The sequence below is a fragment of the Nonomuraea sp. NPDC051298 genome, assembly GCF_055586305.1.
Map to the genome: position 1 here is coordinate 1 of NZ_JBVJIM010000013.1, position 112,518 is coordinate 112,518.

Consider the following 112,518-nt stretch of genomic DNA (forward strand, 5'->3'; position numbering starts at 1 on the left):
AGGGTCGTCAGGGCCGGATAGGTGTGACCACCGGTGCCGCCGCCGGTGATCAACAGTCGCAGGGTTCGTGACATGCGATCAGCGTAGGGCCGCACAGCGGAAGCCCGTGTGCCCGGTGGCGGAGTCGGGCGTGTTCGAGGTGCGCGCCGCCACGCGGTAGCGGTTGCAGTAGGAGTCGTGGCACATGTACGAGCCGCCCCTGATCACCTTCGCCGTGCCCTGCGCCGGGCCCGTGGGGTTGTCGGCGTACGGCTCCCACCGCGTGCCCCACCAGTCGGCGGTCCACTCCCACACGTTGCCGGCGACGTTGTAGAGGCCGTAGTCGTTGGGCTGGAACGACTTGACCGGCATCGTCCCCTTGCTCGGCGCGGTCGGGAAGTGGCCCTCCCAGATGTTGCACCTCCGGCGGCCCTTGGGGGCCAGCTCGTCGCCCCACGGGTAGCGCTTGCGCTCCAGGCCGCCCCTGGCCGCCATCTCCCACTCCGCCTCCGTGGGCAGCCGCTTGCCCGCCCAGGCGGCGTACGTGGTGGCGTCGTTCCAGGAGACGTGGACGACGGGGTGGTTCTGCCGGTCGCCGATCGTGGAGCCGGGGCCCTCGGGCGAACGCCACGTGGCCCCCTCGACGCCCGCCCACCAGGACGCCCCCGGCACGCCGGCGTCCATCACCCCGCCGGTGGCGAACTGGTGGAACACGAACGACCAGCCGATCCGCTCGGCCTCGGTCACGTAGCCGGTCTCCTTGACGAACGTGGCGAACTGCGCGTTCGTCACGCACGCCGGGTCGATCATGAACGGGTCGAGCCGCACCTCACGCACGGGTCCCTCGCCGTCCTCCTGGTGCCCGTCGGGGTCGTCACCGCCCATGAGGAACGTCCCGCCGGGGATGCGCACCATCCCGCGCGGCACCACCGCCCGCCTCCCAGGAACGGCCCCAGTGATCGATGCAGTGATCGGTGCAGTGATCGGTGCGGCGGTCGGCCCGGCGGTCGGCTCGGCGGCGGCATCTCTGCTCGGGCCACAGCAAGCGCTCAAAGATCCCCCCAACGTGTCATGACACCAAGGAAGGGTAGTGCCTGGAACATGTCCACGATCACGCGGTCGTCCCGGGCCACGGCCGCACACCGGGGTGGTCCGCCCCGGCTTCCCTGCCAGGCCCCTCCTGTGTGAACGCTCAGTCGTTTCTTCTGTCACGTTGGAGGATTCCATGCCTGCCTCGCCCCACCACGTGCGGCTCGGTTTCGCCGTGATACCCGCTGACCGGTAGCGTTTCCCCATGCGACTCGGCGTGCTGGACATCGGTTCGAACACTGTCCATTTACTGGTCGTCGACGCCCATCGCGGCGCCCGGCCCATGCCTGCCTACTCCCACAAGGTCGACCTGCGCCTCACCGAGCACCTCGACAAGGACAAGAAGCTCGGCAAGCAGGGCGTCGAGCGGCTCGGCAGCTTCGTCGAGGAGGCCGTCCGCCTCGCCGAGGACAAGGGGGTGGAGGAGCTGCTCGCCTTCGCCACCTCGGCCGTCCGCGAGGCGGCCAACGGCGAGCAGGTGCTCAGGGAGATCGACGCGCGCTGCGGCGTGCACATCGCGGTTCTGTCCGGGCGTGACGAGGCCAGGCTGACGTTCCTGGCCGTGCGGCGGTGGTTCGGCTGGTCGTCGGGGCGGCTGCTGGCCTTCGACATCGGCGGCGGCTCGCTGGAGATCGCCGCGGGGTTCGACGAGGAGCCCGACGCGGCCGTGTCGCTGCCGCTGGGCGCGGGGCGGCTGACGCGCGACTGGTTCACCGGCGACCCGCCCTCGCCCGACGAGGTGCGCAGGCTGCGCAGGCACGTACGCGCCGAGATCGCCCGCACGGTCGGCGACGTCGCCAGATACGGCCAGGTCAACCGGGCGGTGGCCACCTCCAAGACCTTCAAGCAGTTGGCCAGGATCGCCGGGGCGGCGCCGTCCAGCGAGGGCCCCTACGTCGCGCGGTCGCTGTCGCGCCAGGACATGGCCGACTGGGCGGTCAAGCTCACCACGATGGACGCCGCCGAGCGGGCCGAGCTGTCCGGCGTGTCCGAGGGGCGCGCGGCGCAGCTCGCGGCCGGGGCGCTGGTCGCCGACGCGGCCATGGACCTGTTCGAGGTGAGCAGGCTCGACGTGTGCCCGTGGGCGCTGCGCGAGGGCGTGATCCTGCGCAGGCTCGACATGCTGCCGGGACGGCTCGACCAGCTCAACGGCGGGTCTTAGTGAGCAGGTCACGGTAAGCAGGTCACAGTAAGCTCGATCTATCCCCATTTATTGGCATAAATTGCTGGTGGGCGGGCATTCTCCGCCGAATGATGACACTGCTCGGCGCCATCGGGACCCTGATGGTCGTCCTCGTCCTCGTGGTCCTGGCCGTGTTGCTGGTCGCGGTCGTCGCGCTGCTCGCGCTGCTGGGGCTGGCCGCCTCTCTGACGCACTGGCGGACCCTGTGGAGACGACTGGCCGGGCAGTCCCGCTCGAAGACCCAGCGACCGGCGTCTCAGCAGGCGTCTCAAGGGCCGTCTCAGGGGCCGACTCAGGGGCCGCCTTCTGGGGAGCGGCCGGAGGAGGGGCGGCAGGGGCTGGAGCTGAAGCTGAGCGGGGAGGCGGTGCCCGAGCGGCGGCGGGCGGAGCTGAGCGGAAGCGTGCCCCGGGTACGCCGCCACTTCGTGCTCGGCGGCGCCCGTCCCGGGGAACGCGTCCGGAGCGGCGACCCCCACCGAGCCAGCCCGCGCCGGCGGCCGGTGGAGAGTCACACGGGAACCTGACGCCTCAGGCGGCCATCCTCGGGTGGCCTCCTCAGGTGGCCATGAGGTACTGCCCGGCGGCCCCCGGCGTGTACCGGAGGTGCTTTTCCAGACAGACCACCGCCCCGTGTTCGCGCCTGTTGCTGAAGCGGATGTCGTCGGCCAGCGCCCGCATGATCTGTATCCCGCGCCCGTGATCGGCCTCCGGCTCGGGGTCGAGCACCTTGCGCGCGTCGAAGCCGTTCCCGGCGTCGACGACCTTGATGACGCACAGGTGATCGTGGACGGACGCGCTGACCGTGTAGTTGTCGCTGGGCTCGGCGTGCTTGATCACGTTGGCGCACGCCTCGGTGAGCATCAGCTCTATGTCGTCGCGGACCTGGGGGTCGACGCCGAGCGACCGCAGCGTGCCGTCCAGCATCTGCCTGATCAGCGGGACGCTCGCCGCGTCCCTGGGCAGTCGGAGCGCCATCGTAGCCTCCACTGCGCCTCCTCTCTGCTCTGTCTCCTCCCTCTCCGGATGGGTGCGTGGATCCTGCCCCGAATTCGCGGTCCCAATCGCCGGTGACGGCGGGTTCTCGCCGGAAATCGCGCCCCGCTACGGCTCCAGCAGGCGCCGGGCCACCTCCAGGGTCGCCCGATGGATCTCCTCGTCGGTGAGTTCGCCCTCCTTGACCAGCCATTTACCGGTGTGCAGGGCGAACAGGGCCAGGGCGTGGCTGACGCGCTCGGCGGGGGTGGCGTCGGCCGGGCTCATCTCGGCCGTCAGCTCCATCATCCGCTCGCGCATCTTGGTCAGCGTCGGGTGGCCGCGCAGCGCGGTCTGGTTGCGCTCCAGGAATCCGGCGATCCCGAGCTGCCGGGTGGCGCGGAGGCCCGCGGCGTAGCGTTCGATCAGCTCGCGCCGCGTCTCCGGGGTCCTGGGGCGGCTCCTGAGCCAGTCGAGCAGCTCCTCCAGCTCGGCCAGGCGCGTCTCGACCAGGCCGGCCACGATGTCGTCCTTGGTCTTGAAGTGGTAGTAGAGTGCCGCCTTCGTCACCCCTAGCTCCTCGGCGATCTCCCGCAGGGAGGTCGCCTCGTAGCCCTGCTCGGTGAAGAGCCTGAGTGCGATCTCCTGGATCCGGGTTCGCGTGTCTTCCCGCACTTCGCACCTTTTCGACTTGACGGCAGGTAAGTACGCCTCACGCTCATTCTACGTTCGCCGCCCGGCGGCCAGACGCATCGCCGACCGGATCAGCACCAGCCGGTATATGGGCTGACCAGGAGAAAATGGGAGGCGTCAAGGGGGATGTTTGTGGACAATCCTCCCCATGCACACCATCAGCCGGCCTCGCGTGGAAGACGCCGCTTCCATCCACGAACTCGTCGCCGCGTACGACACCTCCGTCATCGGGGGCCCGGACTCGACGTTCGACGACATCGCCGACGACCTGGTCGAGCCGGGCTTCGATCTCGGCAGGGACGGCTGGCTGGCCCACGGCCCCGACGGACGGCTCGACGGCTGGGCCTGGGTCTTCCGCAACGGCCCCAGCGACCTGATCGACGTGGAGGTGATCGTCCGCCCCGGAGTGACCGGTGGCCTGGCGGACGAGCTGTGGCGGGCCGCGCTCGGCCGCGCCGCCGAGATCCGCGCCGAGCACGGCTACGACGCCGTCACCCTGCACATCGGCGTCTACCGCGCCGACCAGGACAAACAGGCCGGGGTGAAGGAGCTGGGGTTCGAGCCGGGCACCAGCTTCCACCGCATGCGCATCGACCACGACGGCCCCGTCGAGCCGCCGCCCGCGCCGCCCGGCGTCGTCCTGTACACGGGGGAGAGCGAGGAGGTGCGGCGCGCGGCCCACCAGGTGCACCAGGAGGGCTTCGCCGAGCACTTCGGCTTCGTCCGTGTCACCTACGACCAGTGGTACGAGCGCCGGCAGGCGATGTCCGTGACCGACTGGAGCCAGCTCACGCTCGCCCGGCTCGACGGCCGCCCGGCCGCGGTGCTGATCGGCAGCAACCAGTTCGTGCCCGACGAGGAGTGCGGCTACGTGGCCACGCTCGCGGTGCTGCCCGAGTTCCGGGGGCGGGGGGTCGGCCGGTTCCTGCTGCGGCACGCGTTCGCCGCGGACGCCGCCCGCGGGCGCAGGGGCACGATCCTGCACGTCGACTCCAACAACACCACCCCGGCCCTCGGCCTGTACGAGTCGGCGGGCATGCGCCCGGTCATGGCCATCGACGTCTGGCGCCGCCGCCTCTGAGCCACCCGCACGTGTGTCTGGCGCCGCCTCTGAGCCGCCCGTACGTGCGTTTGGCACCGCCGCCTCTGAGCCGCCCGCACGCGCCCGCCCTACACCCGGTGCCGGGCCAGGTGCTCCAGCACCGACTGGTTCGCCTCCCATCCGTCCGGGAACTTCACCGGCACCCCGAGCTGCACCGGCTCGGCCGACGGGTGCGCGTCCAGCAGCTCGGCGATGCCCGCCCTGGCCACCACCACGCAGGCGTGCCGGTGCCGCGAGGCCAGCACGCACAGCCGTCCCGAATCCAGGTGGAAGGCGGTGGCGTCGCGGCGGCCGGACAGGGGGTGCAGCACGATCGTGACGTCGTACTCGCGGCCCTGGAGCCGGTTCGCGGTGTCCACGGTGATCTCGGGTGGCAGGCCCGCGGCCCGGATGGCGGCCACCTGGTCGCGGTGCGCGGCCCCGACCGCGATGCGGTCGGCCGTCACCGGCCGTTCGCCCTGCTCCGACCCGGCCACCGCGCCGCGCTGCAACAGCCGTTCCGCCAGCAGCGCCACCGCCTGCACGGCCTCCCCGTCGGTACGCACCGTGTGCCGGTTCGGCAGCTCCAGCAGCGCCCACCCCGACCGGGCCGCCTCCTCCAACGCCCGGTCGTGCACGGTGCCCATGCCGCCCGTCGACAGCTCGAGCCACCGGTCGCCGTGCCCGGTGCCAGAACGGAACCCGGTGAACGGGTAGAACGCCCGCGACACCACCGGCGCCGCCGAGGCCGGCAGCCGCCACGACACCGGCAGCCGGTGCACGGGCAGGTCGGGATTGTGCCGCAGCAGCACCGACACCGCGCTCTGCAACGGGTCCCACGACAGCCCCGACCAGCGGTCGCCGTCCACGATCGAGAACGGGTCGAGCTGCCCTGGATCACCCACGAACAGCGCCCGCTCGAACAGCCCCGCGATGCGCAGCAGCTTGTCCGAGCGCATCTGGTACGCCTCGTCCACGATCGCCCACGGCCACACCCGGTCGCCGATCCACGCCCACTTGTCCGCCGTGGCGATGACGATGTCCGGGTCGCCCAGGTCCTGGATCCGGGTGCCGACCCGCGCGCCGGGCAGCTCCAGCATGCGCAGCGGCGGGACGTACCCGCTCGCCGACAGGCGGCCCACGGTCAGGTGCGGGTGCTTGTCGCAGATCCTGGCCACCAGGTCGTCGACCTGCTCGTTGGTCTGGGCCACGATCATCAGCGGCTCGCCGGTGGCGGCGAGGTGGGCGGCGGCGCGTACGACGAGGGTGGACTTCCCGGCTCCCGGCGGCGAGTCGACCACCACGCCCCGGTGCCGGGGCAGGTCGGCGAGCACCCTCCTGATGACCTGCTCCGGACTGGCGTCCTGCTCCGGACTGGCGGTCACGACCACTCCTCCTGGGCGTCCTCGTCGTCGGGCACGTAGTCGTGCGGCGGGCCGCCGTGCGTCCACGGCGTGGCCTCGGCCTCGGGCAGCGCGGGCGAGCCCTGGAAGTCGTCGGTCAGCGACGTGTAGCAGACCCGCTCGCCGACCTCCGGCACGGCGCCGGGCGCGGCGACCTTGCCCCGGCCCATGCCCTTGGTGATCTTGACGGTGACCAGGCCCTCGCCCGCCTCCACCAGCTCGGCGCCCTGGCCGCGGCGCTGCGGCGTGCCAAGTGCCGTGCCGGGCGGCAGGCGTACGGGGTCGTCGGACTTGATCACCACCAGCGGGCGCAGCTTGCGCGAGCGGCCCTCGCCCTCGGTGTGGTCGGGCACCGTCTCGGCCACCTCGCCCGCGAACGCCTCGCCGGTCAGGCGGTACTCGGCCATCACCAGCGGGTCGTCATAGGCGCGCTGCACGTCGTAGGCGGCCTGCGCGCGTTCCATGCGGGCCAGCTTGGCGGCGGCGGTCACCGCGCCGTCGCGGCGCGGCTGCGGCGGGGCGCCCTCGGCGATGTGCACCGCCATCCCGCTGAACGAGCCGCGGTCCTGCTCCCAGCGCTGCGTCACGCTCGGGCCCGCCGGCAGCGCGGCCAGCAGGTCGACCGCCTGCCACATGAGCCGCCAGGTCGGCTCCACCTGCGTACGCAGCGCCTCCGTGATGCGCTCGGCCGACCCGCCCTCGATCGCGGGGGCGAGCACCTCGGCGTCGAAGCCGGGATCGGTCGCGGGCCCGGCGGGCGGCCAGATCAGCGGGTCCTCGGCCTCGTCGCCGGGCCCGGTGGTGATCCAGCCGAGCAGCGCGGCCAGGTTCGCGTCCTCCAGCGAGCTCTGCCCGCTCGCCCAGTGACGGCCCAGCTCCTCCGTCGCCGCCAGCACGAGCGACGAGCCCGGGTACGCCGCCCGCTCCCCGAAGTACGTCAGCCACCGCCCCAGCAGCGGCACCGCCTCCGGAACCGGGTAGGGCCCGTCGGCCCGCCGGAACCGGGTCGAGCGGCCCAGCAGCCGGGTGAAGGCCACGCCCGTCAGGTTCGGCACCACGATCTGCGGCGCGTCGAGTGCCCGCTCGTACGGGTCGGCGTTCCTGCGCTCCACCGTCTCGGTGTCGTTGAGGAACGACTCGACGTACGGCAGCAGCACCCCGGCCAGCTCGGCGGCCCAGGCGAAGCGCAGGTCGCGGTTGCGCGGCTGGGTCACCACGAGCAGCCGGGGCCGGTCGCGGTCGGTGCCGAGCATCGCGGCCAGCGGCGCGGCGGACTCGCCCGACAGCTTCAGCGGGATGAACACCATGGGCCTGTCGGACAGGTGGCAGTGCCTGACGGTCGCGACGGGCTGCGCGATCCCCTCGTCGAGGGCGCGCAACCGGGCGAGCGAGGTCAGCAGGCTCATGTCGGGCGTCTCCGCGGCGGGCAGGCGGTGGGCGGCGGGGTCACGTGAGGCACTCCCCGCGCAGGCGTTCGGCGTTGCGGAGCAGCCGGGCGATCTCCTCCTGGCCCTCGGCCGGGTCGCGGGTGCCGTCGGCCAGGCCCAGCGCCTCCGCCACCGAGGCGACGCCGCCCAGCTCGTCGCGTACCTGTCGGCCGAGCAGGTCGGAGGCGCCCTCCTGGCGGGCCTCGTCGCGGCAGAAGAAGCACAGGTCGCACGTGGACAGGCAGTCGGGCGCGTAGCGGGCGGTCGTCCTGTGCAGCGCGTCGGCCAACTCGGCCACCGGCCTGGTGGGCCGGCCGTCGTCGTCGGGGCGCAGGTCGAAGCTCAGGTCGTCGGGCAGCCCTTCGAGCAGCCGGTCGAGCGTGGTCATCCGGGTGAGCTGACGGCGCAGGACGGCGAGCTGCCTGCGTACGTCCACCAGCGTGGCGACCGGCCGGTTGGCGAAGTTCTCCGGGCAGACCAGCACCACGTCATGGGAGACCTTCGCCGGGTCGTGGCCCAGCTCCTCCAGCAGCGTGCGCAGGGCCAGCACGTACACCGCCGCCTGCCGGGCGGCCGCCGCCACCGCCGACGGGTCGGCCTGGCCGTCGATCACCGCGAACGACTTGATCTCCACGATGTGGAAGCGCCCGCCGAGCTGGAAGGCCACCACGTCGGGCTCCAGGTAGGCGGTGTGCCCGGCGATCTCCAGGCTGAGCAGCGGGTGGTCGTACAGGGTGCCCGCGTCGCGGCCCTCGGCGGCCGCCCGGTCGATCAGCGCCCGGGTGTGCGCGTGGCGCAGATGGGCGCCGACGTTCTCCACGTCGTGGTAGGACACCTCGGCGATGGGCAGGCCGAGCAGCTCGCGCAGCATGCGCAGCAGCTCCGCGCACCCGTCGGCCTTGACCAGCGCCTCGAACACGTTGCCGCGCGTGATCGCGAACGGCGACTGCCCGAACGGCGCGGGGAAGCCCAGATGCCGGGCGGCGGCGTCCTTGTCGATGCCGGCGCCGTCCATGAGGGCGCGGCGGGTGCAGCCCGGGTTCGCGGCCAGGGCCGCGATGGCGCGGGCGTCGTGCGGCTGCTGCGGGGTGGTGCCCCGCAACGCCTCCAGCCGGTGCACGTGATCGCCCTCGCGCTTCAAGCCGCTCACTTCGCGTTCTCCTTCTTGATCGTGCTCAGCGTAGCGGCGCCGAACAGCCGGGAGACCTCACCGAGCTGGGCGGCGGCGCGTTCTGCCAGCTCGGCGCGATCCCGCGTGTCGTGATCGGCGTGTACGCGCAGCTCGGCGCGGGCCGCTTCGGCCACCCGCGCGGGGTCCGGTGGGCCGAGCGAGCCGTCCGTGGCGCCCGGGATGTTCCTGGCCATCCTGACCAGTAAGCGGGTCGCCCGCCCGTCGTCCGCCTCATCCTCCTGCGGCTCCTCCCTGAAGTGCTCCCCGCAGTGCTCGGCCACCGCGACGGCGCAGGTCAGGAAGTCGACCCGAGGGCTGAGCGGGCCCACCACCCGCCGCTCCAGCGGCCAGGTGCTGAGCGTGAGCAGGCCGCGGGCGGGGGACAGGCGGTCGGTCAGGGCGGCGCACAGATAGTACGGCCGCCCGAACGGCGAGGACCGGAACGAGCGCTCCTCGTCCCTGCGCAGGCTGGTGAGCTGGCCGCTGCGGACGGTGCCGCCGAAGAACGCGTCGCTGACGGCCACGACCAGCCGGGGCTGGGCGGTCGCCCCGAGCAGCCGCAGCCCTTGGTGCACCTGCTCGCGCAGGGTGACCAGGCGCGGCTGGTCCGCCGCCGGTCCGGGCTGCCGCTCGCCCGGCACGGGCTGCCGCTCACCGCTCACGAGGGCGTCCCAGGCGCGTTCGGCGCTGCGCAGCTCGGCGCGCAGGACGCGGGCGGCGGCGCCGTCCCTGACCCGCATCGCCTTGCGTACCCCGGCCCGCAGCTCGTCGATCCGCCGCTCGAGATCGTCCAGCCGGTCACTCATGGCGCGAGCGTACCAACAGTCCCAGTATTTTCCAGTAAATGCGTGGAGATCGACGCCATTATGAGATCTACATCGTAAAGGCGGGTGGTCAGGACGGGGTGGCGGCCAGCCAGGTGCGGTCCTCCGTGAGGAAGCGGTCGAGCCGGAGGCCCTCGGTGGCCAGCTCGGCGGCGAGTTCGCCGTCGGTGAGCCGCCTGGAGGAGAACGACTGCGTCCAGACCCGGTCCTCTCCGTGCGTGTAGCGCATGGTCGCCTCGAAGAGGCCGGGTGACACCTCCTCCACGGCCGCCATCGTGATCGTGAGGTCGCCGTCCCGGCGTCCCATGCCCACGTGCCACCGGTCGTGCGCCTCGGCGGGCATCCACTGGATCAGTACGGTGCCGCCGGGCCGTACGTGCCGGGCGCAGGCGGCCACCAGCTCGCGCCGCGTCTGGTCGTGGGCGGTGTTGACGAGCTGGGAGGCCAGCATCACCGTGTCGAAGCGTTCGCCGAGGCGCAGCTCCTGGACGCGGGCGTGCACCGTGCGGGCGCCGCGGATGTGGGCGAGCATCTCGGGCGACTCGTCCACGGCCACGACCTGGAAGCCGCGGTCGACGAGCGGATGCGTCACCCGCCCGACGCCCGCGCCCAGCTCCAGGACCGAGCCGCCGGGCGGAGTGACCTGGGCGACGATCTCGGGGTCCGCGCCGGGGCCGAGCAGGGTGTAGAAGTCGACGGGGGATCCGTCAGGGGTGATGGGGCCGGGGCCTGTGCCTGGTTCGCTCATGCTTCGAAACTATCCTCGCGATCACGCCCGCGCAGGAGGGCGTGCGCGGAAGGGCCGCTCGGGAGGGCGTGCGCAGGAGGGCTCGCGCAGGAAGGGACGCGCGGGAGGGGCGCTCAGGAGGGTCTGCGCGGGTCAGGCCGGTTGCATCCGGCGGTTCGTCCGCTGATCGGGGTGGGACGCGTGGCCGGAGGCGGTGGGGGTCATCTGGACGTGCAGGCGCAGCAGCGAGCCCGAGTCCGTCCGTTCGAGCTCGACGCCGTCGCACAGGTGCTGGATCAGCCACAGGCCGTAACCCCGCGCCCCGGTCGGGTCGACCACGGCCGCGGCCAGGTGGTCGTGGGTCAGCCCGCCGGCGACGTCGAGGACCTCCACCACGACCCGGCCGCCGGTGTTGCGCGCGGTGACGGTGCCCGCCCCGCCGCCGTGGTCGAGCACGTTGGTGACGGCCTCGTTCACCGCCAGCACCAGCTCCTCCAGCCGGTGGCAGGGCAGCCCGCTGTGGCGGCCGTGCAGGCGCACCAGGTCTCGGATGAGGCCGAGTTCGGCCGTGATGGCACAACGCAGTTCGAAGTCGAAAACCATGATCGTCTCGCCCGTCGAGGGCTCGGGAGGTGTCCGCGGGCCCTCTTGCAGCTTTCCCCGCGGGAGATCGTCAAACGCCTCCCGCCAGATCCGGTCTCCTCTCGGGCACGGGTGGCACCGGGGGCACCGGGGGCGGGGCGGGGATCGCCAGGATGTCGCGGTAGTGGGCGAGCAGTTCCTCGCACAGCACCGGCCAGGCGCGTCCTTCGACCGACGCCCTGGCGTGCCGGGACATGCGGGCGCGCAGAGCGGCGTCCCCGGCGAGCCGGGCCACGGCGGCGCGCAGTGACGACGTGTCGTCCGGCGCGTAGAGGAGCCCGTTCACCTCCGGCCGCACCAGGTCGAGCGGCCCGCCCGCGGCCGGGGCGACCACGGGGACGCCCGAGGCGAGCGCCTCCTGCACGGCCTGGCAGAACGTCTCGTCGCTGCCCGTGTGCACGAACACGTCGAACGACGCCACCGCCCGCGCCAGGTCCGCCCCGGTACGCAGGCCGAGGAACTCCGCCTCCGGCAGCAACCGGCGCAGCCCCTTCTCCGACGGCCCCGCCCCGACGACGGCCAGCCGGACCCCGGGCAGCCCCGCGACCGCCGTCAGCCGGTGCACCTGCTTCTCGGCCGCCAGCCGCCCCGCGTACCCCACGATCACCTCCCCGCCGGGGGCGAGCCGGTGGCGCAGCCGTTCGCATCGGCGGCTCGGGTGGAACAGCTCCAGGTCGACCCCGCGCCCCCACAACGCCAGCCGGGGGACGCCACGGGCGGACAGCTCCCGCAGCGTCGCCCTGGACGGCGCCAGGGTCCGGGCGGCCCGGCGGTGGAGGCGGCGCAGCCACGACCAGATGATCCGGCCGGCCACGCTCATCCCGTACCGGCGGGCGAACCCCGCCAGGTCGGTCTGGAACACCGCGACCACCGGGACGCCCAGCCGGTGAGCCGCCGTCGCCCCCGCCGCGCCCAGGACGGCGGGGGAGGCCAGATGCACGATGTCGGGCTTGAACGCGGCCAGCACACCCCTGATCCGCCCGCCGAGCAGCCCGACGGAGACGGAGCGGTAGAACGGCAGGGCGAGACCGGGGATCTGATGGACGGGGAAACCGGCGTAGGCGGGCGGCGCGCCGGCGGGCGCGAGCACGATCGCCTCGTGCCCGCCGGCGGCCAGGTGGTCAAGGATGTGGCAGACCGAGTTGGTGACCCCGTTCACCTGCGGCAGGAACGACTCGGCCACGATGGCGACCCTCATGTCCTGGTTCATCCCTGCCGTGGTCGACTCGTGGCTCACCAGCAGGCACCGGGCAGGCGAATTCCACGTCAACGAGTTTCGCGTCGACGAGTTCCCTCTTGACGGGCGCGGCACGCGATGTCGTGGCCGCTTCCACGACCGGGTCCACGATTGGGTCGGGTCCGCGGCGGTACTCGTCGGCGACGAGGCGGGCGAAGGTGGGCAGGAAGTCCAGGCAGCGCCGGGCCAGCCAGGCCGTGCCCGCCGTGGCCAGCCAGAACGCGCTCGCCCACGCCGACGGCTCCGGCTCTGCCGGCTCGGGGTCCGGCAGGCGTACGGCCAGGCCGCGGGCGGCCAGCTCGGCGGCGAACAGGCGGGCGAGGTGGCGGTGGCCGCGTTCGCCGGGGTGCAGCCGGTCCACGCCCCACATGCGGCGGTCGTACAGGGCGGGCTGACGGGCGAGGTCGAGGTGGACGGTGCCGTGGCGGGCGGCGGGTCCGGCCACGGCGTCGTTGATCGCGTGGGCGCGGCGGGCCAGCGGGCGGTGCAGCGCCCCGGGCAGGCGCAGCATCAGGCCGGGGTCGGGCAGCGTGCACGTGAGGACGACGGCGGACGTCTCGCTCAGCCTGGCCAGCAGGTGCGCGTAGTCGGCGGCGAAGACGTCCTGGTCGAAGTCGCCGCGCAGGGTGTCGTTCACGCCGACGAGGACGGTGACCACCGCCGGGCGTAACTCCAGGGCGCGGGGGAGCTGGTCGCGTACGACGTCGGCCACGCGGGCGCCGCAGACCGCGTAGTTGCCCAGCTCCACCCGCCCCGAGGGGGCCAGGGACTCGGCCAGCAGCCCGGCCCAGCCCCGGCCGCGCACGGGATCGCCCATCCCCACGGTCACCGAGTCACCCAGCGCCGCCACCCGGATCACCCCCGTCATCGGGGCCTCGCGGGGGTGCGGGTGAGGCCGTGCGCGGCGAGGAAGCCGTCGACCGCCGATTCCCAGCCGTACCGTTCCGCCTGGGCGCGGGCCGCCGCCCGGCGCGGGGGATCCGAGGGGGCCAGGAGCCGGCGCACCGCGTCCGCGTACGCGGCGGGGTCGTCCGCCACCGCGACCCCGGCGTTCCCGACCACCTCGGGCAGGGCGCTGTCGCGGCTCACCACGACCGGGGTGCCGCTGGCCAGGGCCTCCAGCGCGGCCAGCCCGAACGTCTCCACCGGCCCCGGCGCGATGGCCACGTCGGCGGTCGCCAGCAGCGCGGCCAGCCGGTCCCGGTCCGGGAGGTGGCCGAGGAACACCACCGGCAGTCCCTCCGCCCGCCGTTCCATCGAGCGTCTCAGCGGACCGTCACCGGCGACGACCAGGACGGCGGGCACCCCCGCCCGGTGCAGCTCGGCCAGCGCCAGCACGGAGCGGTCGGGTCGTTTCTCCGGGTACAGCCGGCCGCAGTGCACCAGCAGCGCCTCGTCGCCGCGGGTGAGCCGCGAGCGGAGCCCGGCGTCGTACCGGCCGGGGCCGAACGCGGTGAGGTCCACGCCGAGCGGCACCCGGACCACGTTCGCCGCCCCGAGCCGGCGGAACTCGGCCTCGGCCCAGCCGGTCGTGCAGACCACGGTGTCGAAGTGGGCGGCGGTGGCCCGGTTGAGCGCGTCCGCGAGCCGGGCGGGCGCGTGGTAGAGGCGGAGCAGCCCGGACAGGCTCTCGTGCGAGACCATGACCGAGGGCACGCCCGCGGCGCGCGCCCAGGCACCGGTCCAGCGCAGGGTGCTGCGGTCCGACACCTCCAGCCGGTCGGGACGCAGCTCCTCCAGCAGCCGCCGCAGCGGGCGGCGGGCGGCGATGACCCGGTAGCCGCCGAGCCCGGGTACGAGCGGGCCCGGCACGGTGATGAGGCGCCCGGCCGGCGTCTCCTCCTCGCGGGCCCGCTCGCCGGGCACGACCAGTACGGGTTCGTGGCCCGACGCCGCGTAACCGGCGCCGAGCTGGTCGAGGGCGACCCGCAGGCCGCCGGACGAAGGGGTGACGAAGTTCGCCAGCCGTACGATGCGCATGTCAGGTTGGTTGCCGCGTGGGTGACCTCGTTCGCTAATGACGAATGAAGCGCCTGGTAATCCTGCGCGACATCCTGTGCGGCGTTTTTGTGCGGCGGGCAGGCGCCGGAGGCACGGGCGACGCCGGGCGCGCGTCACGGGGCCCGGCCGCGCCTCGGCGAAGATCTGCGGCCCCTTGACGTCCGCAAGAGCCTACAAAGGCCCTGACCTGCGTAAATTGGGGACATGCAGGCATCCGGCGGCGACTCCCGATACCTGCCGATCGGGGAGCACGGGCTGATCGGCGATCTGCGGACCGTCGCGCTCGTGGGCACCGACGGCACGATCGACTGGTACTGCTGCCCGCGCTTCGACGCCCCCAGCGTCTTCGCCTCCATCCTGGACGCCGACCGGGGCGGCTCCTTCGAGCTGCGCGCCGACACCAATGCCACGACCAAGCAGTTCTACTTCCCCGACACCAACGTGCTGATCACCCGCTTCTTCTCCGACGACGGGGTGGGCGAGATCCAGGACTTCATGCCGATCGCCGGCGACCCGCGCGAGGTCGACCGGCACCGGGTCATCCGCAGGGTCACCTGCGTACGCGGCGCGCTCCCGTTCCACGCCCGCGTGGCCCCGCGCTTCGACTACGCCAGGCAGCCCCACACCGTGCGCCGCGTCGACTCCAGCCTCGCCTTCGAGTCGCCGTCACTGACGCTCGCCCTGACGGCCACCGTGCCCCTGGAGACGGACGGCCGCGACGCCTGGGGCGACTTCGAGCTGAAGGAGGGCCAGTACGAGGTGTTCGCCCTCGACCGGGTCGGCGACGGGGTCGCGCCGCGCGGCTGCCCGATGGAGGAGGCGGAGCAGGAGTTCGCCGACACGGTGCGGTACTGGCGCCGGTGGCTGTCGGCCTCCCGCTACCGGGGCCGCTGGCGGGAGGTCGTGCACCGCTCGGCGCTCACGCTGAAGCTGCTCACGTACGCCCCGACCGGCGGCATCGTCGCCGCCCCCACCACGAGCCTGCCGGAGCGGCTCAAGGGCGTGCGCAACTGGGACTACCGCTACGTCTGGGTGCGTGACGCGGCGTTCTGCGTCTACGCCCTGCTCCGGCTGGGCTTCACGGAGGAGGCCGAGGCGTTCATGGGCTTCCTGGAGGAGCACGTACGACTCGGCCACAACGGCCACACCGCGCCCCTGCAGATCATGTACGGCATCGACGGCCGCGCCGACCTGCCCGAGCACGAGCTGACCCACCTGGAGGGCCACCGCGGCTCGGCCCCGGTGCGCATCGGCAACGCCGCCGCGGACCAGCTCCAGCTCGACATCTACGGCGCGCTCATCGACTCCGTCTACCTCTACAACAAGTGGGGCGACCCGATCTCCAGCGACCGCTGGAACGAGGTCTGCACGCTGGTCGACTGGGTGTGCGAGAACTGGGACCAGCCCGACGAGGGCATCTGGGAGACCCGCGGCGGGCGCAAGAACTTCGTCTACTCGCGGCTGATGTGCTGGGTGGCCATCGAGCGGGCCATGCGCATGGCCCGCCAGCGCGGGCTGCCCGCGGACATCCCCCGCTGGCGGGGCACCCGCGACAGGATCTACTGCGACATCATGCGGCACGGCTGGTCGGAGCGTGTGGGGGCGTTCGTGCAGCACTTCGACGAGGACGTGCTGGACGCCTCGGTCCTGATGATGCCGCTGGCCAAGTTCGTCTCGCCGACGGACCCGAAGTGGCTGTCCACCCTCGACGCGCTCGGCGAGGGGCTGGTGTCGGACTCGCTGGTGTACCGCTACGACCCCGAGGCCAGTCCCGACGGGCTGGAGGGGCCGGAGGGCACGTTCTCGATCTGCTCCTTCTGGTACGTCGAGGCCCTGGCCCGCGCCGGGCGTGTGGACGAGGCCAGGCTGGCGTTCGAGAAGATGCTGACCTACGCCAACCACCTGGGCCTGTACGCCGAGGAGATCGGCCACAACGGCGAGCAGCTCGGCAACTTCCCGCAGGCCATCACCCACCTGGCCCTCATCAGCGCGGCCTTCAACCTCGACCAGGCGCTCGGGTGACGGCGGGTCTTCCTCGGAAAACCGGCAAGGTGGCATATGTCCTGGCAAGGGTTGGTCAAGGGAGAATCATCCCAGGTCAGCGTGGCTATCCTGACCTGATGGAGCCGTTGGGAGCACGGGCATGACCACGGCCGTACCGGGCGGCGCGGGGGCGACGATCCCGGCGGTCATCGTGATCAACGCCGAGGGGGTCGTGATCGGCTGGACCCCGGTCGCGGAGGAACTGCTCGGGTACCGCGCCGCCGACGTGCTCGGACGCCCCAGCGCGATGCTCCTCCTGCCCGGCCAGGAACGGCTCTGGGCCGGGCGGCTCGGCGACCGGGAGCACTGGACCGGCCCGGCCGAACTGCTGCACCGCGACGGGCGGCGGCTGCTGGTCCGAGCCGAGGGGACCCGCCTGGAGACGGCGTGGGCGGGCGATGCCTGGCTGCTGGCGGCCTTCCCCGCCGCCACCGACCTGGCCGGAGGCACCGGCTCCCTGCTGGAGACGCTCATCGACCGCCTGCCCGTCGCCATGGCCATCTGGGACCGCGACCTGCGCTGCGTCTGGCACAACGCCGAGGCCGGGCGCACCAGGGACGTCTACCCCCACTACCGGGTCGGCAGCCTGCTGACCGAGTCCCTCGCCGGGGTCGACACCCGAGGGCCGGTGGAGACCGTGCGCGAGGTGCTCGCGGGCGACGAGCCCGTGATCGACCGCGAGACCCGCTGGGCCGCGGCCGACCGGAGCGGGGAGCGTACGCTGTCGGTCTCGCTCTTCCGGCTGGACGGCGTGGACGGCAACCCGCTCGGCGTGTGCTCGCTGGCCCTCGACATCAGCCACAGCAGGGCCCGCGACCGCCTGACCCTGCTCCGCGAGGCCAGCACCCGGATCGGCAGCACGCTCGACGTCGGGAAGACCGCGCAGGAGCTGGCCGACCTGGCCGTCCCGGTGCTGGCCGACTACGTCACGGTCGATCTCGCCGAGGCGGTCCTGCCCGGCGCCGAGCCGCTGCAGCGGCTGCCCGCCACGCCGGAGAGCATCCCGGTGTTCCGCCGCGCGGGCGTGGCCTCGGTGCACGAGGGGATCCCCGAGTCGCTCTGGCCCATCGGGGACGCGGTGTTCGTGCCGCCGTCCTCGCCGTTCACCGCGGTGCTGGCCTCGGGGGAGTCGCACTTCGAGCCGGTGCTCGACACCTCGGCCGGCACCTGGCTCGACCTGGACCCCGACCGGGCCCGCATCATCCACGGCACCGGCATGCACACGCTGATCATCGTCCCGATCAGGGCCCGCGGCGAGCTGCTGGGCGTCACGGTGTTCGTCCGCAACGAGAACCCGACGCCGTTCAACAGGGACGACCTGGTGCTCGCCGAGGAGCTGGTCGCCCGCGCCGCGCTGAGCCTGGACAACGCCCGCCGGTACACCCGCGAACGCACCGCCGCCCTCGCGCTCCAGCGCAGCCTGCTGCCGCACCGGCCGAACGGCGGCGGCGCCGTCGAGGTGGCCTCCCGCTATCTGCCCTCCGACAGGCACGAAGGCGTCGGCGGCGACTGGTTCGACGCGATCTCGCTGCGCGACGGCCGGGTGGCGCTGGTGGTCGGCGACGTGATCGGGCACGGCATCGGCGCCGCGGCCACGATGGGCCGCCTGCGTACGGCCGTGCGCACGCTGGCGTACGTCGGCCTGCCCCCGCACGAGCTGCTCGCCGGGCTCGACGACCTGGTGGTCCGCCTGGGCGAGGAGGACGACGTGGGCGGCCTGCAGTTCGACGCCACGGGCGCCACCTGCGTGTACGCGGTCTACGACCCGGTCACCCGGCGCTGCACCATGGCCGGGGCCGGGCACCCGCCGCCCGCGCTCGTGCACCCCGACGGCGAGGTCACCTTCGCCGGCCTGCCCAGCGGCACCCCGATCGGGGTGGGGCTGGGCTCCTTCCAGTCCCTCGACGTCGAGCTGCCCCCCGGCACCGTGATCGCCCTCTACACCGACGGCCTGATCGAGACCCGCGAGGCCGACCTGGACGCCGGCATGAATCGGCTCGGCGCGGCGCTGGCCCGCGCGCCGCGGCCGCTGGAGCGCCTGTGCTCCTCCGTGATCGGCGACATCGTCGGCGACGCCGCGGCCGAGGACGACATCGCCCTCCTGGTGGCCCGCACCCGGTGAGGCCGCGCCAGGAGTGCGCGGCCACCCGCGCACTCCGGCGCGGCCCGCTCGGGCATTCGACCGGGGAGGGCGTGGGCTGGGATACTCCGCGAATGCGGATGGATGATCTCAAACCCGATAAAACCCTCCTGGACCTGCAGCACGCCGCCTACGCCGTGGAAGCGGCCCTCATCCGCGACGACCGCATTCCACCCCTGCACGAGTCGCTCGACGAGCTACTCGCCGCCCCTCTGGCGTGGCGGGGCGCGTTCGACGACGACGGCACGCTGGTCGGCGCGGTGGCGTGGACGGAGACCGAGGACCTGGTCGACATCGACCGCCTCGTCGTCGACCCTCGCGCGCACCGGCGGGGCATCGGGCGGACACTGGTCGGCGAGCTGCTCGGCAGAGCCGGTGAGAGGACGACCGTCGTCTCGACCGGTCGCGGCAACGTGCCCGCGCGGACCCTGTACGAGCGGCTCGGCTTCACCAGGATCGAGGACGTCGAGGTGATCGCCGGCCTGTGGATCACGAGGTACGAACGCCACGGGTGATACGGCCGCCTCGTGGCCGAAAGCTGGGAGGACCGGCCCGCCGCGAACCCGCCCCGAAGCGGCGGCATACCCGCGAGGTATCGCGTCGGTCCTCAGCGGACCTGGCGGCGGGAGAGCGGGGCAGGTGATGATCGGGCTTCGTGGCGTGCGCCGCCGCGGAGCCCTTCCGCGCGCGGCGTCAGGGGAGGGAAGGTGTGCGCACGGTGGTGGAGCTGCGCGAGATCGAGGTCTTCCTCGTCCTGGTCGAAGAACTGCACTTCGGCCGGACGGCGGAGCGGCTGCGGCTGTCGCCGTCCCGGGTCAGCCAGACCGTGCGCGTGCTGGAGCGGCGGGTCGACGGGCGCCTGTTCGAGCGCACCAGCCGCAAGGTGGTCCTCACCCCGCTCGGGCAGCGGCTGAGCGACGGGTTGCGCACGCCGTTCGAGGAGATCCACCGGGTGATGCGCTCGCTCGGCAAAGCGGCCGGCGAGGTGAGGCTGAGCGTCGCCAACCGCGTCTGCGCGGGCCCGTCGTTCATCGAGATCCTGAAGACCTTCGAGACCCTCCACCCGGGCTGCCGGACGGTGGTCCGCGAGGAGACCACACTCGACGGCCTCGCCCGGCTGAGAAGGCGCGAGGCCGACGTCATGATCGCCTGGCAGCCCATGGGGCAGGCCGACATGACCGTCGGGCCGGTTGTCAGCCGCCAGTCGCGCGTCCTGCTGGTCCGTCGCGATCATCACCTCGTCCGGCAGGGCTACGCCACCGTGGAGGACCTGGCGGAATGCGACCTGCCCGACGGGGGCGGTGTCCCCACGGCCACCCTGGACGCCTTCATGCCGCCCACGACGCCCAGCGGCCGCCCGATCAGGCGGAGGTATGCGCAGACCACGCTGACGGAGGCGGTGTGGCGCATCGCGATGGGCCTCATGGCGCATCCCACCGTGGAGACCTCGCCCCAGTTCTACGGCCATCCCGACATCGTCGCGCTGCCGTTGCACGGCCTGCCGCCGCTGGAGAGCGCCCTGATCTGGGCCACCGGCCGGGACACACCGCTGATCCACGCCTTCGCCCAGGCCGTCACGGAGGTGCGCCGGCGATCCGCCGCCGCGATCGACGGGGAGACGTGAACCGACGTCTCGTGACGCCCGCGCGGGCGCGGCCGGATCTCCGCTGATCGACCCGTCCGGGGCTGGACCGGGGGACGCCGGGCGCATCGCCGGCGCACTCACTCCCGTGGCCCCAGCAGGAGATCGGGAGTGATCGGCAACTGGCGTACGCGGCGGCCGGTCGCGTGGTGGACGGCGTTGGCGATCGCCGCCACGGTGCCGGTTCCGGTCACTTCGCCCATGCCTCTGGCGCCCAGGGCGCTCGCCTCAGGGGCAGGCTTGTCAACGAAGATCACGTCGAGGTCGGGGACGTCGGCCTCGACCGGGATCAGGTAGCCGGCGAGGTTGGCGGTGACGACGCGGCCCAGCCGCCGGTCGACGAGGGTGTGCTCGGTGAGCGCCATGCCGATGCCCCAGATCATCCCGCCGATGGCCTGGCTCCGGGCCGTCTTGGGGTTCAGCACCCGGCCCACGTCCACCGCGCCGACCAGGCGGGTGACGCGCACCTCGCCGGTGACCGTGCTGACGTGCACCTCGGCGAAGACCGCGCCGTACGAGCCGCCCGCCTGGTCGGCGAGGTCGGCGTTCCCCCGCGCCTCGACCGGCGAGCCGTGCCGGGCCAGCACGTCGCGGTAGGTCTCCCCGCGCCGCGGCCTGGCCTTGAGGAAGAGCCGGTCGTCCGCGGTCTCGACCGAGCCGGGGGCGGCGCCGTGCAGCGGGGAGCGCGGGTCGGCGATCGCGATCCCGATCACCTTCTCCCTGGCCGCCCGGCCGGCCTCCCGCACGGCGGTGCCGACGGTCACGGCGGTGGCGGAACCGCTGGAGGACGCGGCGGGCGGCAGGCGGGTGTCGCCGAGACGGGGCCGTACGGACGACGGGCGCATGCCGAGCGCGTCGGCGGCGATCTGCGTCATGATCGTGTAAGTGCCGGTGCCGATGTCCTGCGTCCCTGAGCGGACGGACGCCCGCCCGTCCGTGCCGATCTCCACCGCGGCCTGCGCGATCATCCCGTGCCAGTTGTGGAAGGAACCCGCCATTCCCGTGCCCACCAGCATCTCGCCCGCGCGCGTCGAGCCCGGCTCCGGCCTGCGGCGCCGCCAGCCGAACCGCTCGGCGCCCAGTTCGTAGCACTCGCGCAGGTACCGGGTCTGTCGCGCGCCGGTCGCCGGGTCGCGGTCGGTGTAGTTGGCCAGCCTGAGCGCGATGGGATCGATGCCCAGCTCCAGGCTCAGCTCGTCCAGCGCCATCTCCAGCACCTCGTTGGTCGGGCCGGAGGGCGGCCGGGTGGCGATGGTGGTGCCGAGGTTCACCTCGACCAGTTCCGTGCTCACCCGCAGGTTCGGGCACGCGTAGACGGCCTGAGGGGAGGCGATCACCGTGAAGTTGACCAGGTCGTGGGAGGCGGTGTGCGAGATGACGTGGTGGGTGAGCCCGGTGAGCCTGCCGTCCTTCGCCGCGCCGAGCTGGACGCGCTGCACCGATTCCGGTCGATGGCCGCAGGAGGTGTACATCTGCGCCCGGGTGAGCACGAGCTTCACCGGGCGGCCGACCGCCCTGGCCACGGCCGCGGTCAGATAGGTGTGCGGCCACACGAAGCCCTTGCAGCCGAAACCGCCGCCCAGGAAGGGGACGACGACCCTGACCCGTTCCCTGGGCATCCCCAGCATCCGCGCCACGACCTCCTGGGTGAACGACATCGACTGGGTCGACTCATAGAGAGTGAGGTCGTCGCCCTCCCAGACCGCCAGCGTCGCCGAGCGCTCGATCGGGTTGTGATGGTTGATCGACGTCGAGTACTCCGCCGCGATGCGGACCTCGGCCCGGTCGAGCCCGTCCCCGGGGTCCCCCCGCTCCAACTGGACCACTCCCGGCACGGTCGCCGGGGGAGCGTAGGCCCGGTCGAGGTTCGCCCGCAGGCCGATGACCGGCGACTCGGCGTCGTAGTCGACCTCGACCAGGGCCGCGGCGTGACGCGCCTGCTCGGGGGTGCCCGCCACCACCATGGCGAGGTGCTGGCCGCCGTACCGGATCGTGTCGTCCTGCATGGGGACCAGCGACTGGCCATGAGGGAAGGTGTAGCCGTCCGGCCGGTAGGCGAAGCGCGGGAGGTTCTCGTGGGTGTAGACGCCGAGCACGCCGGGCGCCGACCGGGCCGCACGCGTGTCGATGGCCCTGATCCTTCCGCTCGCGATCGTGCTCTGCACGAGCACGGCGTGCGTCAGCCCGGCCACCGGCTGGTCGGCGGCGTACCGCGCCGTGCCGGTCACCTTGTCGCGGCCGTCCACCCGGTTGAGCGGCCTGCCCACGGTCTGCGTCATCGTTTCCCCCCGATCCTCGCGAGCACGTCGGCGAGCGTGCGCCGGACCAGCTCGACCTTGAAGCCGTTGTGCTCGCGGGGAACCGCCCCGCGGACCGCCGCCTCCGCCGCGGCTTCCAGCACGTCCTGGTCCAGCCGCCGGCCGCGCACGGCCGCCTCCGCCTGCACGGCCCGCCAGGGCCGGGGCGCGACCCCGCCCAGCGCGATGCGGGCCTCGCGGACGGCGTCGCCGTCCATGTCGAGCGACACGGCCACCGAGACCAGCGCGAACTCGAACGAGGCCCGGTCACGTACCTTGCGGTAGCCGGATCGTGACCGCGTCAGGCCGGACGGGATCTCCACGCCGACGATCAGCCCGCCGCGCGGCAGCGCGGTCTCGACGTGCGGGGTGGAGCCGGGCAGGCGATAGAAGTCGCCGATCGGGATCCGCCGTTCGCCCTGGGCTTCCCGGACCAGGATCGTGGCGTCGAGCACCGTCAGCGCCACCGCCATGTCGGAGGGATGCACCTTGATGCAGTGCTCGCTGCCGCCGAGGATGGCGTGCCACCGGTTCTCGCCCTCGATCGCCGGGCAGCCGCTGTCCGGGACGCGCGTATTGCAGGGCAGGGCGGCGTCCCTGAAGTACCAGCAGCGGGTCCGCTGCATCAGGTTGCCGCCGACGCTGGCCATGTTGCGCACCTGCGCCGAGGCGCTGGCCGACAGCGCCTCGGACAGCACGGGCAGCCTTGTGCGGATCCGCGCGTCCCCGGCGACCGCCGCCATCGAGGTCAGCGCCCCGATCCTGACGGCGTCGCGGCCCCAGGCGATGCCGTCCGCCGGGACCGCGTTGACGTCCACCACGAGGTCGGGAGCGAGCAGGCCGTCCCGGATCAGATTGAGCGTCTCGGTCCCGCCCGCTATGTACACGGCCGTGGGGTCGGCCGAGGCCAGCGTGACCGCGTCGGCCGCGCTCGTGGCGCGGGCATACCCGAACGCCTTCACCCGCGTCCCTCCGCCACGTCGCCGATCGCGTCGACGATGTTGGGGTAGGCGCCGCACCGGCACAGGTTGCCGCTCATGCGTTCGCGTATCTCGGCCCTGGATCGTGGACGCCCCTCGGCCAGCATCCCGACCGCGGACATGATCTGTCCCGGGGTGCAGAAACCGCACTGGAAGGCGTCCCGCTGGATGAACGCCACCTGCATCGGGTGCAGCCGTTCACCACCTGCGAGCCCCTCGATCGTGGTGATCGCCGCGCCCGTCTGCATGATCGCCAGGGTCAGGCAGGACTTCGCGCGCCGCCCGTCGATCAGGACCGTGCACGCCCCGCACTCACCGTGGTCGCACCCCTTCTTCGTGCCGGTCAGCCGCAACCGGTCCCGCAGGGCGTCCAGCAGCGTGACCCTCGGCTCCACGGCCGTCTCGCGGATCGTGCCGTTGACCAGCAGCGACACCTCCACCTCGGCTGGCCCGACCACCTCCGGCACGGCAGGCGTGGCCGCCGCCGCGGGCCGCTGCCCGGACGCCGGGACCACGGTCGCCCCGGCCGCCAGCACCGTGCCCGCCACGATCACCTGCCGCCGGCTGACCTGTCCGTCCGCGTCTGCGTCCATGCCTGTCTCCCGTTTCGTCGGCGATCCCGGGGACGCGGTGCCGCGTCGCCCCGGTTCGTACTGTCCTCAACGGCGACGGCCGGGAACAACGGCGATCAGCTCAACGCAGCGGTCAGCATCGCTAACGGATGGGGCCCGGCCTGCCGGCCGTCACCGGAGCCGGGGGTCCCCCGCTCGCCTCGCCTCGGTGAGCCACAGGCCGACAGTGGCGTAGGAACGCCATGGCCGCCACCGCTCGGGGTCGCCGCCGCCGAGCCGGTGCAACGCCCGGCGGGCGGTGAGGTCGGGGATGTGGACATCGGGGTCGCCGAAGCCCCGTATGAGGACGTAACCGATCGTCCACCGGCCGATCCCCGGAATCTCGCCCAGCCTCCTGCGGGCCTCTTCCCGGTCGGCGTCCCGACCCAGCGTGAAGGTCGTCGGCGGGAACGTGTGGGTGATGGACCCCACCGGCGTGGTCAGGGGCTTGCCGCGGTCGCGGACCAGTGCGGCCAGGCGGGCGCGGGCCGTACGGGAGCGCCGTCCGAGCATCATGCGGACCACGAGCTCGTCCGGATCCGGATGACCGGGTATCGCGGTGGCCGCCCAGGGCGGCAGCGTTTCGGCGATGGCGAGGCGGTCGGCGTCGAGGTCGAGCATGCGGCGGCAGCGTTGCACGGCCGCGGACAGGTCGCGCAGGTCGTCCAGGTGCAGCTCGCAGGCGATGTGCCCGGCGCCGTCGCGCAGCGCGGCCACGCCGGTGCCGTGCGGCAGCGTGAGGGACCGCCGGTAGGTGGTGCCGTCGTAGTCTTCGATGCCGGGCAGCGCGCGGGTGCCCAGGTAGGCCAGAACCGCGGGCACGTCAAGGACCGGCCGGTAGGCCAGGCGCAGCACGATCGCGCCCGGCCCGCCGGCCGGGCGGCCGCGCAGCCGGGTCGGGGTGGCGCCGCACAACTGCCGGACGGTGTCGTTGAACTGGCGAATGCTCGCGAACCCGGCCGCGAAGGCGATGTCGGCGACCGGCAGGTCGGTGTTCTCCAGCAGCAGGCGCGCCGTCCGCACGCGGTGCGCCCTGGCCAGCGCCTGTGGCCCGGCCCCCACCTCGGCCACCAACTGGCGGTGCACCTGGCGCACGCTGTAGCCCAGGCGGGCGGCCAGCCCGGCGACGCCCTCGCGGTCCACCACCCCGTCGGCGATGAGCCGCACCGCGCGGCCGACGAGATCGGCGCGGGCGTTCCAGGCGGGCGAGCCCGGCGCGAGATCGGGACGGCACCGTCTGCACGCGCGGTACCCGTCGACCTGCGCGGCGGCCGCGCTCGGGTACAGGCGCATGTTCTGCGGTTTGGGCATGACGGCCGGGCAACTGGGGCGGCAGTAGATGCCGGTGGTGGTGACGGCGACGTAGAACCACCCGTCGAAGCGGGGATCCCGGCTTTCCATCGCCGCACGGGCGGTCTCCGCGGAAATCATCGCCTTCAGGATGCCATGCCGCGGCGAGGCGATCTGGCGGGCATCGGACGGCGACGGTCGGCGGCCGATCCCCGCCAGACACCCCGTACCCGCGGCGGCCAAAGTTCATCGGCATGCGTGTTCTCCGTTCCAACACCGACTTCCGCCTGCTCTGGCTGGGTTCGTTACTGTCGCTCGTGGGCGACGGGATGACCTTTGTCGCCCTGACGTGGCTGGTGCTCGACCAGCCCGGCGGCACCGGGCGGCTCGGGCTGCTGGCCGTCTGCTACACCCTGCCGGTGTTCGTCGGCGGGCTGCTGACCGGGCCGCTGCTGGACAGGTTCGACAAGCGACATGTCCTGGCCGCCGACAGCCTCGTGCGTGGTGCCGCGATGGCGTCGATCCCGCTGGCCGCCGCGTTCGGGGAGATCCCGCACGTCCTGCCCTTTGTCGTGGCGGCGCTGTACGGGCTGTTCAAGATGGTGCCGCTGGCGGGGTTCCCCGCGGCCATCCCCGATCTGGTCGCGGAGAAGGATCGGGACGCCGCCAACGCGCTGGAGTCCATCAGCTTCAGCGTCGCCGGGATGGCCGGGCCGGCGCTCGGCGGGCTGCTCATCGGCTGGTTCGGCAGCGAGGCGGTGCTCGCCTTCGACGCGGTCACGTTCGTGGTCTTCGCCGCCGCCGCGCTGGCCGTGCGACGTCCCCTGCGCGCCGCTGAGCGGCCACCAGCGCGCTCCGGGCAACTGTCGCCGCTGCTGCGCGACCGCGTCCTGATCACCACCACGCTCGCGTTCATGGCCTTCAACATCGCGACCGGGATGTTGCTGGTCACCGGCCCGTGGCTGGCCAAGACGCAACTGGACGGCGGTGCTCAGGCCCTGGGCCTGCTGCTGGCGGCCCTGTCGATCGGCGAGCTGATCGGCTCCGTCCTGGCCGGTGCGCGACCGGGCGCATCGGGCGGGGCCGCGGGCAGGGTCAGGGCCATCGCCGTCGTCCAGCTCCTGGCCGCCGCGGCGTTCCTGGCCGTCCAGGCCCTGCCGTACGCCGGGTTCCTGCTGGTGGGGCTGTTCAGCGCGCCCATGACCGTGTGGGCGCAGTCGCTGCGCATGCGGCGTATCCCGGCGCACCTGCGCGGCCGGGGCTTCGCGATCCTGCGCACCCTGATGCAGGCCACGCCACCCGCCGGCGCCGCCCTCGTCACACCGTTGCTGGAGGCAGGCCGGCTGTTCACAGCCGTCACGGTGATGGCCGCGCTGGCGGGCGTCCCCGCACTGGCCCTTCTGGTGGGCCGACCCGCCGCCGACCGCTGACCCGGACGAAGCCATCGCGGTGCCGTGCTCAGCGAGCCAAGCCGCGCACCCGTGCGCAGGGCTTCAGACCTCCCGCAGCCGACTTCGGAAACCGGCTTCGGGTCGAACAGGTTTCGGTTCTGCCTTGAACGGCGGCCGTTTCGAGAGCATTTTAGTACAGAGTCTGATCATCTCTGTCCGATCATCCCCCTTACGCCGGCGCCCGGTGGCCGTCGGGACACCCGCCGCCCCACCCCATGGCGACGGCGGCCGCACCGCGTATGAAGGAGACCACATTGAGAACGGGAGCATGGCTGATCGGGGCCCGCGGATCGGTCGCCGTCACCAGCGTGATCGGCGCGCTGGCCGTACGGGCGGGGCTGGCCGAGCCGACCGGGTGCGTGCTGGAGTCGCCCGGCCTGCGCGACCGCGTCCTGCCCGGCATCGGCGACCTCGTCTTCGGCGGCCACGACGTCACCTCGGTCCCGCTGGACAAGAAGGCCGCGGAACTGGCCGCGGCGGGAGTCGTGCCCGCGGCGCTCGCCGGCGCCGTGCAGAACGATTTGCCCGCCGTCGAGCGGCGCGTACGGCCGCTGCCCGCCGAAGCGACCCAGGCCGCCACGGCCCAGGCGATCGCCGCCGACCTCGACCTCTTCCGCGACCGGAACGACCTGGACCGCGTCGTGGTCGTCAACGTCTCCACCACCGAGCCGGCCCCGCCGCCGCACCCGGCCCACGCCTCGCTCGGCGCGCTGCGGGCCGCGCTGGAGGGCCGGGAGCCGGTGCTGCCGCCCAGCTCGCTGGCCGCCTACGCGGCCTTCCAGGCCGGCTGCCCGTACGTGGACTTCACCCCCTCGACGGGCGCCCGCCTGCCCGCGCTCGACGAGCTGGCCCGCGAGCGCGGGCTGCCGTACGGAGGGCACGACGGCAAGACGGGGGAGACGCTGGTCAAGTCGGTGCTCGCGCCGATGTTCGCCCAGCGCAACCTCAAGGTGCGCACCTGGTCGGGCATCAACCTGCTGGGCGGCGGCGACGGCGCCAACCTGGCCAGGCCCGGCGCGAACGCGGCCAAGGCGGCCAGCAAGCAGCGCGTGCTGGCCGAGACGCTCGGCTACGCGCCGCAGGGCGAGACCCGCATCGACTACCTGGAGGACCTCGGCGACTTCAAGACCGCCTGGGACCTCGTCACGTTCGAGGGCTTCCTCGGGACCGCGATGCGCATGGAGTTCACCTGGCACGGCTGCGACTCGGCGCTGGCCGCGCCCCTGATCCTCGACCTGGCCCGGCTGACCGCCGCCGCCCACCGCGCGGGCCGCTCGGGGCCGGTGCCCGAGCTGGCGTTCTTCTTCAAGGATCCTCTCGGACCCGTCCCGCACGGGCTGGCCGAGCAGTGGCGGGCCCTGCACGACCTCGTCGCCGCCATCGGCACGGGGGACGCGCCGTGACGCCCGCGCCGATCAGGTTCGGCTACGGCACCAACGGCTTCGCCAACCACCGCCTCGCCGACGCCCTCCAGGTCATCGCCGACCTCGGCTACCAGGGCGTCGCGCTCACCCTCGACCACCACCACCTCGACCCGTACGCCGACGGCCTGGCCCGGCGGGTGGCCGGGCTCGCCGACCGGCTGCGCTCCCTCGGGCTGGCCGTCGTCGTCGAGACCGGCGCCCGCTACCTGCTCGACCCCCGCCGCAAGCACGCCCCCACGCTGCTCGACGACGACCGCGCCGAGCGGGTCGCCTTCCTGCGCCTGGCCGTCGCGATCGGCGCGGACCTGGGGGCGGAGGCGGTGTCGTTCTGGTCAGGGGTGCGCCCGGCCCACGTGCCGCAGGAGCGGGCCTGGCGGCGGCTGGTGGCGGGCTGCGCGCAGGTGCTGGAGGGCGCCGACGGGCCGCCGCTGGGCTTCGAGCCCGAGCCGGGGATGCTGGTGGACACGATCGCCGGGTGGCACGCGCTGCGCGGGGAGCTGGGGGCGCCGGACCGGTTCGGGCTCACGCTCGACGTCGGGCACTGCCGCTGCAACGAGCCGGATCCGGTGCCCGCGTGCGTGGCGGCGGTGGCGCCGTACCTGGTCAACGTGCAGATCGACGACATGCGGCGGGGCACGCACGAGCACCTGGAGTTCGGCGAGGGCGAGATCGACTTCCCGCCCGTGCTGCGCGCCCTCGCCGAGGGCGGCTACCGCGGGCTGGTCGCCGTCGAGCTGCCGCGCCACTCGCACGCGGCCCCAGACGTCGCCGCCCGGTCCCTGGCCTTCCTCCGCCGGGCCGAGCGGGAGGCCCTGCCGGAGCCAGTGTCCCAGGGCTCCGGCGCGCGGGAAGGGGGTGGCTCGTGACGGCCGGGCGGTTACGCGTCGCGCTGGAGAGCACCCCGCACTGGGCGTGGCTGGAGGGGGCGCTGGCCGAACCCGGCCGGATCGCGCGCTCCTTCGCCGCCGCGGGGCGGCGCACCAGCAGGGCCCCACTGCCGGGAGCGCCCGGCTGGACGACCGACGAGGCGGCGCGGGCGCTGCTGCTGGCCGCGCTCCCGCCCGGCCGCCGCGCCGACGCGGCCGGTGAGCTGTACCGCCACGGCGACGCCGACGAGAAGCGCGCCGTGCTCAAGGCGCTGCCGCTGCTCGGCGTGGCCGCCGAGGCGGTCCCGCTGCTGCTGGACGCCATCAGGACGAACGACGCGCGCCTGCTGGCCGCCGCGCTCGGCCCGCCCGCCGCGCACCTCGATCAGCCCGCGTGGCGGCAGGCGGTGCTCAAGTGCGTGTTCACGGGCGTGCCGCTGGCCGCGGTGGACCGGCTGGACGAGCGGGCCGACGGCGAACTGGCCGCCATGCTGGCCGCCTTCGCCGCCGAACGCGCCGCCGCCGGACGCCCCACGCCCTCCGACGCCGCCGCCCTGCTACGCCGTCTCACCAGCGAGGAGACCTGATGCGCATCTTCGACCCCCACATCCACATGACCTCGCGCACCACCGACGACTACACCCGCATGGCCGCCGCCGGCGTGCTGGCCGTGGTCGAGCCCGCCTTCTGGCTGGGCCAGCCGCGCACCGGCCCCGGCTCGTTCACCGACTACTTCGACTCGCTGCTCGGCTGGGAGCCGTACCGGGCCGCGCAGTTCGGCGTCGTGCACCACGCCACCGTCGCGCTCAACCCCAAGGAGGCCGGCGACCCGCGCTGCCGCCCCGTCCTCGACCTGCTGCCCCGCTACCTGGACAAGGACCGCGTGGTCGCGGTCGGCGAGATCGGCTACGACTCGATGACCCCCGACGAGGACGACGCCTTCGAACGCCAGCTCGCCCTCGCCGTCGAGCACGAGCTGCCCGCCCTCGTGCACACCCCGCACCGCGACAAGGCCGCGGGCACCCGGCGCAGCCTGGAGGTCGTCGCCGCCTCCGGCCTCGCCCCTGAACGCGTGACCATCGACCACCTCAACGAGGTCACGGTCGGCCAGGTGAAGGACTCCGGCTGCTGGACGGGCTTCTCCATCTACCCCGAGACCAAGATGTCGCCGCCGCGCATGGTCGAGATCCTGCGCAGGTACGGGCTGGAACGCGTGCTCGTCAACTCCGCCGCCGACTGGGGGGTCTCCGACCCGCTGCTCACCCTGGCCACCGCCGAGGCCATGCTCGCGGCCGGGTTCACCGCCGACGACGTGGACCGGGTGTTCTGGCGCAACCCCGTGGAGTTCTACGCCCAGTCCGGCCGGCTCGACCTGACCGCCGTCGCCGGGGCGGCCGAGCCCACGTTCGCGGGCAGCTCGATCAGGCGCGGCGGCTCCTGATGCGGCTGACCCACCCGTCGGGGACGACCCTGCACCTCGGCTACTGCACCAACGTGCACCCGGCCGAGGACCTCGACGGGATCATCGCCCAGCTCGACGCGTACGCCGTCCCGATCCGCGACCGGCTCGGCACCGGCGTGCTGGGGCTCGGCCTCTGGCTGGCCGCCCCCGTCGCCGCCGCGCTGGCCGCCGACCCGGCGCCGCTCGGCCGGCTCCGCCGGGAGCTCGACGCCCGGGGGCTGGAGGTGGTGACGCTCAACGGGTTCCCGTACAGCTCGTTCCAGGACCCGGTGGTCAAGCACGCCGTCTACCGTCCCGACTGGACCACGCCGGAGCGGCTGGCGTACACGCTCGACCTGGCCCGCGTCCTGGCCGGACTGCTGCCGGGCGACGCCGCCCGCGGCTCCGTGTCCACGCTGCCGCTCGCCTGGCGCGAGCCCTGGGACACCGCCATGGCCGACCTGGCCGCCCGCCGGCTCGACCGGCTGGCCGCCGGGCTGGCCGAGATCGAGTCCGCCACCGGGCGCATCGTACGCGTCGGGTTCGAGCCGGAGCCCGGCTGCGTCGTGGAGACCACCGAGCAGGCCGTCGCCCACCTCTCCCGCGTCGACACCGACCGGCTCGGCGTCTGCCTCGACCTGGCCCATCTGGCCTGCGCTTGGGAGCGGCCGGCCGGCGCGCTGAAGGCGCTGGGCGCGGCCGGGCTGCCCGTCGTCAAGGTCCAGCTCTCGGCCGCGCTGGAGACCGCCAGGCCGCCCGCGCTGCGCGAGTACGCCGAGCCGCGCTTCCTGCACCAGACGCGTACCGAGGGCGGGCAGGCCGCCGACGACCTCGGCGAGGCGCTCGAACGCGACCTGCCCGCCCCGTGGCGCGTCCACTACCATGTGCCGCTGCACGCCACCCCCGCGCCGCCGCTGGCCACGACCGTCCCGGTGCTGCGCGAGGCGCTCAAGGAGCTGGTGGGCGGGCCGGAGCCGCTGTGCGACCACTACGACGTCGAGACCTACACCTGGGGCGTGCTGCCCGCCGCCCTGCGCCCGCGGACCCCCGGACAACTCGCCGAGGGCATCGCCGGCGAGCTGGACTTCGCCCGCACCGAGCTGCGCGACCTGGGAGTGACGGCATGACCAGACTGCTCGTCCTGGACGTGGTGGGACTGACCCCGAGACTGCTGGCCCACATGCCCCGGCTGCGCGCGGTGGCCGACGGCGGCTTCCAGGCCGGGCTCGGCACCGTGCTGCCCGCGGTCACCTGCACGGTGCAGTCCACGTTCCTCACCGGCCTGCCGCCCTCCGGGCACGGCGTGGTGGGCAACGGCTGGTACTTCCGCGACCTGGGCGAGGTCTTCCTCTGGCGCCAGCACAACGCCCTCGTCGAGGGGGAGAAGCTCTGGCACGCCGCCCGCCGCGAGCGTCCCGGCTACACCGTCGCCAACGTGTGCTGGTGGTACGCCATGGGCGCCGACGTCGACTGGACCGTCACGCCCCGCCCCGTCTACCGCGCCGACGGCCGCAAGGACCCCGACTGCTACACCGACCCGCCCGAGCTGCACGGTGAGCTGACCGCCGCGCTCGGCACGTTCCCGCTGTTCAGCTACTGGGGGCCGGGCGCCGGCATCGCGTCCTCACGGTGGATCGCCGAGGCCGCGCGGCACGTCATGACCCGCCACGACCCCGACCTCACGCTCGCCTACCTCCCGCACCTCGACTACGACCTGCAGCGGCACGGCCCCGCCGACCCGCGCTCCGCGGCGGCCGCCGCCGAGCTGGACACCGTGCTCGCGCCCCTCCTGGACGCCGCCCGCGACCGCACCGTGGTCGTCCTGTCCGAGTACGGCATCACCGACGTCTCCCGCCCGATCGACGTCAACCGCGCCCTGCGCGCCGACGGCCTGCTGCGCGTGCACACCCAGGACGGCATGGAGTACCTCGACCCGTGGACCTCCCGCGCCTTCGCCGTCGCCGACCACCAGATCGCCCACGTCTACGTCCGCGACCCCGCCGACGTGCCCGCCGTGGCCAAGCTCTGCGCGTCCGTGCCGGGCGTGGCCACCGTGCTCGACCGGGACGGCAAGGCCGCGCACGGGCTGGACCATCCCCGCTCGGGCGACCTCGTCCTGCTCGCCGAGCCCGACGCCTGGTTCACCTACTACTACTGGCTCGACGACGACCGGGCCCCCGACTTCGCCCGCCTCGTCGAGATCCACCGCAAGCCCGGCTACGACCCCGCCGAGCTGTTCTTCGACCCGGCCGCCCCGGGCGCCGCCAAACGCCGCGCGGCCACGGCGCTGCTGCGCAAGAAGCTCGGCCTGCGCTACCTCATGAGCGTCGTCGGGCTCGACGCCGGGGCCCGCGCCGTACGCGGCTCCCACGGGCTGCTGCCGCGCGACGACGCCGACGCGCCCGTCCTGCTGTGCTCCGACCCGGCCGAGGCCCGCGACCGCTACGAGGCCGTCGAGGTCAAGGATCTCCTGCTGCGGCTGGCCCGCCGGTGAGGCGGCTCCCGACGTGGGCGTCCCCGATCACGTGGGAGACGTGCCAGCGGGTGAACCGGTCGAGCCGGTCGATGACGAAACCGGCCCGCCGGATGGCGGCCACCACGTCGCGGGCGGGGTGGCAGCCGCCGCTCACGCGCGCCCACACCGGGGTCACCACCGTCTCGGCCAGCGCCACGGCCGGGTGCGCGGAGCGCTGGTGCTCGTGGAAGCGCAGTTCGCCGCCCGGACGCAGGGCGCGGCGCACCTGCCGGAGCGCCGTCTCCAGGCAGGGCGCGCAGCAGAGCGCGAGCGAGCAGATCACCGCGTCGCACGAGCCGTCGGCCACGGGCAGGCGGCAGGCGTCACCGTCGAGGATCCGCACGGGCACGGGCACCTGGCCGGCCACGCGGCGGGCCGCCGCGCGCAGGAAGGGGTCGGCCTCCACCAGGACGATCTCCGCGCAGGCGGTGGGATAGCAGGTGAGCTTCACACCGTCGCCCGCGCCCACCTCCAGCACGCGTCCCGAGAGGCCGTCCATCAGCCGCCGCCGCTGCTCGGTCATCCGGCCGCCGCAGCGCACCGGCCGCGGGTGGTGGAACTGCTCCATGCCCCAGCCGACGTCGTACTCGGCCTCGGCCTCGGGGGGAAGGCTGGGATGGGGGACATGTACGACCATGACTCAAGCTTGCGCCAGATTCCCGCCCGACGGGTGACATCCCTACGCGATTCCTACGGCCCGCCGCGTAATCGCCACGCGTCCTTGACGAGTCGCGCCCCTTTTTCACCATCTGTCACTGGCGAGGCGGCCAGAGCTGATGCCGTTTCCGCAGGCAGGCAGCGCGGCCCGCCTCGGCCGGATAACCTTTCCGAGGCCCGCAGGAGGACCCGGCAGAGGGGGAGACGACACGTCGATGCTCGACCCGCACCATCGCCGCCTTCTGGGCGCCGCGACCGGCCTGGCCGCCCTCGTTCCCGTCTACTACCTCACCGAGGCCGCCGCCAGGGCCCTGCGCACCGGTGTCACCGCCTTCGACCCCGCGCCGTCCGGGCTCGGCTACCTGCTGGCGGTCGCCGCCATCGTCACCGTCCTGGCCGCCTGGCCCGCGGCCGCGCTCGCGTGCGGCGTCCCGCTCGCGGCGGCGGGCGCGCTGTTCGCGCTCGACCTCGACGCCGCCATCGGCGCGGCGGGCACGCTGCCGTTCGCCCGGTCCGGCGGGCTGCCCTGGGCGTCGCCGGACGGCGTGCCCTGGGCCGAGCCGGGCGAACCGCCGGGCACCCTGGCCGGGATGAGCGGCCTGTACGCGCTCATCGGCGCCTTCCTCGTGCTCTCGGCGCTGCTCCCGGCCCGCCGGCGATCTATCCTGGACCGGTGAGCGGGCGGGATCCGGATCGGCGCAGGGCACTGCTCGACGCGGCCGACCGGGTCATCATGAAGGAGGGCCCCGAGGTGTCGATGGCGGCCATCGCCGCCGAGGCGGGCATCACCAAGCCCGTCCTCTACCGCCACTTCGGCGACAAGCACGGCCTCTACCAGGCCCTGGCCGACCGGCACGTACGCACGGTCATCGCCCAGCTCCGCCCCCGCCTGGCCGGCCCCGGAGCCCCCAGCACCGCCGCGGCCGGTGCGGCCGACCTGCGCGGCAGGGCCGGGGCGGCCATCGGCGTCTACCTCGACCTCGTCTCGGCCAACCTCAACCTCTACCGCTTCCTGTTCCACCGGGCCGGCGCCGAGGACAGCCGGGTCCGCTCCCACATGACCGCGCTGGTCCGCAGCCTGGGGGAGGAGCTGGGCGCCGTGCTGACCGCCGAGCGGACGGTGCCCGACCCGACGCGCGCCCAGGTGCTCGGCCACGCGTTCGTCGGCATGGTGCAGACCACCGGCGACTGGTGGCTCGACCATCCCGAGGTCGACCGCGTCCAGGTGGTGGAGGGCCTGGTGGACGTGATCGTCGCCGCGCTCACCCTCCGGAGCGGCCCGGCGCCCGCCGCCCCCGGTCACGGCTGAGCGCCCCGCACGACGGTCACCGGCCGGGGTCACGGGTAGCCCTGCCGCTCGCCCAGCAGCCGCAGCAGGTCCCACTCGTTCTCGCACGCGCGCCGCCCGATCGCCGCCAGCTCCACCGACGCCGCCCCGCCGCGCAGGTGCCGCATGGTCTGCATGACGCAGATGACCCCCCACTTCAGCACGCCGAACGTCTCCCACCACCGCAGCGCCTCACGATCGACGGCCTGCCCCCCGGCCTCCTCGTAGGCGTGCAGCAGCTCGTCGTACGCGCCGAACCCGCCCACCGGCGGCCGCTCGCCGAACCGCCACGCCTTCACGCACAACCACCCCAGGTCCTCCAGCGGGTCACCGGAGTGGGCCAGCTCCCAGTCGAGCACCGCCCTGATCCCCTCGGGCCCGACGATGAGGTTGCCGTTGCGGAAGTCGCCGTGCACGACCGTGTGCCGGCGTCCCGGCGGGCGCGTGGCGGCCAGCCGGCGCAGCGTCAGCTCGAACACCGGGTGCGGCTCGCCGAGCGCGTCCAGCTCCTCCCGCCAGCGCGCCAACGGGTCCGGCGGCTCCGCCCGCGGCCCCTCCCACCGCAGCGCCGACAGCGGCATGCGGTGGATGGCGGCCAGCGCCTGGCCGCACTGCCGGGCCAGCCGGGGCCGGGCCGCCGCGTAGGCGTCGTCGCGCAAGATCCTGCGCGGGATCGTCTCGCCGGGGACGCGGGTCATGAGGATGTACGACTCCCCGCACGCGACGATCCGGGGCACCGGCACCCCCGCGCCTGCCGCCGCCCGCATCAGCCTCGCCTCGGCGGCCAGCCCGAGGCCCGCCTCCAGGGGCGCGCCGGGGGAGTCGAGCCGCAGGATCAGCTCGTGCCTGCCCCCGTCGCCGGTGCGCACGTCGAGGGCCCAGGTCTCGCGTGAGGCACCGCCGGGCAGCCGGGCGCTGGACGTGATCTCCGTCCCCGTCCCGAACGTGTCGAGGACGATCGCGTACGGATCCGTCATCGCAGGCCGGACTCCCGGTCGTCGCCGGCCGCGCACAAGCCCGGGACGCGCCGCCCGATGGCGAGCCCCTGCCCGCGGACCGGCCGGACGCCGTCGGCAACCGCGAAGCTCATGAACAGATCCCATCCCGAAACCCCGGCGCCGGTCAACGGCCTCAGGGCAGCCAGCTCACCTTGCCGTGCAGGAAGGCGTACCCGACGAAGGCGACGACGTCGATGAGCGTGTGCGCCACGACCAGCGGCATGGTCCGTCCCCACCGCTGGTACATGCGGCCGAACAGCAGCCCCATCACCACGTTCCCGACGAACCCGCCGAACCCCTGATACAGGTGGTACGACCCGCGCAGCAGCGACGACACCACCACCGCCTTCCACGGCCCCATCCCGGCCTGCCCGAGGCGGTGCAGCAGGTAGCCCGCGACCACCACCTCCTCCAGCACCCCGTTCTGGGCCGCCGCCAGCAGCAGCACCGGCACCTGCCACCACACGTCGGGCAACTGCCCGGGGACGACGGTCAGGTTCACCCCGGACGCCCACACCGCGAGGTAGAAGGCCAGCCCGGAGCCGCCGATCACGGCCGCCAGCACCGCCCCGCGCAGCAGGTCGCCACCCGGCCGCCGGAAGTCGGCGCCGATCGTCCGCATCGACTCCCCGGACCGCACCATCAGGTACGCCACCAGCCCCACCGGCGCCACCGCGATCGCGATCTGCGCGAGCTGCAGCGCCAGGTCCAGCCAGGGACGGCCGGGCGCCAGCGACCCGACGAGCACGGCCTGCTGGCCCTGCAGCTCGCGCGGGGCCGTGAGCGCCCCGATCAGCCGCAGGAACGCCATCAGGGCGCTGGCGCCGAGCGAGACCGACAGCACGACGAAGATCTCGGCCCTGATGAGTTTCGGCCCGAGCACCGGGGACGGCGCGAGGGGGGACTCTGTGTGCATGGCCGCAGACTAGTCCTTACATGATCGGACGCGAATAAATCCCAACAAACCGCCTGCCCGTGCTAAGGAGATCCTGTGACGCGCACCGACCCCCACGACGTCCCCACCGCGGCCCAGCTCGTCTCCGCCGTACGCGGCTTCCTCGAGACCGACGTGCTCCCGGCCGTCGAGGGCCGGGTCCGCCACCACACCCGCGTCGCCGTCAACGTGCTGGCCATGGTCGAGCGGGAGATGGAGCTGGGCCCCGCCCAGGCGGAGGAGCACGCCGCCCGCCTGGCCGCCCTGGGCGTGGCGGACGACGCCGAGCTGGCCGCCGCCGTCCGCGAGGGCCGGATCGCGGACGACGCGCCGTCCCTGCTCGAAGCCCTCGAACAGGCCGTACGCGCCAAGCTGGAGGTGGCCAACCCCGCCTACCTCACCGACTGAACCCTCACCGGCTGGGCCCTCGTTCGGCGGGGCCGGGCCGCGCTCCCGAAGGGTCAGTGGGAGCCGGTCGGGTCGCCGTCCTTTGCGATCGGGTCGCCGTCCTTGACGGTCGGGTCGCGCTCCTCGGCGGCCGGGTCGCGGTCCTCGGCCTTCGGCTCGCCCTCGTCGGCGAAGTAGTCGTCGCGCGCGGTCGCGTCCTGCCCGTCGGCCACCTTGGCGGCCCGGAAGACCAGCGTCCCCACGGCCGCGACCGCCAGGTTGACGATGAGCGCCAGGAACCCGGCGTAGATCGTCATCTTGGTGTCGAAGCCCAGGTTCGACAGCGCGAACGCCGAGCCGCCGAAGTGCTGCTTGCCGGTCGCCGGGTTCGGGATGAGGTACAGCATCCACATGCCCGCCGCCAGGCCGAGAGCCCAGCCCGCGATCAGGCCGCCCTTGTGGAACCACCGCGTGTAAAGGCCCAGCGCCACCGACGGCAGCGTCTGCAGGATGATCACACCGCCGATGAGCTGCAGGTCGATCGAGAACTGCGGGTCGAGCAGCAGGATGCACAGCACCGCGCCCACCTTGACCACCAGCGACACCAGCTTGGAGACGTTGGCCTCCTGGGCGTCGGTGGCGTTCTTGTTGAGGTACTCGCGGTAGATGTTGCGGGTGAACAGGTTCGCCGCCGCGATCGACATGATCGCCGCCGGGACGAGCGCGCCGATGCCGATCGCCGCGTACGCCACGCCCGTGAACCAGTCGGGGAACATCTGGTCGAACAGCACCGGCACGATCGTGTTCGTGTCGGTCTTGCCCCCGGCCGTGACCGGTTTGGTGCCCGCCGCTATGGCCATGAAGCCGAGCAGCGCGATCAGGCCCAGCACCAGGCTGTAGGCGGGCAGCGCCGACATGTTGCGCTTGATGACGTTGCGGTTCTTGGAGGCCAGCACGCCGGTGAGGCTGTGCGGGTACAGGAACAGGGCCAGCGCCGAGCCGAACGCCAGCGTCACGTACTGGAGCTGGTTGCCCGCGTTCAGGATGTAGCCGTCGCCCGGGTTGGGGGTGGCGTCGAACTTGGCCTTGGCCGCGTCGAAGATCGAGTCCCAGCCGCCCAGCCTGGCCGGGATGTAGATGACCGCGGCGAGGATGACGATGTAGATGAGCGCGTCCTTCACGAACGCGATCAGCGCGGGGGCCCGCAGGCCGGACTGGTAGGTGTAGGCGGCCAGGATCGCGAACGCGATGATGATCGGCAGGTGCCCGGTGATGCCCATCGCCTTCAGCACGGCCTCGATGCCGACGAGCTGCAGCGCGATGTACGGCATCGTGGCCACCAGCCCGGTGATCGCGATGGCCAGCGCCAGCGTCGGCGACCCGAACCGGGCCCGTACGAAGTCGGCGGGGGTGACGAACCCGTGCACGTGCGAGACCGACCACATCCGCGCCAGCACCAGGAACACCAGCGGATAGACCACCACCGTGTACGGCAGCGCGTAGAAGCCGAGCGCCCCGGAGCTGAACACCAGGGCGGGCACCGCCACGAAGGTGTAGGCGGTGTACAGGTCGCCGCCGATCAGGAACCAGGTGATCCAGGAGCCGAAGCTGCGCCCGCCCAGGCCCCACTCGTTGAGGCTGGCCAGGTCGCCGGGCCGCCGCCAGCGCGCGGCCACGAACCCCATGCCGCTGACGAGCAGGAACAGCGCGATGCACACGACCAGCTCGGTCGTGTGCCCGCTCACCTGGTCATCCTGTAGACGATGGTCGTGGACACCACGCCCACCGCGATGAACGCGATCTGCAGCCAGTAGAAGAGCGGGAAGCCGAACAGGCGCGGCTCGTCGGCGTTGAACAGGAACGTCAGCAACGGCAGCACGATCGGCAGGACCAGCAGCCAGTTCCACGGGCTGCGGTCGGTGCGTGGCTGCCCGGGTTCCCCGGTAGTCATCGACCCTCCGATGAGTGGATCAGAAGCCGGTTGTCACCGGCCCTGACTTCTTGTCAAGGGAGGAGATTAGCTTTACGGGGGTATTAAGCAGAATGTCGTGGATGTTACGGTTTGGCCTAAATGTCGAGATATCGTCTCGGCATGTGAGACGCCGTGATCGGGCGCACCGATCGCACCCTAACGACGCCCACGGCGTTGGCGGATCCTCGATCGGTGAGTGGTCGCTTACCCGCGCCGAACGGTCGGCTCCACGGGCCGCCGGCTCAGTCGTACAGGCGGGCCATGCGGGCGGCGGCCTGCGCGGTCATCGCCCGCAGCTCCGGCGGCCCCAGCACCTCCGCCTCCGGCCCGAACCGCAGCACTTGCGAGAACGCCACCGACTCCACCGCCAGCCGCACGGTGCCGTCGGGCTGGAGCGAGTCGAGCGCGTCCGCCAGCGCCGCGGGCTCGGCGATGTGCCGCAGCATGCGCACGCCCAGCTCGGTGAGCCGCAGCGTGATCACCTCCCGCAGCAGCGACCGCTGGAACTCGGCCGACTGCTCGGCCCAGAAGGCCGCCAGGTCGAAGCCCGGCTCCCGGTCGAACGTGTCCTCCAGCACGGTGATCTCGCCGAAGCGGGGCACCCGGAAGATCAGCGTCCGGGTCTTCAGCCGGGCCACCAGATACCAGGCGCCCGCCTTGAGCACCAGCCCGTACGGCTCCAGGACGCGCGGCTTGTCCTTGTACACGGCCGCGACCCGCCGGTCGGTCCACACGGCCCTGGCCAGCGGGGCGAGCGCGGCGGGCGGCGGGGCGCCGCCGACGAACCAGCCAGGCGCGTCCAGATGGAAGCGCTGGGCCGCGGTCTCCGGTGCGTCGCGCAGGGCGGGGGAGAGCCCGGCGGCCGCCTTCAGCCGGGCCGTGGCCGCCACCTCCTGCAGCCCCATCTCGCGCAGCGCCCCCGGCACCCCCGACAGGAACAGCGCCTCCGCCTCGGCCCGGTCGAGCCCGTTGAGCCGGGTGCGGAAGCCGTCCAGCAGCCGGTAACCGCCGCCCCGCCCCCGGTCGGCGTAGACCGGCACGCCCGCCGCCGACAGCGCCAGCATGTCGCGGTGGACCGTGCGTTCGGAGACCTCCAGCTCCTCGGCCAGCTCGGCCGCCGTCATCCCGCCCCGGCCCTGCAGCAGCAGGACCAGCGACATCAGCCTCGACGCGCGCACGGCGGCGGCACCACGGCCGAAGGCCGGTCGGGGGAGTGGGCGGAGCCGCCCGCGCCGACGGGGTCGCCGGTGCCGGGATCGGCGTCGAGGGACCGCGGCCGCACGTGTCTCATGTACCAAGCAGTAACAGATGCCGAGGGATGCTCGGTACCCCGAGGGCGTCCGCCGCGGCCCGGCCGAGCCCGGCCGCGAGTCAGGAACGGCCGCGAGGCGGGAACGGCCGCGGGGCGGGAACGGCCGCGGGGCGGGAAACGGGCCCGCCCCCCAGCCACAGGGGACGGGCCCGCTCACTCACCGGGTCCGCTCAGCCGCGGGCCCGCGAACCTACGGGGTCGCCCGGTCGGGGCGCTCGGTGATGCGCAGCGCGTTGACGATCGTCGCGCCCTCCCGGGTCGCGAACCGCACGTTGAGCTGCCCGTCGGTCACCTTCACCGTGTACTGCCTGGACACCGCCGTGTACGTGCCCGCCTCCAGGGCCAGGTCGAGCGCCGGGATCGCCAGTTGCCCCTCGACCAGCACGTCGAAGACGCGCTTGCCCATCTGCGTGTTCTTGATGTCGGCGAAGTCCAGCTCCACCGTGTACGTCCCGGCGGGGACGCCGTCGAACCGGTACTCCAGCATCGACTCCCTGGCCGTGCGGAACAGCGTCTGGTCGGCGGTGCCCGCGATGGTCCTGGACGTGCTCTGCGTACGGTTCTGGGTGGCCACGTAGCCGTGGCCGCCCTGGACGTACTTCCTGTCGGCCGTCCAGGTGTCACCGGCGGCGTCCACGGCGTTCCTGGTCGCGCCTGCGTCGATGGCCACCTGGTGCTTGGGCACCACGACCGTCACCGTGACCTCGATGGTCGGCTGCCGCCCGCTGGCGGACTTGACCAGCAGCTTGCCCGTACGGAACGTGCCCGGCGCCACCCCGGCGCTCGACACCGCCACGTTCAGCGTCGCCTTCTGCCCCTTGGCCAGCTCGCCCGTCGTCGGCGTCACCGTGAACCACGACTCGCCGCTCACCGTGTACGGCGTCGCCGTGCCCAGGTTCGTCAGCTCCACCGTCCGCGTGCGGTTGGCGTCGGCGGGCAGCACCACGGTCAGCTCCGCGACCGACGCGCTCACCCGGCCCGTGACCAGCGCCGTGTCGATCCGCGTCACCGAGGCCGCGGCCACCGTGACCGGCTGGGTGAAGGTGCCGTAGTGCTCCTTGGCCACCTCGACGTCGTAGTCCCCGGCCAGCACCTGGCCGTAGAAGGCGCCGTCGGCGCCGGTGGTGAGCGTGGCCACGTCGCCGACCTTCACCGTGGCCCCGGCGACCGGGTCGCCGTCGTTGGCGTCGGTGACCTTGCCGGTGACCAGGCCGTGCCGGCTGGCCCGGAACGCCAGGCCCTGCCCGGTGGACAGCACCGGCTCGTTGAAGGAGTACATCAGCGCGTCGTTCCCGGCGGCGTTCTCGATGCCGATCGTGGCCTCGGAGCCCCGGTCGCGCGCGCTCTCGATGTCCTTGTACCGGAAGGCGATCGAGCCGTCCTCACCCAGCAGCGCCGCGAACGACACCCGCTGGGCCGTCTCGCTGTAGAAGCTGACGTTGCGCCACTCCACCACGAACGTCCGGTGCGGCGCGGTGCCCGTCACCGCCGTGTACACTCCTGCCTGCGCGTCCACCACGAGGTCGTCCCAGTACGGGTAGAGCGCGTTGTTGGGCGTGCCCGTCGTCGGCAGCCGCCCGTTGCTGCCCGTCGTGACCCGGTCGTTGGCGAACGTGACGAACCCGTTCGTGCCGATCCACGCCCGGCCGTAACCGGTGCCGTAGTACGGGACCGGGAACGGCAAAGTCACCTGCACGGCCTCGTCGTCGCCGGTCAGCGCCAGCTTCTCGGCGCCGGACGGGAACTGCTGCGCGCCGACGGAGCAGGTGTAGCCGAAGTTGTCGCCGCGCAGCGGCAGCTCGATGTCCTCGACCACGTCACCGGCCACCGTGACGGCCGCCCTCGCGCCGCTGGAGCAGCGGGAGGCGGGGGTCACCACCAGCTCGTACGACCCCTGCGGCAGCGTCAGCCGGTAGCGGCCCGACGCGTCGGTCACCGCGCTCACCGGCGTGCCGGAGGCGGCCACGGTCGCGCCGGGCTCCGGCGTGCCCGCCGTGGTGACCGTGCCGGAGACCGTCCCGCCTGGCAGCACGGTCAACGACACGTCGGCCGTCGCGCCCTGGTCGGCGGCGATCGTCACGTCGGCGGCGGACGCCTCGTAGCCGAAGCGCTCCGCGGTGAGCCGGTAGTCGCCCGGCAGCAGGCGCGGGATGGCGTACCTGCCGTCCGCGCCGGTGACCACGCTACGGGTCAGCGGCCCGGTGACCGTGACCGTCACCCCCGCCAGCGGCTCGCCGCCCGAGGTGACCACGCCGGACAGGTCGCCCAGGCCCTCCTCGGGGGCGGCCAGCACGGCGGCGTGGGCGTCGAGCCGGCCCTCGCCCCACACGTTGTTGTCGGCCGCGGTGCCGCCGCAACTGGTGTCGGAGACGTCCACGGCGGTGGTGTCCAGCAGCGGCCTGGTGGCGGCCACGTCGCCCTGCAGGCGCGGCGCGGCCGACCAGATCAGCGCCACCGTGGCCGCCACGTGCGGCGAGGCCATCGACGTGCCGGTGTAGCTGTCGTAGTCGTTGCCCGGGGTCGAGGAGCGCACGTTGACGCCGGGGGCGGCGATGTTCGGCTTGATCTCGCCGTTCTCGCCCTCGCCCTTGCTGGAGCGGGAGTACAGGGCGTTGTTGACGTCGAAGGCGCCCGCGCTGTACGAGGTCACGTACTGGCCGGGCGAGCCGCTGGTGCGGCAGGCCGGGCCCTCGTTGCCGTTGGAGAAGGCCGGGAAGATCCCCGCCGCGACCCACGCGTCGACGACCTCCTTGTAGAACGGGTCGAACCCGTTGCCGCCCCAGGAGTTGTTGACGATGTCCGGCGCCAGGTCGGGGCGCGGGTTCTGGCCGTTCAGGTCGGTGGGCCTGACCACCCACTCCCCGGCCGCCAGCAGGGAGGCGTCGGTGCAGGTGTTGACCTCGCAGCCCTTGGCCGCGATCCACTTCACGCCGGGCGCCACGCCGATGCCGTTCGCGCCGGCCATCGTGCCCATGGTGTGCGTGCCGTGGCCGTTGTTGTCGCACGGCGCGGGGCTCGAGCAGACGCCCGCCGGGTCGAACCAGTTGTAGTCATGGGTGTAGGAGCCGTCGGGGTTCCTGCCCCGGTAGCTCGCGGCCAGGTCGGGGTGGTCGAACTGGACGCCGGTGTCGATGTTGGCGACCACGATGCCCTCACCGCGGTTGCCCAGCTCGTCCCAGACGCGCGGCGCGTTGATCCGGTCGATGTTCCACTCGACGGCGTTGATCCTGGCCTGCGCCGTGCCCTGGTCCGGCTTGGGGAGCGAGACGGTGCGGATCGGGTCGATGCGGTCGACCTCCGGCAGCTTGGCGATCTCGCCGGCGAGCTTCTCGTCGGCGGTCACCTTGACCGCGTTGACGATCCAGTAGGGGGTGTAGTCGGCGTTGCGAGAGTCGAGCAGCTTGCGCAGGCCCTCCTGAGAGGTCTTGGCCTGCTCTTCCTTGGCCTCGAAGACCATTTCGGCCTTCGTCTCCTTCGCGACGGCCCGGCGGGCGCCGCTCAGGTCGGCGCTGCCCTTCATCCGGACCCAGAAGGTGGCCTTGTCGTCCTGCGCGAGCCGCGCCTGGACGGTCGCGTCGATCTTGCCGGGGTCGGGCGCCGCCTGCGCCGCGGCCTGCGGGGCTAACAGACAGGCGGCGACGATCCCGGCCAGGATCGCGCGTAAGCGAGGGGTGTGGGGCACTGGCTCTCCTTCACGACAGCGTGAGAGGTGATCTTTACGTCTCTGCCGAGAAGGGTGAAGAGATCTTGTCGGGAAAGCAATAGGTGTCGTGAAACGTTACTCAGCCAGTCGAATCGAGATATGGTCGGCTGAAATGTCGCCGGACGCCGTGGTCAGGTCTTTTTTCACTTCGCCGGGCGCGGCCCGGTAGCCGACCTGCCTCATGACGGCCGCCAGGTAGGCGGCGATCCGTCCGGGGTCCTCGTCGTCGGGATAGCTGCTGACGTGGTGCACGACCGCCGCCGTCAGCATCTCCTGCAGCACGTCGAGGTCCACGTCACGGGGGAGCCGCCCGAGGTCGCGGGCCTGGCGCAACATCGCGCGCACCATCGCCGCCCGCCGCCCGCCGTTGACCATCCGGTAGGTGGACACCAGCTCGGGGTAGTCGTCGCGGCTGCCGAACAGGCGGCGCAGCAGGCGCCGGTGGCGGGGGACCGCCAGGTACGCCGCCCAGTCGCCGAACATGTGCTCCACGTCGCGCCACCCGGTGAACTCGGGGTCGTGGTCGTGGTTGGCCCACTCCAGCGTCCGCACCAGCAGGGCCGTCTTGTCGGCGAACCTGCGGTAGACCGTCGCCCGCGTCACCCCCGCCCGCCTGGCCACCTGCTCGATGCTGGCCTGCCGCGCGCCCTGCTCGATCAGCACGTCGAGCGCGGCGGCCATGATGGCCAGGTCGGCCTCCTGGCTGCGCGGGCGGCCCGCCGGGCGGGTGGTCATGGCGCGTCCCAGGTGACGGGCAGCCGGTGCACGCCGTAGATGAGCATGTCGGTACGGAGCGGCACCTCCTCCGGCGCCACCGCCAGGCGCAGTGACGGGAACCGGGCGAACAGCGCGGGGAGGGCCGCCCGCATCTCCACCCGGGCGAGCTGCTGGCCCAGGCACTGGTGCACCCCGTGGCCGAAGGCGACGTGCCCGCCGCCCGCCCGGCCCAGGTCGAGCTGGTCGGGGTCGGGGAAGCGGCCGGGGTCGCGGTTGGCCGCCTGGAGGGAGAGCGTGACCGTCTGCCCGGCCCTGACGGGCTCGCCGCCCAGCTCGACGTCCTCCAGCGCGGTGCGTACGAGGAAGGGCACGATGCTCAGATACCGCAGCAGCTCCTCCACCACCTGCTCGGCCCGCTCCGGCTCGGCGCGCAGCACGGCCGCCTCCGCCGGGTGCCGCAGCAGCGCGAACGAGCCCAGCGAGATCATGTTGGCGGTGGTGTCGAGGCCGGCGCCGAGCAGCATGAACCCGATGTTGGTCAGCTCCTCGTCGGTCAGGTCGCCGCCGGTCAGCCCGCTCAGCAGGTCGTCGCCCGGCCGCGCCCGCTTGGCCCCCACCAGCTCGCCCATGTGGGCTCGCATCGCCAGGTAGGCCGGGATCTTCTCCTCCTGCGGGAGGTCCGCGCGCATGAGCGTGGCGCTCTGGGCCATGAACGACGCGCGGTCCTCCTCCGGCACGCCGAGCAGCTCGCAGATCACCACGGCCGGGATCGGCGCCGCGAACGCCGCCACGAGGTCGGCCGGCGGGCCCTGCCGCTCCATGGCGTCCAGGTATCGCGTGGTGACCTCCTCGATCCGCTCGGTGAGCTGCCGCATCCTGCGCACGGTGAACTCCCCGGTGAGCAGGTGGCGGTAGCGGGTGTGCTCCGGCGGGTCGGTGGAGACGAACATTCCGGGCGGCGCGGGCTGACCGGGCTCGCCGCCCGGGCCGGTGGGCAGGTGCCGCAGCTCCGACCGCGCGCTGAAGCGGCGGTCGGCCAGCACCTCGCGTACGAGGGCGTGGGAGGTGACCAGCCAGCCCACGTGCCCGTCGGCGTAGGTGAGGGGGGTGACGGGGCTGCGCCCGCGCAGCTCGGCCAGCTCGGCGGGCGGGTCGAACGGGCCGGGCCGCCCGGTGGGCAGTGTGATCGCCTCGGTCTCCGTCATGGGGGTCTCCTTTCGACCGGCGAATACACAAATACAGTACAGCTCTGTATTGCAATCCGCGCACCGGCCCCCCGGAACCGGGGTCACCGCGCGGGGGTGGCGGGTCGCGTTGCGCGATCATGGTCCGGCGGTTAACCTGGGCGGTATGCGAAGTCACGCTCAGCTCCAGTGGTGGCGCCGCTCCTAGGCGGCGCGTGTTTCGCATTCCTCAACGGACGGCCGCCCCGGATGGCGGCCTTTCTCGTGTCCGCCCCCGGGGCTCGATCATTTGACGTGGTGAAGGGGCAGGAAGTGGAGACGAGCGGATATACCACCGCCGGGGGCATCGGCGTCGAGCGCGAGACACGCGAGGTGGACGAAGCCGCCCTCGAAGAGATCGTGACGGCCCTCGCGGAGCGGCGCGGCGGCGCCTTCTCCTCCGGCATGGACTACCCGGGCCGTTACAGCCGATGGGCCTTCGGCTACGTCGATCCGTGCGTGGAGCTGGTCGCCAAGGGCCGCACCATCGCGGCGTCCGCACTCAACGAGCGCGGCCGGGTCGTGCTGCCCGCCATCGCCTCCTGCCTGCTGGCCGCGGGCAAACCGGTCACCGAGCCCACGGCCGACCGCGTCGAGGTGCACGTGCCCGAGCCCGGCCAGGATGCCGACGACCTGCTGCCCGAGGAGATGCGCAGCCGCCGGCCCACTGTCTTCACCGCCATCCGCGAGGTCATCGCCGCGTTCCGGGGCGACGACCCGCACCTGGGGCTCTACGGGGCCTTCGGCTACGACCTGGCCTTCCAGTTCGAGCCCATCCGGCAGGAGCTGGCGCGCCCCGACGACCAGCGCGACCTGGTGCTGCACCTGCCCGACCGGATCGTGGTGATCGACCGGCAGCGTGAGTCCTGCGTCGAGCACCGCTACGAGTTCGTCGTTGACGGCGCGAGCACCCGCGGCCTCGAGCGCACCGGCGACAGCGCCGCCCCCGTCACGCCCGCCGAACTGCCGCGAAACCCGGCGAAGGGCGAATACGCCAAGGTCGTGGCCGCCGCCAAGGAGAAGTTCAAGCGCGGCGACCTGTTCGAGGTCGTGCCCGGCCAGGTCTTCCACGCGGCCTGCGCCGACCCGCCTGCCTTCTACCGCGGCCTGCGCAAGAGCAACCCCGCCCCGTACGAGTTCATCATCAGCCTCGGCCAGGGCGAGCACCTGGTCGGCGCCTCGCCCGAGATGTACGTACGGGTCAACGGCGACCGCGTCGAGACCTGCCCCATCTCCGGCACCATCGCCCGCGGCAGCAACCCGGTCGAGGACGCCGAGGCCATCCGCACCCTCCTGTCCAGTGTCAAGGAGGAGTCGGAGCTGACCATGTGCACCGACGTCGACCGCAACGACAAGTCGCGCATCTGCGTCCCCGGCACCGTCAAGGTCATCGGCCGCCGCCAGATCGAGCTGTACTCCCGCCTGATCCACACGGTCGACCACATCGAGGGCAGGCTGCGTCCCGAGTTCGACGCCCTTGACGCCTTCCTCACCCACATGTGGGCCGTCACGGTCACCGGCGCGCCCAAGACGTGGGCCATGCAGTTCATCGAGGACCACGAGGCCACCACCCGCCGCTGGTACGGCGGCGCCATCGGCTTCATCGGCTTCGACGGCTCCATGAACACCGGCCTGACCCTGCGTACCGCGCAGATCAGGGACGGCGTGGCGACCGTCAGGGCCGGGGCGACGCTGCTGTTCGACTCCGACCCCGAGTCCGAGGAGCGCGAGACCGAGCTGAAGGCCAGCGCCCTGCTCGGCGCCCTGGCCGCGGTCGGCCAGCCCGACACCGTGCCCGTCGCCGAGCCCAGGCCGCAGCCGGGCCAGGGCATGAAGGTGCTGCTCGTCGACCACGAAGACTCCTTCGTCAACACGCTGGCCGACTACTTCCGCCAGGAGGGCGCCGACGTCGTGACGCTGCGCCACGGCTTCCCCGCGCACCTGCTCGACGAGATCGCGCCCGACCTGGTGGTGCTCTCGCCCGGCCCTGGCTGGCCGACCGACTTCGGCATGTCGGCCCTGCTGGAGCAGATCTACGCCCGCGACCTGCCGGTGTTCGGCGTCTGCCTGGGGCTGCAGGCCATGGTGGAGCAGGCCGGTGGCACGCTGGAGCTGCTCGACTACCCCGAGCACGGCAAGCGCGGCCGGGTCGCCCGGCTCGGCGGCGGCGCGCTGCTGGAGGGCCTGCCGGAGGAGTTCACCGCGGCCCGCTACCACTCGCTGCACGCCAAGCGGGCCGGGGTCGTCGGCTTCACCCCGACCGCGCTGACGCCCGACGGCAACGTCATGGCCATCGAGGACACCGAGCGGCGGCGCTTCGCCGTGCAGTTCCACCCGGAGTCGATCCTGACCCAGGAGGGCGGCGCGGGCGCGAAGGTCATCGCGAACGTCCTGCGCCTGGCACGCAGATAGGACCGCGCCTGGCACGCGGATGGGAAAAACCCGGGCGGGAGCATGCGGGGCTCCCCTAGAGTCTCCGCATGCTCCCCGTAGACCTACCCGACACGGTGCGTGACGCGCTGCTGGCCCCGCTCGTCGACCACCACTGTCACGGGGTGCGCCGCGACGACCTGGGCAGAGCCCAGTTCGAGCTGCTCATCGGCGAGGGCGCGAGCCCGGCGCCGCCGGGCACCACCCACTTCGACACGCCGTTCGGCGCGGCGGTGCGCCGCTGGTGCGCGCCGCTGCTCGACCTGGAGCCGCACGCGCCGCCCGCCGTCTACCTGGCCCGCCGGGCCGAGCTGGGGGCGGGCGAGGTCAACCGGCGGCTGCTGGCCGGTGCGGGCGTGGTGGCGTTCCTGGTCGACGGCGCGCAGGAGGACGTGCCGGGCGACCACACAGGGGAGTTCCCCGAGGCGGCGGAGCTGCTGGGCGCCGCCGAGATGGGCCGCCACGGCGGCGCCGCCGCCGACGAGCTGGTACGGATCGAGCGGATCGAGCGCGACGTGGCCGAGACCGCGCAGCTCGCCGTCGACTACCTCGACGACCTCGGCGAGGAGCTGGCCGTCAGGGCCGCCAGGGCGGTCGGGCTCAAGACGGTCATCGGCTCCCGGTACGGGCTCGACCTCGACCCCGTCAGGCCGTCCAGGGGCGCGGTGATCGCCGCGGCCAACCGGCGGCTGGCCGACCCCAAGGAGCGGCTGACGGACCCGGTCCTGCTGCACTACCTGCTGTGGAGCGCGGTCGACGTGGCCAGGGAGCGGGGGCTGCCCATGCAGTTCCACACCGGGTTCGGCGGGCCGCCGGGGCGCGGGGCGGCCGAGCCGTTCCGTGCCGACCCGGCCAGGCTGACCGCGTTCGCGGGGGCGTTGCAGCCGCTCGGCGTGCCGATGATCCTGCTGCACTGCTACCCGTTCCACCGCCAGGCGGCGTACCTGGCCGGGGTCTTCCCGCACGTGTACGTGGACGTCGGGCTCGCGCTGCCGCACACCGCCGCCGCCTCGGCCCGGGTGGTCGACGAGCTGCTGGAGCTGGCGCCGTTCCACAAGCAGTTGTTCAGCTCCGGCTGCCGCGGTCTGGCCGAGACCGGCTACCTGGGCGCGCTCTACCACCGGCGCGCGCTGGCCGCCGCGCTCGGGTCGCGGGTGGCGGCGGGGGAGTGGAGCGCCTCCGACGCCGCCAGAGTCGCCCACATGATCGGCTCCGGCAACGCCCGGCGCGTCTACCGCCTGTGACCTGGTGCCCGGACGCGCCGTTGGATCGTCGGAGGCAGGGGTGCCGGAGTCGCGCGCGACGGCGCGACCTGGTTTGCTTGGGCCGTCACACTCCCAACCGTCACATTGCCGAACCGAGCGGGGGCTCCCCATGCGCACTGTCGAACCCGAGGTCTTCATCGTCGCCCGTCCGGCGCTCGACTACGACGAGCTGGCCCGCTACCTGGGCGAGGTCGGCGGCGAGAGCTGGCTGGAGCGGCTCGACCGCGGCGACCTCGACGCGCAGAACCTCGCCGAGTTCGCCGGCCGGCTCTGCTACCGCTCGTTCGAGCCCGGCCTCAACCCCAACGTGGTGCGGATCCGGGAGAACCAGGACGAATACCTGCGCAACATCCTGGCCAGCGCCCACGGGTCGGTGCTCGAACACGTCAGCTTCAGCTTCGTCCTGCACAACGTCAGCCGCGTGCTGACACACGAGCTCGTACGCCACCGGCCGGGCGTGGCCATCTCCCAGGAGTCGCTGCGTTTCGTCCGCCTCGACGAGCTGCCGTTCTGGTTCCCGGAGTGGGCCCGCGAGGACGACGAGCTGATGAAGCGGGCCACGGCCGTGCTGGAGCAGCTCGAGCAGTTCCAGCTCTGGATGGCCGGGCACTTCGGGCTCGACGAGGAGGGCGTGAAGTTCTCGGAGAAGAAGCACCGCACGTCGTTCATGCGCAGGTTCGCGCCTGAGGGCGTGGCGACGGGGCTGGTCTGGACCGCGAACGTGCGCACGCTGCGGCACACGATCGAGGCCCGCACGGCGGCCGGGGCGGAGGAGGAGATCCGGATGCTGTTCCAGCGCATCGGCGAGCTGATGCGTGCGGAGGCCCCCGCCCTCTTCGGCGACTACGTGGTCGAGGACGGGGCCTGGGTCCCGGGCTGGCGCAAGGTCTGAGCCCTCCCGGGGCGCTGAGGATCGCTGGGCGAGCGCGGGATCGCTGGGCGGGCGCGGGGAGCCGAGGAGCGCTAGGCGAGCGCGGGGAGCACGTAGACCTCGGCGCCCGGCGGGAGGGCGCAGTCGAGGCCGCCCACCCCCCGGGCGTTCTCCCCGCACACGATCATGCTGATGTGTCGGCGGATGCGCCCGTAGTCGTCGCGCAGCCGCTCCTCCAGCATCGGATGCGTGCGCCGCAGCATGTCGAGGGCCGAGCCGAGCGTGGGCGGGGAGTCGCGGTCGGCCCCGACCGCGAACACCTTGACCTCCGTACGCCCGCTCACCCACCTGCGCAGTGAGCTGGGCAGCACGAACACGACCATCGTCACCGGTCTGGCCATCGGCTAGAGCACCGCCGCACGCACGGTGAGCACGTCGGGCAGGTGGCGGCCGACCAGCGACCACGTCTCGCCGTCGTCGCGCGAGCCGTAGACCTCGCCGTCGCGCGTGCCGAAGAACACCCCCGCCTCCGACGCGGTCATCGCATCGCGCAGTACGGCCGCGTGGACCGGCCCCTCGGGCAGCCCCGCCGAGGACGGCCGCCACGACCCGCCGGCGTCGTCGCTGCGGTAGACCTGGTAGCGGTGGCCGACCGGCGTGCGGTCGATGTCGGCGGTCAGCGGCAGCACGTAGACCGTGTCGGGCCGCGAAGGGTGCACCGCGATCGGGAACCCGAAGTCGGACGGCAGCGCCGCGCCGATGTCGCGCCAGCTCCCGCCGAAGTCGTCGCTGCGGTAGACGCCGAAGTGGTGCTGGAGGTAGAGCCGCTCGGGCCGGGACGGGTGCATGGAGACCTTGTGCACGCACTGCCCGAACTCGGGATATTGCTGCCCCTCCGGCAGGAACGGGGCCCGGATGTTCTTGTTGGCGGCCTCCCACGACATGCCGCCGTCGGTCGTGCGGTAGAAGCCCGCGGCCGAGACCGCGACGGCCAGCACGTCGGGGTCGGCCGGGTGGTTGACGATCGTGTGCAGGCACAGGCCGCCGCCGCCCGGCTCCCAGCGCTCACGGTGCGGATGCTCCCACAGCCCCTCGACGAGCCGGTAGGTGGCGCCCCGGTCTTCCGAGCGGAAGAGCGCGGCCGGCTCGACCCCGGCCCACACCACGTCGGGCTCGGACGGCGAGAGGGCGAGCTGCCACACCCGGCTGAGGGTCGCCCCGGTCTTCTCGGGGAAGGCGATCGGCGGACGCTCCGCCTCCTGCCAGGACTTGCCGAGGTCATCGGAATACATGACAGACGGGCCGAAGTGGCCGTATTCGATGCCGGCCAGCAGCCGGGGCGTGGTGCCTCGCGTGTCGATCGCCACCGAGTGCACCGCGACCGTGGAGAACCGGACCGGCTCGACCTCGAAGCCGCCCCCGCCCGTCGAGCGGGCGAGGAACAGGCCCTTGCGGGTGCCGATCGCGAGCACTGCGTCACTCATAGCATCGCTCCCATGTTCGCTTGCGGCCATCGTGCCACGTGGTGGCGACAGTTTCCGAGGACTGGGAGATTCCCGCGCGGGCGGCGCTTACCTGCCAGGTAATCGAGGCACTTCCCTCCGGTGGATACGGTGGGTGGCATGGGAGCGGTTGCCGTACATGAGGAGTCTTTCGGTGAGTTGCTGCGGTCGTGGCGGCAGCGGCGGCGGGTGAGCCAGCTCGACCTCGCCATCGAGGCCGACGTCTCCGCCCGCCACATCAGCTTCATGGAGACCGGGCGCGCCCGGCCGAGCCGGGAGATGGTGATGAAGCTGGCCGAGGAGCTGGGGGTGCCACTGCGGCACCGCAACAGGCTGCTGGTGGCGGCCGGGTTCGCGCCGGTCTACCCCGAACGAGAGGTGCGCGCCCCCGAGCTGCGGGTCGTCCGCGAGGCGCTGGACAAGATCCTGGCCGGGCACGAGCCGTACCCGGCGCTGGTGGTGGACGCCGCCTGGAACCTGGTGGCGGCCAACTCGGCGGCCGGCATGTTCATGGAAGGGGTGCCGGCCGAGCTGCTGGCGGAGCCGGTCAACGTGATGCGCCTGTCGCTGCACCCGCAGGCCATGGGCGGGCGGCTGCTCAACCTCGCCGAGGTGCGGGCCTACCTGCTGTCCCAGCTCCGGCGGCAGGCCGAGGCGTCCGGCGACGGGCGGCTGGCCGAGCTGCACGACGAGCTGGCGTCCTACGCCTACCCGGGGGTGGACCTGAACGTGGCGCACGTGCCGGGGCCCGCCGACATCCTGGTGCCGCTGCGGATCGCGGACGGTGACCGGGTGCTGTCGATGTTCACGACGATCGCGACCTTCGGCACCCCGCTCGACGTGACGGTCTCCGAGCTCGCCATCGAGACCTTCTGGCCGGGCGACGAGGCCACCGCCGCCGCGTTCCGCGGGGGCCTCCGGCAGCAGCCCTGACGAAACGATCCCCAAGGTGGCCGGATCGCTCGGGGGCGAGGGCGGTGGCCGCCGGTCAGCGGGCCGTGGGCAGGAAGGGCGACGGAGGGTCGCCGCTCGCGATGGCCGCGTCGATGGCGACCGTGGGCGGCTCTCCGCCCGTGATCGGCAGGCCGCCCGTCACCGTGTGCGTCCGTACGCTGAGCGCCCCGCCCGAGGGCGCCGCGGCGACCGCGAACACCGGGAAGGCGTTGCCGCCCGGCACCACCGAGGTGGACAGGTAGTCGCCCGCCGTGCGCCCCTGGGCTCCGGCGGCCAGCCAGTCGACCGCCATCGGCCCGTGCAGCTCCACCGGCGCCGACCAGCTCGCCCCGCCGTTGGCGGAAGAGGTGTAGGCGACCGTGAGCCGGCAGGTCGCGGGCGTGCAGGCGGCCTCGGGCAACCGGTAGTACGCCACCGCGAGCCGCGCCCTGCCGCCCGCGCTCGCACGGTCGACGCCCAGGCCGGGGATGAAGTGGTCGCCGCCGTCCTTGGTGACCCGCAGCACGTCGCCCCAGGCCGCGCCGGTCGCGGAACGGCTCAGCACGATGTCGTTGCCCGCGCAGCCGATCTGGAAGCGGCAGTCGTGCCAGGCGACGTACACGGTGCCGTCCGCGTCCGTCTCGGCCGACGGCAGCGGCGCGGCCCGCAGCCCGCCCGCCACCGGGTGCCGCTGCACGTACGAGACCAGCACGCTCTCGTCCCAGCTCGCTCCCCCGTCGCGGGAGCGGAACGAGCGGATCTCCCCGTCGTTGCTCAGGTACGGCACCACTACGGCCCCGCCCGGCCGCACCACCGGCTGCCCGCCGAGACCGGTGGCGGAGGTCTCGGTGACGGCCCAGGTCAGGCCGCCGTCGGAGGAACGGGCGACCTTGATCGTGTTGCCCGCGCCGTGGTCGTCGAAGACGACGTAGCACCGGCCGTGGTACGGACTGGCGGCGGAGTTGTCGCACACGGCCCAGCTCTTGTCCAGGTCGCCCCCGGAGGCGGCGGTGACCGGGGCGCCCCAGGTGAGCCCGCCGTCCGTGGAGCGGCTGACCAGCACCGCCGCCCCCGACACCGCGCCGCCCGCGTCGTCGAGCGCCAGCGAGGAGACCAGCCACACGCCGTGCCGGGCGTCGAAGGCCACGGACGGGTCGCTGACCCGCGCGTACGGCCCTCCGCCGAACACCGTGAGCCCCGGCAGCACGCCCTTCGCCCACGTGCCCCCGTCGTCGCCGGAGGTCGCGAACGCGACGCCGGAGGCCCCCGCGTCGTGGAAGCGGCCCGTCTGCTGCGCGGTCACGATGGTCGAGCCCCAGTGGAACGTGTCGGGCCCGGTCTGGGTGCCGTGCTGGCTGGTGGCGTTGGCGTAGGCGTCGGAGCCGATCTCGGTCAGCCGGACGCCCTCCGCCGAGGCGGAGGGACCGGAGGCGAGCAGCAGTGTCGCGGCCATGACGGTGACGAGTCCGCCGATTCCTCGGCGCCGGGCGGGGGATGGCACAGTCCACCTCCACTTGGCCCGCCTCCGCTTGGCGGGTCAATATCCAGATGGCACCGTCCGGCGCGCGCTGTCAACCTCCCCGCCCCGGACGACGCCTGTCTCCCACCCCCTTTCCCCTCCCCGCCCGCGGGTCAGTGCTCGCCGGGGACGGTGTCCCGGTGGATGCGGGTGAGCGGCACGCCGTCGGCCTGGAGGCGGCGTACCGTCTCGTTGACCATGGCGTGCGGGCCGCACACGTACACGTCGTGCTCGTCCCAGCGGTGGAAGCGCTGCACGACCTCGGGCAGGTGGCCGCGCATGCCGTCGTAGGCGGGCTGGTCGGACACCACCGGCAGCACCCGCAGCCAGGGGAACGACGACTCCATCCTGATCAGGTCGGGCAGGTCGTACAGCTCGGCGGCGGTGCGGGCGCCGTGGAGCAGGTGGATGCCGGGACGCCGCCCGGAGGCGATGACGGACTCGACGATCGCCTTCAGCGGCGCCAGGCCCGTGCCGCCCGCCACGCAGAGCACGTCGCGCTCGCTCTGTTCGTCCGGCGTCATCGTGCCCATCGGCGGGCCCAGCATGAGGGTGTCGCCGATGCGGGTGTCCCTGATCAGGGTGGTCGAGACCCAGCCGCCGGGGACCGACCGCACGTGCAGCCTGATCGTGTTGTCGGGGCGCGGCGCGTTGGCGACCGAGTACGTCCGCCACACGCGCGGCCAGCGGGCCGTCTGCACGGTGACGTACTGGCCCGGCAGGTACGGCAGCGGCTGCGCGGGCCGCAGCGTGACCACCGCGATGTCCGGGTGGCGCAGCTCGTGGTCGACCACCTCGGCCGGCCACCAGGCGGGGGAGGTCCCCGCGTCCGACTCGGCCGACTCGATCATGAGATCGGCGGCGGCCGTGTACGCCGCCACCCAGGCCGCCTCGATCTCGTGGGTCCACACGTCCGCGGCGAAGCACCGGACGGTGGCCAGCAGGGCGTTGCCGACGGCCGTGTAGTGCTCGGAGAGCACGCCGTACTTGCGGTGGTCGCGGCCGAGCTGACCGAGGAAGGCCGCGAGGCTGTCCGGGCTGTCCAGGCTCCACACGATCCTGGTCAGCGCGCTGAACAGGCGGTCTCGCTGGACGTCCATGGCCGGCGGGAACATGCCCCGTAAGTGCGGGTTCTCGGCGAACAGCCGGCCGTAGAAGTAGGCCGTGGCCTTGTCGGCCTGTGGCTCGACGACAGAGAAACTCTCTTTCACCAGGCGCGGATTCAACGACATATATCCAATCCCCACTTTTCGACCGGAGACAATTTCCGGTCCTCGTCGTTCACCTCCCTGACGCTCCGGGTCGCGAGCGCCGGACCCCTCCCCGGCATGCCCTGCGCTCGAAATCGAGTCTTACACCGCCGATGACGCGTCACAACCGTTTCCCCCAATACGGTGCGAAGCCCAACTATCAGTAGTGGTTTCGTGATTCTCCGCACGCTATGTGCACGGCATTTCGGGCGCCGAATGCGAATATCACTAATATTCGTATTCTTCGGGGAGCGCGAGGCTCTTGGAAGACCTCGGCGCGGGCGATCCGCTGAGCTTACCCAAAGGTACGTACTTACGAAGAGTAAGCTGCTGCCGTAACGTGGGCCGCATGACCACATTGACCGTCGACATCTGGTCCGACCTCGTCTGCCCCTGGTGCTACGTCGGCAAGCGCCGGTTCGACCAGGCGCTGGCCGCCTTCCCCGGGCGCGACCGCGTACGGGTGCGGTGGCGCAGCTTCGAGCTCGACCCCGACGGCAGTCGCGAGCCCTCGCTCACCCTGCCGGAACGCAGCCACCGCGATCTCGGGGGCGACCGGGCCGAGACCGACCGCCGCATGGCCATGCTCACCCAACTGGCCGCCGAGGAGGGCCTCGTCTACCGCCTCGACCGGGCCAGGGCCGTCAACAGCTTCGACGCCCATCGCCTGATGCGGTACGCCGACAGGGAGGGCAGGAGAGAGCGGGTGCGCGAGCGCCTGATGAGCGCCTACGTCGCCGAGGGGGCGATCATGTCCGACCTCGCCACCCTCGTCCGGCTGGCGGAGGAGGGCGGCCTGGACCCCGCCGCCACCCGGGCCGTGCTCGACGGCGACGCCTTCGCCGACGAGGTCAGGGCCGACGAGCGGCGGGCGAGGGAGCTGGGCGTGTCGGGGGTGCCGACGTTCGTCTTCGGGGAGCGGTACGCCGTCTCGGGGGCCCAGCCGGTCGAGGTCTTCGCCGAGATGCTCGGCCAGGCACTGGCCCTCACCGAGGCGGGCGGTGGCCGGTGAGGACGGCCGGGTGAAAGCGGTTTCCGTGGCCTGCGCGGGGGCGTACGATCCGGCCATGGCAGTCCTGCATCCCAGGCGGGTCGCTTGGGAAGGCGCGCGAACGTTCGCCTTCGCCGCCACCACGGACGCCTACTGGTGGCTCAGCGACACGGTGGGGCACTACCTGGGGCTCATGTATCAGCTCCAGCTCTGCGAGACGCGGCTGCGGCTCCAGGCGGACGCCGACGCGGTGTACGCGGAGGCGGGGGCCTGGCGCGCCCGCCTCGACGCCCTCCTCGACGCCCAGCCGGGAAAGGCGTCCATCCTCACCCAGGTGATCACCGAGACCACCGCCCGCCTCCCCTGAACTCCGCCGGGCGCGGTGAGCGGGACCGGGGCCGCGCTCGGCCGGCTCCGCAAGATCCGGATGAGGTGGGCGGAATCGGGCGAGTCACCTGCCGGGGGAGGCAAAGGATGGGCGGGGATCTTTGGGATGGGTGACAAACCGGAAAGACTGTGCGCCATGATGGGGCATGCGACCGTCACCCGCAGAACCTGCCGACGGCCGCACGACTCCACCATGCCCCCTGGAGGTCGCATGTCCCGACCGCTGATCGGTATCACCTCCTACTTCGAAGCAGCCCGCTGGGGCGAATGGGTGCGCGAGGCCGTGCTGTCCCCGCCGTCCTACGCCAAGGCGGTGGGGCGGGCGGGGGGCGCGCCGGTCCTGGTTCCGCCGCTCGGTCCGCAGGCGGCCGACGACTACGTACGCGGGCTGAAGGGCCTCGTCCTGGCCGGCGGCGTGCCGGTCGGCGCCGACGCCTACAACGGCGAGCCCGACTCGCGCGCCCAGGAGCCGCAGGCCCACCGCGACCGTTCCGAGCTGGCCCTGGCGCGGGCGGCCGTCCGCGCCGACCTGCCCATCCTGGCCATCGCCCGCGGCATGCACGTGCTCAACGTCGCCCAGGGCGGCACGCTCATCCCGTGGCTGCCCGAGGTGCTCGACAGCGACCGCCACGCCGAGCCCGGGGGTGCCCACACGATCCAGGTCAGCGTCTCCAGCAAGCTCGGCAAGGCCCTCGGCGACCGGGTCGAGGTCAACGCCCCCCACCACCAGTCCGTACGCCGCCTCGGCACCGGCCTGCTGGCCGTGGCCTGGGCCGAGGACCAGATCGTGGAGGGCGTCGAACTGCAGGGACTCCGCTTCGGCGTGGGCGTCCAGTGGCACCCGGAAAGAGGGACCGACACCCGGCTCTTCGATGCGTTCATCGAGGCGGCCCGCTAGGCTGCGATCATGCCGCTGCACCCCCAGGCACGCGAGTACGTCGCCAGGAATCCGTCGGATCTCAACACCGACCTGGCGCTCCTCGATCCGGCCCGGATCGGGGAGATGCGTGCGCACGACACCCTGGCCGGCCACCGCGGGCCGCAGACGAAGCTGCCCTTCGTCCGCGACGAGCAGGCGGAGGGCGTGCCGATCCGCATCTACCGGGCCGACCCCGGCGACGGCCTGCTGCCCGTCCTGGTCTACTTCCACGGCGGCGGCTGGGTCTTCGGCAGCGTCAAGCGCAACGACCCGGTCGGCCGCGACCTGGCCATCCGCACCGGCGCCGTGGTGGTCTCGGTCGACTACCGGCTGGCCCCCGAGCACCCGTTCCCGGCCGCCGTCGACGACGCGTGGACGGTGGTGCGCGACATCTTCGCCCGCCCCGCCTTCTATCAGAGCAACGGCAGCGTGGCCGTGATCGGCGACAGCGCGGGCGGCAACCTGGCCGCAGTGGCTGCCTGGCAGGCCCGCGACGCCGGGCTGAGCCTGGCGCACCAGGTGCTCGTCAACCCGGTGCTCGACGTGGCCATGGACACGCCCAGCTACGTCCTGCACGCCAAGGGCTACGGGCTCGACGCCGACGAGATGGCCTGGTTCGCCCGCCAGTACGCCGACGGCGTCGACCCGGCCGACCCCCTGCTGTCCCCGCTGCGCCTGCCCGACGTCTCCGGCCTGGCCCCGGCCACCGTCGTGACCGCCGAGTACGACGTGCTCCGCGACGAGGGCGAGCGCTACGCCGCCCGGCTGGCCGAGGCGGGCGTCCCGGCGGAGCTGCGCAGGTTCGAGGGCGCGGTGCACAGCTTCTTCGTCCTGCCCGGCCTGTTCGACCAGGCCGTCGAGGCCCGCGAATACGTCGCGGACCGGCTCCGGGAGTCCTGGTGAACGACGTCTACCAGCGCTACGCCAAGCTGCGCCTCGACCACCCGGCCGAGGGCGTGCTGCGCGTCACGATCAGCGAGCCGGGGCGGCTCAACGCCGTCGACGCCACCGCCCACCGCGAGCTGGGCGAGATCTGGCGCGACGCCGACCGCGACGACGCCGTGCGCGCGATCGTGGTCAGGGGTGAGGGCCGGGCGTTCTCGGCGGGCGGCGACCTGTCCATGATCGAGGAGATGACGCGCGACCACGCCACCCGGCTGCGCGTGTTCGCCGAGGCCCGCGACCTCGTCTACAACGTGCTCAACTGCTCCAAGCCGGTCGTCTCCGCCGTCGAGGGGCCGGCCGTGGGCGCCGGGCTGGCCGTGGCGCTGCTGGCCGACATCTCCGTGGCGGGCCGCACGGCGCGCATCATCGACGGCCACACCCGGCTCGGGGTCGCGGCCGGCGACCACGCCGCGATCGTCTGGCCGCTGCTGTGCGGCCTGGCCAAGGCCAAATACCACCTTCTGCTGTGCGAGCCCGTCTCGGGCGAGCAGGCCGAGCGGATGGGCCTGGTGAGTCTCTGCGTCGACGACGACGAGGTGCAGGACAAGGCGATGGAGATCGCCGTCCGGCTCGCCGCGGGCGCCCAGGAGGCGATCAGGCTCACCAAATACTCGCTCAACAACTGGCTGCGCCTGGCGGGCCCGTCGTTCGACGCCTCGCTCGCGATGGAGTTCCTCGGCTTCACCGGCCCCGACGTGTCGGAGGGCGTACGCGCGCTGCGGGACAAGCGGCCCCCGTCGTTCGGCTGACCGGCTGGTGTGCTCGTCCGGCCCTCGGGTAGGCGGGCCTCATGAAGGACAACGACAGGGTGGACCTGTTGCGCCGGCACCAGGAGATCAGGGCCCTGCTCGCCGAGGCCGAGAACGCCGCCTCGGACCACCGGGCAGGGGCATTCCCGTGGCTGGTGCGGTTGTCGGCGTCCACGAGGCAGCAGAGGAGGAGGTCAGCCATCCGCACGCCCGCCGCGAGCTCGATCATGGAGGCGACGTGATCGACCGGCGGCAGGCCGCGACAAGGCCGCGGCGAGAAGTGCCACAGAGCAAGAGATGTGCCACAGGGCAACGGCCGCAGCGAAAGCCGCGGGAGGTCCGGGCGCTCGTGCCCCGAGGAGGTTGAGCAGCAGCCTCCCGGCCACAAGGGCGCGGCCCGCTCGATCCGGGCGCCGGTCGGGCGGCCCGGACACCCCGCTCATCTGCGGCCTGCCCGCCACCCGGACACCGCACGGGCAACCACCTGAACACCGGTCACCCGCGCCCCACGCGCACCCGGCGGGCGGCTCAGCGGGTGGCTCAGCGGGGCCTGCGGGCGTGGAAGACGAAGGCCGGAGGGGTGTTGCGCCAGACCGTACGCCCAGGCACGACCTCCTCGAACCGCTCGGCCAGCAGCGCGCGGAACCGCCGCGCCGAGCTGAGCGGGATGGCGTGAATGTAGGAGAACGTCGTGAACGCCGCCCCCGGGCTCATCGCCCCCGTCACCGCCCCCAGCAGCTCGTGCTGCAACACCTCGGGGAACGCCGCCCACGGCAACCCGCTCACCACCACCTCCGCCGGCCCCAGCCCGCGCTCGGCCAGCAGGTCGCTCAGCCGCGAGGCGTCGTCGTTCGCCACGTCCACCGCGGGATAGCGTTCGGCCAGCAGCCCCGCCATCGCCTCGTTCAGCTCCACGGCCAGATGGTGCCCGCGCCCGCCCAGCCGCTGCTGGATCTCCGCCGTGAACGGGCCGGTACCGGGCCCGAGCTCCACCACGATCGGCTCGCCCCGCTCCGGGATCGGGGCGCAGACCGCCGAGGCCAGCCGCCGCGAGCTGGGCGCGACCGCGCCGATGGAGGCGGGGGAGCGCAGGAACTGGCCGAGGAAAACCGCGGTGTCGTTGGGCATGCCCCGAAACCTAGGGCCGCGACCGGCCCGCGTTGCTCCCCCGTCCGGGCGGACCTGCGGCCACTTGGAGGAGGCGGGGTCCTCCGCGCGGAGGATCGGGGCATCGCACGTGGCGGATACGGTGTGTCCATGCGTTGGCGTGGTCTGCCGCTGGATGTCCTGCTCGCGGCTTCGGGAGTGGGTCTCGACCTGCTGACCACCGCGCACGCGGGCGACACGGAGCACCTGCCCGCGATGCTGAGCATTCCGATGGCCCTGCTGGTCGGCCTGCCCATGGGGCTGGTGCGCCGCTGGCCGGTCCCCGTCACCCTCTACCTGGCGGCGTTCCTGGCCGCCACCGACCTGCTCGGGTCGTTCACCTCCAACACCGCTCAGATCCTCCTCTGCGTGTCGCTGGGCGTGGTCGGCTACCGCGCCGGCTTCCGCGCCGCCGCCCTGGCCGTGGTCGCCGGCATCGCCGCGACCGCGCTCAACATCGCCGACCCGGGTGTCCCGCTCTCGGGCAACCTGTGGGTCTACTCCGTGCTGCTGCCCGTCTTCCCCGCCGTGATCGGCGCGTACCTGCGCAGCTCGGCAGAGCGGCTCGACGAGCGCGACGTCACCCCCGACGCGCTGCTCGCCGCGGGCGGCGTGGCGATCACCGTGCTCAGCACCTGGACCACCTGGCACTCGGGCACCCTGCCGGTCTGGGTGGTCGGCCTGCTGGCCGTGGTGGGCGGGCTGTCGCTGGGCGTCGCCAGGCGGCTGCCCGGCCTGGTCTTCCTGCTTCAGGGCGTGCTGCTCGTCTCGGCCGACACCTATCTGAACGAAGCGGTCAACACGTGCGTGATCCTCACCCTGATCGCGGTCGGGGTGTTCGCCATGCGGGTGGTGTCCTGGGCCTGGACGATCGCCGCGTACATGACGGGCTGCCTGCTGACCGCGATCGCCGTCGTCGGCGACGACACCGACATCACCGCCTTCCGCGTCGGCGTGCTCATGACGCTGGTCGCCACCCCCATCGCGATCGGCCGCTACCTGGGCATGCGCCGCCACGCCGCGGCCTCCGAGCGGCTGCGCGCCGAGGAGGCGGCCCGCGCCGCGGTCGCGCAGGTGCGCGCCGACCAGCTCGCCGAGCGGGAGCGCATCGCCAGCGACGTGCACGACATCGTCGCCCACCACGTCGGCGCCATGGTGCTGCGGGCCGGGGCCGCCCGCTACACCGCCCCCGACGGCCCGGTCGCCGACGCGCTCGACGACATCCGCCAGACCGGCCACCAGGTGCTGCAGGACCTGCGCGACCTGCTCGACCTGCTGCGCGACCCCGACCGCCAGCCCGACCTGCTGGCCAACCCCGCCGACGTGGTACGCGAGTCGGCCGAGCGCATGTCGGCCGCCGGGCTGGTCGTGGACCTCGTCCTCGACCCGGTGACCGACCAGGCCCCGCTCATCGCGCGTGCCTCCGCGGCGCGCATCGTCCAGGAAGGACTCACCAACGTGCTCAAGCACGCAGGCCCCGGCACCCGGGTCCGCGTCTCCGTGACCCCCTCGGACGAGGGGCTGGCCGTGGAGGTCCGCAACGGCCGTCCGCCCACCGCCATCGAACGCCTGCCCCCCTCCGGGCGCGGCCTGGCCGGCATGCGCGAGCGGGTGCGTGCGCTGGGCGGCACCCTCAGCGCCGGCCCCGACGGGGAGGGCGGCTGGCTGCTGGCCGCCCACCTGCCCACGCGCCTGTCGCAGGGCGCCCCCCAGGGCAACGGCCAGGGGACCGGGCAGGGGACCGGGCAGGGCGACAAGCAGAGAGACAGGCAGGGCGGCAGACGGGGCAGCGGCAGGGGCGGCAACAGGGGGAACAGCAGGGGGAACGCGGCATGATCCGCGTGGTGGTGGCCGACGACCAGGCGCTCGTACGCGCGGGCGTACGGATGTTGCTGCAGGCCACGGGCGACATGGAGGTCGTGGGCGAGGCCGAGGACGGCGCCGAGGCGGTGCGCCTGGCGGAGCGCCACCTGCCCGACGTGATCCTCATGGACCTGCGCATGCCGAGGGTCGACGGCCTGGAGGCGATCAGGCGGGTGCTCGCGTCCCGTCCGGGGGCCAGGATCGTGGTGCTGACCACGTTCGCCGAGGACGGCAACGTCTACGCCGCCCTGCGCGCGGGCGCGGTCGGCTTCCTGGTCAAGGACGACGACCCGGAGCGCATGGTCGACGCCGTGCGCCGGGCGGCGGCGGGGGAGCAGCTCCTCGCGCCCTCGGTGCTGCGCCGTGTCGTGGAGCGGTTCCTGGCCGCGGAGGAGCAGGCCGCCCCGGCGGCGCCGCCTGGGCTGACCGAGCGCGAGCTGGAGGTGCTGGCCCTGGTCGGCACCGGCCTGTCCAACGCGGAGATCGCCGAGGAACTGCACGTCGGCGTCACCACGGTCAAGACCCACATCGCCGCCGCGATGGACAAGCTGGGCCTGCGCAACCGCATCCAGGCCGCCGTCGTCGCCCACCGCACCGGCCTGGTGGACGCCTCCTTCCGCCCCGTACGGCAGCCGCGCGGCGGCCCCGCGGCCTGAGCCGTGTCCTGGCCCCGGCAGCCGCCCGCCACCGCTAAGGTCGGAGACGTGTATGTGAAGATCTGCGGGTTGAGCGAGCCCGAGCACGTGGCCACGGCCGTCGAGGCGGGCGCCGACGCCATCGGGTTCGTCCTGACCCGCAGCCCTCGCCGGGTGACGCCCGAACGCGCGGCGGAGCTGGCCGCGCTCGTCCCCGGGCACGTGCTCACCGTCGGCGTGTTCCGTGGCGAGGACCCCGAGACGGTCAGGGAGGCGGTGCTGGCCTCGGGCGTACGCGCGGCCCAACTGCACGGCAAGCACCCGCACCGCGACTTCACCGCGCTGAAGGACCTCGGGGTGCGCCTGGTCAGGGCCGTCGACGCGCAGGCCGACCTGCGCTGCGGCGCCTACGACGAAGACCTGCTCATCGTCGACGCGCCCCACGCGGGCTCCGGGCAGCCGTGGGACTGGGCGGCCGTGCGCGGCCGGCCCTCCGGGCACTGGCTGCTGGCGGGCGGCCTCGACCCCGCCAACGTGGGCGAGGCGATCGCGGCCGCCGGGCCGTGGGGGGTCGACGTCTCCAGCGGCGTGGAGACCGCGCCGGGCGTGAAGGACTCCGCCCTGATCGAGGCGTTCCTGCGGGCGGTCGGCAAGATCGGCGGATGACCGCGCCAAGGGCCATGAGCACGACGGTGCGACAGGGGAGCCGGAGCGCGGTGGAGCGACCGGGGATCAGGAGCGCGCCCGCGGCTTCCTGACGGCCCTCGACCGCTGAGCGGGCGGGCGGGCTCGAAGGGGCCGGAGCCGCCCCGCGAAGGCCGGTCAGAGGCGGCCCGCTACGGCGGAGTTCCACGCAGTAGGGTCTGCAGCGTGAGTGAAACTTCCGCCGAGGACCGAATCTGGACGGTCCCCAACCTGCTGAGCTTCCTGCGCCTCCTGGGCGTTCCCGTGTTCCTCTGGCTGGTGCTCGGGCCCAAGGCGGACGGGTGGGCCATCGGGCTCCTCGCGGTGGCGGGTTTCACCGACTGGCTCGACGGGAAGATCGCGCGCGCGTTCAACCAGACCAGCAGGCTCGGGCGGATCATCGACCCGGCCGCCGACAAGCTCTACGTGTTCGCCACCCTCCTGGGCCTCCTGCTGCGTGACGTGATCCCGTGGTGGCTGGTCGTCGTCATCCTCGGGCGGGAACTCTTCGTCGCGAGTTTCGCCCCCGTACTTCGCAAACATGGCTATAAGGCACTTCAAGTGCATTTCCTGGGCAAGGCCGCCATGTTCAATCTCATGTACGCCTTCCCCCTCCTCTTCCTTGCCTCCCACGCCGGATGGTATGCCGAAACAGCGCAAATTGTCGGGTGGGCATTCGCGCTCTGGGGAACGGGACTGTACTGGTGGTCGGGCCTGCTGTACGTGGTGCAGGTGCGCCAACTGGTGAAGGCGGCCAAGAAGGAGTGATCGGGTGAAGGCGGTCGTCATGGCGGGCGGGGAGGGCACTCGGCTGCGTCCGATGACCGCCAACCAGCCCAAACCCCTGCTCCCGGTGGCCAACCGCCCGATCATGGAGCACGTCCTGCGCCTGCTCAGGCGGCACGGCATCACCGAGACCGTGGTGACCCTGCAGTTCCTGGCCGCCCTGGTGCGCAACTACTTCGGCGACGGCGACGAGCTGGGCATGAGCCTCCAGTACGCCACCGAGGACCTCCCCCTGGGCACCGCGGGCAGCGTCAAGAACGCCGCCGACCGCCTCCGCGACGCCCGATTTCTCGTGATCTCCGGCGATGCGCTAACGGATATCGATTTATCCGACATGATCCGCTTTCACCGCGAAAATCAGGCTTTAGTGACCATCGGGCTCAAGCGAGTCCCCAACCCCCTCGAATTCGGGATCATCATCGTGGACGAGGAGGGCCGCGTCCAGCGCTTCCTCGAGAAACCCACCTGGGGCCAGGTCTTCTCCGACACCGTCAACACCGGCGTCTACGTCATGGAGCCGGAGGTCCTCGACGCCGTGGCCCGTGGCGAGCCGGTCGACTGGTCCTCCGACGTCTTCCCCGACCTCCTCCAGCGCGGCGCCCCCATCTACGGCTACGTCGCCGACGGCTACTGGGAGGACGTCGGCACCCACGACAGCTACCTCAAGGTCCAGGCCGACGCCCTGTCCGGCCGGGTCGAGCTGGACCTCGGCGGCTTCGAGCTGTCGCCCCGCGTCTGGGTCGCCGGCTCCGCCACCGTCGACCCCGACGCCGTGCTCAGGGGCCCGCTGCTCATCGGCGACTACGCCAAGGTCGAGGCGGGCGCCGAACTGCGCGAGTTCACCGTGCTCGGCAACAACGCCGTCGTCCGCGAGGGCGCCGTCCTGCACCGCGCGGTCGTGCACGACAACGTCTACCTCGGCCCCGGCGCCCACCTGCGCGGCTGCGTCATCGGCAAGAGCACCGACGTGATGGCCGGCGCCCGGATCGAGGAGAACGCGATCATCGGCGACGAGTGCGTCATCGAGGCCGAGGCGTACGTCTCCAGCGGCGTCAAGGTCTACCCCTTCAAGACCATCGAGGCCGGCGCGGTCGTCAACACCAGCGTCATCTGGGAGTCGCGCGGCCGGCGCGGCCTGTTCGGCCCCAGGGGCGTCAGCGGCCTGGTCAACGTCGAGATCACCGCCGAGCTGTGCGTCCGCCTGGCCGGCGCGTACGCCACCACCCTGCGCAAGGGCGAGTACGTCGTCACCTCCCGCGACTGCTCGCTCGCCGCCAGGGCGCTCAAGCGGGCCGTCATCGGCGCGCTCACCGCGAGCGCCATCAACGTGCTCGACCTGGAGGCCGCGCCGCTGCCCGTCGCCCGCTTCCACACGGCCAGGGTGTCGGCCGCGGGCGGCCTTGCGCTGCGCACGACCCCCGGAGACCCGCAGAGCGTGGACATCGTCGTCATGGACGACCGGGGCGCCGACCTGCCCCCGGCCGCCCAGCGCAAGCTGGAGCGGGTCTTCTCCCGCCAGGAGTTCCGCCGCGCGTTCCCCGGCGAGATCGCTGAGCTGGCCTATCCCTCCAGGGCCGTGGAGGACTACACCCACGAGCTGCTGCGCACCGTCGGCGTGAACGGCGTCGGCGACATGAAGGTCGTCGTCGACTGCGCCGGGGGCACCTCCTCGCTGGTGCTGCCCTCCCTGCTCGGCCGCGTCGGCGTCGAGGTGCTCACCGTCAACGCCCGCCTCGACGACGTCTCGCCCACCGAGACGCTGGCCGAGCGCCGCCGTGGCCTGCAACGCCTGTCGGAGCTGGTCAGCTCCTCGCGGGCGGCGTTCGGTGTGCGCTTCGACCCGGTCGGCGAGCGCATCGCCCTGGTGAACGAGCGGGGCCGGCTCATCGACGACGAACGCGCCCTGCTGGTCGTGCTCGACCTGGTCGCCGCCGAGCGCAGGGGCGGCCGGGTGGCCCTGCCGGTCACCACGACCAGGGTCGCCGAGCAGGTCTGCCGCTTCCACGGCGTACAGGTGCAGTGGACCCCCACCGCGCTCGACGCCCTCACCTCGGCCGCCGCCGGACCCGACATGATCTTCGCGGGCGACGGGCGCGGCGGGTTCGTGGTGCCGGAGTTCAGCCACGCCATCGACGGCCTGGCGGCGTTCCTGCGCCTGCTGGGCCTGGTCGCCCGCACCCGGCTGTCGCTGAGCCAGATCGACGCCAGGATCCCCGAGGTGCGTCAGCTCCGGCGTACCGTGCCCACGCCGTGGGCGGCCAAGGGCGCGGTCATGCGCTCGGTCATCGAGGCGGCCGAGTCCGAGCCGGGCGGGCGCCGCGTCGACACCACCGACGGCGTGCGGGTGACCCGCGACGACGGGAGCTGGGTGCTGGTGCTGCCCGCCGCCGCCGAGCCCGTCACCGGTCTGTGGGCCGAGGCCGCGGACCTGGACGCCGCCCAGTCCCTGCTCGAACGGTGGGCCCGCATCGTGGAACGGGCCGCGAAACGAGCCGTTCCTGGGCCGCGGACCGGCCCTGTCACATAGCGTGATCGGAAAGGGTTTGCCGATGATGTGCCCAGAGAGTGCCGCAAGATCGTAATGTAGAAACGCGCGGCGGCATGGACCACGGGGCGGGGGCGACGGTAACTTTGTCTGCGTCCGAACCACAGTGCAGCGCCCCGCCTTGACCTTTGCCGCTGATCAGCGTAAGTTGCGGCATTCGCAAACTTGAAAAAGCGAAGCGAGGCGCGCCCCTGAGCACCGTCGCCGCGTCTTCGCGGTAGGAGGCCGAGCCGATCGATGCCGAGCGTCTACTGCACGCAGTGCGGGCACGCCAACCCCGAGGATGCCCGTTTCTGTTCCCGTTGTGGGTCACCGCTGACCAGGCCCGAGGTCTCCGGGGACACCACGTCGACGATCTCCGTCGCGGGAATCGAGGCGTACGAGGCTGAGACAGGCGACATGCTCCTGGCCGAGCGGGCGCTCGTCGAGCAACTGCCGCCGGGCACGGCATTGCTCACCGTGACCAGGGGGCCCAACCAGGGCAGTCGCTTCCGGCTCGACAAAGAGCTGACGACGACCGGGCGGCATCCCGAGAGCGACATCTTCCTCGACGACATCACGGTCTCCCGCCGGCACGTCGAGTTCTACCGCCACCGCGGCGGCCAGTTCTCGGTGCGCGACGTGGGCAGCCTCAACGGCACCTACGTCAACCGGGAGCGGATCGAGGAGGTTCCCCTGCACTCCGGAGACGAGGTGCAGATCGGCAAGTTCCGCCTCCTCTTCCTGATGCGCGGCCACGCCGGCGTATGACTTCCCAGGCGGCACGCTCGTACATGAGCATCGGGGAGGTGCTCGCGCTCCTGCAGGGCGAGTTCCCCGATGTGACGATCTCCAAGATCAGGTTCTTGGAGGGCGAAGGGCTGATCGAGCCCGAGCGCAGCCCCTCCGGTTACCGCAAGTTCACGCACCTGCACGTGGAGCAGCTCCGGTTCATCCTCACCGAGCAGCGTGACCACTACCTGCCGCTGCGGGTGATCAAGGACAAGATGGCGGAGAGCTTCGGCCTGCCGCGCGCCGTGCAGCAGGCCCAGGAGGTCAGGCTCAGCCGGGCCGAGCTGATCGAGGCCGCCGGGATCGACGACGAGACGCTCGGCGAGCTCGAAGACTACGGCCTGCTGGCCCCCGTGGCCAGACGTTACGACGAGGAGGCGCTCAAGGTGGCCCGCACCGTGGGCGCCCTGGCCCGCTTCGGCCTGCACGCCCGCCATCTGCGTGCGGTCAAGGCCGCCGCCGAGCGTGAGGCGGGGCTGGTCGAGCAGGCCGTCGCGCCCATTCTCAAGCGGCGCGCCCCCGGGGCCATCGGCGAGGCCGACGAGGTCGCCAGAGAGCTGTCCACGCTCCTGCTCGACCTGCACGCATCCCTTGTGCGGACGGGCGTCCGATCGGTCCTGGGGCGCTGAGACCGTAGCGGGCTGGGAGGCGAGGGCGCATTCCAGGCCCGCTGGGTGTTACGTTGAAGTGCAGTAGCCAGTCAACAGAAGCGATGATCGAAGAGCTGTGCCGGGTGACCGGTCAGGAATACGGAGCAGCCCGTGTTGCAGATGGAGGTCGTGGGCGTTCGAGTAGAAATGCCCACAAATCAGCCGATCGTCTTGCTCAAGGAGGCACACGGGGAGCGGTTCCTTCCTATATGGATTGGCATGACGGAGGCCACGGCCATCGCCCTGGCCCAGGCTGAGGAGCCGCCGCCGAGACCGCTCACGCACGACCTCTTCCGAGACGTGCTGAGCGCGCTGGGTGTCGGCTTGCGCGCGGTCAACATCGTCGCCCTGCGCGACGGCATCTTCTTCGCCGACCTGGTGTTCTCCAACGGGGTCGAGGTGAGCGCGCGGCCATCCGACTCGATCGCGCTCGCCCTGCGCACCGGGGCGCGTATCTTCGCCAGCGAAGAGGTCGTCCAGGAGGCCGGGGTGATCATCCCCGACGACCAGGAGGACGAGGTGGAGAAGTTCAGGGAGTTCCTTGACACGATCACTCCCGAAGACTTCGGCAGGGCGGGGTAGGTATTTCAGTGCATTTACGCTTCACGACGCGCCGAGCCGGATCGTTGACTGAGCATGGTCACGGTCCTACGGTGCAAGTGAAACCCGTGGTCGCCCTTTACGAACCCCCAGATCAGGCCGCGGGATGAGAGAAAGCCGGAGGTCCGCGTGGCGGTCAGCAGCGGCGAGGGAAAGACGGCCGGCCAGGAAGATCCGGTGCGGCGCGAGAGCGCGCGGCAGCGTGCCGGGGAGCAGGGCCTGCTCTTCGACGAACAGCCGGCGGCACTGCCGGACGACATCGGTTACCGTGGGCCGACGGCCTGTGCGGCGGCCGGCATCACCTACAGGCAGCTCGACTACTGGGCGCGCACGGGCCTGGTGGAGCCCACGATAAGAGCCGCCCACGGCTCCGGCTCCCAGCGGCTCTACAGCTTCCGCGACATCCTGGTGCTCAAGGTCGTCAAGCGGCTGCTCGACACCGGGGTGTCCCTGCAGCAGATCCGTACGGCCGTCCAGCACCTGCGTGACCGCGGGGTCGCCGACCTCGCGCAGATCACGCTCATGAGCGACGGCGTCAGCGTCTACGAGTGCACCTCGGCCGACGAGGTGATCGACCTGCTCCAGGGCGGCCAGGGCGTGTTCGGCATCGCGCTCGGGCGGGTCTGGCGGGAGGTCGAGGGCTCCCTCGCGGAGCTGCCGGGGGAACGCGCGGCGGTCGAGGACACCGTCCCGGCCGACCATCCCGCTGACGAACTCGCCCGCCGCCGCCGCGCCCGGCGCATCGGCTAGCCGCCTCCGACCCTCTTCGACGGCCCCTCCCGCGCCTGGACGGGGCCTCGCGCCCGGGGCGCCGCCGCCCCCATGGACGCCTCCCGCATCGGCGCCGAGCGCCTCACCGGCCTCCATGCCACGTCACATCGCACAGTCCAGCCACACGTGGCACAACCCAGCCACACACGGCAGAACCTGGCCACACACGGCAGAACCTGGCCACACATGGCCCAGCCCGGCCACCGCGCAACTCCCGCCACCCCGGCCGCACCTCCCACTTTGGCCACACCGCCACTCTGGCCGCACCCGCCACACCGCGCTCCCGTGACCTACGGCTCCTGAGTGCCCGCCGAGGCGGGCACCGTCCGTCGCTCCGGAGCGCCTGGCGGGCCTCGTGCCCGCGACCTCCGCCTCACGGCGAAGACTTTGCGACGTGCGGAAGGGGGCGTGCGGTGCGGTGAGCGGCATTCGCGGCTTACCGTAGTAATCTAGGACAGCAAGGCTGACGACCCCGTGCGGGAGAGTCCCCGGGCCCCCAGGGCGCCGGGGCGCCGAAGGAGCAACCCTCCCCGGAATCTCTCAGGCATCTGTACCGCTCGGGCGAGGCAACTCTGGAAAGCAGGCGCGCCCGCCAGGCGTGCCTCACCGACGGTGCAAGCCCTACCGCGGGGTGAAGCTCTCAGGTCGCGGCACCGTGCACATCGCGGGCCCGCGCTGACAGAGGGGGAGACCCGGCACGCCCGCGCCCTGGCGCCGGTCTCCATAAGCCTCGGGAGGCACACCCCATGACCGATCTGTCAGCTCCGCCGTTCTCGTCCAGGCACATCGGGCCGTCGGAGTCCGAGCAGCAGCGCATGCTCGAGGCCGTCGGCTTCGAATCCGTCGCGGACCTGGTGGCGGTGGCCGTGCCCGAGGCCATCAGGGCCAAGGACCGGCTCCGGCTGCCCGCCGCGATCGGCGAGGCCGAGGCCATCACCGAACTGGGCGCGCTGGCCGGGCGCAACCGGGTGCTCACCTCCATGATCGGCCTGGGCTACCACGACACCGTGACGCCCGCCGTCATCCGGCGCAACCTGCTGGAGAACCCGGGCTGGTACACCGCCTACACCCCGTACCAGCCGGAGATCTCGCAGGGCCGCCTCGAGGCGCTGCTGAACTTCCAGACCGTCGTCTCCGACCTGACCGGCCTGCCCGTGGCGGGCGCGTCCCTGCTGGACGAGGGCACGGCCGCGGCCGAGGCCATGACGCTGGCCCGCCGGGCCGGCCGGTCGAAGAGCGACGTGTTCGTGGTGGACGCCGACGCGCTGCCCCAGACCAAGGCCGTGCTCGCCACCAGGGCCGAGCCGCTCGGCATCCGGCTCGTGGAGCACACGCTCGACGGGGACCTGCCCGAGTGCTTCGGCCTGCTCGTGCAGTATCCGGGCGCGTCCGGGCGGCTGCGCGACTTCCGCGCCGTGGCCGCCGCCGCCCATGAGGCCGGGGCGCTCGTCGTGGCCGCCGCCGACCTGCTGTCCCTGACGCTGGTGGCCGCCCCCGGCGAGCTGGGCGCCGACATCGCGATCGGGTCCTCGCAGCGGTTCGGGGTGCCCTTCGGGTATGGCGGGCCGCACGCGGCGTACATGTCCGTACGGGAGGGGCTGCAGCGCCAGCTCCCCGGCCGCCTGGTGGGCGTGTCGGTGGACGCCGACGGCGACCCCGCCTACCGCCTGGCCCTGCAGACCCGCGAGCAGCACATCCGCCGCGAGAAGGCCACCAGCAACATCTGCACCGCGCAGGTCCTGCTGGCCGTCATCGCGAGCATGTACGCCGTCTACCACGGCCCCGACGGCCTGCGCCGCATCGCCCACCGCGTGCACCGCCACGCCACCGCCCTGGCCGAGGGGCTGCGCGGCGCGGGCGTGGAGGTCGTGCACGGCGAGTTCTTCGACACCGTGCTGGCCCGCGTGCCCGGCCGGGCCGCCGAGGTGGTCGCCGCCGCCGTCGAGCGGGGCGTCAACCTGTGGCAGGTGGACGCCGACCACGTCTCCGTCGCCTGCGACGAGAAGACCGGCGCCGCCGAGGTGGCCAAGGTATGGGCCGCCTTCGGGGTGATCGTCGGCGGCGACGTCGACGCCGGGAACGCCCCCGACGCGCTGCCCGCCACGCTGCGGCGCGAGAGCGCGTACCTGACCCACCCGGTCTTCCGCAGCCACCGCTCCGAGACCGCGATGCTGCGCTACCTGCGCAGACTGCAGGACAAGGACATCGCGCTCGACCGTTCGATGATCCCGCTCGGCTCCTGCACGATGAAGCTGAACGCGACCACCGAGATGGAGCCGATCACCTGGCCCGAGTTCGCCGCCATCCACCCGTACGCGCCGGCCGACCAGGCCGAGGGCTACCGCGACCTGATCGGCACGCTGGAGAGCTGGCTGGCCGAGGTGACCGGCTACGACGCCGTCTCCATCCAGCCGAACGCGGGCTCGCAGGGCGAGTTCGCCGGGCTGCTGGCCATCCGCGCCTACCACCGCGCCAACGGCGACGAGGGGCGCGACGTGTGCCTCATCCCGTCCTCCGCCCACGGCACGAACGCCGCCAGCGCCGTCATGGCCGGCATGCGCGTCGTGGTCGTGGCCTGCGACGACGACGGCAACGTGGACCTGGCCGACCTCGACGCCAAGATCGACAAGCACCGTGCCGCGCTGGCCGCGATCATGGTGACGTACCCGTCCACGCACGGCGTGTACGAGGAGAGCATCACCGAGGTGTGCGCCAAGGTGCACGAGGCCGGCGGCCAGGTGTACGTGGACGGCGCCAACCTCAACGCGCTGGTCGGCCTGGCCAGGCCGGGCGACTTCGGGGCCGACGTGTCCCACCTCAACCTGCACAAGACCTTCTGCATCCCGCACGGCGGCGGCGGCCCCGGCGTCGGGCCCGTCGCGGTCCGCGGCCACCTGGCCGCCTACCTGCCCGGCCACCCCCTGCACGACGACGCGCCGGTCGGCCCCGTCTCCGCGGCCCCGTACGGGTCGGCGGGCATCCTGCCGATCTCGTGGGCGTACGTCAGGATGATGGGCGCGGAGGGGCTCAAGGCCGCCACCGAGCAGGCCATCCTCTCGGCGAACTACCTGGCCAGGCGGCTGTCCCCGCACTACCCGGTGCTCTACACCGGCCGCGGCGGCCTGGTCGCGCACGAGTGCATCGTCGACCTGCGCCAGATCACCAAGGAGACCGGCGTCACCGTGGACGACGTGGCCAAGCGGCTCATCGACTACGGCTTCCACGCGCCGACCATGTCCTTCCCCGTGGCAGGGACGCTCATGATCGAGCCGACCGAGAGCGAGGACCTCACCGAGCTGGACCGGTTCGTGGACGCGATGGTCGCCATCCGCGGCGAGATCGCCAAGGTGGCCTCCGGCGCCTACGACAAGGTCGACAACCCGCTGCGCAACGCGCCCCACACGGCCGAGTCGGTCAGCGCCGACGAGTGGCCGCACCCGTACACGCGCGGCGAGGCGGCCTACCCGCTGCCGTCCCTGCGCGACGGGAAGTACTGGGTGCCGGTGCGCCGCATCGACCAGGCCCACGGTGACCGCAACCTGGTGTGCTCCTGCCCGCCGCTGGAGGCGTACGAGGACTGAGGGGACCTGCCGGGGAGACGACCCAGTCCTTCGGCGTCAAGTGAGCAGACATGATCGCCAGAAGTCGTTAGGCTCGGTGCGACCGCCGCCCCTAGGAGCTCCCTTGACGTCCTCAGAGCTGGAGACCCCGCCTCTCGACACCGCCCGCCTCCTGGCCGAACGCGGTGACCTCGACGCCGCCGCCGCCATCCTGGGCCGGCTCGCCGCCGACCCCGACGAGCCCGACCGGGCGCAGGCCGCCGTCGGCCTGGCCGTGGTGCTGGAGCAGCGCGGCGACGTCGAGGCCGCCAGGGCCGCCGCGCGGGCGGCCCTGGCCACCGGCCACCCGGAATACGCCGCCCAGGCCGCCTGCCACCTGGCCCAGGGCTTCGAGCGGGAGGGGCGCGCCGAGCAGGCCAGGGCCGCCTGGCAGGCCGTGCTGGGGGTCGGCACGGCCGCGTACGTGCCGCTGGCCCATCTCGCGCTGGCCCGGCTGGCCATGGAGACGGACGACCCGGCGGCCGGCCACCTCGACGAGGCCGAGAAGGAGCTGCGCTCGGCCGTCCGCGCCGGGCTGGAGGCGGGCGACGACCAGATCGGCGCGCACGCCGCCCAGCAACTGGCCGAGCTGCTGCTGGAGCACGGAGAGCCGGGAGCGGCCGCCGAGGTGCTGCTGGACGCCCTGGAGTTCGCCCCCGGGGACGAGGTGCCCGGTCTGCGCGTCCGGCTCGGCATCGCGCACCTGGAGCTCGCCTGCGCGGAGTTCGCCGAGAGCGTGGAGGCCGGGGCGGATCCGCGGACCGGGGCGCTGGCCATCGAGCTGCTCGCCCGTACGCTGCCGCTGCGGGGGAGGGACGAGGACGCCGGCCGGGTCTGGACGTACGGGCTGGAGCACGAGGACGAGACGCTGGCCGCCGAGGTGCGGCTGCGCTACCACCGCGAGGTCTGACCGGCCCGCAGGCCCTGTCGCGGGGCTCCTAAGGGCTCCTAGGGGCGGCGCATCGTGGCCATGGCGGCCGCGATGTTGACGACCACGATGGCCAGCCACGTCACCAGCAGCCCGGCGGGCCCCGCGCCGTCGGCCGCGATGGCCGTCAGCGGCACGCCGATGGCGAGCGAGCCGAGCACGATCGGGACCATCGGATGGCCGCTCTGCCGCCGCCGTTTGGGAGCGGGGAGGGCGCCGTGCTGGTCCAGCTCGGCCCGGACCCGATGGGTGATCGTGGCGTCGAGGCGCTCGACGAACGAGTCGATGAGCGCGGCTTCGTAGTCAGGACCCAGGTCGCGGCGCGCGTCGAAGGTGGCCTGCAGGTCGTCCCGGAGGCGATTGTCTGGCATGGATCTCATCATCCCCGGTGCGCGCCGCGCCGTCATCCGCCCTGAGAGCCAGGCCCGGGTCCTCCCCAGGTACGGTGCTGCCATGCAGGTGATGACCCCGAGAGGGCCGGCGCTGGTCGAGATCGACGACGTCGCCGACCCGCGGCTGCTGCTGGTCCTGACGCACGGCTCGGCCGGGGGAGTCGACGCTCCCGACCTGCTGGCCGTGCGCGCGGCCGCGCTCGCGGTGGGGGTCGCGGTGGTGAGGGTGACGCAGGCGTTCCGGGTGGCGGGGGCGCGGGCGCCCGGCTCGGCGGCCAGGCAGGACGAGGCGTGGGAGATCGTCCTCGACGAGGTGCGCGCGCTGCGGCCGGGGCCGGCCCTCGTGCAGGGCGGGCGGAGCAACGGGGCCCGGGTGGCCTGCCGTACGGCCAAGGTCGTCGGCGCGGCGGCGGTGGTGGCGCTGGCCTTCCCGCTGCACCCGCCGGGGAAGCCGGAGCGTTCCAGGGCCGACGAGCTGCGCGGGGCCGGGGTCGACGTGCTGGTGGTGAACGGGGATCGCGATCCGTTCGGCGTGCCCGACGCGGCGGACGCGGCGCGGCTGGTGGTGCTGCCGGGGGAGGGGCACGATCTCAAGCGTGACCCCGCCCGGGTGGGCGAGGTCGTCGCGGAGTGGATCGTCCGCTACGCGTAGGCCCGGCGTGCGGCGGCCGGTGCCCAGCGGGTGGCCCGGCGAATGGTCCGGTGAGTGGCCCAGCGGGCGGCCCAGTGAGTGGCCCAGTGAGTGGCCCGGTGGGTGGTGCTGCGGGTGGCGCCCGTGGAGGGCGCTGAGGAGACGCCGGGGCCTGTGGGCGGCGCTGAGGAGGCGCCGCGGCGGCGCTCAGGTCGACGCCGGTGGGCCGGGAGGCCGGGGCCGGAGGCCCGCAGGGCGTCCCGGTAGGGTGTGCCGGCGATCAGGCCGCGCCGACCACGGGCCGGTGCGGGGCGATGACGGTGCCGCTGGGAAGGAGCTCACCGGTGTCATCGAACAGGACGACGCCGTTGCAGAGCAGGCTCCACCCTTGTTCGGGGTGGCAGGCGAGGGTGCGCGCCGCTTCGCGGTCGGGCGCCTCGGCAGCCGGACAGGCCGGGTCGTGCGGGCACATCGGCGTGCCTCCGATATCTCGTGGGATGCTCCCGTTGTGGAGGGGCGGGAGCGTGGCTCGGGTTGTTCTACTGGCAAGTATGCGACGTGTGTCACGCTTTCCGACATAAGTTCGTGAGAACTGTTACAGGAGGGTCCCCGGACGTGTGACCTTCGACACAGCGTGCCTTATGCAGGATAACGGTCCAAGCGCGACACGCGCATCACGTTTGCAATCCCTTGAGCAGAGCGTCGAGTCCGCGCTCGAAGTCCACATCGGCTCTTTCGTCTCGCCTGACCCACTCGTCAACCTCCGGATCGGCCCACCCCGACTGCTGCACCTCGACGGCCACGCTGCCGAACACGAACGCCCGCAGCGCGCGTACGGCGTCGGCGGCGTCGCCCAGCCCTCCGTCGGCGAGCTGCTCCGTCTGCTCCCTGATGGCCAGGGCCGTGGCCCCCTTGGGCGGCTTGGTCAGCGCCAGGGCCAGCACGCCCGGGTGCTCGCGCAGCAGCTCCCTGCCCGCCCGGCACCACGCCCTGGCCGTCTCCTGCCAGGTGGGGCCCTGCTCGACGTGGACGGTGGTGACGTGCTCGGCCAGGGCGTCCATCAGCGCCTCCTTGCCGCGGGGCAGGTGGTGGTAGATGGCCATGGCCTCCACCTGCAGCGCGTCGCCGAGCCGGCGCATGGTGAGCCGCCGCAGGCCCTGGCTGTCGGCGATGTGGAGCGCGGCCTCGATGATGCGCTCGTGGGACAGGGGGACCGGCGGTCTCTTTGCGGGCATGGTGATCATCTTACTATGTAAAGGGCGCCGGGCCCGGGGCGATTTCCGCCCGTGTCGCCGGACGGCGTAACCTTGGCCGTTGAACGAGTGCCGACAGTTTGGAAGGGCCGGGCCGATGGCGTTTTTCCGTCCGCGGGTGAGCCGGGAGGCAGAGGTCCGCTACCACGCGGACCAGGAGATCTCCAAGAGCTTCCCCGAGATGCTCGACAAGGCCAGGCAGGCCGAGCGGACGCTGTGCGACCTGCGGGCCGCCGTCGCCGACGAGATCGAGCTGCTGGGCGCCGGCCGGGCGTTCGACCAGGCGCTGACCGAGGCGCTGCGGGCCGCCGAGGCCGGGCAGCGGGCCACGTTCGGCGTGAAGTCCTATGACGACCGCATCGCCCGCCGCAAGGCGAAGGCCACGCCGGCCGGGTCCATGTGGACGGCCGAGGTCGAGCGGCTGCGCACGATGCGCGAGGACAACCGGATGTGGGGCATCCCGCGCCTTCCCCGTCCCGTCCCGTCCATAGTCTGACCAGCCCGGCTGACCGGCCCGAGTAGTCGGGGCCGCCCTCAGGGGAGCCGCTTTCCGCGGTTCGGCGCCGAACAAGTCGAGGAAGAAGGGGTTACCGCCGACCGGCGATAACCCCTTCTGGCGCGTCTCGCCGCTCGCGGGACGGCGTGCGGATGTACACGGCCGACCACGTGCGGGAGCGGGCGCAGCGACGGGATCACGGATCGCTGATGTCCGGCCGTCGCGGGCGGCCGAAGTCGAGGGCGTCCATGCCGAACGGCGAAAGACGCCCGGCTGGGGCGGCCCGGCCGGGCGTCTCGCTGTGCTTCTCGACGCTGGAGAGCGATCGCGGTGTTGCGACGACCCCTTGAATCCGCCGTACCGCTAGCTCGCCCAGTCGAGCAGCGGGCGGGTGTTGCTCGGGTGGCGCAGCTTGGACAGCGACTCCTTCTCGAGCTGCCTGATCCGCTCCCGGGTCAGCCCGAGGTGCTTGCCGATCTCGTCGAGCGTGTGCGGCTTGCCGTCCACCAGGCCGAAGCGCAGGGCCATGATCTTCGACTCTCGCGGCGAGAGGTTGTCGAGCACGCCCCTGAGCTGGTCGCCCAGGAGCTGGCGGTCGACGATCTCCGACGCCTCGGGGGAGTCGACGTCCTCGATGAGGTCGCCGATCGTGGTCTCGCCGTCCTCGCCGATCGTGGCGTTGAGCGAGATCGGCTGCCGGCTCGTGCGCAGCAGCTCCTCGATCTGGTCGGGCGTCTTGTCGAGCTCGACGGCCAGCTCTTCCGGCGTGGGCTCGCGGCCCAGCCGCTGGTGCATGTCGCGCTCGACCCGCGACAGCTTGGAGAGCATCTCCAGCACGTGCACGGGCAGCCGGATCGTACGGGCCGAGTCGGCGAACCCGCGCTGGATGGCCTGCCTGATCCACCACATCGCGTACGTGGAGAACTTGAAGCCCTTGGTGTAGTCAAACTTCTCCACGGCCCTGATGAGCCCCAGGTTGCCCTCCTGGACGACGTCCAGCAGGGACATGCCGCGATCGGTGTACTTCTTGGCCACCGAGACCACCAGGCGGAGGTTGGCCTCCAGCATGTGGTCCTTGGCCTCCTTGCCGTCCTCGACCACCAGGCGCAGCTCGTCCTGGACGGCGGACGAGAGCCCGGGCTGGGACTCCAGCTTGTACTCGGCGTAGAGCCCGGCCTCGATGCGCCTGGCCAGCTCCACCTCCTGAGCCGCGGTGAGCAGCGTGCGGCGGCCGATGGACTTGAGGTAGGTGTGCACCGAGTCGCCCATGACGGACTGGGTGTCGTCGAGGTCGATCGGCTCGTCCTCGGTGTCGTCGGCGGTGATGGCGAGGTCGTCGGGGACGTCCTCCATGTGCTCCGGCTTGGGCTCGGCCGGCGTGACCGCCCTGGCCGCCTCGCTCGCCACGGCGGACGACGCGGACGACGACACGGACACAGCGGCGGTTTTTGCCTCGCCCGCCTTGCGGCGGGTAGTCTTTGCCCGCGAGTCCTTCTTGGCGGAAGTCTCCTTCTTCGGGGTGTTCTTCTTGGGGGCGGTGGTGCTGAGAGACGGCTTGTTCTCGGCGGCCAGGCTCACGCCGGTCTCCGACAGCTCACGCAGGATAGTGCGGCCTTCAGAGGGGCTGATGCCGGCCCTCGCGAACGCGTCACGCAGCTCCGCCAGAGAAAGGTGACCCTGGGCTCGCCCTCGTTCAATGAGCTGGTCGAGAGTCGCGGGTGGGGTCGCCACGGCGGTTCTGGGCATGAGGACACCTCCTCCGTACGGAGTGGAAGCGATCAGGCAGGTTGTGGTGGGGCGGCTTCGCGTCCGCACGGCGCACCAGTATCAATAACGCCCATCACCGTCATTTGTTCCCGGGTGTCCATGCGAGATAAAAAAGGGGCGGATCCGCCCTACAGAGCTGAACCGCCCCGGGACACGTCCTATTCCCGCACCTCGACATCGCCCGACCCGACCGCGTAGTCGCCGGGCGACACCTCGGGCATCGGCATCGGCTGGGCGTCTTCCATGCGCTGGTCCGTCCAGTAGTCGACGACCGCGTCCGGGTCGGGGTTGATCTCCTTGGAGACCACGAACCCGTCGTCGTCGCCCTGGTCGGGGCCCGGCGTCTGCTGCTGCGGCGACTGGCCGGACGGTGACGCCTTCTCCACCTCTGCTCGGGTCTCCCTCGCGACCTCGTCGAGCTTTCCCGCCGAGGCAGCCGCCGCGACCGAGGCGCCGCCGACGACGATGACGCCGACGACGGCCGCGGATGCCCACATCTTGCGGGTCTGGTTCATGAAGGCTCCCTCCTTCTCCCCACTATGACGCAGCGGCAACTCGTCAGGTTCCTGCCTTCAGCCGGACCAGGTCGGTCTTGCCGTTGGGCAGCAGCGGCAGCCGGGAGACGAGCCGCAGCCCGCGCGGGGCGGCGTAGGAAGGCAGCCTATCGCGGCAGTATGCCCGCAATTGCGGAAGCGTAAGGGGCGTGTCGGGGTCGGCGGGGACGACGACGGCGGTGACCAGTTCGCCCCACTCGGGGTCGGGCACGCCGATCACGGCCGCGTCGGCGATCTCGGGATGGGTGCCCAGGACGCCGGCCACGGCCCCCGCCACCACCTTCTCGCCGCCGGTGATGATCACGTCGTCGGCCCGGCCGAGCACGCGCAGCCGGCCGCCGCTCAGCTCGCCCAGGTCGGAGGTGACGAACCAGTCGCCGTCGAGCGGGGCGGGCGGGTCGTCGAAGCGGTAGCCGCTGAACAGCACCGGGCCCGCGACGCGGATCAGGCCGTCCGCGCCGATCTTGAGCTCCACGTGGTGGAGGGGCCGGCCGTCGTAGACGCAGCCGCCGGACGTCTCGCTCATCCCGTACGTCGTCACGACCCTGGCGCCGAGGTCGCGGGCCTGTTCGACCAGCCCGGGCCGGGGCGCGGCGCCGCCGAGCAGGATCGTACGGAACACCGACAGGTCCGCGCCCAGCTCGACCAGCCGGTGGAGCTGGGTGGGCACCAGGGAGACGTGGTGGGCGCCGGAGGCCAGGACCGCGTGCGGGTCGAAGGCGGGGTGGATGATCGGGTCACTCTCCGAGAGCAGGGCGCGTACCAGGACCTGCAGGCCGGAGACGTGGGAGACGGGCAGGCAGCACAGCCAGCGCTCGCCCTTGGACGCCTCCACGCGGCGCAGCGAGGCCGCGGCCGAGGCGCGCAGGGCGGTGGCTGACAGCAGCACGCCCTTGGGGGCTCCGGTGCTGCCGCTGGTGGCGATCACGACCGCCACGTCGCCGGGGACGCCGACGCCGTCGCTCCGCGGCTCGCCGTCGGCGTGGGTGGGGCGCAGGGCGGCCAGGGCGGTGGCGGCGGAGTGGCCGGGAGACAGCGGGAGCACCGCCGGGCCGTCGCCCGTGAGCGCGTCGCGGATCGCCGTGAACAGCGCGGGGCCCGGAGGCTGCACAATGGCGTGCAGCGGACGGTCCGGATGCGACGGGTTCCTCCACATGCTCGTAAGGTTAATGGCGACAGGTCGGACAGTGGCGCAGGGAGGGTCGTGAGGCGTTCCCCCATGGCTCGCATGGCTCCTGTGGCTCTCGCGCCACCTGCGGCTCGGGTGCCCTTTGTGACTCTGGTGGCATCTGCGGCTCTCGTGACCTTTGCGGCTCGCATGGCTTCTGTGGCATTCGGGGCTCTCGTGTCTTTCGCGGTTTCCGCGTCTCGTGTGACTCCCGCGGGCCGGGCGCTCGCCGCGCACGCGTGGTTCCGGGGGCGGGCCGCAGGGGAAGGGGTGCTGCTGCGCGGCCCGGCGGGGCGGGGCGAGCCGTTCCCGCCTCCCGACCGGCACCCCGTAGTGAATTTTCAGCATTTGTCGGCATTTGAGATTGAATCTCCCCAGTGGCTTCGCCGGATGCAGGAGGCGTCACGTTGAACCCCGCTACCGCGCTGGCCACCGTACTGGTCGACGAGCTGGTGCGCTGCGGCCTGACCGACGTGGTGCTGGCCCCCGGCTCCCGCTCCGCCCCGCTGGCGCTGGCGCTGCACGCCGAGTCGCGGGTGCGCCTGCACGTGCGCATCGACGAGCGTTCCGCGTCGTTCCTGGCGCTGGGGCTGGCCAAGCGGTCCGAGCGGCCGGTCGCGCTGATCTGCTCCTCCGGCACCGCGACCGCCAACTTCCACCCGGCCGTCATCGAGGCCGGCGAGTCGGGGGTGCCGCTGCTGATGCTGACCGCCGACCGCCCGCCCGAGCTGCGCGGCACCGGCGCCAACCAGACGATCGACCAGGTGAAGCTGTACGGCACCGCGATCCGCTGGTTCGCCGAGGTCGGCGTGCCCGAGGAGCGTCCAGGCCAGGTCGCCTACTGGCGTTCGCTGGCCGCCCGCGCCTACCAGCGCGCGGCCGGCGCGGGCAACCCCGGCCCCGTGCACCTCAACCTCGCCTTCAGGGAGCCGCTGATCCCCGACGGCGACGCCACCTGGTGCGAGCCGCTCGACGGCGGCGCCACCGGCCCGTGGGTACGCACCAGGGTGGCGCCCCCGCCGATCGCCCTGCACATCCCGCCCACGAGGCGCGGCGTGCTCGTGGTCGGCGACGGGGCCGCCAACGTGCGCCGCTACGTGGCCGCGGCGGGCATGGCGGGCTGGCCGGTGCTGTCGGAGCCGAACGGCGGCGCCCGCTACGGCGACCACGCCATCTCGACCTACCACCACCTGCTGGGCACGCCGGAGTTCGCCGACGCGCACCGGCCCGACGTGGTGGTCACGCTGGGGCGTCCCGGGCTGTCGCGGCCACTGCTGTCGTGGCTCAGACGGGCCGACGAGCACATCGTGGTGGCCCCCGACCTCGACCGCTGGCCCGACCCGACCCGCTCGGCCACCCAGGTGGCGCAGGCCGTGGAGATCCCGGTCGCCTCGGGCGACGACACCTGGCTGCACGACTGGCGGCAGGCCGACCTGGCGGTGAGAGCCGCGCTGGACGAGGTGCTCGACGTGTCGGGCACCAGCGAGCCGCGCGTGGCCAGAGACCTGGTCGACGCGCTGCCGAACGGGGCGCTGCTGTTCTGCGGGTCGTCCATGCCGATCCGCGACCTCGACCAGGCGATGCGGCCCAGGCGCGGCCTCCGGCTGATGGCCAACCGGGGAGCTTCTGGCATCGACGGGATCGTCTCCACGGCGATGGGGGCGGCGCTGGCGCACAACGGCCCCTCGTACGCGCTGATCGGCGACCTGTCGTTCCTGCACGACCAGAACGGGCTCATCCTCGGGCCCAGGGAGCCGCGGCCCGACCTGTGCCTCGTGGTGGTCAACAACGACGGCGGCGGCATCTTCTCGCTGCTGCCGCAGTCGGCGGTGCGCGACCCGTTCGAGCGGGTCTTCGGGACGCCCCACGGGGTGGACCTGGGCTATCTGGCGGCGGCGACGGCGACGCCGTACACGCTGGTGGGGGACGTCGGCGACCTGCCCAAGGCGCTGCGCGGGGAGGGGCCGCGGGTGGTGGAGGTGCGTACGGACCGGGAGGAGAACGCGCTCGTGCACGCCCGCCTGCGCGACGCCGCCCAGGACGCCGTACGGGCCCTCATGACCGTCTGAGGCCCTCCGCGCCCAGGGCGGCGGGTCGTCAGCCTCGCGAAGCGTCCGGGCGGCTCAGCCCTTCAGCGCGTCCATGAGGCGGTTGAGCGGGCCGTCGAGCCCGTAGCGGTCCGCCAGGGTGACCAGGGCCTCGGGGGCGCGGGGCTTGTCCGGCAGCGTGAGGTCGGCGGCGGGCAGCGGCGCGTCGGGGGCCACCTCCACCACGGCGGGGGCGGCGCGCAGGTAGTCGCGGGCGGCGGCCAGACGGGTGCGCGCCCCGGCGGGGAAGCCCTCGGTGGCGCCCGCGTCGAGGGCGTCGAGCAGCGCCTCCAGAGAGCCGAACCGGGTGATCAGGGCGGCGGCGGTCTTCTCGCCGACCCCGGGCACGCCGGGCAGGCCGTCGCTGGGGTCGCCGCGCAGGGTGGCGAAGTCGGCGTAGGCGCGGCCGGGGATGCCGTACTTGCCGGTGACGAACGCCTCGTCCACGATCTGCAGGTTGCGGATGCCGCGCGCGGTGTACAGGACGCGGACCGGGCGGGAGTCGTCGACGAGCTGGAACAGGTCGCGGTCGCCGGTCACGATGTCGACCGCGCCCCCGGCCCGGTGGGTGAGCGTGCCGATCACGTCGTCGGCCTCGTAGCCGGGCGACTCCAGGCAGGCGATGCCGAGGGCGTCGAGCACCTCGTGGATGACCGCGATCTGCGGGACGAGGGCCTCGGGCACCTCCTCGACGTCGCCGTGCGCGACGCGGTGCGCCTTGTACGTCGGGATCGCCGCGACCCGGAACGCGGGCCGCCAGTCGGCGTCCATCGTGGCCACCAGCTCGTCGGGGGAGTGCCCGCGCACGAGGGTGGCGATCATGTCGATGAGGCCGCGTACCGCGTTGACGGGCGAGCCGTCGGGAGCCTTGATCGACTCGGGCACGCCGTAGAAGGCGCGGAAGTAGAGCGACGGGGTGTCCAGGAGCATCAGCACTAGGCCAGTATGCCCACCGCCAGCAGGCACGCGTCGTCCTCCGGGTTGGGGCCGCCGATGTCGGTGAGCAGGCGGTCGAGGCCGGCGTCGAGGTCGTGGCCGCGGATGCGGCGGGCAGCGGCCAGGGTCAGGTCGAGGCCCACGTCGATGTCGCGGGTGCGCCGCTCGACCAGCCCGTCGGTGAACAGCAGCAGCAGGTCGCCGGGCTGCAGCCGGGTGGTGGCCAGCTCGTACGGGCTGCCGGACGCGGCCCCCAGCAGCACGCCCCTGGGCTTGACGAGCTGGCTGGCCACCCCGTCGCGCACCAGGATCGGCGCCAGGTTCCCGGCCTGGCCCCAGGCGAACACGCGGGTCTCGGGGTCCAGGTGGCCGATGATCGCGGTGGCGGTGGTGTCCTTGAGCTGGTGCATGACCAGCTCGTTCAGCCAGTCGAGCAGCCGGTTGCCGGCCTGCCCGGTCATGGCCAGGCCGACGAGGGCGTGGCGGAGCTGGGCCATGCGGGAGATCGCGGGCAGGCCGTGGCCGGACACGTCGCCGATGGCCAGCAGCAGACGCCCGTCGGGGGAGGGCGCGGCCTCGAACCAGTCGCCGCCCAGGTTCGCGGTCTTCTCGGCCGGGACGTAGCGCACCGCGACCCGGGTGTGCGGCAGGTCGAGGCAGCCGGCCGGCTCGGGCAGGATGGCCTCGCGCAGGGCCAGCATCACGTGGCGTTCCTCGGCGGCCTGCTCGCGGGCCTCCAGGAGCTGGCGGCGCGACTCCGTCACCATGCGCTCGGCCCGGCGGCGTCCGGTGATGTCCTGGATGACGCCGTGCATGCCGATCGTGCCGCCGGGCCCGGCCAGCGGTTCGAGCACGACGCGCAGGTCGCGCACGTCGCAGGAGCCGGCGCCCCGGCGGATGCGGAACTCGGCCTGAACCGGCTCGACGCCCTGCACCGCCGACCACAGCAGGCGGTCGAGCGTGGCCACGTCACCCGGCTCGACGTGCTCGGCCAGGTCGGGCAGGGGGATCGGGCCGTCGACCGGGTCGCGGCCGAAGATCACGTACACCTGGTCGGACCAGATCGTCTCGCCGGAGTGCAGGTGCCACTCCGCCCAGCCCATGTTGCCGAGCCGCTGGGCGTGCGCCAGCCGTACGGCGAGGATCTCGGCCTCGCTCTCATGCCCGAGCAGCTCGGCTGCGCCTATGACGTCGACCATGGTCTCACTCTCGAAGCGCAGTGGAACTGGACAATTGGCCCCACAATACGTGATCGATCGTGAACGGTGTGTAGTGCGAGCTTGCGGCGTGGTGAGACCTTTCCGCGGATTTTAGGACGGACGGTCCGAGTAGATTGTCGGCTGTGACGTCCTCAGACCTGTACCCCGTGTCCCGGCTCGCCGCCGTCCAGGAGGCCACCGCCAAGGCCGGCCTCGACGCCCTGCTCCTCACCCCAGGCCCCGACCTGCGCTATGTCAGCGGCTACGACGCCAAGCCGCAGGAACGGCTGACGTGCCTCGTGGTGCCGGCCTCCGGCGAGGCGTACATGATGGTGCCCCGCCTGGAGCTGCCCGCCGCCCAGGCGTCGCCGGCTGCGCGGCTGGGCCTGGAGTTCGTGGCATGGGACGAGACCGACGACCCCTACGCGATCGCGGCGGCCCGGCTCGGCCAGGTGGCCAAGGTGGGCCTGGCCGACCGCATGTGGGCCATGGCGTCGCTGCGCTTCCGCGAGGTGCTGCCGAGCGCCGGGCAGGTGCTGGCCGGAAGCGTGCTGCGGGAGCTACGGATGCGCAAGTCGCCCGCCGAGGTGGCGGCGCTGCGGCAGGCGGGAGAGGCGATCGACGCGGTGCACCGGCAGGTGCCCGGCCTGCTGCGGGCCGGGCGCACCGAGCGCGAGGTGGGCCGCGATCTCGCCGAGGCGATCCTGGCCTCCGGGCACGAGACCGTCGACTTCGTGATCGTCGCCGCCGGCCCGAACGGGGCCAGCCCGCACCACGACGTGTCCGACCGGGTCATCCAGGCCGGTGAGCCGGTCGTGGTGGACATCGGCGGGCAACTGCACAACGGCTACTGCTCCGACTCCACCCGTACCTACAGCGTGGGCGAGCCGCCGGCCGAGTTCGCCGCCTACTACGAGGTGCTGCGCAGGGCCCAGGACGCGGCCTGCCGGGCGGTGCGGCCCGGGGTGCCGTGCGAGTCGATCGACGCCGCCGCCCGCGACGTCATCGCCGAGGCCGGGTACGGCGACCACTTCATCCACCGCACCGGCCACGGGATCGGCATCGAGACGCACGAGGAGCCGTACATCGTGGCGGGGAACGGGGAGGCCATGGAGCCCGGGTTCGCGTTCTCGGTGGAGCCGGGCATCTACCTGGCGGGCCGCCACGGGGCCAGGATCGAGGACATCGTGGTCTGCACCGAGGACGGCGGCGAGCGGCTCAACGACACGCCGCGCGACCTCGTGATCGTCTGATCGCGGCCCCCGCCCCCGGCGGGGCGCGGGTGTGACACAGTCGCTGTCATGTTCGCGGAGATCACGTACGCCACCAGGCCCGGGTCCGGGCGGCCCAACGAGGATCTGGTGATCGCCGGGCCGTCCTGGATCGTCGTCCTGGACGGGGCCACGGCGCCGCCCGGGGTCGACAGCGGCTGCGTGCACGACGTGGCCTGGCTGGTGGGGCGGCTCGGCGGCGCGCTGGCCGAGCGGCTGGCCGCCGGTGACTCGGCCCCGCTGGCGGCGCTGCTCGAGTCGGCGATCGAGGAGACCGGGGCGGCGCACGCGTCGTCCTGCGATCTCGCCAACCCCGACTCGCCGTCGGCGACGGTGGCCATGGTGCGCTGCCGGGAACGTTTGGAGTATCTGGTGCTGGGGGATTCGCCGGTGGTGTTCTCGCTGGTGGGCGGTGGGACGCGGGTGGTGTGCGACGAGCGGCTGGAGCGGTTGCCCGGCGGGCGGCCGTACTCGCTGGAGCTGGTGCGGCGGCTGCGGAACGCGCCGGGCGGGTTCTGGGTGGCCGGGGCGCGACCCGAGGCGGCTCGCGAGAGCGTCACCGGCGAGGTGGACCCGGCCGGGGCGCGTGGGGATGCGGTGCGCGGAGTCGGGGTGTTCACGGACGGGGTGGGACGGCTCGCCGACTGGTACGGCTGGAGCTGGGCCGACGTCCTGGAGCTGCTGTCCGGGCGCGGGCCTGGGGCGGTGATCGCGGCGGTGCGGGAGCTGGAGACGGCGCGCGGGCCCGTCTGGGGCAAAACTCACGACGACGCCACGGCCGCCTGGGGACGCCTGGCAGACTGAACCGCCGTCACCTGAGGACGGGCTCACGCCGCCTGCGCCGAGGGGCATGCCGAGGTGTATCAGGCACGGCCTGCGCCGCTCTGAGATTTCGAGGGCGGCGGAGGGAGTGCGCATGTTCGTCGGCAGGACACGAGAGGTCGCCCTACTGCGCGCGGAGCTGCGTGCGGCGGCCAGCGGGGCCGCGCGGAGGGTCCTGGTCGAGGGGCCGGAGGGCATCGGCAAGACGGCGCTGGTGCACCGCGCGCTCGACGGGGAGGCGGGCGCGCGGGTGCTGACGGTCAGCGGCGAGGAGAGCGAGCGGGAGCTGCCGCTGGGGGTGCTGCGGCAGATCGCGGAGGAGGCCGTCCGGCTGGGGCTCGGCGCGACGGGGGCGCTGACCGGCGGCCGTTCCGGCCGGGGTTCCTGCTGTGGTTCCTGCTGTGGTTCCGGCGGTGGTTTCTGCCGGGGTCGCGGCGGTGGTTCCTGCTGTGGTTCCTGTAGTGGTTCCGGAGGGGACGATCGGCTCGCCGAAGCCGTGGCGGGCCCGGCGGGGGAGCCGGACGTGTGCGCCGCCGGGCAGGCGATCTGCGAGGTCGTGGCCAGGGTCCCGGAGGGGGAGACGCTGGCGCTGGTCGTCGACGACGCGCAGTGGGCGGACCGGCCGTCGCTGCGGGCCCTCGGCTACGCGCTGCGGCGGGTACGGTCGGGGCGGGTGCTCGTCCTGGTCGTCTGCCGGGACGCGGCCGAGCCCTGGCTGCCGGAGGGGCTCGGGCGGCTGCTTCGCGGCGACGGCACGCTGCGCGTCGCGCTCGCGGGGCTGAGCGCGTCCGAGTTGGCCGCGCTCGTCGCGGGGCTCGCGCCGTCCACCAACGGACCGGGTACGGACGGGGCGACCGCGATGGTGACCCCGTCCATGGTCACGTTCATGACCCCGTCCATGACCCCGTTCATGATTACGGCGAGGGCAGAGGTCGTGGTCACGGCGACGTCGGGGAGGGAGGCGGCGGCGCGGACGACGTTGGGGGCGGAGGCGGCGGCGCGGTTGCGGGAGCACACCCTGGGGAACCCGCTGCACGCCCGTGCCCTGCTGGACGCGCTGCCCCTCGCGGTCCTCGACGACTCCGGCGCTCGCCTCCCGGCACCCGCGACCTACCAGCGGCCCTTCGCCCGCCGCCTGCACGCCTGCGCCCCCGCCACCAGGCGGCTCGTCGAGGCGTGCGCCGTGCTGGGCGGAAGGTGTCCGCTGCACGTGGCCGCCGCCGTCGCCACCGGGATCGACGAGCCACTGAACGCCCTGGAGGAGGCCGTCGCCGCCGGGCTGCTGCGCGAGCTGCCCGGCCGCCTGATCGGCTTCCCCGAACCGCTGGCCACGGCCGCCGCGTACGACGGCATCGGCGCGGGTGGGCGGGCACGGCTGCACCTGGCCGCGTCCCGGCTGGCCGAGGACACCGGTGCCGGGCTGCGCCACCGCGCGGCCGCCGCCGGAGGGCCCGACGAGGCGCTGGCCGAGGAACTGGCCGGTTTCGCCGCCAAGGCCGCGCAACACGGTCAGTGGCAGGAGGCCGCCGCCCATCTGGAGCTGGCCGCCGGGCTCACCGAGTCGGCGGGACGCCGTGACGAGCTGCGTACGGCCGCGATGGAGCACGTCCTCGCCGGGGGCGACGTGATCCGCACGGCCGAGCTGGCCGCCGTGCGCAACGCCGACCCGCGCCCGGTACGCCGGTACGTGCTGGGCCGGCTCGCCCTGGCCGCCGGGCGCTTCGACGAGGCGTACGAGCTGCTGGCCGAGGCGTGGCGGCACGCCGAGCCCGGGTTCGCCGCCGACGTGGCCGAGCAGCTCGCCTGGCTGCGTCTGGTCACGGGGGACGCGGCGGCGGCGGACTGGGCGCGGCTGGCGATCGAGCAGCCCATCCAGGGCGCGGTGGCCCGGCCGTACGACGTCCTGGCCCTGTCCGTGGCACTCGGCAGCCCTCGGCCGGGCGGCGTGGTGGCGGTGGGCGGGGTGTCCGGCGTGGCCGGTTCTCAGGACGGCGACGGCCTCGCCGACGCCCTGGCGCACCTGGCACGGGACGAGCCCGGCCTCGCGTACGCCGTGCTCAAGCGGGTCGTGGCCGCGGCCGGGACCGCGGGCCTGCCGCACCACCGGCTGTCGGCCGAGGCGCTGCTCGCCGTCGCCGAGCATCGCCTGGCGCGCTGGGACGAGTCCGCGGCCCGCGCGGAGCGGGCACTGGCCGAGGCGGTGGCGCTCGGGCAACGGTGGCTGCTGCCGTGCCTGGCGGCGGCGTGCGTGGCGCCCCTGGCCGCCCGCGGAGATCGGGAACGTGCCCTCGCCCACGCCACCGCCGCTGGAGAGGCCGCCCGGCGGATGGGCCACGCGATGGGCCAACGCCAGGCGGACCTCGCCATGGAGCTTCTGGGAGCGGGGCACCGGGCCGAGGAGGACGGGTCCGTGCCGGGTGGGCCGGCGGTCCCGGTGTTCGTGCCCGACCCGCGTCCGGCCCGGATCGAGGCGCTGGTCGCCGACGGGCGGCTGGAGGAGGCGGCGGCCGTCCTGAACGCATACGCGGGTGGGGCGTCGGCGGAGGGCCCTGACATGGACGGGGACGGGGATCGGGCGGTGGCGCGGCAGGACGCGGCGGAGCGGACAGGTGAACAGGGAACGACCGAGTGGCGGCGGGCCGAGCGGCTCAGGCTCGGCGGTCTCCTGCTGGCGGCCAGGAACGTTCCAAGCCAGGCCGAGGAGCGGTTCGGGCGGGCGCTGGCCCTGGTGGGGGCGGGGGTGTGCCCGCTGGAGGAGGCGCGGGTGCTGCTGGACCTGGGCAGGCTGCTACGCCGTACGGGACGGCGCAGGGCGGCGGCCGAACGGCTCGGGGCGGCACGGGCCATCTTCGAGCGGCTGGGGGCGCGGCCGCTGGTCGAGCGGTGTGTTCACGAGCTGGAGGCGTGCGGGCTGGAGCCGGTCGCGACCGTACGGCTCGGGCTCACCCCGCAGGAGTTCAGCACCGCCATGCTCGTGGCCGGTGGCCTGACGAACCGGCAGATCGCTAGGGAACTGCTCATCAGCGTCAAGACTGTCGAGTATCACCTCGGGAAGATCTACACCAAGCTCGGCATCGGCTCCCGCGTCGCGCTGGCCGCCAAGCTCGCCGCCCACACCGGGCCGGCCTGAACACCGTCACGGGACCGGATCCGCGACGGCCCACAGGCTTGTCAAGACGCAGAGAACATCACCAAATCGACCCCTTCTCGCCTCCTTGAGAGCCATTGCCACGCTCCAAAACCGGCGATTGGATCTAGAGGTGATCTTCTGCGGTGCGTGACCAACGGGGGTTCGGACGCACTGCCACGCATCGAGGTCACTCACACCCCTTCGGACATCCACAAGGAGGCCATGCCGCATGCCCAACGCCCCCCTGCTGCACTACACCACCAGCACCGCCCCCCTCCAGGCGGGCACCCCCGACAAACCCGCCGCCAACACCATCGACATCACCGTCTCCAGCCCGGCCGGCCAGAAGGTCTACTGCAAGAAACTCGACATCGCCGTCCCGATAAGCGCGCCCGACGACGGGGGTGCGTACTTCACCGCGAACCCGCAGTCCTCGATCACCGGCAAGTGGAGTATCGCGTCCGCCCAGGTGGAGAGCGGGCGGAAACTCGGCCTCGACCCGGGCGTGAACTACTACCACGTCGTTTTCCAGGCCCCGCCCGTACCTGGGTTGGACCTCATCGACAAACCGCTGAAGATCAGCATCACCGGAAAGGTCGCCGCCACGCCCGGCAGCGAACTCACCTGTCAGATCACCGAAACCTCCGGCACGACCAGCGGCAAATACACTCCCAAGACCTCGCAGGACCTGACCTGGAACACCGAGAAACCCCCCTTCTACCTGCGTAACTTCCTGGCCGGCGCCCCGGACGAGCCGACCGTCCCCAGGACCGGGTTCAACGCCGGCGACGTCATCTCGCTCACCTGGGAGAGCAACGGCGACTCCTTCCACCTGTACGGCGGCGACGGCGCGGTCCTCCACGAAGGCCCCGAGACCACCTGGACCGTCCCGGCCGGCACGATCGCCAACGACACCACCTTCACCCTGAAGGCGTCCGCGAAAAGCGCCACCGGATTCGAGACGGTCGACCGTTACGCGACCCTCACCGTCACCATCGACAATCCCACCCTGAGCGACCTGACAGTCGGCCACGCGTCCCCGAACAAGCTCACCACCGTCGGCACGAACGGGCTGACGGTCACCGGAACCATGTCCGCCCAGTCCTCGCTCGACGTGTACGGCTATCTGACCGCCCACAACAATATGACCGCCGAACAAGCGGTGACGATCAGCCGCGACCTGACGGTCTACGGCAAGGCCAACCTCGAAGCGTTGTTCGACGGCCAGGACATTCTCAAACCCGTGTGGAATGGGAACAGCACAGATCCCGTCACCGTCTACAGCGACGGCATCCTGTTCCTCAGAGCCGGGGCCACGGACACCGGTACGTGGTCGCTCCTCACCGTGAAAGAGAACGGCGAGGAACGTATTCGCATGAGCATGGGAGGGGCGTCCACCAGCTTCACCATCCCCCTGAGAAAAGGGCAAGAATGGTACGTCCATGGTCTTTCGTATTTCACGTTCGGCTGCCTCACATTTCATTGGTTCAGCTTCCGCTGAGAGGGCTGGCCACCGCCGACCCCGGGGTCGCCGTTCCCGCGTCCGTCACCCACCGCGCCGTAACCACCGCGCCAGAACCGGCGAGCGGGGAGCGTCGATGATCGGGAAATGTCGGCGGCGATCGTTACTGTCCCGGCCATGGATCACTGGAACGAGATCAGGAAGCTGATCGAGGGTCGGCACGCCGAACGGCTCACCGAGCGGCTCGTGGCCCTTGGCGGGGAGGCGCGCAAGCAGGTGGCGGCGCGATTACCAGAGCTGTTGAAAGAGCTGCGGGGCCGCTTCGACCGGTGGGACCGCGACCTGGTCGACTACGCCGTCGTGCTGCGCGTGGCGGGCGCGGCCACCCTCGGCGGCGCCGCGGCCGTGGCCTCCTGGCTGTATCGGCGCGACTACGCGCCCCAGTGGGCCGGGCCCGACAACGACGTCGACCTCGTCCTGACTGTGCTCGCCGACCGGCCCGCCGCCTGGCGGGCCGACCTGGCGGAGCGGCTGGTGCTGCGCACGCGCGTCGCCGACGACCGCGGCATGGCGCTCGCCCTGGCCCTGCTGCGCAGGACCGGGATCGCGCCGCCGCCCCACGACGTGCTCGTCGCGGGCTGGGCGAACGGCTCCCCGTCGCGTCTCGGTGACGATCCGCTGCTCGACCACCTGCTGCCGCGGCTGTTCGAGGCCGAGGGCGTGGGCCGGGTGCTGCAGTGGGACAACGACCCGGACGCGGGCTGGCTGGGCGCGCTGCTCGACCTGGCCGACGCGGGCCGCGTCAAGCGCGAGGCGCTGATCGTGGGGTGCCTGCGCCGCTTCCTGCGCGGGGGCACGCCCATCGACCTGCGCTTCTTCGTACGCCTGCACGAGGCTCTCGACCCCTCGCCCGCCGAGGTGGCCGGGAACGCCCGCGACTACCTGCGCCTGCTGCCGGCCGCGCCTGGCCCGGTCGCCGAGCTGGCCGTCAAGCGGCTGCGCGCCCTCACGCCCAGGAGCGGCGGCACCCCCGCGGAAGGAATAGGGAGCGCCGACGTGTGGGCCACCGGCGGGCTGAGCGCCGACGATCTGGCCGAGGCGTGGGAGTCGCTGCTGTTCCGCGCCGAGCGCAAGCTGGTCCGCGCGGGCCTGTCGTGGCTGCGGGCTTCCGTGCGCCGGTCGCCCGAACTGGCCGACGCGGTGGCCGCGCCGCTGGCCAGGGCGTTCGCCGCCGACTCCGCCGAGCTGCAGGAAATGGCCGTCGAGGTGGCCCTGGCCCACGTGGGCGGCATGGGCGAGGAGAGCCGCGCCGTCCTCCGCGACGCCGTCGAGCTGCTGCCGCCCGGCCTCGGCAGGCAGGTCGCGCTGGCCTTCGACGGGGGTACGGTGGCCGACGCCGCGCCCGCGTACGTGCCACCGCCGCTCCCGCCCGCCCCCGAACGCGCCGGCGCCCTCGAACCCCCTCCCGGCTCCCCGGCGGAGCTGGCCCGGCTTATGGGCCAGGGGGGCGAACGGACGTGGCAGGCGTGGGAGCGGCTGCTGGCCGGGTTCGTGACGCTGGCGGGGCGTGACCCGGACGGCGTGGCGGCGGCGCTGCGCCCGCAGCGGCTCGACTGGGCGAGCTGGAAGTACCAGGAGGAGAGCTGGCGCCGGGCCGACCAGTGGCTCCAGGGGGCGGTGCTCTCCCTGTCGGGGGTCGCGCCGAAGCGGCGGGTGTGGCTGGACCTGCTGCCGACCTCCCGCGTGGCCGCCCCCGACCTGCTCCTGCTGCACCGCGCGGCCGAGATCCTGCGTGCCGTCGAGGAGGGCGGCCTGCCGCCGCTGCTCCTGGCCACGCCCACGCACGACACGGGGCACGTGGCGGCGGCCGAGCTGGTGCGGCGGCTGGAGGTGCTGGAGGCGGCCGGGGTCAGGCCGCTGGCCGCCGACTTCCAGCAGGCCCTGCTGCGCCTGCCGCGAACGCCGGATCCCGAGGCGGCCGGGCGGGCGGCCCGGCTGACGTCCGCGGCGGGCCGGGTGCTGGCCGCCTGGACCTGCCCGGAGCCCACGGTGGCCATGGAGTGGAGGTGCGGCAACGCGGGGCCCGAGCACGACTGGCACGACCGGCGGCACAACCACTCCGTACGCCTGACGCCGACGTGCGCGGGCGGGCGCACCGGGTTGCCGCTGGTGGATCTGATGCTGGGCGAGGTCGAGGAGCACACCGAGGCGAACCACCTGGCGTGGTGGCCCGCGACCCTGCCCGCGCACCGGGAGGTGGCCGCGGCGCACCTGACGCCCTACGCGCTCATCCGCTATTGGGAGGCGAGCTGGGTGGGGCCCGCGCAGGCGCTGGCCCTGGCGCGTTCTGAGGGGCCCGCCGGGGCGGCGTTCGCGCTCCTGCTGGCGCGGGTGCTGGGCGATCCGCAGATGCCCGAGTCGGTGGAGGTGCTGCTGGAGGTGGCCGCACGGGGCGAGCTGCCGGCACGGGAGATGGGCCGGCAGGTCGGGCTGCTGCTGGCGAGCGGCGAGGTACGGATGATCGACATGGTCGCGGCGCTGGAGTCCGCGGCCCGTCAGGGCGCGCACGCGCAGGTGTGGGAGATCGCCGCCGCGGCGCTGCCGGAGCTGCTGCCCCCGGAGGGCGAGCGGCCCCGTAACGGGCTGGGCGGGTTCGTGGCGCTGGCCGCCTCGGCCGCCGAGTGGTGCGGCGCGCGCGGCGAGATCGCCGAAGTACGCGCGATGGCCGCCCGCAAGGGCAACAGCGGCCTGCTGCGCGAGGTCCGCCGCCTGCACGACCACCTCACCGCGGCCCCGGGCCGTGCCATGGGACAGGAGGGATGATCACTATGCGGATTCGACCGAGGCGGATCACGCGGCACCGATCCCGCCACGCGGCGGTGCACGCCAGACGGATGGAGATCGGCGACCTCGCGCGCGCCGCCGCCGGGCCGAGCTGGTCGCGCCTGGCGGTCCGGCACGACCAGGTCGGGGCGTACGCGCGCACCGTCGTCACCCGTGACGGCCGAGAGATCCCCGTCGAGGGCATGGACGAGCCGTTCCAGCTCATGCGCGAGCTGTCCTACGCGGCGGGCGAAGGCACCTGGTTCACCTGCGAGCTGGAGTTCGCGGCCGGCACCCGGGCCTACGCGGGGCGGGTCCAGTCCGCCGAGCCGCCGTTCGAGGAGGTGCCGCCGGTGGCCGCGCTCGCGGAGCTGACCGCCTTCCCCCGCCTGGAGCCGCCCGCCTGGTTGTCGTCGGCGTTGCCCACCGCCGTGCCTCTCGGGCTGCCCGGTGCCCACGACGACCACTTCCACTCCTGGCTCTTCACCACCGACGACCGCCCTCCGATGCCCCCGCCGCCGATCAACGGGGAGGTGTCCTACACGCCGGACGCGGGGATGACGGCGGCCGTGCTCCTTTACGAGCAGGACCACGGCCACCAGAGGCTCTTCCTCGCCGAGCGGGCCGACGTTCAGGAGGGCGAGCACTTCTACGTGGGCCGCCACGACCAGGCGTACTGGGTGGCGCGGCAGGGCATGCGCGCCGCCGGCGAAGCGGTGCGGGCACTCACGCTCGACGGGGACCGGCTGGCGGTGGAGGTGACGCAGGAGGGGGCCGACGAGCTGGAGACCGAGACGGTCTTCACGATCCGCCTCGACCTGCCGCCGGAGCGGATCGGCGCGTTGCGTACGGTGCTGCCGGGCGTGCTGGGCCAGGTCGAGTCGCCCCCCGACCTGATCGGCTTCTGACCGGGCGGGGCGGCCGTCAGGAGGCGCGAACGGTCAGCGGGGTCCGGCCGTCTCGGCAGGCCAGGCCGACATGGCCAGGGCGGCGACGCGCAGGAGGTCGGACTCGGTGGCGCCGTCGCGTGACTGGGTGGACATGCCCTGGATCACCGAGGCGTAGAACGTGGCCAGCCCCGCCGTGTCCGTGCCGGGCGCCAGCCGCCCGGCCGCCACGTCGTCGTCGATCCGCCGCCTGAGCGCCGCCTTCGCCTCCTTCCTGAAGCCCCTCAGCAGCTCCTCGACCTCGGCCGACTCGGGCCCGCAGTTGACCGCCGCCGTGATGATCAGGCAGCCGCGCGGGTGCCCCGGGCCGGCGTACTCGTGGGCGGCCTCGCGCAGGACGCGCTCGATGGCGCCGCGCCCGGTCGGCTCCTCGGCGAGCGCGCGGGCGGTGAAGGCGCCGTGGGTGGCCTGGTAACGGTGTACCGCCTCCTCGAACAGCCGCCGCTTGTCGCCGAAGGCCGCGTACAGGCTGGGCGGCCTGATGCCCATCGCTTCGGTGAGCTCCGCGACCGAGGTCGCCTCGTAGCCGTGCCGCCAGAACGCCAGCAGCGCGCTCTCCAGCGCCGCCTCCCGGTCGAATGCCCGCTGTCTCGCCATGCGCCGATTCTATAGCGATCGCTATGATACGGTTTTTGTATCGATCGCTAAAGAAAGAGAGCGCAAGATGAGGACTGCCCTGGTGACCGGCGGGAGCAGGGGGATCGGCCGCGCCATCGCGCTGCGCCTGGCCCGTGACGGCTTCCACGTGGCCGTCAACTACGCCAAGGACGCGGCGGCGGCCGAGGAGGTCGTCGCGCTGGTCGAGCGGGACGGCGGCAGCGCGTTCGCCGTGCAGGCCGACCTGGGCGTGCCGGAGGACGTGCACCGGCTCGCCGAGCGGGCCGGGAGCGAGACCGGCGTGCTCGACGTGCTCGTGAACAACGCGGGCATCGGCATGTCCAAGCCCATCGCCGACGAGACGCCGCAGGAGTACGACCGGCTGTTCGCCGTCAACGTCAAGGGGCTGTTCTTCCTCACCCGGCAGGTGCTGCCGCTGATCCCCGACGGCGGCAGGATCGTCAACATCACCTCGGGCGTGGCCCGCATCGCCTTCCCCGAGGGGATCGCGTACGCGATGACCAAGGGCGCGGTGCAGGTGTTCACGCTGGCGCTGGCCAAGGAGCTGGGCCCGCGCGGCATCACGGTCAACAACGTCGCGCCCGGGATCATCGACACCGACAACAACGCGAGCTGGCTGCGCGACAACCCGGAAGGGCAGGCGTACGCGGCGTCCAGGCACGCGCTCAACCGGGTGGGGCACGTGGACGAGATCGCCGGTGTGGTCGCGTTCGCCGCCTCGCCGGACGCGAGCTTCGTCACCGGCACCACCCTCGACGCCACCGGCGGCGGAAACCTCTAGCGGTGCCCGGCCGGGCACTTGCCTGAAGGGGCAGCGTGGCGGGCCTGTTGGCCACTCCGCTGATGCCTTGATCGCAAGCACGCGATCATGAAACAATTTCCCGGCAGGTATATCCGGGTGTCAGGGGGTCCCTCGCACATGATCCGCGAGCCGATCGAGCGGCCCTAGGGTGCCGGACGACGAGCTGGACGAGGCGTTCGGGCTCGGCGAGGCATGTGCGCTGGCTGCCGAGTGTGGCAGGGATCTGCGGAGATGTGCCCAGATTTATGTGGGTTTGTTCCCTGCGGCCGCCTTCGGCCCCGACTACTTCAACACCCTGACCCTCGCCACCGCCTTCAGCGCCCCCTGGGCCGGAGCCGACCGGCTGAAGGTCGTCAACCGGGCCGCCCTGTGGGTGAGCGCCGTGGACCGGCTCGTCGACCACACCGCGATCACCTGCGAGCAGGTCGACCGCCTCACGGACGAGTGCCTGGAGGTGGCGGAGGGGGCCGCGCCGCGCTCGGCGGTCACCCGGTTCCTGGCCGACCTGCGCGACGAGCTGGGCACCGTCAAGGAGTTCGGCGACCTGCAGCGGATCTGGCTCGACCAGCTCGCCGCCATGCTGGCGGGCATGGCCAGGGCCTGGGTGTGGCGTGACACGCGCGCCCTGCCCTCGCTGGCCGGCTACGTCGGCAACGCCGACTGCCGAGGCTCGTCCTTCGTGGACCTGTCGCACTGGATCTACACGGCCGACGACTGGTCGAGGGCGCATCTGGCGGAGCTGCGCGGGGTCAGCAGGCAGGTGCAGCGCTACCTGCACCTGCTGGGCGACGTCGCCTCCTACCGCCGTGACATGAGCTGGGGCGACCTCAACGTGCTGGCGCTGGGCGTGGAGCGGGCCGAGGTGACGGGGACGATGGCCGAGCTGGCGCGCGAGGCCGAGACGCTCATCGAGCCGGTACGCCTCCACAGCCCCCGTACGGCCTCCTACCTGCGAAGACAGATGGGCTTCCACGCGGGGTTCACCGGCGTCCCCGGCGGCGGCCCCGCGACGTGAAGCGTTTGTCGGAATTCATGACAGAAAATCTTGACTCTTCCCGTTAGATCAGCGAATGGCATCGCTTACAGCTACAAACCGTGACATTTTGTTTCTTGTAAAAATTCGCGGTTTGAGTGGAAAATGTGGCGTTGCTAAGGTGTCTCGTTGCCAGGCATGTGGACCGACCCTCCTCAGCGTGCCTTGACAGGTACCACTGACCACGGCACCTCAGGAGTGCGGTCGCGCATGCGCGGGAAATGTACGGGCGGTGCTGGATGGAGTTCGGTCGCTCAGACCGTTGGCGGCTGCCGACCGCGATCAAGATTCTGATCGCCGGAGGATTCGGCGCGGGCAAGACCACCATGGTGGGCGCCGTGTCGGAGACCAGGCCGCTGCGCACAGAAGAGGCGCTCACCCAGGCCGGGGTGCACGTCGACGACCTGGTGGGCGTGGAGCGCAAGCTCACCACCACCGTGGCGATGGACTTCGGCCGCATCACCATCCGCAACGACTACATGCTCTACCTGTTCGGCACCCCCGGCCAGGAGCGCTTCTGGTTCGTGTGGGACGAGCTGGCGATGGGCGCGCTCGGCGCCGTGGTGCTGGCCGACACCCGCCGCCTGGAAGACTGCTTCCCCGCCGTCGACTACTTCGAGAAGCGCGACCAGCCCTTCATCGTGGCGCTCAACTGCTTCGAGGGCACCTCGGCGTTCACCGTGGGCGAGGTGCGCTCGGCGATCGGCCTGGAGCCGGACGTCCCCATCGTGCGCTGCGACGCCCGCCGCCGCGACTCCGGCAGGGAGGTGCTCATCACGCTGGTCGAGCACGCCATGCGGCGGGGCGTCACCCCCGTCGGGACCATGTCGTGACCATGACCGGCTACCTTTGATCCGATGGAGGAGATCGACCGCCGGATCGTCACGCTGCTGGCCCGCGACGGCCGCATGAGCTTCACCGACCTGGCCAGGGAGACCGGGCTCTCGGTCTCAGCGGTGCACCAGCGCGTGCGCCGGCTGGAAAAGCGGGGGGTCGTCCGCGGATACGCCGCGATCATCGACCACGACGCCGTGGGGCTGCCGCTGACCGCGTTCGTGTCGATCAAGCCGATCGACCCCGCCGCGCCCGACGACGCCCCCGAGCGGTTGGCCCACCTGACCGCCATCGAGGCGTGCCACAGCGTGGCCGGCGACGAGAGCTACATCCTCAAGGTGCGGGTGGCCTCGCCGGTCGCGCTGGAAGACTTGTTGCAGCAGATCCGCGCCTCGGCCAACGTCTCGACCCGCACCACGGTCGTGCTGAGCACCCCCTACGAGCACCGCGCCCCCGAGGTGGCCGCCGAGCCGTCCCCCGCCTCGGACGACTCGTAGCAGACCGCCCCGTAGCAGACCGCCCCGTAGCAGACCGCCCCGTAGCAGGCCACCTCGTAGCAGGTCACACAGGCGGGGTCAGCGTGGCGGGCCGTAGTGGGCGCGCAGGCGCGCGGCGGCCGGGTCCGCCGCGCCCAGCCGCTCCAGGCCCAGCAGCGCCGCCCCCATGACCGGCGGCAGCTCCGCCACCACGAGCTTGGCCCGCGGCGCCCGCAGCGCGAACCCCGTGTCCAGCAGCGCGGTCATCAGCGGGTCGCGGGCCGTCAGCAGGCCGCCGCCCAGCACCACCTCCGCAGGGGTCTCCAGCAGGCCGAGCCGCCGCAGGCACACCTCCGCCAGCACCGTCACCTCCTCGGCCTGCCGCTCGACCAGCGCCCTGGCCACCGCGTCCCCGTCGCCCGCCGCGGCCAGCACGCCCGGCGTCAGCTCGTGCAGGCGGTCGCCGTCCACGCGGCCGAAGTGCAGGCCCAGCACCAGCTCCTCGACCGTCGCCGTGCCGAAGTGGGCGGTGACCACCCCGGTCAGCGCGGTCGGCGCGCCCCGGCCGTCCTCGGCTCGGATGGCGTGCCACAGCGCCTCCTCCGCCAGCCCCTGACCGCCGCCCCAGTCACCGCTGATGCGCCCGAGCGCGGGGAACCGGGCCACCTCACCGGCGGGGGAGACGCCGACCGCGTTGATGCCCGCCCCGCACACCACGGCGACCCCCCACGGGGCCGACGCCCCCGCCCGCAGCAGCGCGAACGTGTCGTTGAGCACCACCACGTCCGCGCCGACGCCGCGGGCGGCGAACTCCCTGGCCAGCGCCTCCTCCTCGACCGGCAGATCGGCGCCCGCCAGGCAGGCCGACACGTGGTCGAAGCCGGCGCGCGGCACCCCGGCGGGCAGCGTGGCCAGCGCCGCCGCCACCACGTCCAGCGCCGCGCCCACGCCGTCGCGCTGCGGCGTGAACCCGCCCGAGCGGGCGGTGGCGAGCACGTCCCCGTGCTCCGACACCACCACCACGTCGGTCTTGCTGTTGCCGCCGTCCACGGCGAGCACGAGCCTGGTACGCCCCACTAGCCCACCGTCCACGGAAGGTGCGCCCGGTTGGCCTCCAGCAGCAGCCCGGTCAGCTCCTCGGCGGGCTCGTCCTGCCCGATGAGCGGGTGGGCGAGCAGCGCGTCGCGCACCCGGTCCGCGCCGCCGTGCAGGGCCGCCGCCAGGGCGAGCGACTCGTACGCCGACACGTGCGCGATCAGCCCCGCGTACAGCGGCTCCACGGGCGCCACCGGCAGCGGCACGGCCCCGGACGCCGTGATGGCGGCGGGCACCTCGATCACCGCCTCCGCATCGAGGAACGGCAGCGTGCCGCCGTTGCGCACGTTGACGACCTGGGTGTCGCCCCGGTCGCCGAGCAGCGAGGCGACCAGCGCCACCGCCGCCTCCGAGTAGAACGCGCCGCCCCGCCGGGACAGCAGCTCGGGCTTGTTCACCACGGCCGGGTCCGCGTACAGCTCCAGCAGCCGCGCCTCCATCTCCGCGACCTCGGCCGCCCGCGTCGGCTTCGCGCGCTGCTCGCGCACCACCGCGTCGTGGGCGTAGAAGTAGCGCAGGTAGTAGGACGGGATCGAGCCCAGCCGCCGCAGCAGCTCGGGGCGCAGGCCCAGGCCCTCGGCCAGCTCGTCCGCGTGCTCGCGCAGGATCGCGGGCAGGACGTCCTCGCCGTCGAGGTGCACCGCCCGCACCCAGGTCAGGTGGTTGAGCCCGACATGGCCCAGGGAGACGCGCGCCGGGTCCACGCCCAGCCCGGCCGCCATCCGGCGCTGGACGCCGATCGCCACGTTGCACAGGCCGATGGCCCGGTGCCCGGCGTCCAGCAGCGCCCTGGTGACGATGCCGACCGGGTTGGTGAAGTCCACGATCCACGCCTCGGGGGCGACCGAGCGTACGGTGGCGGCGAGGTCCAGCACCACCGGCACCGTACGCAGGGCCTTGGCCAGCCCGCCCGCGCCCGTCGTCTCCTGCCCCACGCATCCGCAGCGCAGCGGCAGCGTCTCGTCCACCTCGCGGGCCGCCTGCCCGCCCACCCTGAGCTGGAACAGCACCGCCCGCGCCCCCGCCGCCCCCTCGGCGACCGAGGAGGTGGCCACCACCCGCGCCGGGTGCCCCGCGTGCGCCAGCATGCGCCGCGACACCCCCGCCACCAGCTCCAGCCGCGAGGGGTCCGGATCGATCAGCACCAGCTCGGTCACCGGCAGTTCGTCGCGCAGCCGCGCGATCCCGTCGACCAGCTCCGGCGTGTACGTCGAGCCGCCCCCGACCACCGCGAGTCTCAACCTTTCACTCCCGTCAACGTCACGCCCTCGATGAACACCCGCTGGGCGAAGAAGAACACGATGATCACCGGTGCGGTCACCAGGAGGGTGGCCGCCATGGTGAGGTTCCACTGCACGCTGTGGAACGCCTTGAACGTGGCCAGGCCGAGCGAGAGCGTGAGGTTCTCCTGCTCGACGCCCGCGTACAGCAGCGGCCCGTAGTAGTCGTTCCAGCAGTAGAAGAACTGGAAGAGCGCCACCGCGGCGACCGCCGGGCGGGCCATCGGCAGGATCACCCTGACCAGCGTCCTGAAGTCGGAGCAGCCGTCCACCTTCGCCGCGTCGGTGTAGTCGCGCGGGATCGTGATCAGGAACTGCCGCAGCAGGAAGATGGAGAACGCGTCGCCGAGCAGCAGCGGCAGGATCAGCGGCCACAGGCTGTCGGTCAGCCCCAGCCGCGCCCACACCAGGTAGATCGGCACCGCGACCACCTGCGGCGGCAGCATCATGGCCGTGACGACCAGGAGGAAGGCCACCCGCCGCCCCCGGAAGCGGAACCGGGCCAGCGCGTACGCCACCGGCACCGACGACACCACGGTGAACAGCGTGCCGAGCGCCGCGTACATGAACGTGTTGGCCGCCCACCGCAGCAGCAGCGACTTCTCGAACACCTCGGCGAAGTTCGCCCAGTTCCAGCTCCGCGGCCACAGGTCGCTGGTCAGCGCCTGCTGGTCGGTCATCAGTGCGGTCAGCGCGATGAACACGATCGGCGCCAGGAACATCAGCGCCAGCGCGATGGCCAGCGCGTGCGTGGCCACCCACGACAGCAGCCGCCGCCTGCGCGCCCTGGCCCCGTCGAGCCGCGGGCCGCGGGCCACGGCCAGGCTCGGCGGCGCGGTGACCGTGGCACTCATGCGTCCTCCTCGACCCGGCGGAACTGCCGCAGCAGGATGGATGTGAAGATCATCGACGTGGCGAACAGGAGCAGCGCGAGCACGCAGGCGTAGCCCATCGAGTAGTCGCGGAACCCGGCCTGGAAGAGCCACTGCGGCAGGGTGAGCAGCGACTCGTCGGGGTAGCCGGGGGCGAACGAGCTGCCCGGCGAGTCGGTCACGCCCGAGGCCACCCGGGAGGCGATCATCGCCTGCGTGAAGTACTGCAGGGCGTAGATGACGTTCGTCACCAGGGTGAACATCAGCACGGGCGCGATCATCGGCAGCGTCACGCTGCGGAACTGCCGCCACGGGCCGGCGCCGTCGATGGCCGCGGCCTCGTACAGGTGCCTGGGGACGTCGAGCAGCGCCGCCATGAAGATCACCGCGAGCTGGCCGCAGCCCCACAGCGACAGCAGCGTCAGGCTGGGCTTGGACCAGGCCGGGTCGCCGAACCAGTCGGGACCCTGGACGCCGAACAGCGCCAGGAACTGGTTCAACGGCCCCGTCGACGGGTTCAGCAGGAACACGAACGTGATCGTCCCCGCCGCCGCCGGGACCAGCGACGGCAGGTAGAAGATCGTCCGGAACAGCCCGGTCCCCGCCTTGAGCCTGATCACGAGCTGGGCCAGCGCGAGCGAGAACAGCACCGTGGCCGGAACCATGATCAGCACCAGCCACAGCGTGTTGCCCGCCGAGGTGAGCACCCTGGGGTCCTGGAGCAGGTAGCGGTAGTTGTCCAGCCCGATGAACTCCAGGGTGTACATGTCGTAGCGGTGGAAGGAGAAGTACACCGTCGACAGCAGCGGGTAGACGAAGAAGACCGACACGCCGACCAGCCACGGCGACAGCCAGACGAGGGCCCGCAGCCCCGCTCTGGGCCGCCGCGGCGGCCCAGGGACGGGCCCAGGGACGGGAGCGGAGAGCGCGGTGGCCACCTCAGCCCCCGGAGAGCTTCAGCTTGTCGTTGATCAGCTTGTCGACGCCCCGCAGCCCGGCGTCCAGGTCCGGCACGTCGCCCTTCTCCCACTTGGCGATGAAGGACGAGAACGCCTCCTGGTTGAAGACGCTGTTGACGCTGGCGGGCAGGGTCGAGGTCTTGGGGTGGGCGAAGATGCCGAGGAAGGTCGCGAAGTTCGCGTCCTTGGCCAGGTCGGGCGAGTCCATCGACGCCTTCGTGGTGGGGACGTTGCGCAGCGCGTTCGACAGCGTCACCAGCGAGCCGGTGTCCATGGTCAGGTGCTTGACCAGCTCCCAGGCGTGCTGCGGATGTTTGGCGCCCTTCGGCACGCCGATCACGGTGCCCGCGGTGAAGCCGCTGCCGTACAGGTCGGGGCTGTCGTCGGCGACGGGCAGGGGAGCGGTGCCGTAGTCGAGGTCCTTCGCCTCATTGGCGATCATGGCGTTGCGCCACTCGCCGTCGAGGACCATGGCCACCTTGCCCTTGTAGAAGGGATGCTCGGCGCTCCACTCGTCGCCCAGGCTCTTGCGGAAGCGTTCGAGCCGGTCGTGGCCGTACCAGTCGACCAGCTCCTTCTGCCAGGTCAGCAGCTTCTTCCAGGCGGGGTCGGAGGCGATGGCCGAGGTGCCGTCGTCGTTGTACCACTTCGCGCCCACCATCGGGCCGAGGTGGCTGGGGCTGTTCTCGTAGTACTGGACGCTCGGGATGAAGCCCGCCACCTCGATCTCGCCGTCGGCGTTCCTGACCGTGAGCTTCTTGGCCAGCGCGGTCAGCTCGCCCAGCGTCTTGGGCGGCTCCTCGCCCTTCATCAGGGCCTTGTTGTAGTAGAGCCCGTACGCGTCGGCCAGCAGCGGCAGCGTGCACTGCCTGCCCTCGAACGCCGTGTACGAGCGCGCCACCGCCGGCAGCACCGACAGGTCCACGCCGTCCTGACCGATCACCGGCGTGAGGTCCTGGAACGATCCCGACCTGCACCATTGGGCCACGTTGTCGGTGGTGAACGAGGCCGCCACGTCGGGCGCCCGGCCACCACGGATCGCCTGGGTGATCTGATCGTCCTGGACGCCCTTGACGGCCTTGACGGTGATCTGCGGGAATTTCCGGTTGAAGCCGGCGATGGCGTCCTCGAACGCCTTGACCTCGGCGTCGGTCGAGAAGCCGTGCCACAGCTCCAGCGTGGCGGCCGGCAGGGCCTGCGAGGCCGACCCTGAGGGTCTGGGCTGGGCGCCGAGCGACGGCCCGGCCTCCCGGTTCGCGGTGCACGCGGTCAGCGCCAGCACGGCGGCGGCCGCCAAGGGGACGAAGCGCACGGGGGGTGCCTCCTGCTCACGATCTGCTCACGACGGAACTGTCGAGCTGAACACCTCGTCGCGGACGGCGGCGAGGGCGAGGTCGAGGGCGCCGGCCAGCACCGGGTTGCCCTCGACGCTGGACAGGCGTACTCGGGGTTGGGGGATGCTGAGCGCGTGCAGCTCGTGTTCGACCAGCTCGCGCAGGGTCTCGCCGCCCGGCAGCACCACGCCGCCGGTCAGCACGATCAGCTCGGGGTCGACGACGGACGTGATGGCGGCCAGGCCCACGGCCAGGCGGGCGGCGATGTCCCGCAGCCCGGCCCTGGCGTCGTCGGCCTTCTGGCCGCCGCCCGCCGCCGCGCGTACGGCGTTGGCGACGGCGTGGCGGAAGTCGGCGCCGCGCACGCCGTACGAGCGCAGCAGCTTCAGCACGACCGTGCCGCCGGTCAGCGCCTGGTAGCCGTGGTTGGCGTAGCGGCCCGACTCGCGGGCGGTCGGCGCGCCCGGGGTCGGCATGTAGCCCACCTCGCCCGCGCCTCCCGTGGCGCCCCGGTGCATGCGCCCGCCCAGCACGATGGCCGCGCCGATGCCCTCGTCGGCCCACAGCAGCACGAAGTCGCGCAGACCGCGCGCCGCGCCGTGCGCCTGCTCGGCCACCGCGGCCAGGTTGACGTTGTTCTCCACGTCGACGGGGACGCCGAGCCCGGCGCTCAGCGCCGGCACCAGGTCGGGCATCTGCCAGCCGGGCACGTCTTTGGCCGCGGCGTAGCCGAGCCGCCCCGTGGACGGGTCGATGGCGGCCTGCACGCCGATCACCACCCGGCGCAGCTTGTCCGGCGGCTGCGTGCCGAGCAGCGCGGCGTTGAGCCGGTCGACCAGCTCCCCGTGGGGCCGGCGCGGCGTCGGCAGCGTGTGCTCCCCGACGACTGTGCCGGTGATGTCGGCCACCCTGGCCTCGATCCGGTCGGGGGTGACGTCGAGCGCGCCCACGTACGCCGCCGCCGGGTTGATCCGGTAGACCTCCGCCGTGCGCCCCGGCAGGCCCTCTCTGACGCCGTCCAGCACGACCAGGCCCGCCTGCTGCAGCCGGGACAGGAGCTGGGAGGCCGTGGGCTTGGACAGCCCCGTGAGCGCGCCGATCTCGGGCCTGGTCAGCGGGCCGCGTTCGAGGAGGGCCTGCAATGCGGCGCGATCATTGATCGCACGTAGCAGACTGGGGGTCCCCGGAACCGGACCGCTCACGGCGTTCTCCTCCAACGAATGGACATCTGGGTTAGGAAAGTTTCCTAACTCTGGACGACCATAAAAAAGCCCGCGGGTGGCGGTCAAGGGGCGAAACCAAGACGTAACCGAACGCGGGAAAGGGGGAAAGTGGATGGGAGTGCATCGACAGGCATGCTAATGTCATCGTTTGTCGTAACAACAAGCAGACTGGCCCGGAGTGTCCCATTAACCACATTAACGGTCAGGCGGCAAGTCGTCAAACGGAGCTCGCGAAAGAGCAGGAGTACGTCTCCCGTCTGTACGACCGCCTCGACACGCTGCGCGAGCGCACCCAGCGGCAGCTCAAGGAAGTGCTGGCCACGGGCGCCGTCGGCACGATGCAGAACCGGTCCGAGCGCGACACGTTCGCCGACATGTACGCCTCCCGCCTCGCCCGGCTCTGGGCGGTCGAGCGCGGCCTGGTTTTCGGACGGCTGGACCACCTCGACGAGGGCCGCCTGTACATCGGCAAGCTCGGCATCACCGACGACGACCAGCTCCGCCTGCTCATCGACTGGCGGGCGCCGGTCGCACAGCCGTTCTACCGGGCCACCCCGGCCGCGCCCATGGGCGTGACCAGGCGCCGCCACCTGCAGACCAAGGGCCGCGGCGTGATCGGCGTCGACGACGACCTGCTCGACCTCGACTCGCTCACCGACGACGACCGCGCCACGCTCAACGGCGAGGCCGCGCTGCTGGCCGCGCTCGACGAGCGGCGCACCGGCCGCATGCGCGACATCGTCGCCACCATCCAGGCCGAGCAGGACCGCGTCATCCGCAGCGACCTCAACGGCGTGCTGGTCGTGCAGGGCGGCCCCGGCACCGGCAAGACCGTCGTGGCCCTGCACCGCGCCGCGTACCTCCTCTACACCCACCGCGAGCGCCTGGAGCGGCGCGGCGTGCTCATCCTCGGGCCCAACCTCACCTTCCTGCGCTACATCGAGCAGGTGCTGCCCTCGCTCGGCGAGACCGACGTGCTGCTGTCCACGGTCGGGGAGCTGTACCCCGGCGTGACCGCCACCGTCAGGGAGCGTCCCGAGGTCGCCGCGCTCAAGGGCGACCTGCGCATGGCCGACGTGCTCGCCAGAGCCGTACGCGACCGGCAGAAGGTGCCGCGCCACCCCATCGAGCTGACCGTGGGCCGCATCACGCTCACCCTCGACCGGGCCATGCTGGAGACCGCCAGGAACAAGGCGGCCCGCTCGCGCCGCCCGCACAACCAGGCCCGCGCCGTGTTCGTCCGGTCCCTGCTCAACGGGCTGGCCAGGCAACAGGCCCGCAAGATCGGCAAGGGGCTCATCGACGAGGAGGAGCTGGGCGACCTGCGGGAGGAGCTGCGTACCGAGCCGGTGGTCAAGTCCGCGCTCAACCGGCTGTGGCCGTACCTGACGCCGCAGCGCCTCCTGCTGGGGCTGTACAGCTCCCCCGAGCGGCTCGGCCACGCCGCCGCCGCGTTCACCCCCGAGGAGCGCCGGCTCCTGCGCCGCGACGGAGGGGAGTGGACCGAGTCCGACGTGCCGCTGCTCGACGAGGCCGCCGAGCTGCTCGGCGACATCGACGAGCAGGTGCTGCGCGCCAGCGCGCTGCAGGCCGAGGAGGAGCTGGCCGCCGCCCGGCAGGCGGAGGAGAGCGAGCGCGAGGCCGAGCTGGCCTACGCCCGCGAGGTGCTGGAGCTGACCGGCCTGTCCGACGTCATGGAGGCAGAACGCCTGGCCGAGCGGCAGCGCGGCGGCGGCCCCTACCTCACCACCGCCGAACGCGCCGCCGCCGACCGCACCTGGGCCTACGGGCACGTGATCGTGGACGAGGCGCAGGAGCTGTCGCCGATGGCGTGGCGGGCCGTCATGCGGCGCTGCCCGACCCGGTCGATGACGATCGTCGGCGACATCGCCCAGACCGGCTCGGCCGCCGGGGCCCGCTCGTGGGCGGAGGTGCTCGACCCGTACGTGGCCGGGCGCTGGCGGCATGAGCGGCTGACCGTCAACTACCGCACGCCGGTGGAGCTGATGGCGGTGGCGGCCCGCGTCCTGGCCACCATCGACCCGGCGCTGGAGGCCCCCACGTCCGTGCGCGAGCTGGGGGTGCAGCCGTGGTCGGCGCCGCTGCCCGCGCTGTCCGAGCTGGCCAAGGCGGAGGCGGGGGAGGGCGGGAAAGTCGCCGTGGTGGTCCCCGACGAGCTGCTGACCGCGCTCGGGGCCGAGCTGGCCGCCACCGTGTCCGGCGCCGTCGTCGTCGAGCCCGGGGCCGGCCGGGCCAGGGGGGCCGAGGCGCTGGACGCCCCCGTCACCGTCATGGGGGTGGCGGACGCCAAGGGGCTGGAGTTCGACTCGGTCATCGTCGCCGAGCCAGACCTCATCGCCGCCCAGTCGCCGCGCGGGCCGAGTGACCTCTACGTCGCGCTCACGCGTGCGACACAGCGGCTGGGGGTCGTTCACGAACGGCCGCTCTCACCGGCTTTGCGGGGCTTGCCAAGCCGGTCCACGAGCACCGCTAATGGGCTTTGACCGGCTTTGGAGGCACCGGCCAAACATGTCCTACCTGCGAAAACTTGATGTTTCTGCTGATCGGGACACGGTTGACATCTGAGGTGGAGTCGGTAGTTTGCTGCGCAGTCCAGCACGGGACTTGGCCGGTTGGCCGTCTCTGACATCGTCGGATCCTGCGTCCGTGACGGAGCGTGACTCCGTCCACACAGCCAGGTGCAGGGCCGTCGGTCCGTCGAGTCGGGGCACCCCAACCGGGCGGGGGGTTGGACCCGGGACGGGCCCGGCAGCCCAGTAGACAACGGAATTCCGCGCTCGCCGCCGACGAGACGGGTCCGGTCCGAAGGGTTTCCGGGCCCTCTTCCCGCTCTCGTGCGCAGGGCTGCCCTTGCGCCGGGTGGTCCCGCTCACTCGCGGGATCACCCTGCCGGCCCCTCCTTCTCGTGTCACTCGCGGCCCGGCAGGGGGCGACGTTCCGATCTTTCCTGGGCCGCGTCGGCCTGAGCGCGGTCCGGGGGCGGTAGCGTTTTCGCAAGCAGGCTTTTGCGAGGTGGCGAGGAGACCCCGGAGTGGTTCAGGACCGAACGAGCCTTCCGCCCACGACCGGGCGGGGCCCCGCGCACGAACCCGCCCAGGGGGAGGCGCCCCCACCCGTGCCCGACAAGGCCGCCACCCCGCCGCAGGCCCCCTCCGAGCCCGGCACCACGCCTGCGCCCGAGCCCGGTGCCGCGCCCGAGCCCGACGGCATGCCCGAGTCTGACGCCACGCCCGCGCCTGGCGGCGTCCCCGCTGCCGATGGCGGTGGTGCCGGTGAGGGCGGGGCGCGTGAGGTCGCCGAGGCGCGGTGGGTGACGGCGGTCAGGGTCGTGGCGGCCGTCGTCGGCGGGCTGGCGCTCTTCACCGCCTTCCCGCCGCTCGACTGGTGGCTGTGCGCCCCCCTGGGCATCGGCCTCATCGCGGGCTCGCTCCACCGCGCCCGCCCCAGGCGGGCCGCCTGGCTCGGCTACCTGGCGGGCGCGGTGTTCCTGCTGCCCACCGTCGCCTGGGTGCGCACGATCGGCGACGACGTCTGGCTCATGCTGGTGGGCACCGAGAGCCTCTTCTACGCCGCCATGGCCGTCCTGGCCTCCTACGCGGGCCGGCTGCCCGCCTGGCCCCTGTGGTTCGGCGGCCTGTGGGTGCTCATGGAGTGGGCCCGCGGCCTGGTGCCCATCGGCGGGTTCCCGTGGGCGCGGGCCGGGTTCAGCCAGGGCGAGTCGATGTTCACCTCCTACGCCGCGCTGGGCGGGGTGCCGCTGGTGTCGTTCGCCGTCGCGCTGTGCGGCGCGCTCCTGGCCCACGTGGTGCTGAGCGGGCGGGCCACGGTGGCGCGCAGGGCCGTCCCGCTGGCCCTGGCGCTGGCCGTGCCCGTGCTGGGCGTGATGATCCCGAGGCCGGGCGACGAGGGCCGTACGGTCAACATCGGCATCGTGCAGGGCAACGTCCCCGGCGAGGGCATGTACGCGCTCGGCGACGAGCCCGCCGTCGTCCTCAGGAACCACGCCAACGAGACCAAGCGCCTGGCCCAGGCCGTACGCGACGGCAAGCTGCCCAAGCCCGACCTGGTCGTCCTGCCGGAGAATTCCACCGACATCGACCCCTACCGCGACGAGACCGCCCGCCGGATCATCCATGACTCGGTCCAGGACGTCGGCGTGCCCACGCTCGTCGGGGCCGTGGTCGCGATCGGCGACGAGCACCGGGCCACCCGCAGCCTCGTGTGGGACCCGGTCACCGGCGCCGGCGACTACTACGACAAGCAACACCTGGTGCCGTTCGGGGAGTACACGCCGTTCAAGGAGATCGTGCTGGCCCTGTGGGAGCGGGCGAGCCTGGTCGGCAGGCAGTCGATCGCGGGCGACCGGCCGGGCGACCTGAAGATGGGGCCGGTCACGGTCGGCGCGGTCAACTGCTACGAGGTCGCCTACGACGACACCGTACGCGGCACCGTGCGCGCCGGCGGCACCCCCCTTGTCGTACAGACCAACAACGCCTCCTACGCCCTGTCCAACCTTCCGCCCCAGCAACTGGCCATGTCGAAGCTGCGCGCCGTCGAGCACAACCGGGCCGTCGTGACCGCCGCGACCACCGGTATCTCGGCATATGTCACGCCTGACGGTAAGGTCTCCTGGCAGACCCGCGAGCGTGTCGCTGACATGAACGTGGTCAAGGTGCCCGTACGCACTCAGGAAACGCTTGCCACCAGGGTGGGCGCGCTTCCCGAGTGGGCATTGATGGTGATGGGAGCGGCGGCGGCAGGAGTCGCCGCGTGGCGCGGCAGGCGGCGTGGCGATCGGATGAGGAACGGATGATGGAGACTCTCGGACGGGTGCTCGTCGTCGTGCCGACCTACAACGAGCGTGACAACCTGGCGGCGATCGTCGAACGGGTGCGCGCGGCCGTGCCCGACGCCCACGTGCTCGTGGCCGACGACAATAGCCCAGACGGCACCGGGGAGGTCGCCGACGCGCTCGCCGCCGGCGACGACCAGGTGCACGTCCTGCACCGGCCGGGCAAGCAGGGCCTGGGCGCCGCCTACATCGCCGGGTTCCGCTGGGGGCTGGGGGAGGGCTTCGACGTCCTGGTCGAGATGGACGCCGACGGGTCCCACCAGCCCGAGGAGCTGCCGAAGCTGCTGGAGGCGCTGGCCGAGGGCGCCGATCTGGCCATCGGCTCGCGTTACGTGCCCGGCGGCAAGGTCGTCAACTGGCCGCAGCGGCGTGAGCTGCTGTCCAAGGGCGCCAACATCTACACCCGGGTCATGCTCGGGCTGCCCGTGCGCGACGCGACCGCCGGTTTCCGCGCCTACCGGGCCGCCACGCTGGAGAAGGTCGGGCTGTCGGGGGTCGAGTCGCAGGGCTACTGCTTCCAGGTCGACCTGACCCTGCGTACGTCGCGGCACGGGCTGCGGGTGGTGGAGGTGCCGATCACGTTCGTGGAGCGGACGGTCGGCAAGAGCAAGATGAGCGGCAAGGTCATGTCCGAGGCGTTGTGGCGGATCGGGATGTGGGGCGTCACCGGCCTGCCCAAGCGCCTCAAGGGCTCGCCGCCCCGCGACTGACGAGGGGCTGAGGGTCGCCCCCCGCGACCGGTGCGCGGCCCTCTCAGGGGCTCAGGGGCACGCCGCCCCGGCGGAAGTCCTCCTGCCGGGCGCGCCCGGGGATGCGCGAAATGGCGACATGCGTGGAACGCCCGGCGGATCCCGGGCGTTGTTCTGGCTGTAACGCGGTTCTGGCTGTAACGCGCGCGTGCGAAACGAGGAAACGATGCGGCTCCTGCTGTTCCTGGCGTTCCTGCTGGTCCCGGTTCTGGAGATCTGGCTGCTGATCCAGGTCGGGTCGGTGATCGGCGCGCCGTCCACTGTCGCGCTGCTCGTCGCCGACAGCCTCCTGGGGGCCTGGCTGGTGCGGCGCGAGGGCCGACGGGCCTGGCGG

Annotated in this window: 101 protein-coding genes and 1 riboswitch (1 of these 102 only partly in view); of the genes, 55 read left to right on the plus strand and 46 right to left on the minus strand. The window is 72.8% G+C overall.

The features are described 5' to 3' along the window. Window positions 1–78: 78 nt before the first annotated feature. Window positions 79–894, minus strand: a complete 816-nt coding sequence (locus ACZ6S0_RS31665; protein ID WP_465923221.1) for a formylglycine-generating enzyme family protein — start codon at window positions 892–894, stop codon at window positions 79–81. Between the two features lie 379 nt (window positions 895–1,273). On the opposite strand from ACZ6S0_RS31665, the gene ACZ6S0_RS31670 reads away from it, so the two are divergent. Both ACZ6S0_RS31670 and ACZ6S0_RS31675 read left to right on the plus strand, forming a co-directional pair. Next, window positions 1,274–2,230: a Ppx/GppA family phosphatase gene (locus ACZ6S0_RS31670; RefSeq protein WP_344888991.1), complete on the plus strand. Its 957-nt coding sequence runs from the start codon at window positions 1,274–1,276 to the stop codon at window positions 2,228–2,230. 89 nt (window positions 2,231–2,319) lie between these two features. Then, entirely contained in the window at window positions 2,320–2,775 is a 456-nt protein-coding gene (locus ACZ6S0_RS31675) for a hypothetical protein (protein ID WP_465922967.1), read from the plus strand. 31 nt (window positions 2,776–2,806) lie between these two features. Here ACZ6S0_RS31675 and ACZ6S0_RS31680 read toward each other — a convergent pair whose 3' ends face one another. Continuing rightward, window positions 2,807–3,226 carry an ATP-binding protein gene (locus ACZ6S0_RS31680; RefSeq protein ID WP_465922968.1) on the minus strand — a complete coding sequence of 140 codons (420 nt, stop codon included), beginning with the start codon at window positions 3,224–3,226 and terminating at the stop codon, window positions 2,807–2,809. A 126-nt stretch (window positions 3,227–3,352) separates the two neighbouring features. Then, entirely contained in the window at window positions 3,353–3,898 is a 546-nt protein-coding gene (locus tag ACZ6S0_RS31685; RefSeq protein ID WP_465922969.1) for a TetR/AcrR family transcriptional regulator, read from the minus strand. Between the two features lie 166 nt (window positions 3,899–4,064). Here ACZ6S0_RS31685 and ACZ6S0_RS31690 point away from each other — a divergent pair, with 166 nt between their 5' ends. After that, window positions 4,065–4,997: a GNAT family N-acetyltransferase gene (locus ACZ6S0_RS31690; protein ID WP_465922970.1), complete on the plus strand. Its 933-nt coding sequence runs from the start codon at window positions 4,065–4,067 to the stop codon at window positions 4,995–4,997. Window positions 4,998–5,086: 89 nt separating this feature from the next. Here the strand turns inward: ACZ6S0_RS31690 and ACZ6S0_RS31695 are convergent, their stop codons facing one another. From ACZ6S0_RS31695 to ACZ6S0_RS31735, 9 genes are all read right to left on the minus strand, one after another. Beyond that, on the minus strand, window positions 5,087–6,382 hold the full coding sequence (locus tag ACZ6S0_RS31695) for an AAA family ATPase (RefSeq protein ID WP_465922971.1): 1,296 nt from the start codon (window positions 6,380–6,382) through the stop codon (window positions 5,087–5,089). Further along, window positions 6,379–7,806 (minus strand): hypothetical protein, encoded by a 1,428-nt coding sequence (locus ACZ6S0_RS31700; protein ID WP_465922972.1) that lies wholly within the window; start codon window positions 7,804–7,806, stop codon window positions 6,379–6,381. Before ACZ6S0_RS31700 ends, ACZ6S0_RS31695 begins: the two co-directional genes overlap by 4 nt. A 40-nt stretch (window positions 7,807–7,846) precedes the next feature. Beyond that, window positions 7,847–8,977, minus strand: a complete 1,131-nt coding sequence (locus ACZ6S0_RS31705) for a hypothetical protein (protein ID WP_465922973.1) — start codon at window positions 8,975–8,977, stop codon at window positions 7,847–7,849. Then, window positions 8,974–9,804, minus strand: a complete 831-nt coding sequence (locus tag ACZ6S0_RS31710; RefSeq protein WP_465922974.1) for a hypothetical protein — start codon at window positions 9,802–9,804, stop codon at window positions 8,974–8,976. The genes ACZ6S0_RS31705 and ACZ6S0_RS31710 overlap by 4 nt, the downstream gene beginning before the upstream one ends. 88 nt (window positions 9,805–9,892) lie before the next feature. Beyond that, entirely contained in the window at window positions 9,893–10,570 is a 678-nt protein-coding gene (locus ACZ6S0_RS31715; RefSeq protein ID WP_465922975.1) for a class I SAM-dependent methyltransferase, read from the minus strand. 132 nt (window positions 10,571–10,702) lie between these two features. Continuing rightward, on the minus strand, window positions 10,703–11,152 hold the full coding sequence (locus tag ACZ6S0_RS31720) for an ATP-binding protein (RefSeq protein ID WP_465922976.1): 450 nt from the start codon (window positions 11,150–11,152) through the stop codon (window positions 10,703–10,705). 70 nt (window positions 11,153–11,222) lie between these two features. Further along, complete coding sequence (locus ACZ6S0_RS31725; RefSeq protein ID WP_465922977.1) at window positions 11,223–12,389, minus strand: glycosyltransferase family 4 protein; 1,167 nt, start codon at window positions 12,387–12,389, stop codon at window positions 11,223–11,225. Then, the gene (locus tag ACZ6S0_RS31730; protein WP_465922978.1) at window positions 12,313–13,296 is read right to left on the minus strand and encodes an SGNH/GDSL hydrolase family protein; all 984 of its coding nucleotides are present in this window, start codon (window positions 13,294–13,296) and stop codon (window positions 12,313–12,315) included. Before ACZ6S0_RS31730 ends, ACZ6S0_RS31725 begins: the two co-directional genes overlap by 77 nt. Further along, a complete protein-coding gene (locus tag ACZ6S0_RS31735; RefSeq protein ID WP_465922979.1) occupies window positions 13,293–14,408 on the minus strand; it encodes a glycosyltransferase in 1,116 nt (371 codons plus the stop codon). Before ACZ6S0_RS31735 ends, ACZ6S0_RS31730 begins: the two co-directional genes overlap by 4 nt. A gap of 225 nt (window positions 14,409–14,633) precedes the next feature. Here ACZ6S0_RS31735 and ACZ6S0_RS31740 point away from each other — a divergent pair, with 225 nt between their 5' ends. The 4 genes from ACZ6S0_RS31740 to ACZ6S0_RS31755 all read left to right on the plus strand — a co-directional run bounded on the left by ACZ6S0_RS31740 (window position 14,634) and on the right by ACZ6S0_RS31755 (window position 20,236). Further along, window positions 14,634–16,451: a glycoside hydrolase family 15 protein gene (locus ACZ6S0_RS31740; RefSeq protein ID WP_465922980.1), complete on the plus strand. Its 1,818-nt coding sequence runs from the start codon at window positions 14,634–14,636 to the stop codon at window positions 16,449–16,451. A 121-nt stretch (window positions 16,452–16,572) separates the two neighbouring features. After that, window positions 16,573–18,594, plus strand: a complete 2,022-nt coding sequence (locus tag ACZ6S0_RS31745; RefSeq protein ID WP_465922981.1) for a SpoIIE family protein phosphatase — start codon at window positions 16,573–16,575, stop codon at window positions 18,592–18,594. A gap of 92 nt (window positions 18,595–18,686) precedes the next feature. Then, complete coding sequence (locus ACZ6S0_RS31750; RefSeq protein WP_465922982.1) at window positions 18,687–19,127, plus strand: GNAT family N-acetyltransferase; 441 nt, start codon at window positions 18,687–18,689, stop codon at window positions 19,125–19,127. Between the two features lie 194 nt (window positions 19,128–19,321). After that, window positions 19,322–20,236, plus strand: coding sequence for a LysR family transcriptional regulator (locus ACZ6S0_RS31755; protein WP_465922983.1), 915 nt, complete (start codon window positions 19,322–19,324; stop codon window positions 20,234–20,236). Window positions 20,237–20,334: 98 nt separating this feature from the next. On the opposite strand, the gene ACZ6S0_RS31760 is transcribed toward ACZ6S0_RS31755, so the two are convergent. From ACZ6S0_RS31760 to ACZ6S0_RS31775, 4 genes are all read right to left on the minus strand, one after another. After that, on the minus strand, window positions 20,335–22,533 hold the full coding sequence (locus tag ACZ6S0_RS31760; protein WP_465922984.1) for a xanthine dehydrogenase family protein molybdopterin-binding subunit: 2,199 nt from the start codon (window positions 22,531–22,533) through the stop codon (window positions 20,335–20,337). After that, on the minus strand, window positions 22,530–23,513 hold the full coding sequence (locus tag ACZ6S0_RS31765) for an FAD binding domain-containing protein (RefSeq protein WP_465922985.1): 984 nt from the start codon (window positions 23,511–23,513) through the stop codon (window positions 22,530–22,532). The genes ACZ6S0_RS31760 and ACZ6S0_RS31765 overlap by 4 nt, the downstream gene beginning before the upstream one ends. Further along, window positions 23,510–24,124, minus strand: a complete 615-nt coding sequence (locus ACZ6S0_RS31770) for a (2Fe-2S)-binding protein (RefSeq protein WP_465922986.1) — start codon at window positions 24,122–24,124, stop codon at window positions 23,510–23,512. Before ACZ6S0_RS31770 ends, ACZ6S0_RS31765 begins: the two co-directional genes overlap by 4 nt. Window positions 24,125–24,274: 150 nt before the next feature. Then, window positions 24,275–25,573: an Ada metal-binding domain-containing protein gene (locus ACZ6S0_RS31775; protein WP_465922987.1), complete on the minus strand. Its 1,299-nt coding sequence runs from the start codon at window positions 25,571–25,573 to the stop codon at window positions 24,275–24,277. Between the two features lie 113 nt (window positions 25,574–25,686). On the opposite strand from ACZ6S0_RS31775, the gene ACZ6S0_RS31780 reads away from it, so the two are divergent. The 7 genes from ACZ6S0_RS31780 to ACZ6S0_RS31810 all read left to right on the plus strand — a co-directional run bounded on the left by ACZ6S0_RS31780 (window position 25,687) and on the right by ACZ6S0_RS31810 (window position 33,108). Next, window positions 25,687–26,862 carry an MFS transporter gene (locus ACZ6S0_RS31780; protein WP_465922988.1) on the plus strand — a complete coding sequence of 392 codons (1,176 nt, stop codon included), beginning with the start codon at window positions 25,687–25,689 and terminating at the stop codon, window positions 26,860–26,862. A gap of 275 nt (window positions 26,863–27,137) precedes the next feature. Continuing rightward, the gene (locus ACZ6S0_RS31785; protein ID WP_465922989.1) at window positions 27,138–28,286 is read left to right on the plus strand and encodes an inositol-3-phosphate synthase; all 1,149 of its coding nucleotides are present in this window, start codon (window positions 27,138–27,140) and stop codon (window positions 28,284–28,286) included. Further along, the gene (locus ACZ6S0_RS31790) at window positions 28,283–29,173 is read left to right on the plus strand and encodes a sugar phosphate isomerase/epimerase family protein (protein WP_465922990.1); all 891 of its coding nucleotides are present in this window, start codon (window positions 28,283–28,285) and stop codon (window positions 29,171–29,173) included. Before ACZ6S0_RS31785 ends, ACZ6S0_RS31790 begins: the two co-directional genes overlap by 4 nt. Then, the gene (locus ACZ6S0_RS31795) at window positions 29,170–29,760 is read left to right on the plus strand and encodes an EboA domain-containing protein (protein ID WP_465922991.1); all 591 of its coding nucleotides are present in this window, start codon (window positions 29,170–29,172) and stop codon (window positions 29,758–29,760) included. Before ACZ6S0_RS31790 ends, ACZ6S0_RS31795 begins: the two co-directional genes overlap by 4 nt. Then, window positions 29,760–30,614: a TatD family hydrolase gene (locus ACZ6S0_RS31800; protein ID WP_465922992.1), complete on the plus strand. Its 855-nt coding sequence runs from the start codon at window positions 29,760–29,762 to the stop codon at window positions 30,612–30,614. Before ACZ6S0_RS31795 ends, ACZ6S0_RS31800 begins: the two co-directional genes overlap by 1 nt. After that, entirely contained in the window at window positions 30,614–31,741 is a 1,128-nt protein-coding gene (gene eboE, locus ACZ6S0_RS31805; protein WP_465922993.1) for a metabolite traffic protein EboE, read from the plus strand. The genes ACZ6S0_RS31800 and eboE overlap by 1 nt, the downstream gene beginning before the upstream one ends. Further along, a complete protein-coding gene (locus ACZ6S0_RS31810; protein ID WP_465922994.1) occupies window positions 31,738–33,108 on the plus strand; it encodes an alkaline phosphatase family protein in 1,371 nt (456 codons plus the stop codon). The genes eboE and ACZ6S0_RS31810 overlap by 4 nt, the downstream gene beginning before the upstream one ends. On the opposite strand, the gene ACZ6S0_RS31815 is transcribed toward ACZ6S0_RS31810, so the two are convergent. Then, the gene (locus ACZ6S0_RS31815; protein WP_465922995.1) at window positions 33,074–33,766 is read right to left on the minus strand and encodes a class I SAM-dependent methyltransferase; all 693 of its coding nucleotides are present in this window, start codon (window positions 33,764–33,766) and stop codon (window positions 33,074–33,076) included. The genes ACZ6S0_RS31810 and ACZ6S0_RS31815 overlap by 35 nt on opposite strands. 235 nt (window positions 33,767–34,001) lie before the next feature. Here ACZ6S0_RS31815 and ACZ6S0_RS31820 point away from each other — a divergent pair, with 235 nt between their 5' ends. Next, window positions 34,002–34,463, plus strand: a complete 462-nt coding sequence (locus ACZ6S0_RS31820) for a hypothetical protein (protein WP_465922996.1) — start codon at window positions 34,002–34,004, stop codon at window positions 34,461–34,463. After that, the gene (locus ACZ6S0_RS31825) at window positions 34,460–35,095 is read left to right on the plus strand and encodes a TetR/AcrR family transcriptional regulator (RefSeq protein WP_465922997.1); all 636 of its coding nucleotides are present in this window, start codon (window positions 34,460–34,462) and stop codon (window positions 35,093–35,095) included. The genes ACZ6S0_RS31820 and ACZ6S0_RS31825 overlap by 4 nt, the downstream gene beginning before the upstream one ends. 29 nt (window positions 35,096–35,124) lie before the next feature. On the opposite strand, the gene ACZ6S0_RS31830 is transcribed toward ACZ6S0_RS31825, so the two are convergent. Together ACZ6S0_RS31830 and ACZ6S0_RS31835 are read right to left on the minus strand one after the other, a co-directional pair. Beyond that, window positions 35,125–36,090, minus strand: a complete 966-nt coding sequence (locus ACZ6S0_RS31830; protein ID WP_465922998.1) for a phosphotransferase family protein — start codon at window positions 36,088–36,090, stop codon at window positions 35,125–35,127. Between the two features lie 154 nt (window positions 36,091–36,244). Continuing rightward, complete coding sequence (locus ACZ6S0_RS31835) at window positions 36,245–37,027, minus strand: CPBP family intramembrane glutamic endopeptidase (RefSeq protein ID WP_465922999.1); 783 nt, start codon at window positions 37,025–37,027, stop codon at window positions 36,245–36,247. A gap of 75 nt (window positions 37,028–37,102) precedes the next feature. Between ACZ6S0_RS31835 and ACZ6S0_RS31840 the strand changes: the two genes are divergently transcribed. Continuing rightward, a complete protein-coding gene (locus ACZ6S0_RS31840) occupies window positions 37,103–37,453 on the plus strand; it encodes a DUF6285 domain-containing protein (protein WP_465923000.1) in 351 nt (116 codons plus the stop codon). A 53-nt stretch (window positions 37,454–37,506) separates the two neighbouring features. Here ACZ6S0_RS31840 and mctP read toward each other — a convergent pair whose 3' ends face one another. From mctP to ACZ6S0_RS31875, 7 genes are all read right to left on the minus strand, one after another. After that, window positions 37,507–39,177, minus strand: coding sequence for a monocarboxylate uptake permease MctP (gene mctP, locus ACZ6S0_RS31845; protein ID WP_465923001.1), 1,671 nt, complete (start codon window positions 39,175–39,177; stop codon window positions 37,507–37,509). Continuing rightward, window positions 39,174–39,383: a DUF3311 domain-containing protein gene (locus ACZ6S0_RS31850; protein ID WP_465923002.1), complete on the minus strand. Its 210-nt coding sequence runs from the start codon at window positions 39,381–39,383 to the stop codon at window positions 39,174–39,176. Before ACZ6S0_RS31850 ends, mctP begins: the two co-directional genes overlap by 4 nt. 263 nt (window positions 39,384–39,646) lie before the next feature. Then, entirely contained in the window at window positions 39,647–40,582 is a 936-nt protein-coding gene (locus ACZ6S0_RS31855) for a helix-turn-helix transcriptional regulator (RefSeq protein WP_465923003.1), read from the minus strand. Next, window positions 40,564–40,695 carry a hypothetical protein gene (locus ACZ6S0_RS31860; RefSeq protein WP_465923004.1) on the minus strand — a complete coding sequence of 44 codons (132 nt, stop codon included), beginning with the start codon at window positions 40,693–40,695 and terminating at the stop codon, window positions 40,564–40,566. The genes ACZ6S0_RS31855 and ACZ6S0_RS31860 overlap by 19 nt, the downstream gene beginning before the upstream one ends. Window positions 40,696–40,906: 211 nt before the next feature. Next, window positions 40,907–44,398, minus strand: coding sequence for a S8 family serine peptidase (locus tag ACZ6S0_RS31865; protein WP_465923005.1), 3,492 nt, complete (start codon window positions 44,396–44,398; stop codon window positions 40,907–40,909). 96 nt (window positions 44,399–44,494) lie between these two features. Next, the gene (locus tag ACZ6S0_RS31870; RefSeq protein ID WP_465923006.1) at window positions 44,495–45,154 is read right to left on the minus strand and encodes a TetR/AcrR family transcriptional regulator; all 660 of its coding nucleotides are present in this window, start codon (window positions 45,152–45,154) and stop codon (window positions 44,495–44,497) included. Continuing rightward, window positions 45,151–46,341, minus strand: a complete 1,191-nt coding sequence (locus ACZ6S0_RS31875) for a cytochrome P450 (protein WP_465923007.1) — start codon at window positions 46,339–46,341, stop codon at window positions 45,151–45,153. Before ACZ6S0_RS31875 ends, ACZ6S0_RS31870 begins: the two co-directional genes overlap by 4 nt. Before the next feature lie 291 nt (window positions 46,342–46,632). Here ACZ6S0_RS31875 and ACZ6S0_RS31880 point away from each other — a divergent pair, with 291 nt between their 5' ends. From ACZ6S0_RS31880 to thyX, 3 genes are all read left to right on the plus strand, one after another. Next, the gene (locus ACZ6S0_RS31880; protein ID WP_465923222.1) at window positions 46,633–48,771 is read left to right on the plus strand and encodes an anthranilate synthase component I; all 2,139 of its coding nucleotides are present in this window, start codon (window positions 46,633–46,635) and stop codon (window positions 48,769–48,771) included. Between the two features lie 68 nt (window positions 48,772–48,839). After that, a complete protein-coding gene (locus ACZ6S0_RS31885) occupies window positions 48,840–50,033 on the plus strand; it encodes an amidohydrolase family protein (RefSeq protein WP_465923008.1) in 1,194 nt (397 codons plus the stop codon). Window positions 50,034–50,163: 130 nt separating this feature from the next. Continuing rightward, window positions 50,164–50,946 carry an FAD-dependent thymidylate synthase gene (thyX, locus tag ACZ6S0_RS31890; RefSeq protein ID WP_465923009.1) on the plus strand — a complete coding sequence of 261 codons (783 nt, stop codon included), beginning with the start codon at window positions 50,164–50,166 and terminating at the stop codon, window positions 50,944–50,946. A gap of 71 nt (window positions 50,947–51,017) precedes the next feature. On the opposite strand, the gene ACZ6S0_RS31895 is transcribed toward thyX, so the two are convergent. Beyond that, window positions 51,018–51,326, minus strand: coding sequence for a ubiquitin family protein (locus ACZ6S0_RS31895; protein ID WP_344887893.1), 309 nt, complete (start codon window positions 51,324–51,326; stop codon window positions 51,018–51,020). Between the two features lie 3 nt (window positions 51,327–51,329). Continuing rightward, complete coding sequence (locus ACZ6S0_RS31900; protein WP_465923010.1) at window positions 51,330–52,409, minus strand: WD40/YVTN/BNR-like repeat-containing protein; 1,080 nt, start codon at window positions 52,407–52,409, stop codon at window positions 51,330–51,332. A 138-nt stretch (window positions 52,410–52,547) separates the two neighbouring features. Between ACZ6S0_RS31900 and ACZ6S0_RS31905 the strand changes: the two genes are divergently transcribed. Further along, window positions 52,548–53,360: a helix-turn-helix domain-containing protein gene (locus tag ACZ6S0_RS31905; RefSeq protein ID WP_465923011.1), complete on the plus strand. Its 813-nt coding sequence runs from the start codon at window positions 52,548–52,550 to the stop codon at window positions 53,358–53,360. 55 nt (window positions 53,361–53,415) lie between these two features. On the opposite strand, the gene ACZ6S0_RS31910 is transcribed toward ACZ6S0_RS31905, so the two are convergent. Both ACZ6S0_RS31910 and ACZ6S0_RS31915 read right to left on the minus strand, forming a co-directional pair. Further along, window positions 53,416–54,813: a sialidase family protein gene (locus ACZ6S0_RS31910; RefSeq protein ID WP_465923012.1), complete on the minus strand. Its 1,398-nt coding sequence runs from the start codon at window positions 54,811–54,813 to the stop codon at window positions 53,416–53,418. A gap of 179 nt (window positions 54,814–54,992) precedes the next feature. Then, window positions 54,993–56,090 (minus strand): globin domain-containing protein, encoded by a 1,098-nt coding sequence (locus ACZ6S0_RS31915; RefSeq protein ID WP_465923013.1) that lies wholly within the window; start codon window positions 56,088–56,090, stop codon window positions 54,993–54,995. 388 nt (window positions 56,091–56,478) lie between these two features. On the opposite strand from ACZ6S0_RS31915, the gene ACZ6S0_RS31920 reads away from it, so the two are divergent. The 6 genes from ACZ6S0_RS31920 (at window position 56,479) to ACZ6S0_RS31945 (ending at window position 60,362) form a co-directional block, all read left to right on the plus strand. Beyond that, window positions 56,479–57,141 (plus strand): DsbA family oxidoreductase, encoded by a 663-nt coding sequence (locus ACZ6S0_RS31920; RefSeq protein WP_465923014.1) that lies wholly within the window; start codon window positions 56,479–56,481, stop codon window positions 57,139–57,141. Between the two features lie 55 nt (window positions 57,142–57,196). Next, a complete protein-coding gene (locus ACZ6S0_RS31925; RefSeq protein ID WP_465923015.1) occupies window positions 57,197–57,487 on the plus strand; it encodes a hypothetical protein in 291 nt (96 codons plus the stop codon). A gap of 231 nt (window positions 57,488–57,718) precedes the next feature. Beyond that, the gene (locus tag ACZ6S0_RS31930) at window positions 57,719–58,405 is read left to right on the plus strand and encodes a gamma-glutamyl-gamma-aminobutyrate hydrolase family protein (RefSeq protein WP_465923016.1); all 687 of its coding nucleotides are present in this window, start codon (window positions 57,719–57,721) and stop codon (window positions 58,403–58,405) included. Between the two features lie 9 nt (window positions 58,406–58,414). Continuing rightward, on the plus strand, window positions 58,415–59,329 hold the full coding sequence (locus ACZ6S0_RS31935; RefSeq protein ID WP_465923017.1) for an alpha/beta hydrolase: 915 nt from the start codon (window positions 58,415–58,417) through the stop codon (window positions 59,327–59,329). Next, complete coding sequence (locus ACZ6S0_RS31940; RefSeq protein WP_465923018.1) at window positions 59,326–60,120, plus strand: enoyl-CoA hydratase/isomerase family protein; 795 nt, start codon at window positions 59,326–59,328, stop codon at window positions 60,118–60,120. The genes ACZ6S0_RS31935 and ACZ6S0_RS31940 overlap by 4 nt, the downstream gene beginning before the upstream one ends. A gap of 41 nt (window positions 60,121–60,161) precedes the next feature. Continuing rightward, window positions 60,162–60,362 carry a hypothetical protein gene (locus ACZ6S0_RS31945; protein WP_465923019.1) on the plus strand — a complete coding sequence of 67 codons (201 nt, stop codon included), beginning with the start codon at window positions 60,162–60,164 and terminating at the stop codon, window positions 60,360–60,362. 298 nt (window positions 60,363–60,660) lie between these two features. Here ACZ6S0_RS31945 and ACZ6S0_RS31950 read toward each other — a convergent pair whose 3' ends face one another. Beyond that, window positions 60,661–61,248 (minus strand): class I SAM-dependent methyltransferase, encoded by a 588-nt coding sequence (locus ACZ6S0_RS31950; protein ID WP_465923020.1) that lies wholly within the window; start codon window positions 61,246–61,248, stop codon window positions 60,661–60,663. Window positions 61,249–61,377: 129 nt separating this feature from the next. Between ACZ6S0_RS31950 and ACZ6S0_RS31955 the strand changes: the two genes are divergently transcribed. The 11 genes from ACZ6S0_RS31955 to ACZ6S0_RS32005 all read left to right on the plus strand — a co-directional run bounded on the left by ACZ6S0_RS31955 (window position 61,378) and on the right by ACZ6S0_RS32005 (window position 75,080). Beyond that, window positions 61,378–63,102: a sensor histidine kinase gene (locus ACZ6S0_RS31955; protein ID WP_465923021.1), complete on the plus strand. Its 1,725-nt coding sequence runs from the start codon at window positions 61,378–61,380 to the stop codon at window positions 63,100–63,102. Beyond that, window positions 63,099–63,785: a response regulator transcription factor gene (locus tag ACZ6S0_RS31960; RefSeq protein WP_344887933.1), complete on the plus strand. Its 687-nt coding sequence runs from the start codon at window positions 63,099–63,101 to the stop codon at window positions 63,783–63,785. The genes ACZ6S0_RS31955 and ACZ6S0_RS31960 overlap by 4 nt, the downstream gene beginning before the upstream one ends. A 48-nt stretch (window positions 63,786–63,833) precedes the next feature. Then, window positions 63,834–64,430: a phosphoribosylanthranilate isomerase gene (locus ACZ6S0_RS31965; protein WP_465923022.1), complete on the plus strand. Its 597-nt coding sequence runs from the start codon at window positions 63,834–63,836 to the stop codon at window positions 64,428–64,430. A gap of 204 nt (window positions 64,431–64,634) precedes the next feature. Beyond that, entirely contained in the window at window positions 64,635–65,216 is a 582-nt protein-coding gene (locus tag ACZ6S0_RS31970) for a CDP-alcohol phosphatidyltransferase family protein (RefSeq protein WP_465923023.1), read from the plus strand. Window positions 65,217–65,220: 4 nt separating this feature from the next. Beyond that, the gene (locus tag ACZ6S0_RS31975) at window positions 65,221–67,761 is read left to right on the plus strand and encodes a sugar phosphate nucleotidyltransferase (protein WP_465923024.1); all 2,541 of its coding nucleotides are present in this window, start codon (window positions 65,221–65,223) and stop codon (window positions 67,759–67,761) included. Window positions 67,762–68,016: 255 nt separating this feature from the next. Then, a complete protein-coding gene (locus ACZ6S0_RS31980; protein ID WP_344887944.1) occupies window positions 68,017–68,529 on the plus strand; it encodes an FHA domain-containing protein in 513 nt (170 codons plus the stop codon). Between the two features lie 23 nt (window positions 68,530–68,552). Next, the gene (gene ftsR / locus ACZ6S0_RS31985; protein WP_344887947.1) at window positions 68,553–69,179 is read left to right on the plus strand and encodes a transcriptional regulator FtsR; all 627 of its coding nucleotides are present in this window, start codon (window positions 68,553–68,555) and stop codon (window positions 69,177–69,179) included. Between the two features lie 132 nt (window positions 69,180–69,311). Continuing rightward, a complete protein-coding gene (locus tag ACZ6S0_RS31990) occupies window positions 69,312–69,782 on the plus strand; it encodes a bifunctional nuclease family protein (protein ID WP_090771501.1) in 471 nt (156 codons plus the stop codon). A gap of 147 nt (window positions 69,783–69,929) precedes the next feature. After that, window positions 69,930–70,550 carry a MerR family transcriptional regulator gene (locus tag ACZ6S0_RS31995; protein ID WP_465923025.1) on the plus strand — a complete coding sequence of 207 codons (621 nt, stop codon included), beginning with the start codon at window positions 69,930–69,932 and terminating at the stop codon, window positions 70,548–70,550. A 488-nt stretch (window positions 70,551–71,038) separates the two neighbouring features. Continuing rightward, window positions 71,039–71,137, plus strand: a riboswitch (glycine riboswitch). Window positions 71,138–71,317: 180 nt separating this feature from the next. After that, the gene (gene gcvP / locus ACZ6S0_RS32000) at window positions 71,318–74,152 is read left to right on the plus strand and encodes an aminomethyl-transferring glycine dehydrogenase (protein WP_465923026.1); all 2,835 of its coding nucleotides are present in this window, start codon (window positions 71,318–71,320) and stop codon (window positions 74,150–74,152) included. Window positions 74,153–74,255: 103 nt separating this feature from the next. Then, complete coding sequence (locus ACZ6S0_RS32005; RefSeq protein ID WP_465923027.1) at window positions 74,256–75,080, plus strand: tetratricopeptide repeat protein; 825 nt, start codon at window positions 74,256–74,258, stop codon at window positions 75,078–75,080. Between the two features lie 38 nt (window positions 75,081–75,118). Here ACZ6S0_RS32005 and ACZ6S0_RS32010 read toward each other — a convergent pair whose 3' ends face one another. Further along, window positions 75,119–75,469: a hypothetical protein gene (locus tag ACZ6S0_RS32010; RefSeq protein WP_465923028.1), complete on the minus strand. Its 351-nt coding sequence runs from the start codon at window positions 75,467–75,469 to the stop codon at window positions 75,119–75,121. A gap of 82 nt (window positions 75,470–75,551) precedes the next feature. On the opposite strand from ACZ6S0_RS32010, the gene ACZ6S0_RS32015 reads away from it, so the two are divergent. Next, the gene (locus ACZ6S0_RS32015; protein ID WP_465923029.1) at window positions 75,552–76,142 is read left to right on the plus strand and encodes an alpha/beta hydrolase family protein; all 591 of its coding nucleotides are present in this window, start codon (window positions 75,552–75,554) and stop codon (window positions 76,140–76,142) included. 259 nt (window positions 76,143–76,401) lie between these two features. Here ACZ6S0_RS32015 and ACZ6S0_RS32020 read toward each other — a convergent pair whose 3' ends face one another. Together ACZ6S0_RS32020 and ACZ6S0_RS32025 are read right to left on the minus strand one after the other, a co-directional pair. After that, window positions 76,402–76,593 (minus strand): DUF5999 family protein, encoded by a 192-nt coding sequence (locus ACZ6S0_RS32020; protein ID WP_344881233.1) that lies wholly within the window; start codon window positions 76,591–76,593, stop codon window positions 76,402–76,404. 202 nt (window positions 76,594–76,795) lie between these two features. Next, on the minus strand, window positions 76,796–77,356 hold the full coding sequence (locus ACZ6S0_RS32025; protein ID WP_344881230.1) for a TetR/AcrR family transcriptional regulator C-terminal domain-containing protein: 561 nt from the start codon (window positions 77,354–77,356) through the stop codon (window positions 76,796–76,798). A gap of 136 nt (window positions 77,357–77,492) precedes the next feature. Between ACZ6S0_RS32025 and ACZ6S0_RS32030 the strand changes: the two genes are divergently transcribed. Further along, the gene (locus tag ACZ6S0_RS32030; RefSeq protein WP_465923030.1) at window positions 77,493–77,870 is read left to right on the plus strand and encodes a hypothetical protein; all 378 of its coding nucleotides are present in this window, start codon (window positions 77,493–77,495) and stop codon (window positions 77,868–77,870) included. A gap of 363 nt (window positions 77,871–78,233) precedes the next feature. Here ACZ6S0_RS32030 and ACZ6S0_RS32035 read toward each other — a convergent pair whose 3' ends face one another. The 3 genes from ACZ6S0_RS32035 to ACZ6S0_RS32045 all read right to left on the minus strand — a co-directional run bounded on the left by ACZ6S0_RS32035 (window position 78,234) and on the right by ACZ6S0_RS32045 (window position 81,347). Next, a complete protein-coding gene (locus tag ACZ6S0_RS32035; protein ID WP_465923031.1) occupies window positions 78,234–79,616 on the minus strand; it encodes an RNA polymerase sigma factor in 1,383 nt (460 codons plus the stop codon). Between the two features lie 179 nt (window positions 79,617–79,795). Further along, a complete protein-coding gene (locus ACZ6S0_RS32040; protein ID WP_465923032.1) occupies window positions 79,796–80,152 on the minus strand; it encodes a hypothetical protein in 357 nt (118 codons plus the stop codon). Window positions 80,153–80,195: 43 nt separating this feature from the next. After that, complete coding sequence (locus tag ACZ6S0_RS32045) at window positions 80,196–81,347, minus strand: AMP-binding protein (RefSeq protein WP_465923033.1); 1,152 nt, start codon at window positions 81,345–81,347, stop codon at window positions 80,196–80,198. Between the two features lie 419 nt (window positions 81,348–81,766). Between ACZ6S0_RS32045 and menD the strand changes: the two genes are divergently transcribed. After that, window positions 81,767–83,428, plus strand: coding sequence for a 2-succinyl-5-enolpyruvyl-6-hydroxy-3-cyclohexene-1-carboxylic-acid synthase (gene menD / locus ACZ6S0_RS32050; RefSeq protein ID WP_465923034.1), 1,662 nt, complete (start codon window positions 81,767–81,769; stop codon window positions 83,426–83,428). Between the two features lie 54 nt (window positions 83,429–83,482). Here the strand turns inward: menD and ACZ6S0_RS32055 are convergent, their stop codons facing one another. Next, on the minus strand, window positions 83,483–84,376 hold the full coding sequence (locus tag ACZ6S0_RS32055) for a 5'-3' exonuclease (RefSeq protein ID WP_465923223.1): 894 nt from the start codon (window positions 84,374–84,376) through the stop codon (window positions 83,483–83,485). Between the two features lie 5 nt (window positions 84,377–84,381). After that, window positions 84,382–85,581: a PP2C family protein-serine/threonine phosphatase gene (locus tag ACZ6S0_RS32060; RefSeq protein WP_465923035.1), complete on the minus strand. Its 1,200-nt coding sequence runs from the start codon at window positions 85,579–85,581 to the stop codon at window positions 84,382–84,384. Between the two features lie 143 nt (window positions 85,582–85,724). Here ACZ6S0_RS32060 and ACZ6S0_RS32065 point away from each other — a divergent pair, with 143 nt between their 5' ends. From ACZ6S0_RS32065 to ACZ6S0_RS32090, 6 genes are all read left to right on the plus strand, one after another. Next, a complete protein-coding gene (locus ACZ6S0_RS32065; RefSeq protein ID WP_465923036.1) occupies window positions 85,725–86,834 on the plus strand; it encodes a M24 family metallopeptidase in 1,110 nt (369 codons plus the stop codon). Window positions 86,835–86,882: 48 nt separating this feature from the next. Continuing rightward, window positions 86,883–87,656: a protein phosphatase 2C domain-containing protein gene (locus tag ACZ6S0_RS32070; RefSeq protein WP_465923037.1), complete on the plus strand. Its 774-nt coding sequence runs from the start codon at window positions 86,883–86,885 to the stop codon at window positions 87,654–87,656. A 112-nt stretch (window positions 87,657–87,768) separates the two neighbouring features. After that, the gene (locus ACZ6S0_RS32075) at window positions 87,769–90,804 is read left to right on the plus strand and encodes a helix-turn-helix transcriptional regulator (protein WP_465923038.1); all 3,036 of its coding nucleotides are present in this window, start codon (window positions 87,769–87,771) and stop codon (window positions 90,802–90,804) included. Window positions 90,805–91,033: 229 nt separating this feature from the next. Further along, window positions 91,034–92,305, plus strand: coding sequence for a hypothetical protein (locus tag ACZ6S0_RS32080; protein WP_465923039.1), 1,272 nt, complete (start codon window positions 91,034–91,036; stop codon window positions 92,303–92,305). Window positions 92,306–92,443: 138 nt separating this feature from the next. Further along, a complete protein-coding gene (locus tag ACZ6S0_RS32085) occupies window positions 92,444–95,089 on the plus strand; it encodes a DUF7824 domain-containing protein (RefSeq protein WP_465923040.1) in 2,646 nt (881 codons plus the stop codon). Between the two features lie 5 nt (window positions 95,090–95,094). Further along, window positions 95,095–95,997, plus strand: a complete 903-nt coding sequence (locus tag ACZ6S0_RS32090; RefSeq protein ID WP_465923041.1) for a hypothetical protein — start codon at window positions 95,095–95,097, stop codon at window positions 95,995–95,997. 33 nt (window positions 95,998–96,030) lie between these two features. On the opposite strand, the gene ACZ6S0_RS32095 is transcribed toward ACZ6S0_RS32090, so the two are convergent. Continuing rightward, complete coding sequence (locus ACZ6S0_RS32095; protein ID WP_465923042.1) at window positions 96,031–96,633, minus strand: TetR/AcrR family transcriptional regulator; 603 nt, start codon at window positions 96,631–96,633, stop codon at window positions 96,031–96,033. A 67-nt stretch (window positions 96,634–96,700) separates the two neighbouring features. Here ACZ6S0_RS32095 and ACZ6S0_RS32100 point away from each other — a divergent pair, with 67 nt between their 5' ends. The 4 genes from ACZ6S0_RS32100 (at window position 96,701) to ACZ6S0_RS32115 (ending at window position 99,820) form a co-directional block, all read left to right on the plus strand. After that, window positions 96,701–97,435, plus strand: a complete 735-nt coding sequence (locus tag ACZ6S0_RS32100) for an SDR family NAD(P)-dependent oxidoreductase (protein WP_465923043.1) — start codon at window positions 96,701–96,703, stop codon at window positions 97,433–97,435. Between the two features lie 268 nt (window positions 97,436–97,703). Continuing rightward, window positions 97,704–98,471 (plus strand): terpene synthase family protein, encoded by a 768-nt coding sequence (locus tag ACZ6S0_RS32105; protein ID WP_465923044.1) that lies wholly within the window; start codon window positions 97,704–97,706, stop codon window positions 98,469–98,471. 257 nt (window positions 98,472–98,728) lie between these two features. After that, the gene (locus ACZ6S0_RS32110; protein WP_465923045.1) at window positions 98,729–99,322 is read left to right on the plus strand and encodes a GTP-binding protein; all 594 of its coding nucleotides are present in this window, start codon (window positions 98,729–98,731) and stop codon (window positions 99,320–99,322) included. Between the two features lie 24 nt (window positions 99,323–99,346). Next, window positions 99,347–99,820, plus strand: coding sequence for an Lrp/AsnC family transcriptional regulator (locus ACZ6S0_RS32115; protein WP_465923046.1), 474 nt, complete (start codon window positions 99,347–99,349; stop codon window positions 99,818–99,820). 78 nt (window positions 99,821–99,898) lie between these two features. Here the strand turns inward: ACZ6S0_RS32115 and ACZ6S0_RS32120 are convergent, their stop codons facing one another. Genes ACZ6S0_RS32120 through ACZ6S0_RS32145 form a run of 6 tightly spaced genes read right to left on the minus strand, consistent with a single transcriptional unit; the run spans window position 99,899 to window position 106,541 of the window. Next, complete coding sequence (locus ACZ6S0_RS32120; RefSeq protein WP_465923047.1) at window positions 99,899–100,876, minus strand: N-acetylglucosamine kinase; 978 nt, start codon at window positions 100,874–100,876, stop codon at window positions 99,899–99,901. Continuing rightward, window positions 100,876–102,135, minus strand: a complete 1,260-nt coding sequence (locus tag ACZ6S0_RS32125; protein WP_465923048.1) for a 6-phospho-beta-glucosidase — start codon at window positions 102,133–102,135, stop codon at window positions 100,876–100,878. The genes ACZ6S0_RS32120 and ACZ6S0_RS32125 overlap by 1 nt, the downstream gene beginning before the upstream one ends. Then, window positions 102,132–103,028, minus strand: a complete 897-nt coding sequence (locus ACZ6S0_RS32130; RefSeq protein ID WP_465923049.1) for a carbohydrate ABC transporter permease — start codon at window positions 103,026–103,028, stop codon at window positions 102,132–102,134. The genes ACZ6S0_RS32125 and ACZ6S0_RS32130 overlap by 4 nt, the downstream gene beginning before the upstream one ends. Continuing rightward, window positions 103,025–103,984 (minus strand): carbohydrate ABC transporter permease, encoded by a 960-nt coding sequence (locus ACZ6S0_RS32135; protein ID WP_465923050.1) that lies wholly within the window; start codon window positions 103,982–103,984, stop codon window positions 103,025–103,027. Before ACZ6S0_RS32135 ends, ACZ6S0_RS32130 begins: the two co-directional genes overlap by 4 nt. 1 nt (window position 103,985) lies before the next feature. Then, a complete protein-coding gene (locus ACZ6S0_RS32140; protein ID WP_465923051.1) occupies window positions 103,986–105,317 on the minus strand; it encodes an extracellular solute-binding protein in 1,332 nt (443 codons plus the stop codon). A 27-nt stretch (window positions 105,318–105,344) separates the two neighbouring features. Beyond that, a complete protein-coding gene (locus ACZ6S0_RS32145) occupies window positions 105,345–106,541 on the minus strand; it encodes an ROK family protein (RefSeq protein WP_465923052.1) in 1,197 nt (398 codons plus the stop codon). 332 nt (window positions 106,542–106,873) lie between these two features. Between ACZ6S0_RS32145 and ACZ6S0_RS32150 the strand changes: the two genes are divergently transcribed. From ACZ6S0_RS32150 to ACZ6S0_RS32165, 4 genes are all read left to right on the plus strand, one after another. Beyond that, entirely contained in the window at window positions 106,874–109,066 is a 2,193-nt protein-coding gene (locus tag ACZ6S0_RS32150) for a HelD family protein (RefSeq protein ID WP_465923053.1), read from the plus strand. Window positions 109,067–109,614: 548 nt separating this feature from the next. After that, window positions 109,615–111,396 carry an apolipoprotein N-acyltransferase gene (gene lnt / locus ACZ6S0_RS32155; RefSeq protein ID WP_465923054.1) on the plus strand — a complete coding sequence of 594 codons (1,782 nt, stop codon included), beginning with the start codon at window positions 109,615–109,617 and terminating at the stop codon, window positions 111,394–111,396. Further along, the gene (locus tag ACZ6S0_RS32160; protein WP_465923055.1) at window positions 111,393–112,145 is read left to right on the plus strand and encodes a polyprenol monophosphomannose synthase; all 753 of its coding nucleotides are present in this window, start codon (window positions 111,393–111,395) and stop codon (window positions 112,143–112,145) included. Before lnt ends, ACZ6S0_RS32160 begins: the two co-directional genes overlap by 4 nt. 205 nt (window positions 112,146–112,350) lie before the next feature. Then, a protein-coding gene (locus tag ACZ6S0_RS32165) for an FxsA family protein (RefSeq protein ID WP_465923056.1) crosses the window boundary here: on the plus strand, window positions 112,351–112,518 show its start. 321 nt of this gene lie beyond the right edge of the window; only the first 168 of its 489 coding nucleotides appear in the window; its start codon is at window positions 112,351–112,353; the stop codon falls past the right edge of the window.

Excerpts from the sequence above, each read along its gene's own strand:
- ACZ6S0_RS31760 (WP_465922984.1), bottom strand. The coding sequence starts at position 22,533 with ATGACGCAGACCGTGGGCAGGCCGCTCAACCGGGTGGACGGCCGCGAC.
- ACZ6S0_RS32035 (WP_465923031.1), bottom strand. The coding sequence starts at position 79,616 with ATGCCCAGAACCGCCGTGGCGACCCCACCCGCGACTCTCGACCAGCTC.
- ACZ6S0_RS32075 (WP_465923038.1), top strand. The coding sequence starts at position 87,769 with ATGTTCGTCGGCAGGACACGAGAGGTCGCCCTACTGCGCGCGGAGCTG.
- ACZ6S0_RS31675 (WP_465922967.1), top strand. The coding sequence starts at position 2,320 with ATGATGACACTGCTCGGCGCCATCGGGACCCTGATGGTCGTCCTCGTC.
- ACZ6S0_RS31730 (WP_465922978.1), bottom strand. The coding sequence starts at position 13,296 with ATGACGGGGGTGATCCGGGTGGCGGCGCTGGGTGACTCGGTGACCGTG.
- ACZ6S0_RS31740 (WP_465922980.1), top strand. The coding sequence starts at position 14,634 with ATGCAGGCATCCGGCGGCGACTCCCGATACCTGCCGATCGGGGAGCAC.
- ACZ6S0_RS31850 (WP_465923002.1), bottom strand. The coding sequence starts at position 39,383 with ATGACTACCGGGGAACCCGGGCAGCCACGCACCGACCGCAGCCCGTGG.
- ACZ6S0_RS31745 (WP_465922981.1), top strand. The coding sequence starts at position 16,573 with ATGACCACGGCCGTACCGGGCGGCGCGGGGGCGACGATCCCGGCGGTC.
- ACZ6S0_RS32085 (WP_465923040.1), top strand. The coding sequence starts at position 92,444 with ATGGATCACTGGAACGAGATCAGGAAGCTGATCGAGGGTCGGCACGCC.
- ACZ6S0_RS31900 (WP_465923010.1), bottom strand. The coding sequence starts at position 52,409 with ATGAGTGACGCAGTGCTCGCGATCGGCACCCGCAAGGGCCTGTTCCTC.
- ACZ6S0_RS32045 (WP_465923033.1), bottom strand. The coding sequence starts at position 81,347 with ATGTGGAGGAACCCGTCGCATCCGGACCGTCCGCTGCACGCCATTGTG.
- ACZ6S0_RS31665 (WP_465923221.1), bottom strand. The coding sequence starts at position 894 with ATGGTGCGCATCCCCGGCGGGACGTTCCTCATGGGCGGTGACGACCCC.
- ACZ6S0_RS31930 (WP_465923016.1), top strand. The coding sequence starts at position 57,719 with ATGTCCCGACCGCTGATCGGTATCACCTCCTACTTCGAAGCAGCCCGC.
- ACZ6S0_RS31945 (WP_465923019.1), top strand. The coding sequence starts at position 60,162 with ATGAAGGACAACGACAGGGTGGACCTGTTGCGCCGGCACCAGGAGATC.
- ACZ6S0_RS31920 (WP_465923014.1), top strand. The coding sequence starts at position 56,479 with ATGACCACATTGACCGTCGACATCTGGTCCGACCTCGTCTGCCCCTGG.
- ACZ6S0_RS31875 (WP_465923007.1), bottom strand. The coding sequence starts at position 46,341 with ATGACGGAGACCGAGGCGATCACACTGCCCACCGGGCGGCCCGGCCCG.
- ACZ6S0_RS31830 (WP_465922998.1), bottom strand. The coding sequence starts at position 36,090 with ATGACGGATCCGTACGCGATCGTCCTCGACACGTTCGGGACGGGGACG.
- ACZ6S0_RS31670 (WP_344888991.1), top strand. The coding sequence starts at position 1,274 with ATGCGACTCGGCGTGCTGGACATCGGTTCGAACACTGTCCATTTACTG.
- ACZ6S0_RS31905 (WP_465923011.1), top strand. The coding sequence starts at position 52,548 with ATGGGAGCGGTTGCCGTACATGAGGAGTCTTTCGGTGAGTTGCTGCGG.
- ACZ6S0_RS31820 (WP_465922996.1), top strand. The coding sequence starts at position 34,002 with ATGCTCGACCCGCACCATCGCCGCCTTCTGGGCGCCGCGACCGGCCTG.
- ACZ6S0_RS31780 (WP_465922988.1), top strand. The coding sequence starts at position 25,687 with ATGCGTGTTCTCCGTTCCAACACCGACTTCCGCCTGCTCTGGCTGGGT.
- ACZ6S0_RS31960 (WP_344887933.1), top strand. The coding sequence starts at position 63,099 with ATGATCCGCGTGGTGGTGGCCGACGACCAGGCGCTCGTACGCGCGGGC.
- ftsR (WP_344887947.1), top strand. The coding sequence starts at position 68,553 with ATGAGCATCGGGGAGGTGCTCGCGCTCCTGCAGGGCGAGTTCCCCGAT.
- ACZ6S0_RS31885 (WP_465923008.1), top strand. The coding sequence starts at position 48,840 with ATGCTCCCCGTAGACCTACCCGACACGGTGCGTGACGCGCTGCTGGCC.
- ACZ6S0_RS32025 (WP_344881230.1), bottom strand. The coding sequence starts at position 77,356 with ATGCCCGCAAAGAGACCGCCGGTCCCCCTGTCCCACGAGCGCATCATC.
- ACZ6S0_RS31925 (WP_465923015.1), top strand. The coding sequence starts at position 57,197 with ATGGCAGTCCTGCATCCCAGGCGGGTCGCTTGGGAAGGCGCGCGAACG.
- ACZ6S0_RS32040 (WP_465923032.1), bottom strand. The coding sequence starts at position 80,152 with ATGAACCAGACCCGCAAGATGTGGGCATCCGCGGCCGTCGTCGGCGTC.
- ACZ6S0_RS32055 (WP_465923223.1), bottom strand. The coding sequence starts at position 84,376 with ATGCTCCTGGACACCCCGTCGCTCTACTTCCGCGCCTTCTACGGCGTG.
- ACZ6S0_RS31710 (WP_465922974.1), bottom strand. The coding sequence starts at position 9,804 with ATGAGTGACCGGCTGGACGATCTCGAGCGGCGGATCGACGAGCTGCGG.
- ACZ6S0_RS32060 (WP_465923035.1), bottom strand. The coding sequence starts at position 85,581 with ATGGTCGACGTCATAGGCGCAGCCGAGCTGCTCGGGCATGAGAGCGAG.
- ACZ6S0_RS32095 (WP_465923042.1), bottom strand. The coding sequence starts at position 96,633 with ATGGCGAGACAGCGGGCATTCGACCGGGAGGCGGCGCTGGAGAGCGCG.
- ACZ6S0_RS31750 (WP_465922982.1), top strand. The coding sequence starts at position 18,687 with ATGCGGATGGATGATCTCAAACCCGATAAAACCCTCCTGGACCTGCAG.
- ACZ6S0_RS31860 (WP_465923004.1), bottom strand. The coding sequence starts at position 40,695 with ATGAGACACGTGCGGCCGCGGTCCCTCGACGCCGATCCCGGCACCGGC.
- ACZ6S0_RS32010 (WP_465923028.1), bottom strand. The coding sequence starts at position 75,469 with ATGCCAGACAATCGCCTCCGGGACGACCTGCAGGCCACCTTCGACGCG.
- ACZ6S0_RS31690 (WP_465922970.1), top strand. The coding sequence starts at position 4,065 with ATGCACACCATCAGCCGGCCTCGCGTGGAAGACGCCGCTTCCATCCAC.
- ACZ6S0_RS32020 (WP_344881233.1), bottom strand. The coding sequence starts at position 76,593 with ATGTGCCCGCACGACCCGGCCTGTCCGGCTGCCGAGGCGCCCGACCGC.
- ACZ6S0_RS31835 (WP_465922999.1), bottom strand. The coding sequence starts at position 37,027 with ATGCACACAGAGTCCCCCCTCGCGCCGTCCCCGGTGCTCGGGCCGAAA.
- ACZ6S0_RS32130 (WP_465923049.1), bottom strand. The coding sequence starts at position 103,028 with ATGAGTGCCACGGTCACCGCGCCGCCGAGCCTGGCCGTGGCCCGCGGC.
- ACZ6S0_RS31700 (WP_465922972.1), bottom strand. The coding sequence starts at position 7,806 with ATGAGCCTGCTGACCTCGCTCGCCCGGTTGCGCGCCCTCGACGAGGGG.
- ACZ6S0_RS31775 (WP_465922987.1), bottom strand. The coding sequence starts at position 25,573 with ATGATTTCCGCGGAGACCGCCCGTGCGGCGATGGAAAGCCGGGATCCC.
- ACZ6S0_RS32160 (WP_465923055.1), top strand. The coding sequence starts at position 111,393 with ATGATGGAGACTCTCGGACGGGTGCTCGTCGTCGTGCCGACCTACAAC.
- ACZ6S0_RS31770 (WP_465922986.1), bottom strand. The coding sequence starts at position 24,124 with ATGGACGCAGACGCGGACGGACAGGTCAGCCGGCGGCAGGTGATCGTG.
- ACZ6S0_RS32110 (WP_465923045.1), top strand. The coding sequence starts at position 98,729 with ATGGAGTTCGGTCGCTCAGACCGTTGGCGGCTGCCGACCGCGATCAAG.
- ACZ6S0_RS31955 (WP_465923021.1), top strand. The coding sequence starts at position 61,378 with ATGCGTTGGCGTGGTCTGCCGCTGGATGTCCTGCTCGCGGCTTCGGGA.
- ACZ6S0_RS31715 (WP_465922975.1), bottom strand. The coding sequence starts at position 10,570 with ATGAGCGAACCAGGCACAGGCCCCGGCCCCATCACCCCTGACGGATCC.
- ACZ6S0_RS31800 (WP_465922992.1), top strand. The coding sequence starts at position 29,760 with ATGCGCATCTTCGACCCCCACATCCACATGACCTCGCGCACCACCGAC.
- ACZ6S0_RS31910 (WP_465923012.1), bottom strand. The coding sequence starts at position 54,813 with ATGGCCGCGACACTGCTGCTCGCCTCCGGTCCCTCCGCCTCGGCGGAG.
- ACZ6S0_RS31810 (WP_465922994.1), top strand. The coding sequence starts at position 31,738 with ATGACCAGACTGCTCGTCCTGGACGTGGTGGGACTGACCCCGAGACTG.
- ACZ6S0_RS31720 (WP_465922976.1), bottom strand. The coding sequence starts at position 11,152 with ATGGTTTTCGACTTCGAACTGCGTTGTGCCATCACGGCCGAACTCGGC.
- ACZ6S0_RS31815 (WP_465922995.1), bottom strand. The coding sequence starts at position 33,766 with ATGGTCGTACATGTCCCCCATCCCAGCCTTCCCCCCGAGGCCGAGGCC.
- ACZ6S0_RS32015 (WP_465923029.1), top strand. The coding sequence starts at position 75,552 with ATGCAGGTGATGACCCCGAGAGGGCCGGCGCTGGTCGAGATCGACGAC.
- ACZ6S0_RS32070 (WP_465923037.1), top strand. The coding sequence starts at position 86,883 with ATGTTCGCGGAGATCACGTACGCCACCAGGCCCGGGTCCGGGCGGCCC.
- gcvP (WP_465923026.1), top strand. The coding sequence starts at position 71,318 with ATGACCGATCTGTCAGCTCCGCCGTTCTCGTCCAGGCACATCGGGCCG.
- ACZ6S0_RS31870 (WP_465923006.1), bottom strand. The coding sequence starts at position 45,154 with ATGACCACCCGCCCGGCGGGCCGCCCGCGCAGCCAGGAGGCCGACCTG.
- ACZ6S0_RS32090 (WP_465923041.1), top strand. The coding sequence starts at position 95,095 with ATGCGGATTCGACCGAGGCGGATCACGCGGCACCGATCCCGCCACGCG.
- ACZ6S0_RS32100 (WP_465923043.1), top strand. The coding sequence starts at position 96,701 with ATGAGGACTGCCCTGGTGACCGGCGGGAGCAGGGGGATCGGCCGCGCC.
- ACZ6S0_RS31950 (WP_465923020.1), bottom strand. The coding sequence starts at position 61,248 with ATGCCCAACGACACCGCGGTTTTCCTCGGCCAGTTCCTGCGCTCCCCC.
- ACZ6S0_RS31735 (WP_465922979.1), bottom strand. The coding sequence starts at position 14,408 with ATGCGCATCGTACGGCTGGCGAACTTCGTCACCCCTTCGTCCGGCGGC.
- ACZ6S0_RS31935 (WP_465923017.1), top strand. The coding sequence starts at position 58,415 with ATGCCGCTGCACCCCCAGGCACGCGAGTACGTCGCCAGGAATCCGTCG.
- eboE (WP_465922993.1), top strand. The coding sequence starts at position 30,614 with ATGCGGCTGACCCACCCGTCGGGGACGACCCTGCACCTCGGCTACTGC.
- ACZ6S0_RS31680 (WP_465922968.1), bottom strand. The coding sequence starts at position 3,226 with ATGGCGCTCCGACTGCCCAGGGACGCGGCGAGCGTCCCGCTGATCAGG.
- ACZ6S0_RS31895 (WP_344887893.1), bottom strand. The coding sequence starts at position 51,326 with ATGGCCAGACCGGTGACGATGGTCGTGTTCGTGCTGCCCAGCTCACTG.
- ACZ6S0_RS32115 (WP_465923046.1), top strand. The coding sequence starts at position 99,347 with ATGGAGGAGATCGACCGCCGGATCGTCACGCTGCTGGCCCGCGACGGC.
- ACZ6S0_RS31980 (WP_344887944.1), top strand. The coding sequence starts at position 68,017 with ATGCCGAGCGTCTACTGCACGCAGTGCGGGCACGCCAACCCCGAGGAT.
- ACZ6S0_RS32080 (WP_465923039.1), top strand. The coding sequence starts at position 91,034 with ATGCCCAACGCCCCCCTGCTGCACTACACCACCAGCACCGCCCCCCTC.
- ACZ6S0_RS31725 (WP_465922977.1), bottom strand. The coding sequence starts at position 12,389 with ATGAGGGTCGCCATCGTGGCCGAGTCGTTCCTGCCGCAGGTGAACGGG.
- thyX (WP_465923009.1), top strand. The coding sequence starts at position 50,164 with ATGCGCACTGTCGAACCCGAGGTCTTCATCGTCGCCCGTCCGGCGCTC.